This window comes from Salmonella sp. K21076, from assembly GCF_039650795.1.
Taxonomy (GTDB): Bacteria; Pseudomonadota; Gammaproteobacteria; order Enterobacterales; family Enterobacteriaceae; genus Salmonella; species Salmonella enterica.
On sequence record NZ_JBCLYA010000050.1, the window covers coordinates 193,599 to 308,941 of the forward strand.

At 50.8% G+C, this 115,343-nt stretch carries 95 protein-coding genes, 4 tRNA genes and 13 pseudogenes (2 of these 112 cut by a window edge); 58 read left to right on the forward strand and 54 right to left on the reverse strand.

The annotated features are described in order from the left end of the window. Positions 1 to 509, forward strand: the 3' portion of a protein-coding gene (gene lptG, locus AAYN39_RS19845) for an LPS export ABC transporter permease LptG (protein ID WP_001182241.1). It extends 574 nt beyond the left edge of the window; 509 of the gene's 1,083 nt are visible here — the last part of the coding sequence; the start codon falls outside the window, past its left edge; the stop codon is at positions 507 to 509. Between the two features lie 205 nt (positions 510 to 714). On the opposite strand, the gene AAYN39_RS19850 is transcribed toward lptG, so the two are convergent. The 3 genes and pseudogenes from AAYN39_RS19850 to AAYN39_RS19860 form a co-directional block, all read right to left on the reverse strand. Next, the gene (locus AAYN39_RS19850) at positions 715 to 1,713 is read right to left on the reverse strand and encodes a LacI family DNA-binding transcriptional regulator (protein ID WP_001244064.1); all 999 of its coding nucleotides are present in this window, start codon (positions 1,711 to 1,713) and stop codon (positions 715 to 717) included. Between the two features lie 63 nt (positions 1,714 to 1,776). Then, positions 1,777 to 2,901, reverse strand: a pseudogene (locus tag AAYN39_RS19855) (gluconate:H+ symporter); the annotation flags it as partial. After that, a pseudogene (locus AAYN39_RS19860) lies at positions 2,896 to 3,267 on the reverse strand (alcohol dehydrogenase catalytic domain-containing protein); the annotation flags it as partial. The pseudogenes AAYN39_RS19855 and AAYN39_RS19860, both read right to left, overlap by 6 nt. A gap of 222 nt (positions 3,268 to 3,489) precedes the next feature. On the opposite strand from AAYN39_RS19860, the gene AAYN39_RS19865 reads away from it, so the two are divergent. Both AAYN39_RS19865 and AAYN39_RS19870 read left to right on the forward strand, forming a co-directional pair. Continuing rightward, positions 3,490 to 3,574, forward strand: a tRNA-Leu gene (locus AAYN39_RS19865). A gap of 163 nt (positions 3,575 to 3,737) precedes the next feature. Then, positions 3,738 to 5,003, forward strand: coding sequence for an integrase arm-type DNA-binding domain-containing protein (locus tag AAYN39_RS19870; RefSeq protein WP_000772672.1), 1,266 nt, complete (start codon positions 3,738 to 3,740; stop codon positions 5,001 to 5,003). A gap of 62 nt (positions 5,004 to 5,065) precedes the next feature. Here AAYN39_RS19870 and AAYN39_RS19875 read toward each other — a convergent pair whose 3' ends face one another. The 6 genes from AAYN39_RS19875 to AAYN39_RS19900 all read right to left on the reverse strand — a co-directional run bounded on the left by AAYN39_RS19875 (position 5,066) and on the right by AAYN39_RS19900 (position 10,194). Then, on the reverse strand, positions 5,066 to 6,142 hold the full coding sequence (locus tag AAYN39_RS19875) for a serine/threonine-protein kinase (protein WP_000573583.1): 1,077 nt from the start codon (positions 6,140 to 6,142) through the stop codon (positions 5,066 to 5,068). Next, on the reverse strand, positions 6,139 to 7,197 hold the full coding sequence (locus tag AAYN39_RS19880) for a serine/threonine-protein kinase (protein WP_000700163.1): 1,059 nt from the start codon (positions 7,195 to 7,197) through the stop codon (positions 6,139 to 6,141). Before AAYN39_RS19880 ends, AAYN39_RS19875 begins: the two co-directional genes overlap by 4 nt. Then, positions 7,187 to 8,350 carry a hypothetical protein gene (locus tag AAYN39_RS19885; RefSeq protein WP_000493739.1) on the reverse strand — a complete coding sequence of 388 codons (1,164 nt, stop codon included), beginning with the start codon at positions 8,348 to 8,350 and terminating at the stop codon, positions 7,187 to 7,189. The genes AAYN39_RS19880 and AAYN39_RS19885 overlap by 11 nt, the downstream gene beginning before the upstream one ends. A gap of 275 nt (positions 8,351 to 8,625) precedes the next feature. Then, a complete protein-coding gene (locus tag AAYN39_RS19890) occupies positions 8,626 to 9,192 on the reverse strand; it encodes a phage polarity suppression protein (RefSeq protein ID WP_000214423.1) in 567 nt (188 codons plus the stop codon). A 15-nt stretch (positions 9,193 to 9,207) separates the two neighbouring features. Then, the gene (locus tag AAYN39_RS19895) at positions 9,208 to 9,447 is read right to left on the reverse strand and encodes an ogr/Delta-like zinc finger family protein (protein ID WP_000468230.1); all 240 of its coding nucleotides are present in this window, start codon (positions 9,445 to 9,447) and stop codon (positions 9,208 to 9,210) included. A 3-nt stretch (positions 9,448 to 9,450) separates the two neighbouring features. Next, entirely contained in the window at positions 9,451 to 10,194 is a 744-nt protein-coding gene (locus tag AAYN39_RS19900; protein ID WP_001779443.1) for a hypothetical protein, read from the reverse strand. A gap of 539 nt (positions 10,195 to 10,733) precedes the next feature. Here AAYN39_RS19900 and AAYN39_RS19905 point away from each other — a divergent pair. From AAYN39_RS19905 to AAYN39_RS19930, 6 genes and pseudogenes are all read left to right on the forward strand, one after another. Continuing rightward, positions 10,734 to 10,993 (forward strand): annotated as a pseudogene (locus AAYN39_RS19905) (AlpA family transcriptional regulator). Continuing rightward, positions 10,990 to 11,541 carry a host cell division inhibitor Icd-like protein gene (locus AAYN39_RS19910; RefSeq protein ID WP_015701354.1) on the forward strand — a complete coding sequence of 184 codons (552 nt, stop codon included), beginning with the start codon at positions 10,990 to 10,992 and terminating at the stop codon, positions 11,539 to 11,541. Before AAYN39_RS19905 ends, AAYN39_RS19910 begins: the two are co-directional and overlap by 4 nt. After that, positions 11,538 to 11,765: a hypothetical protein gene (locus AAYN39_RS19915; RefSeq protein ID WP_001216603.1), complete on the forward strand. Its 228-nt coding sequence runs from the start codon at positions 11,538 to 11,540 to the stop codon at positions 11,763 to 11,765. Before AAYN39_RS19910 ends, AAYN39_RS19915 begins: the two co-directional genes overlap by 4 nt. Next, the gene (locus tag AAYN39_RS19920; protein ID WP_000795388.1) at positions 11,762 to 12,082 is read left to right on the forward strand and encodes a DUF5375 domain-containing protein; all 321 of its coding nucleotides are present in this window, start codon (positions 11,762 to 11,764) and stop codon (positions 12,080 to 12,082) included. Before AAYN39_RS19915 ends, AAYN39_RS19920 begins: the two co-directional genes overlap by 4 nt. A 14-nt stretch (positions 12,083 to 12,096) precedes the next feature. Continuing rightward, positions 12,097 to 14,429: pseudogene (locus AAYN39_RS19925) on the forward strand (primase-helicase zinc-binding domain-containing protein). Positions 14,430 to 15,165: 736 nt separating this feature from the next. After that, positions 15,166 to 15,306 (forward strand): annotated as a pseudogene (locus AAYN39_RS19930) (Arm DNA-binding domain-containing protein); the annotation flags it as partial. 31 nt (positions 15,307 to 15,337) lie between these two features. Here AAYN39_RS19930 and AAYN39_RS19935 read toward each other — a convergent pair. Beyond that, positions 15,338 to 16,487, reverse strand: a pseudogene (locus tag AAYN39_RS19935) (IS3 family transposase). Between the two features lie 354 nt (positions 16,488 to 16,841). Between AAYN39_RS19935 and AAYN39_RS19940 the strand changes: the two are divergent. The 5 genes and pseudogenes from AAYN39_RS19940 to afaD form a co-directional block, all read left to right on the forward strand. Further along, a pseudogene (locus tag AAYN39_RS19940) lies at positions 16,842 to 17,275 on the forward strand (CD15/CS22/SEF14 family fimbrial major subunit); the annotation flags it as partial. A gap of 184 nt (positions 17,276 to 17,459) precedes the next feature. Next, positions 17,460 to 18,212, forward strand: coding sequence for an SEF14/SEF18 fimbria chaperone SefB (gene sefB, locus AAYN39_RS19945; protein ID WP_001772663.1), 753 nt, complete (start codon positions 17,460 to 17,462; stop codon positions 18,210 to 18,212). 4 nt (positions 18,213 to 18,216) lie between these two features. Continuing rightward, a complete protein-coding gene (gene sefC, locus AAYN39_RS19950) occupies positions 18,217 to 20,685 on the forward strand; it encodes an SEF14/SEF18 fimbria usher protein SefC (protein WP_048668082.1) in 2,469 nt (822 codons plus the stop codon). Continuing rightward, positions 20,682 to 20,897: a hypothetical protein gene (locus tag AAYN39_RS19955; protein WP_001077814.1), complete on the forward strand. Its 216-nt coding sequence runs from the start codon at positions 20,682 to 20,684 to the stop codon at positions 20,895 to 20,897. Before sefC ends, AAYN39_RS19955 begins: the two co-directional genes overlap by 4 nt. A 32-nt stretch (positions 20,898 to 20,929) precedes the next feature. Next, positions 20,930 to 21,127, forward strand: coding sequence for an AfaD family invasin (afaD, locus tag AAYN39_RS19960; RefSeq protein ID WP_230374043.1), 198 nt, complete (start codon positions 20,930 to 20,932; stop codon positions 21,125 to 21,127). A gap of 33 nt (positions 21,128 to 21,160) precedes the next feature. Here the strand turns inward: afaD and AAYN39_RS19965 are convergent, their stop codons facing one another. After that, positions 21,161 to 21,805 carry an AraC family transcriptional regulator gene (locus tag AAYN39_RS19965; protein ID WP_001681529.1) on the reverse strand — a complete coding sequence of 215 codons (645 nt, stop codon included), beginning with the start codon at positions 21,803 to 21,805 and terminating at the stop codon, positions 21,161 to 21,163. A 746-nt stretch (positions 21,806 to 22,551) separates the two neighbouring features. Between AAYN39_RS19965 and pefI the strand changes: the two genes are divergently transcribed. From pefI to AAYN39_RS19995, 6 genes and pseudogenes are all read left to right on the forward strand, one after another. Continuing rightward, the gene (gene pefI / locus AAYN39_RS19970; protein ID WP_000504713.1) at positions 22,552 to 22,761 is read left to right on the forward strand and encodes a transcriptional regulator PefI; all 210 of its coding nucleotides are present in this window, start codon (positions 22,552 to 22,554) and stop codon (positions 22,759 to 22,761) included. Continuing rightward, the gene (locus AAYN39_RS19975; RefSeq protein ID WP_000135400.1) at positions 22,746 to 23,096 is read left to right on the forward strand and encodes a helix-turn-helix transcriptional regulator; all 351 of its coding nucleotides are present in this window, start codon (positions 22,746 to 22,748) and stop codon (positions 23,094 to 23,096) included. Before pefI ends, AAYN39_RS19975 begins: the two co-directional genes overlap by 16 nt. 244 nt (positions 23,097 to 23,340) lie before the next feature. After that, positions 23,341 to 23,995: pseudogene (locus tag AAYN39_RS19980) on the forward strand (DsbA family protein). Continuing rightward, positions 23,985 to 24,131 (forward strand): hypothetical protein, encoded by a 147-nt coding sequence (locus AAYN39_RS19985; RefSeq protein WP_001141719.1) that lies wholly within the window; start codon positions 23,985 to 23,987, stop codon positions 24,129 to 24,131. Before AAYN39_RS19980 ends, AAYN39_RS19985 begins: the two are co-directional and overlap by 11 nt. Positions 24,132 to 24,181: 50 nt before the next feature. Beyond that, positions 24,182 to 25,027: a YjiK family protein gene (locus AAYN39_RS19990; protein ID WP_000490324.1), complete on the forward strand. Its 846-nt coding sequence runs from the start codon at positions 24,182 to 24,184 to the stop codon at positions 25,025 to 25,027. 262 nt (positions 25,028 to 25,289) lie between these two features. Next, a pseudogene (locus AAYN39_RS19995) lies at positions 25,290 to 26,124 on the forward strand (IS3 family transposase). Between the two features lie 110 nt (positions 26,125 to 26,234). Here AAYN39_RS19995 and AAYN39_RS20000 read toward each other — a convergent pair. Then, positions 26,235 to 32,559: pseudogene (locus AAYN39_RS20000) on the reverse strand (DEAD/DEAH box helicase). Between the two features lie 12 nt (positions 32,560 to 32,571). Then, on the reverse strand, positions 32,572 to 35,871 hold the full coding sequence (locus tag AAYN39_RS20005) for an STY4851/ECs_5259 family protein (protein WP_000083327.1): 3,300 nt from the start codon (positions 35,869 to 35,871) through the stop codon (positions 32,572 to 32,574). A gap of 308 nt (positions 35,872 to 36,179) precedes the next feature. On the opposite strand from AAYN39_RS20005, the gene AAYN39_RS20010 reads away from it, so the two are divergent. Together AAYN39_RS20010 and AAYN39_RS20015 are read left to right on the forward strand one after the other, a co-directional pair. Beyond that, complete coding sequence (locus tag AAYN39_RS20010) at positions 36,180 to 36,374, forward strand: hypothetical protein (RefSeq protein ID WP_000422446.1); 195 nt, start codon at positions 36,180 to 36,182, stop codon at positions 36,372 to 36,374. A 77-nt stretch (positions 36,375 to 36,451) separates the two neighbouring features. After that, on the forward strand, positions 36,452 to 37,327 hold the full coding sequence (locus tag AAYN39_RS20015) for a phosphorothioated DNA-binding restriction endonuclease (RefSeq protein WP_000199879.1): 876 nt from the start codon (positions 36,452 to 36,454) through the stop codon (positions 37,325 to 37,327). A gap of 480 nt (positions 37,328 to 37,807) precedes the next feature. Here AAYN39_RS20015 and AAYN39_RS20020 read toward each other — a convergent pair whose 3' ends face one another. The 3 genes from AAYN39_RS20020 to AAYN39_RS20030 form a co-directional block, all read right to left on the reverse strand. Beyond that, the gene (locus AAYN39_RS20020; RefSeq protein WP_000532938.1) at positions 37,808 to 38,524 is read right to left on the reverse strand and encodes a YebC/PmpR family DNA-binding transcriptional regulator; all 717 of its coding nucleotides are present in this window, start codon (positions 38,522 to 38,524) and stop codon (positions 37,808 to 37,810) included. A gap of 412 nt (positions 38,525 to 38,936) precedes the next feature. Next, complete coding sequence (locus AAYN39_RS20025; protein ID WP_001681527.1) at positions 38,937 to 40,568, reverse strand: class I SAM-dependent methyltransferase; 1,632 nt, start codon at positions 40,566 to 40,568, stop codon at positions 38,937 to 38,939. Between the two features lie 4 nt (positions 40,569 to 40,572). After that, entirely contained in the window at positions 40,573 to 40,830 is a 258-nt protein-coding gene (locus AAYN39_RS20030; RefSeq protein ID WP_001054380.1) for a YjhX family toxin, read from the reverse strand. A gap of 487 nt (positions 40,831 to 41,317) precedes the next feature. Between AAYN39_RS20030 and AAYN39_RS20035 the strand changes: the two genes are divergently transcribed. From AAYN39_RS20035 to AAYN39_RS20045, 3 genes are all read left to right on the forward strand, one after another. Continuing rightward, positions 41,318 to 41,926: a DUF1062 domain-containing protein gene (locus tag AAYN39_RS20035; protein ID WP_000864871.1), complete on the forward strand. Its 609-nt coding sequence runs from the start codon at positions 41,318 to 41,320 to the stop codon at positions 41,924 to 41,926. 360 nt (positions 41,927 to 42,286) lie between these two features. Continuing rightward, the gene (locus tag AAYN39_RS20040) at positions 42,287 to 43,198 is read left to right on the forward strand and encodes a hypothetical protein (RefSeq protein ID WP_000556762.1); all 912 of its coding nucleotides are present in this window, start codon (positions 42,287 to 42,289) and stop codon (positions 43,196 to 43,198) included. A gap of 210 nt (positions 43,199 to 43,408) precedes the next feature. Continuing rightward, the gene (locus AAYN39_RS20045) at positions 43,409 to 43,870 is read left to right on the forward strand and encodes a DUF302 domain-containing protein (protein WP_001796324.1); all 462 of its coding nucleotides are present in this window, start codon (positions 43,409 to 43,411) and stop codon (positions 43,868 to 43,870) included. A gap of 16 nt (positions 43,871 to 43,886) precedes the next feature. Here the strand turns inward: AAYN39_RS20045 and AAYN39_RS20050 are convergent, their stop codons facing one another. After that, positions 43,887 to 44,552 (reverse strand): dienelactone hydrolase family protein, encoded by a 666-nt coding sequence (locus AAYN39_RS20050; RefSeq protein ID WP_000588705.1) that lies wholly within the window; start codon positions 44,550 to 44,552, stop codon positions 43,887 to 43,889. A 349-nt stretch (positions 44,553 to 44,901) separates the two neighbouring features. On the opposite strand from AAYN39_RS20050, the gene uxuR reads away from it, so the two are divergent. Beyond that, on the forward strand, positions 44,902 to 45,675 hold the full coding sequence (uxuR, locus tag AAYN39_RS20055; protein WP_000841652.1) for a Uxu operon transcriptional regulator: 774 nt from the start codon (positions 44,902 to 44,904) through the stop codon (positions 45,673 to 45,675). On the opposite strand, the gene trpS is transcribed toward uxuR, so the two are convergent. After that, a complete protein-coding gene (gene trpS, locus AAYN39_RS20060; RefSeq protein ID WP_001094618.1) occupies positions 45,676 to 46,689 on the reverse strand; it encodes a tryptophan--tRNA ligase in 1,014 nt (337 codons plus the stop codon). A 717-nt stretch (positions 46,690 to 47,406) separates the two neighbouring features. Here trpS and AAYN39_RS20065 point away from each other — a divergent pair. Both AAYN39_RS20065 and AAYN39_RS20070 read left to right on the forward strand, forming a co-directional pair. After that, entirely contained in the window at positions 47,407 to 47,937 is a 531-nt protein-coding gene (locus AAYN39_RS20065) for an Hcp family type VI secretion system effector (RefSeq protein WP_000907666.1), read from the forward strand. Between the two features lie 238 nt (positions 47,938 to 48,175). Further along, positions 48,176 to 48,910 (forward strand): aspartate/glutamate racemase family protein, encoded by a 735-nt coding sequence (locus AAYN39_RS20070; RefSeq protein WP_000683258.1) that lies wholly within the window; start codon positions 48,176 to 48,178, stop codon positions 48,908 to 48,910. A 5-nt stretch (positions 48,911 to 48,915) separates the two neighbouring features. On the opposite strand, the gene hypT is transcribed toward AAYN39_RS20070, so the two are convergent. The 7 genes from hypT to mdtM form a co-directional block, all read right to left on the reverse strand. Further along, entirely contained in the window at positions 48,916 to 49,824 is a 909-nt protein-coding gene (gene hypT / locus AAYN39_RS20075) for a hypochlorite stress DNA-binding transcriptional regulator HypT (protein ID WP_000383509.1), read from the reverse strand. Positions 49,825 to 49,942: 118 nt separating this feature from the next. Continuing rightward, positions 49,943 to 51,115 carry a beta-aspartyl-peptidase gene (gene iadA / locus AAYN39_RS20080; protein ID WP_001113054.1) on the reverse strand — a complete coding sequence of 391 codons (1,173 nt, stop codon included), beginning with the start codon at positions 51,113 to 51,115 and terminating at the stop codon, positions 49,943 to 49,945. A gap of 12 nt (positions 51,116 to 51,127) precedes the next feature. After that, entirely contained in the window at positions 51,128 to 51,589 is a 462-nt protein-coding gene (locus tag AAYN39_RS20085; protein ID WP_000211979.1) for a YjiG family protein, read from the reverse strand. Continuing rightward, on the reverse strand, positions 51,586 to 52,257 hold the full coding sequence (locus AAYN39_RS20090) for a nucleoside recognition domain-containing protein (RefSeq protein ID WP_000068750.1): 672 nt from the start codon (positions 52,255 to 52,257) through the stop codon (positions 51,586 to 51,588). Before AAYN39_RS20090 ends, AAYN39_RS20085 begins: the two co-directional genes overlap by 4 nt. A 798-nt stretch (positions 52,258 to 53,055) precedes the next feature. Continuing rightward, a complete protein-coding gene (locus AAYN39_RS20095; RefSeq protein WP_000233270.1) occupies positions 53,056 to 54,240 on the reverse strand; it encodes an MFS transporter in 1,185 nt (394 codons plus the stop codon). A 219-nt stretch (positions 54,241 to 54,459) separates the two neighbouring features. Next, a complete protein-coding gene (locus AAYN39_RS20100) occupies positions 54,460 to 55,731 on the reverse strand; it encodes a DUF445 domain-containing protein (protein WP_001033044.1) in 1,272 nt (423 codons plus the stop codon). Between the two features lie 86 nt (positions 55,732 to 55,817). Continuing rightward, a complete protein-coding gene (gene mdtM / locus AAYN39_RS20105) occupies positions 55,818 to 57,059 on the reverse strand; it encodes a multidrug efflux MFS transporter MdtM (RefSeq protein WP_001188918.1) in 1,242 nt (413 codons plus the stop codon). 478 nt (positions 57,060 to 57,537) lie between these two features. On the opposite strand from mdtM, the gene AAYN39_RS20110 reads away from it, so the two are divergent. Continuing rightward, positions 57,538 to 58,503: an Rpn family recombination-promoting nuclease/putative transposase gene (locus AAYN39_RS20110; protein ID WP_000749985.1), complete on the forward strand. Its 966-nt coding sequence runs from the start codon at positions 57,538 to 57,540 to the stop codon at positions 58,501 to 58,503. A 180-nt stretch (positions 58,504 to 58,683) separates the two neighbouring features. Then, a pseudogene (locus AAYN39_RS20115) lies at positions 58,684 to 60,055 on the forward strand (NAD-dependent succinate-semialdehyde dehydrogenase). Between the two features lie 95 nt (positions 60,056 to 60,150). Here the strand turns inward: AAYN39_RS20115 and AAYN39_RS20120 are convergent. Further along, positions 60,151 to 60,294, reverse strand: a complete 144-nt coding sequence (locus tag AAYN39_RS20120) for a hypothetical protein (protein WP_010989318.1) — start codon at positions 60,292 to 60,294, stop codon at positions 60,151 to 60,153. Here AAYN39_RS20120 and yjiS point away from each other — a divergent pair. Next, positions 60,261 to 60,425: a DUF1127 domain-containing protein YjiS gene (gene yjiS / locus AAYN39_RS20125; protein WP_000397918.1), complete on the forward strand. Its 165-nt coding sequence runs from the start codon at positions 60,261 to 60,263 to the stop codon at positions 60,423 to 60,425. The genes AAYN39_RS20120 and yjiS overlap by 34 nt on opposite strands. A gap of 74 nt (positions 60,426 to 60,499) precedes the next feature. Here yjiS and AAYN39_RS20130 read toward each other — a convergent pair whose 3' ends face one another. The 5 genes and pseudogenes from AAYN39_RS20130 to hsdR all read right to left on the reverse strand — a co-directional run bounded on the left by AAYN39_RS20130 (position 60,500) and on the right by hsdR (position 68,473). Next, a complete protein-coding gene (locus tag AAYN39_RS20130; protein WP_001237613.1) occupies positions 60,500 to 61,201 on the reverse strand; it encodes a hypothetical protein in 702 nt (233 codons plus the stop codon). 73 nt (positions 61,202 to 61,274) lie between these two features. Next, on the reverse strand, positions 61,275 to 61,607 hold the full coding sequence (gene symE / locus AAYN39_RS20135; RefSeq protein WP_001681523.1) for an endoribonuclease SymE: 333 nt from the start codon (positions 61,605 to 61,607) through the stop codon (positions 61,275 to 61,277). Positions 61,608 to 61,834: 227 nt separating this feature from the next. Then, a complete protein-coding gene (gene hsdS / locus AAYN39_RS20140) occupies positions 61,835 to 63,223 on the reverse strand; it encodes a type I restriction-modification system specificity subunit (protein ID WP_000014003.1) in 1,389 nt (462 codons plus the stop codon). After that, positions 63,220 to 64,806 (reverse strand): annotated as a pseudogene (locus tag AAYN39_RS20145) (N-6 DNA methylase). The gene hsdS and the pseudogene AAYN39_RS20145 overlap by 4 nt, the downstream one beginning before the upstream one ends. A gap of 157 nt (positions 64,807 to 64,963) precedes the next feature. Then, a complete protein-coding gene (gene hsdR / locus AAYN39_RS20150) occupies positions 64,964 to 68,473 on the reverse strand; it encodes a type I restriction-modification system endonuclease (protein WP_001043493.1) in 3,510 nt (1,169 codons plus the stop codon). A gap of 197 nt (positions 68,474 to 68,670) precedes the next feature. Here hsdR and AAYN39_RS20155 point away from each other — a divergent pair, with 197 nt between their 5' ends. The 3 genes from AAYN39_RS20155 (at position 68,671) to AAYN39_RS20165 (ending at position 70,414) form a co-directional block, all read left to right on the forward strand. Beyond that, positions 68,671 to 69,585, forward strand: a complete 915-nt coding sequence (locus AAYN39_RS20155; protein WP_000290515.1) for a restriction endonuclease — start codon at positions 68,671 to 68,673, stop codon at positions 69,583 to 69,585. Between the two features lie 252 nt (positions 69,586 to 69,837). Then, positions 69,838 to 70,125: a BrnT family toxin gene (locus tag AAYN39_RS20160; protein ID WP_001131963.1), complete on the forward strand. Its 288-nt coding sequence runs from the start codon at positions 69,838 to 69,840 to the stop codon at positions 70,123 to 70,125. Continuing rightward, positions 70,112 to 70,414 (forward strand): BrnA antitoxin family protein, encoded by a 303-nt coding sequence (locus tag AAYN39_RS20165; protein ID WP_000063142.1) that lies wholly within the window; start codon positions 70,112 to 70,114, stop codon positions 70,412 to 70,414. The genes AAYN39_RS20160 and AAYN39_RS20165 overlap by 14 nt, the downstream gene beginning before the upstream one ends. A gap of 74 nt (positions 70,415 to 70,488) precedes the next feature. Here AAYN39_RS20165 and yjiA read toward each other — a convergent pair whose 3' ends face one another. The 3 genes from yjiA to btsT form a co-directional block, all read right to left on the reverse strand. Next, positions 70,489 to 71,445 carry a GTPase gene (yjiA, locus tag AAYN39_RS20170; RefSeq protein ID WP_000187846.1) on the reverse strand — a complete coding sequence of 319 codons (957 nt, stop codon included), beginning with the start codon at positions 71,443 to 71,445 and terminating at the stop codon, positions 70,489 to 70,491. Between the two features lie 10 nt (positions 71,446 to 71,455). Further along, positions 71,456 to 71,659 (reverse strand): YbdD/YjiX family protein, encoded by a 204-nt coding sequence (locus tag AAYN39_RS20175; protein WP_000460616.1) that lies wholly within the window; start codon positions 71,657 to 71,659, stop codon positions 71,456 to 71,458. A 94-nt stretch (positions 71,660 to 71,753) separates the two neighbouring features. Then, positions 71,754 to 73,904: a pyruvate/proton symporter BtsT gene (btsT, locus tag AAYN39_RS20180; protein WP_000379910.1), complete on the reverse strand. Its 2,151-nt coding sequence runs from the start codon at positions 73,902 to 73,904 to the stop codon at positions 71,754 to 71,756. 366 nt (positions 73,905 to 74,270) lie between these two features. Here btsT and tsr point away from each other — a divergent pair. Beyond that, positions 74,271 to 75,931 (forward strand): annotated as a pseudogene (gene tsr, locus AAYN39_RS20185) (methyl-accepting chemotaxis protein). 168 nt (positions 75,932 to 76,099) lie between these two features. Here the strand turns inward: tsr and opgB are convergent. The 6 genes from opgB to AAYN39_RS20215 form a co-directional block, all read right to left on the reverse strand. Continuing rightward, positions 76,100 to 78,391, reverse strand: a complete 2,292-nt coding sequence (opgB, locus tag AAYN39_RS20190; RefSeq protein ID WP_001292715.1) for a phosphatidylglycerol--membrane-oligosaccharide glycerophosphotransferase — start codon at positions 78,389 to 78,391, stop codon at positions 76,100 to 76,102. A gap of 282 nt (positions 78,392 to 78,673) precedes the next feature. Continuing rightward, positions 78,674 to 79,135, reverse strand: a complete 462-nt coding sequence (locus AAYN39_RS20195) for a DUF2501 domain-containing protein (RefSeq protein WP_001090314.1) — start codon at positions 79,133 to 79,135, stop codon at positions 78,674 to 78,676. Positions 79,136 to 79,192: 57 nt separating this feature from the next. After that, positions 79,193 to 79,930, reverse strand: a complete 738-nt coding sequence (gene dnaC, locus AAYN39_RS20200) for a DNA replication protein DnaC (RefSeq protein WP_000799923.1) — start codon at positions 79,928 to 79,930, stop codon at positions 79,193 to 79,195. 2 nt (positions 79,931 to 79,932) lie between these two features. Continuing rightward, positions 79,933 to 80,472 carry a primosomal protein DnaT gene (gene dnaT, locus AAYN39_RS20205; protein WP_000098578.1) on the reverse strand — a complete coding sequence of 180 codons (540 nt, stop codon included), beginning with the start codon at positions 80,470 to 80,472 and terminating at the stop codon, positions 79,933 to 79,935. 92 nt (positions 80,473 to 80,564) lie between these two features. Next, positions 80,565 to 81,038 (reverse strand): threonine/serine exporter, encoded by a 474-nt coding sequence (locus AAYN39_RS20210; RefSeq protein WP_000511327.1) that lies wholly within the window; start codon positions 81,036 to 81,038, stop codon positions 80,565 to 80,567. Next, positions 81,029 to 81,805, reverse strand: coding sequence for a threonine/serine exporter ThrE family protein (locus tag AAYN39_RS20215; RefSeq protein WP_001779376.1), 777 nt, complete (start codon positions 81,803 to 81,805; stop codon positions 81,029 to 81,031). Before AAYN39_RS20215 ends, AAYN39_RS20210 begins: the two co-directional genes overlap by 10 nt. A gap of 712 nt (positions 81,806 to 82,517) precedes the next feature. Between AAYN39_RS20215 and AAYN39_RS20220 the strand changes: the two genes are divergently transcribed. Together AAYN39_RS20220 and bglJ are read left to right on the forward strand one after the other, a co-directional pair. Then, a complete protein-coding gene (locus tag AAYN39_RS20220; protein WP_000936654.1) occupies positions 82,518 to 83,243 on the forward strand; it encodes a response regulator transcription factor in 726 nt (241 codons plus the stop codon). After that, a complete protein-coding gene (bglJ, locus tag AAYN39_RS20225) occupies positions 83,204 to 83,878 on the forward strand; it encodes a DNA-binding transcriptional activator BglJ (RefSeq protein WP_000431546.1) in 675 nt (224 codons plus the stop codon). Before AAYN39_RS20220 ends, bglJ begins: the two co-directional genes overlap by 40 nt. A 50-nt stretch (positions 83,879 to 83,928) precedes the next feature. On the opposite strand, the gene AAYN39_RS20230 is transcribed toward bglJ, so the two are convergent. The 3 genes from AAYN39_RS20230 to AAYN39_RS20240 form a co-directional block, all read right to left on the reverse strand. Then, the gene (locus AAYN39_RS20230) at positions 83,929 to 84,387 is read right to left on the reverse strand and encodes a YbaK/EbsC family protein (RefSeq protein ID WP_000058267.1); all 459 of its coding nucleotides are present in this window, start codon (positions 84,385 to 84,387) and stop codon (positions 83,929 to 83,931) included. 150 nt (positions 84,388 to 84,537) lie between these two features. Continuing rightward, positions 84,538 to 85,326 carry a siderophore-iron reductase FhuF gene (gene fhuF, locus AAYN39_RS20235; protein WP_000331545.1) on the reverse strand — a complete coding sequence of 263 codons (789 nt, stop codon included), beginning with the start codon at positions 85,324 to 85,326 and terminating at the stop codon, positions 84,538 to 84,540. A 120-nt stretch (positions 85,327 to 85,446) separates the two neighbouring features. Beyond that, positions 85,447 to 86,511: a GGDEF domain-containing protein gene (locus tag AAYN39_RS20240; protein WP_000211217.1), complete on the reverse strand. Its 1,065-nt coding sequence runs from the start codon at positions 86,509 to 86,511 to the stop codon at positions 85,447 to 85,449. Positions 86,512 to 86,761: 250 nt separating this feature from the next. Between AAYN39_RS20240 and AAYN39_RS20245 the strand changes: the two genes are divergently transcribed. Further along, complete coding sequence (locus AAYN39_RS20245; RefSeq protein WP_000941878.1) at positions 86,762 to 86,998, forward strand: DUF1435 domain-containing protein; 237 nt, start codon at positions 86,762 to 86,764, stop codon at positions 86,996 to 86,998. 31 nt (positions 86,999 to 87,029) lie between these two features. Here AAYN39_RS20245 and AAYN39_RS20250 read toward each other — a convergent pair. From AAYN39_RS20250 to rsmC, 4 genes are all read right to left on the reverse strand, one after another. Next, a tRNA-Leu gene (locus AAYN39_RS20250) sits at positions 87,030 to 87,116 on the reverse strand. 31 nt (positions 87,117 to 87,147) lie between these two features. After that, positions 87,148 to 87,234: transfer RNA gene (locus tag AAYN39_RS20255), tRNA-Leu, on the reverse strand. Between the two features lie 27 nt (positions 87,235 to 87,261). Then, a tRNA-Leu gene (locus tag AAYN39_RS20260) sits at positions 87,262 to 87,348 on the reverse strand. 190 nt (positions 87,349 to 87,538) lie between these two features. After that, positions 87,539 to 88,567 carry a 16S rRNA (guanine(1207)-N(2))-methyltransferase RsmC gene (gene rsmC / locus AAYN39_RS20265; RefSeq protein WP_001272292.1) on the reverse strand — a complete coding sequence of 343 codons (1,029 nt, stop codon included), beginning with the start codon at positions 88,565 to 88,567 and terminating at the stop codon, positions 87,539 to 87,541. Positions 88,568 to 88,669: 102 nt separating this feature from the next. On the opposite strand from rsmC, the gene AAYN39_RS20270 reads away from it, so the two are divergent. From AAYN39_RS20270 to AAYN39_RS20305, 8 genes are all read left to right on the forward strand, one after another. Further along, entirely contained in the window at positions 88,670 to 89,107 is a 438-nt protein-coding gene (locus tag AAYN39_RS20270) for a DNA polymerase III subunit psi (protein WP_000203999.1), read from the forward strand. After that, positions 89,052 to 89,498: a ribosomal protein S18-alanine N-acetyltransferase gene (gene rimI, locus AAYN39_RS20275; RefSeq protein WP_001092432.1), complete on the forward strand. Its 447-nt coding sequence runs from the start codon at positions 89,052 to 89,054 to the stop codon at positions 89,496 to 89,498. Before AAYN39_RS20270 ends, rimI begins: the two co-directional genes overlap by 56 nt. 21 nt (positions 89,499 to 89,519) lie before the next feature. After that, a complete protein-coding gene (gene yjjG, locus AAYN39_RS20280; protein WP_001681626.1) occupies positions 89,520 to 90,197 on the forward strand; it encodes a pyrimidine 5'-nucleotidase in 678 nt (225 codons plus the stop codon). Between the two features lie 91 nt (positions 90,198 to 90,288). Then, positions 90,289 to 91,878 carry a peptide chain release factor 3 gene (gene prfC, locus AAYN39_RS20285; protein ID WP_000175968.1) on the forward strand — a complete coding sequence of 530 codons (1,590 nt, stop codon included), beginning with the start codon at positions 90,289 to 90,291 and terminating at the stop codon, positions 91,876 to 91,878. A 401-nt stretch (positions 91,879 to 92,279) separates the two neighbouring features. Beyond that, positions 92,280 to 92,897: a molecular chaperone OsmY gene (gene osmY, locus AAYN39_RS20290; RefSeq protein ID WP_000178963.1), complete on the forward strand. Its 618-nt coding sequence runs from the start codon at positions 92,280 to 92,282 to the stop codon at positions 92,895 to 92,897. Between the two features lie 128 nt (positions 92,898 to 93,025). Further along, complete coding sequence (locus tag AAYN39_RS20295; protein ID WP_000490276.1) at positions 93,026 to 93,187, forward strand: DUF1328 family protein; 162 nt, start codon at positions 93,026 to 93,028, stop codon at positions 93,185 to 93,187. A gap of 123 nt (positions 93,188 to 93,310) precedes the next feature. After that, the gene (locus AAYN39_RS20300) at positions 93,311 to 94,384 is read left to right on the forward strand and encodes a patatin family protein (protein WP_000531551.1); all 1,074 of its coding nucleotides are present in this window, start codon (positions 93,311 to 93,313) and stop codon (positions 94,382 to 94,384) included. Then, positions 94,381 to 95,154, forward strand: a complete 774-nt coding sequence (locus tag AAYN39_RS20305) for a metal-dependent hydrolase (RefSeq protein ID WP_000119011.1) — start codon at positions 94,381 to 94,383, stop codon at positions 95,152 to 95,154. The genes AAYN39_RS20300 and AAYN39_RS20305 overlap by 4 nt, the downstream gene beginning before the upstream one ends. Positions 95,155 to 95,186: 32 nt before the next feature. On the opposite strand, the gene AAYN39_RS20310 is transcribed toward AAYN39_RS20305, so the two are convergent. Beyond that, on the reverse strand, positions 95,187 to 96,050 hold the full coding sequence (locus AAYN39_RS20310; protein WP_001064935.1) for a YjjW family glycine radical enzyme activase: 864 nt from the start codon (positions 96,048 to 96,050) through the stop codon (positions 95,187 to 95,189). Beyond that, positions 96,022 to 97,572 (reverse strand): YjjI family glycine radical enzyme, encoded by a 1,551-nt coding sequence (locus AAYN39_RS20315; RefSeq protein WP_001111683.1) that lies wholly within the window; start codon positions 97,570 to 97,572, stop codon positions 96,022 to 96,024. The genes AAYN39_RS20310 and AAYN39_RS20315 overlap by 29 nt, the downstream gene beginning before the upstream one ends. Before the next feature lie 259 nt (positions 97,573 to 97,831). Between AAYN39_RS20315 and deoC the strand changes: the two genes are divergently transcribed. The 5 genes from deoC to AAYN39_RS20340 all read left to right on the forward strand — a co-directional run bounded on the left by deoC (position 97,832) and on the right by AAYN39_RS20340 (position 102,952). After that, positions 97,832 to 98,611: a deoxyribose-phosphate aldolase gene (deoC, locus tag AAYN39_RS20320; RefSeq protein WP_031624265.1), complete on the forward strand. Its 780-nt coding sequence runs from the start codon at positions 97,832 to 97,834 to the stop codon at positions 98,609 to 98,611. A gap of 122 nt (positions 98,612 to 98,733) precedes the next feature. Further along, entirely contained in the window at positions 98,734 to 100,056 is a 1,323-nt protein-coding gene (gene deoA / locus AAYN39_RS20325) for a thymidine phosphorylase (protein ID WP_000477838.1), read from the forward strand. Between the two features lie 51 nt (positions 100,057 to 100,107). Then, positions 100,108 to 101,331 (forward strand): phosphopentomutase, encoded by a 1,224-nt coding sequence (gene deoB, locus AAYN39_RS20330; protein ID WP_000816454.1) that lies wholly within the window; start codon positions 100,108 to 100,110, stop codon positions 101,329 to 101,331. A gap of 209 nt (positions 101,332 to 101,540) precedes the next feature. Further along, the gene (deoD, locus tag AAYN39_RS20335) at positions 101,541 to 102,260 is read left to right on the forward strand and encodes a purine-nucleoside phosphorylase (protein WP_000224864.1); all 720 of its coding nucleotides are present in this window, start codon (positions 101,541 to 101,543) and stop codon (positions 102,258 to 102,260) included. 206 nt (positions 102,261 to 102,466) lie between these two features. Further along, complete coding sequence (locus AAYN39_RS20340) at positions 102,467 to 102,952, forward strand: transposase (protein WP_000073958.1); 486 nt, start codon at positions 102,467 to 102,469, stop codon at positions 102,950 to 102,952. A gap of 90 nt (positions 102,953 to 103,042) precedes the next feature. Here AAYN39_RS20340 and lplA read toward each other — a convergent pair whose 3' ends face one another. Then, complete coding sequence (gene lplA, locus AAYN39_RS20345; RefSeq protein ID WP_000209755.1) at positions 103,043 to 104,059, reverse strand: lipoate--protein ligase LplA; 1,017 nt, start codon at positions 104,057 to 104,059, stop codon at positions 103,043 to 103,045. A 33-nt stretch (positions 104,060 to 104,092) separates the two neighbouring features. Beyond that, positions 104,093 to 104,737, reverse strand: a complete 645-nt coding sequence (locus tag AAYN39_RS20350; RefSeq protein ID WP_000090067.1) for a YtjB family periplasmic protein — start codon at positions 104,735 to 104,737, stop codon at positions 104,093 to 104,095. Between the two features lie 116 nt (positions 104,738 to 104,853). Here AAYN39_RS20350 and serB point away from each other — a divergent pair, with 116 nt between their 5' ends. From serB to nadR, 3 genes are all read left to right on the forward strand, one after another. Further along, a complete protein-coding gene (serB, locus tag AAYN39_RS20355; protein WP_001132983.1) occupies positions 104,854 to 105,822 on the forward strand; it encodes a phosphoserine phosphatase in 969 nt (322 codons plus the stop codon). An 83-nt stretch (positions 105,823 to 105,905) separates the two neighbouring features. Then, the gene (gene radA, locus AAYN39_RS20360) at positions 105,906 to 107,288 is read left to right on the forward strand and encodes a DNA repair protein RadA (RefSeq protein ID WP_001029720.1); all 1,383 of its coding nucleotides are present in this window, start codon (positions 105,906 to 105,908) and stop codon (positions 107,286 to 107,288) included. 150 nt (positions 107,289 to 107,438) lie between these two features. Continuing rightward, complete coding sequence (nadR, locus tag AAYN39_RS20365) at positions 107,439 to 108,671, forward strand: multifunctional transcriptional regulator/nicotinamide-nucleotide adenylyltransferase/ribosylnicotinamide kinase NadR (protein WP_001532645.1); 1,233 nt, start codon at positions 107,439 to 107,441, stop codon at positions 108,669 to 108,671. A gap of 117 nt (positions 108,672 to 108,788) precedes the next feature. Here nadR and ettA read toward each other — a convergent pair whose 3' ends face one another. Next, positions 108,789 to 110,456 carry an energy-dependent translational throttle protein EttA gene (gene ettA, locus AAYN39_RS20370; RefSeq protein ID WP_000046772.1) on the reverse strand — a complete coding sequence of 556 codons (1,668 nt, stop codon included), beginning with the start codon at positions 110,454 to 110,456 and terminating at the stop codon, positions 108,789 to 108,791. Positions 110,457 to 110,664: 208 nt separating this feature from the next. Between ettA and sltY the strand changes: the two genes are divergently transcribed. Next, positions 110,665 to 112,602 carry a murein transglycosylase gene (sltY, locus tag AAYN39_RS20375; RefSeq protein WP_000373272.1) on the forward strand — a complete coding sequence of 646 codons (1,938 nt, stop codon included), beginning with the start codon at positions 110,665 to 110,667 and terminating at the stop codon, positions 112,600 to 112,602. 57 nt (positions 112,603 to 112,659) lie between these two features. Beyond that, a complete protein-coding gene (gene trpR / locus AAYN39_RS20380; RefSeq protein ID WP_000192005.1) occupies positions 112,660 to 112,986 on the forward strand; it encodes a trp operon repressor in 327 nt (108 codons plus the stop codon). Between the two features lie 101 nt (positions 112,987 to 113,087). Here the strand turns inward: trpR and AAYN39_RS20385 are convergent, their stop codons facing one another. After that, a complete protein-coding gene (locus AAYN39_RS20385) occupies positions 113,088 to 113,423 on the reverse strand; it encodes a DUF84 family protein (protein WP_000554312.1) in 336 nt (111 codons plus the stop codon). A gap of 47 nt (positions 113,424 to 113,470) precedes the next feature. Here AAYN39_RS20385 and gpmB point away from each other — a divergent pair, with 47 nt between their 5' ends. Then, positions 113,471 to 114,118, forward strand: a complete 648-nt coding sequence (gene gpmB, locus AAYN39_RS20390) for a 2,3-diphosphoglycerate-dependent phosphoglycerate mutase GpmB (RefSeq protein WP_000942359.1) — start codon at positions 113,471 to 113,473, stop codon at positions 114,116 to 114,118. Here the strand turns inward: gpmB and robA are convergent. After that, positions 114,115 to 114,984 (reverse strand): MDR efflux pump AcrAB transcriptional activator RobA, encoded by an 870-nt coding sequence (robA, locus tag AAYN39_RS20395; protein WP_000371679.1) that lies wholly within the window; start codon positions 114,982 to 114,984, stop codon positions 114,115 to 114,117. The genes gpmB and robA overlap by 4 nt on opposite strands. 211 nt (positions 114,985 to 115,195) lie before the next feature. Here robA and creA point away from each other — a divergent pair, with 211 nt between their 5' ends. Further along, a protein-coding gene (gene creA, locus AAYN39_RS20400; RefSeq protein WP_000875811.1) for a protein CreA crosses the window boundary here: on the forward strand, positions 115,196 to 115,343 show its start. 326 nt of this gene lie beyond the right edge of the window; the window shows 148 of its 474 coding nt (coding positions 1-148); the start codon lies at positions 115,196 to 115,198; its stop codon lies off the right edge, out of view.

Consider the following 115,343-nt stretch of genomic DNA (forward strand, 5'->3'; position numbering starts at 1 on the left):
CCGCTTCGGCAAAATTCGACCCGGAGCATAAGGTCTGGCGTTTGTCGCAGGTGGATGAGTCCGATCTGCAAAACCCGAAACAGATCACCGGTTCGCAGACGGTGAGCGGCACCTGGAAAACGAATCTGACGCCGGATAAGTTAGGCGTGGTGGCGCTGGACCCGGATGCGCTTTCCATCAGCGGTCTGCATAACTACGTTAAATATCTGAAGTCGAGCGGACAGGACGCTGGACGTTATCAGTTCAATATGTGGAGTAAAATCTTCCAGCCGCTCTCCGTGGCGGTGATGATGCTGATGGCGCTGTCGTTTATTTTCGGGCCGCTACGTAGTGTGCCGATGGGCGTGCGTGTGGTGACGGGGATTAGCTTCGGCTTCGTCTTTTACGTCCTCGACCAGATTTTTGGCCCGCTGACGCTGGTATACGGCATTCCGCCGATTGTCGGCGCTCTGCTGCCGAGCGCGTCTTTCTTCCTGATTAGCCTGTGGCTAATGCTGCGTAAGTCGTAATCACAGTAATCGTAGGCCTGATGGCGCTGTGCTTTTCAGGCCTACTCCGGACCCGTAGGCCGGATAAGGCGTTAGCGCCGCCATCCGGCAGACAGCTTGGTATTCCTCGAATGATGTAGCGCGTAACCTGACGCGTGGCGCTTTTGGCTACGCGTTAAGCACAGGCAAGCTGCGGGAAAGAGCATAAGCGCAGTAGTTCAAAAAGTTATAATGTGTTGCCGTGATAAATCTGATAACCCAAATCAATCGTATTATGGTTGAGATCGTTATTTTTAATTTTGTTGAGCAACATCTGCGCGGCTCTGCGCCCGATCTCAAAACGAGGGGTAATTACGCTGGCGAGGCTCGGTATCATTTGCCTGCCCATCTCCAGACCGTGGAAGCCGGCGATGGAGATCTGCTCCGGTACGGCCAGTTGACGCTCGCGGCACCACAGTAGAGCGCCCATTGCGATATCGTCATTTGTACAAAAGACGCCATCCACGTCCGGGTGCGCAGTAAGCGCATCACGCATTAGCTGTATCCCCAGATGGATAGAGGAGATAGCGCGGGGATTGATGCGCAACGGCGCCAGCCCCCGGCGCGTCATCGCATCGCAGTAGCCGTGATAACGCTGCTCATCACGGATATCGTCTTTTGAACCCAGATAGAGAATTTTCCGCCGCTGGCGTTTATCCAGCATGGTGCTGACCATATCAAAGGCGGCCTGACGGTTATCAAACCCCACCTCCATATCTAAGCGATCGCCCTGGATATCCATGAGTTCTACAATCGGAAGGGTAGCTGAGCGCAGGAATTTGACGGTTCTGAGGGTATGATATTTTTCTGAAAGAATAATGCCGTCGATATTGTAAGACAGTAAATTGATAACGGACTCTTCTTCCGAATCGCGATTGTAATTGTAATTCGCAATGAGAGTTTGGTAGTTATGACCCGACGTTACGGATTCAATCCCGGCGAGAATGTCGGCAAACAACTGATTCTGAAAAGAGGGGATCAGCACGCCCAGAGTGTAACTTTGCGCGTTTAACAGCATAGCAGGCGCGCGATTTGGTATGTAGTTAATTTCCTCCATGATCTGCGCAATACGCTCGCCGGTTTCCCTGGCGACTTTTTTCGGCGAGCGGATGTAACGGCTCACCGTCATTTTTGTCACGCCAGCAAGCGTAGCGATATCCTGCAAAGAAATTCTGTGATTCCTCATGTTTTCTCCAGTACCGGGGGCGGGAACGTCGCCCCCATGGTTAATTGGGCTGCGGATGATGAATTAATGCAGAACCGCATTCAGCGCCAGTACGCCCAGCAACCCCATGACAGAAATCAATGTTTCCATAACGGTCCAGGTGCGTAGGGTTTCCCCGACGCTAAGATTAAAATACCCTTTAAACAGCCAAAAACCGGGATCGTTAACATGTGATGCAATAACGCTTCCCGCGCCTGTCGCCAGTACCATTAACGCCGGATCGGCGTGGGTTACGTTAATAATCGGCAATACGACGCCCGCTGTGGTTATCGCGGCCACGGTCGCGGAACCTAACGCAATACGCAGCACGGCGGCTACCGTCCAGCACATTAATAACGGAGATAGCGAGGTGCCGGTCATTAATTGCGAGATATATTGACCCACGCCGCTATCCACCAGCACTTGCTTAAACGCGCCGCCGCCCGCGATGATAAAAACAATCATCGCAATAGCGCCAATGGACTCGCCGACGATATCCATCACCTGCTCAACCGTACGTCCATTGCGTCGCCCCAGCGTAAAAATGGCGATGATAATGGCAATAAACAACGCCACTGCTGGATTACCGATAAATTCGAAGAAAACCCGCACGGCATTCGTTTTTGGCAGCGTGATTTCACATACCGCTGCGATGGCCATCAGAATGACCGGGATCACGGCGGCAAAAATACTGTTCCAGAATGACGGCATCTCCTCTTCACTGAATAGATGAGGATTAAATAATCCTTCAGGCGGCGCTTTTTCAAATCGCGCCAGCAATTTTGAAAACAGAGGGCCGGCAACAATCACGGTCGGTATGGTAATGATTAACCCATACAGCAGGGTCGTACCGAGATTTGCCTCAAAAATTGTCGCAATAGCGGTAGGGCCGGGATGCGGCGGCAGGAAGCAGTGCGTAACGGATAAGGCGGCGACCATTGGAACCCCGACATACAGCAATGGCAGTCCCGATGAGGCCACAATTGTAAAAACGAGCGGCAACAGCAGTACGAATCCGACTTCAAAAAACATTGCCAGGCCGACGATAAGCCCGGTGATCACCAGCGCCCATTGCACGCGTTTTTTGCCGAACGTATTAATGAGCGTCGTCGCAATGCGCTGCGCGGCGCCGGTATCGGAAATTAATCTTCCCAGCATCGCGCCAAAACCGCCACGATTGAGGATAGTGGGCACTGCCCCTTCCAGGCAGTTAATTTGATTGCCGCTGATACAGGCATCGCAGTGTCCGCAGCTGCGCGCCGTCCAGCCGATTCCAACGCGCTGGCCGACTTTTAGTCCCTTATCCTGTGCCGCGCTACCGAGTGCGGCCACCCGACCGATGACCTCGTGTCCGGCAACCAGAGGGTATTGAGAGAACCCCCATTCATTGTCGATCATCGACAGATCGGAATGGCAGATCCCGCAGTAGTCGACCCGTACCTCGACATCTTCCGGTTGGAGTTCTCCCGCGTCATATTCATAGAGTTCGAGCTCGCCGCCCGCCTCTTTGGCGGCGTAGCTTTTTATTATCGTCATTGTGCTTCCCTTAATGTGGTGTTGAACTGAAAAGTGTAGAGCATGGAGGCAAGGGACGCCCGGCGTTAATCTGCTGGAGAAGGCGGGAAGTAGCCTGATTATTCTATTTAATCCTCAACGCTGCTGAAATTTTCAGCACTTAGCGATACAGGTGTATGCTCGTGCTTGCATGGCGGCGTATGACAGGTATAATCCACAACGTTTTCCGCATACCTCTTCAGTGCCGAAGTGGCGAAATCGGTAGACGCAGTTGATTCAAAATCAACCGTAGAAATACGTGCCGGTTCGAGTCCGGCCTTCGGCACCATTAGTACTTCCAAGACCATCCGAGAAAGTCCAATTATCCCTTAAAAATCAATGATTGAAGCGATTTTTACGTCCTGAGTCGTCCGAGGTTGTCCGTTGAAATCCGGAAGTCATTGGGGGCATAATTGGGGGCATCTTAACTTCGATTAGAAATGTGCCCCCAAATGAAGCTCAACGCCAGACAGGTCGAGACCGCAAAGCCAAAAGACAAAACCTACAAAATGGCCGATGGCGGCGGTTTGTACCTTGAGGTTTCGGCCAAGGGATCCAAATACTGGCGCATGAAATACAGACGCCCCTCTGACAAAAAAGAGGATCGCCTCGCTTTTGGTGTTTGGCCTACTGTGACACTTGCTCAGGCAAGAGCAAAGCGCGATGAAGCCAAAAAGTTGCTAGTGCAGGGCATTGATCCAAAAACCGAACAGAAAGAGGCTCAGGCCGAGAACTCGGGGGCGTATACTTTCGAAACTATCGCTCGTGAATGGCATGCCAGTAACAAGCGCTGGAGCGAAGACCATCGATCGCGCGTTCTTCGCTATCTTGAACTTTATATTTTCCCTCATATCGGTTCGTCCGACATTCGCCAGCTCAAAACCAGTCACCTGTTAGCCCCGATCAAAAAAGTTGATGCCAGTGGTAAACACGACGTCGCTCAGCGCCTGCAACAGCGCGTCACGGCTATTATGCGTTATGCCGTACAGAACGATTACATCGACTCTAATCCAGCCAGTGACATGGCCGGTGCGTTATCGACTACCAAAGCACGACACTATCCAGCCTTACCTTCTAGCCGTTTCCCTGAGTTTCTTGCTCGCCTTGCTGCATATCGTGGCCGTGTAATGACACGGATTGCTGTCGAGCTTTCCTTACTAACTTTTGTACGTTCCAGCGAGTTACGTTTCGCGCGTTGGGACGAGTTCGACTTCGATAAATCCCTTTGGCGCGTACCGGCAAAACGAGAAGAAATTAAGGGTGTGCGTTATTCGTACCGTGGCATGAAGATGAAAGAGGAGCATATCGTTCCTCTCAGTCGGCAGGCGATGGTTTTGTTAGAGCAGCTCAAGCAGATTAGTGGTGATAAAGAGCTGTTGTTTCCGGGGGATCACGACGCAACTAAGGTTATGAGCGAAAACACGGTAAATAGCGCATTGCGTGCGATGGGTTATGACACAAAAACCGAGGTCTGCGGGCATGGGTTTCGGACGATGGCGCGTGGTGCTTTGGGTGAGTCAGGATTATGGAGCGATGACGCGATAGAGCGTCAGTTAAGCCATTCTGAGCGTAACAATGTGCGTGCTGCCTATATTCACACTTCAGAGCATTTGGATGAGCGTCGTTTGATGGTGCAGTGGTGGGCTGATTATCTCGATATTATTCAGTATGAGCATATTACACCTTATGAATATGCAAGAGTCTGCAACATAAAATGAATGATATTTATAGATGATAATTTAATGGATTAAAATAGGCACAATTACTTGTGCCTATTAATTCAATCTTTCCAAAGAATTACAGGGTGTGCTCTAGGCCATGGGTGTCCATCAAAAGTGGAATAACAAACAGTATTTCTTGTTGAGGTGTTTGGGTACCTCGAACCGTATACACTTTCCATACTAAAAAAGGAGTTAGAAGGTGTCCCATCAATAAATCCACTTATCCCTCCTTGAATAAGATTATTGACGCGACCGACATGACGTTCTTCGGATAAATAACAAAGGGTTTCACATGCCTTAACAAGCGTTTCAGCTGTAGGCCTCTTGTCCGAGTCATAACTTAAGCACTTATCTACAATTTTTTGTAGATCTTGTGATAAACTTTGATATTGTGGATTGGCAGTCATAAAGGTTGGCCATTCCATTCTATTTTTTGTTTTAACATTAACAGCAGCATCTAAATAAACGCCAAATGGATAGTCTCCTGTTAATAATTTAAACATCATTGCACCTAATGGCCAAATATCAGTTGATGCTTCTATAGGTTTACCCTTTTTACCAAACATTAATTCAGGAGACATGAAGGGTAAAGCACCTTTTATCGTACCAGAGGTCGATCTTGTTAGGTCACCACTGGCAGCAGCTTCATCAAAAAGTTCTTGTGTTAGCGTAGCTATTCCAAAATCTGTAATTTTTAGATTCGAAATTTGTACTCCGCCAGACACCATTACATTACTCGGTTTTAAATCTCTATGAATAACATCTGCTTTATGAGATGCCATTATTCCTTTAGCAAGGTTATGTAGTATACAAGCGCCATAATGTGGGTCTAAAAAATCAAAGTGGCGCAATTTTTCCTCAAGGTTTTCACCTTCAACAAATTCTTCCGCTAAAAATATATTGCCATTATCTTCAACATAATCAAAGGTTTTTGCTATATTGTGATGGTTTATTTTTGCAGCGATTTTGGCACTTTTAAGAAATCTTTTGCTTTCCAAACCAGGAAGTGGAGTCTTTAAAGCTAAATCTAAATCCAGCTTTAGATCTAAAACTTTATATACGTCTTGCATCCCACCTTTACCAACATAAGATAAAATCTTATAGCGTTCTGCAATGATTCTTCCGACTTCAATCATGATATTACCTCCGGTCTAGATATATCAAAGGTGACAAAGCTTCTAGATTTTTCATTTATAAGAGTAATTACACTGCAGCTAGGAAATACTTTATTTGTTATCACTTGTTGGTTATTAATTGTCGCACTTCCTGAAAAATTACCTACTTTAAAGTCGAAACCATCATATACTATTTCCATACTTCCACTAGTACCCCAAGTGATCGTAACACTTTTATTTTTAGCATTTATTTCATATTTCTTTCCATTCAGGACGAAGAGGGCACGGTGTCTATCTTTTAATAGGTATTTAGCTATTTGATCTCTAACCGAAGACATTGCCGGTCGAGCATATTTGTCATGGCTTAAGCAACTAATGAAAGTTCTGGCTAAGTCCTTTGGAAGTATCTTTCCTAATTCAGGTATATTGGTTATCGCGGCCGGGGGATGTTCGTATAATTCATCTGGTTTTTCTATGCCGAATAAATCTAAAACGAGGACACCATATGCATAAACATCAATTTTTTGATCGAAACTAATGTTTTTTCTCTTCCATAGTTCAGGAGCCATATATCCTAAGGTTCCAATAACAGAATGAGTGAATGCTTCTGTGCCTGAGGTCCTTGCTAAACCAAAATCTAATATTTTAACAATTTTATTCTCGTCTACTCTAATATTATTGGGCTTTATATCTCTGTGAATTACTTTAGCAGAGTGGATGTCACTTAACCCGCATGCTATCTGCCATAATTTCTTTAGTTTTTCGGGGTGACTTTCTGACGGGTTATAATTTAAATCCACTCCGTTAATATACTCCAGAACTAATCCTTTTTTAGTTTTTTCGGAGACTGTTATGTCAATTAAATCATAAAGTTGTACTACATGTTTAGAACGAAGTTTGAGTAGCGCTTTCTGTTCATCTAGTAAACGTCTCTCTTCTTCTCCATCCTTTAACAACTTTACAATTACATCTCTATCTAAATGATTATCCTTACATATTAAAATGTCCCCCATGCCACCACCGAGTTCAGTGCTCTTTAATGAATATCTTTCTGGTAGGACGTGATTAATCTTCATTTTTGTTTTCCTCATCCTTGATATTTATCATTACAGATTGGTCTTTTTTGATCTTTTCAATAGCTTTCTTTTTATCTTTGTTTTTTCTTTGTTTGATTGCTTTGCTTGTAATGGATGGATCTTGAGATTTTTCTGGGGATTCGTTTGAGAATAGCTCTCTTTGTGGTGTTTCAGAATCTAATTCTAGATTTTTTGTTGAAGGATTGTTTAGTGTTTTTTTATTTTCAAAACCATCATCGTCTATAATAGGTGAAGGTTCTTTATCTTGATCATCCACTATATTTTGAGAGAAGTAATTCTGCGCTGCAGGATAATTTTTCATCCACATGATATGTAGATTCCCATGAGGGTCCCATAACTCTACACCAATATCTTTATGGGAGTTGAGGCTGTTTTCTATATCATTGCAATTAATAATTCCAAATGAAGCGTTATCTTTCGCACCGCACCATTGAACATATTGAGCTATTCTCTGCGCTGATGTAGAAAAATCAGATGAATGACTTAATAACTCTTCGAATGCTGAATGAGAAATGAAATGAGTTCCATCGGATGTCAATATTATATTTTTATGATTTTTATCTAAGATATTGATATGAGGCTTTATAGATTCCCCCATTCCTATAAACTGGAGTAATCCGCGCCCTCTGCCACCCAATGCTTCTAGAGAGTCATCACTGCTAATTGCTGTAAGTCCACAGTCCAGAGAAAAGCTATATATTCGACTGTCGCCAACGTTGACAATTACAGGAGCAGACCCATTTTCAATAATTACAGCGGATAATGTTGAACCGCCATGTCCTTTTGCATAGTCATATACAACGGAGTTTGCTTCTAAAGTCGCTTTTAATAACCGAGACTCGGGAGGATCACTTCTAAACTTAATCAAAGAATAGAATAAAGTTGATAAAGCAATTGTTGCGCATTGCTTTCCATCTTGCATTCCACCCATGCCATCTAATAACGCCATTGCAAAAAAAGGATTGCCAACGTTTGACGGAGTGTTAACTCTAATCGCGGCTATTAGATCCTGATTCTCAGCTCTAACCAGTCCTATATCCGTGCTAAGGACAGCGTTGAGGTCTTCTGGCCGGTTAATGCCGCTTTTGGCCGAAGAACGAGCTAACCAGCGAGCAAGTCGTTCTGTAAACATAGTAATTCCGTTTTATTGTGGGGGAGTTTACTTTCGCAATGAGCTAACCAATTGTCAATTAATACGAAAGAGCTCGCGCGCAATGCTCTCCCCGCCACGCCTGCCCGCTTAAGAGGTCGCTTTTAATGCAGGTGCATGAACGTCCTCAGGCCGCACCAGCACTGGTGTTGCGTGGGATAAAAAATACGGGGATTTGCATGCAAAACCATGCACCTTATGGATGCATGGCTTTTTTCAGGAAAAATAGCGGAATTTTCGGGGGATTTTTTCGCGTACTACCGTGTGGCCAGTTCTGCACGTCGGCGGGTGTAAATCAGGTTCTGTGCCGGAGTGAATTTCTCGCGATTATCATCCCGCGAAGCCGCATCAGGCCTGAATCCGATGGTCGTTAACATATCGTTGTCCTGCACGGAATAATTAATTTTTTCACCTGCGGCCAGCCACACCGACAGGGCTTCACGCAGATAATCAACCGAGTGCTGCATGGCGCTCTGTTTTACTGCGGGAATTTGTTCGTGATATCCCATCAGCTCAGGCGCCAGCGTGGCGGCCAGCTCCGCGCCGTGCTGCTGCATAAAGTCATGGAGCCGGTTGCGGATGCTGATGTGCTGTACCTCCTCATGTGAGCGGATATAGCGACCGGCGGCCTGATTAATCTCCCACTTTTTCACGTCGATATTGTCGCGCAAATCCTGCATTCTGCGCGGGATTTGTTCGTCACCGGCAAGGAGCTGTTCACGGTATTCCCGTTCAAGGTCTGCCAGTTCGGCTTTACGTTTCAGCCAGGTATTTTTGTTCGTCTGACAGGCCTCAAAGGCCTGCTGTATGGTCACAGTGGTCACGAGTCTCTCTCCTGATTAATGCCGAAACGGCGAGCTGTAGCAGCCCTGTACTTTACGCGGCGGCGGTGGCGTCACCGGCGCGGGGTCGGGTTTCTCCGGTGCAGCACGTATCACACCGTCAACCGACTCAATGGTGCGGAAAGTGGCCGAACATTCGATATTGGTACACTGGTGATAACGCTGTTTGACGTTTTCCGACAGATACCGGCTGGTACGGACGTGCGCGGTCTTTTTGCAGAACGGACAGTGAAACATAATTCAGCCCTCTGCCTGTTCGTGGTCTTTTGCGGCCAGTTCAGCGGCAAGCTTCATCCGTCTGGCCGGGCTTCTTAACAGCGCCATATCAACCCCGGTTATGACCGGGCGATTCATGCCCGTTACGGACAGAACCGGCTCCTGCTCCATATCAAAATGATACAGGGCTGACTGCATATTCAGGGCATCACCCAGCTCACGGGTCACGGTCGCACGCAGCGAGGTTTCTCCGCTCATTTCCAGCGACCGAATACGCAACAGAAAGGCACGTAACAGTGCGGGGCTGATACCGGCTAACGCCTTCTTCCACTCGCTGTTGGCGTAGGTAGTGAACGCTTTTTCATGGGCGCTGATATAAGCCGTACCGGAGGAGCATGCACCAAGCATGGCGAGGCTTTTGTCTTTCTCCAGCTCGGTAATCAGACCGGTGAACTCATCAGCCAGTTCGCGGCTGGCGATACGTTTACTGTGTTCAGCTTTCAGTTCAGGAGTGAGGTTGCCGCGCAGAGTTCGAAAGCGGCTGCGCCAGTCCTGTTCGGCCTGTGCACTTTCACTGAGGGCGGTCTGTCGTTCCTGCTCACAACGCTGAATGGAAGCCTCAATGTCGCTGAGTTTACCCATGCTGGCCGTGTGTGCGTCTTTTGCTTCGTTAAGTGCGACCAGCGCACCGGCAATGCGTTGTTCCGCGCCTTCATCCTGTTTACTGATAACGGTCTGCATGGATTTGATAATGAGTTCGGGTTTCATGTTCAGGCTCTCCGTGTGTTCAACCTGAAATGATTCTGACGCCTCCTGCACAACAACACGATTCATTGCCGTTGTCAGAGTGCTGGCACAAACAGACCTTAAAAACCGGCTGGCCACAGAAAGGTCTCAGGAAAACCTGACTCACCGTTTGTTTTTTTACTAATAACTATTCACCACTGTTCACCTTAAATAAAAAGATAAGTAATACAGTGAGTTAAAGGGTGAATAGTTGAAGGTCTGAGTGTTCACCGTCTGTTCACCACTGTTCACCCTTCACTTTGTTCAGCCAGCCAGCTTCTTAGATTTTTTAGCGATTAAAAAAAGAAATATATAAACAAAAGTAATCAGCAATGGGCCACCGGTTTGCCAACGTTTGCCAAAAAACGGCCAACGTTTGCCACTGTATAAAAATCGCTCTGTTGTGTGGTGGAGTACTACAAAATGACTTGTTGCCCTGCGTAAAAATATTCACAAAATAGAGAGCTACCCGAAGCCGGACGGACACGACCGGCACTGTATGGACTTTGTGAGGTAGCCCGATGCACACCGCTTTTTCTTCCCCGTCTTCTGCCCCTGCCGCGCCGCTGATGCCGGTTTCTGATACCGTTCATGAGCGTTTTATTCGTCTGCCCGAAGTGATGCATCTGTGCGGTCTGTCCCGCTCGACCATTTACGACCTCATCAGCCGGGAAGCCTTCCCGAAACAAATCTCCCTCGGCGGAAAAAACGTGGCGTGGGCGCAGTCTGAAATCACGGCATGGATGACTGACCGCATCGCAACCGGGGTTATGACGCATGATGATGACCATTCAGCAAACAGCCCCTTTTTCTGGCTTGCTTCTTTTTATCGTTTCCAGGTATAGTTTTCCCGCTGTCGCAAAATCGGCAGCCGGGCGTGGAAACCCGAGTAATCTAACGGCGACACCTGACGCGCCATGCGTCTTTTTTTGTGTCTATGCCCTCGTGCACCTGTTACTTGCGCAATGGTTTCATGACCTTTGCAGCTATCGAGTAATGGTGGCTCAGGCGGGGCCGACTTCGGTCGGGCCGGTATCCGTTAGAGCCGGTATTTCCACCCCCGTCTGGGCTACCACCACTGAGCGTGGAAACTCCGGTGGTAGCATAACCTGCTATCTAACGGAGGTTGCCCTTATGGCTACGATCCTCACCCCGTCATACCCGCAGTTTGTCTTTGTGTTTGCCGCTGTTCGTCGCGCAGACCGTAAACCCCGTATCTGTATGCTTCGCACCGTTGCCGGTGATGAACAGGCCGCACGTCTTTCCCTCGTTCGCGATTACGTCCTCTCGTTCGCTGGTCGTCTGCCGGTTGCGGAGGTGCGCGCATGAGACACACCACCATTACCGCCCGTGACCTCGAATGTCTGGAGCATATGCGCAACGTCGGCCAGCTCGTCAATGAGCTGATGCAGGTGCAGGACTGCGCCACCGTTCGTCGCGACCCGGTGCAGCAGTCACAGCTCACCTCGGTGATTTACCTCATGACCGCCCAGCTTGACGGCGTGGTAGAGCGCTGCAATCAGCGCTGGCTGACCGGGGAGGGCAACGTATGAAAAATCCATTACCGCCCGTATTACGCGCCGCGCTGTATCGTCGCGCCGTGGCCTGTGCCTGGCTGACCCTGTGCGAACGCCAGCACCGCTATCCGCACCTCACCCTCGACGCGCTGGAAAGCGCCATTGCCGCCGAGCTGGAGGGCTTCTACCTGCGCCAGCACGGAGAGGAAAAAGGCCGCCAGATTGCCTGTGCACTGCTGGAAGATTTAATAGAAGCCGGGCCACTTAAGGCCGCACCGTCGCTGTCCTTTCTCGGGCTGACCGTGATGGATGAGCTTTGCGCCCGTCATATCACCGCACCGGTACTGCACTGAGGGAGAAAATAAACATGAAAATGAACGTAACGGAAACGGTAAAACAAGCCTGCGGCCACTGGTCGCGTATTCTCCCGGCGCTGGGTGTGAAGGTGATTAAAAACCGCCATCAGGCCTGTCCGGTGTGCGGCGGCTCTGACCGTTTCCGCTTTGACGATAAAGAGGGACGCGGGACGTGGTTCTGCAACCAGTGCGGCGCGGGTGACGGGCTTAAGCTGGTTGAGAAGGTATTTGGCGTGTCGGCCTCCGAGGCCGCCGGAAAGGTGGATGCCGTGACCGGCAACCTGCCGCCGGTTGCCCTGGAAGTGATTGCGGCCGCAGAAGCAGAAACGGAGGCTGACCGCAAAGCGGCGGCCGCGCTGGCCGTAAAGCTCATGGAGAAAACCCGACCGGCCAGCGGCAACGCCTACCTCACCCGCAAGGGATTCCCCAGTCATGAGTGTGTCATGCTGACGGCCACACACAAAACCGGCGGCGTGACGTTCCGCGCCGGTGATATGGTTGTCCCGCTGTATGACAATGCCGGGGCGCTGGTTAACGTTCAGCTTATTAATTCTGACGGTCTCAAACGCACCCTGAAAGGCGGGGCGGTAAAAGGAGCGTGTCACACCATCGAAGGGAAAAACAGGCGGGAAAACGCCTGTGGGTTGCGGAGGGCTATGCGACCGCGCTCACCGTACATCACCTGACCGGGGAAACCGTCATGGTGGCGCTGTCCTCCGTGAACCTACTTTCTCTGGCGAGCCTTGCCCGTCAGAAACACCCGGCCTGTCAGATTGTCCTCGCCGCCGACCGTGACCTTAACGGCAACGGCCAGAGTAAAGCCGCTGCGGCCGCAGACGCCTGCGAGGGCATTGTCGCCCTGCCGCCGGTGTTCGGTGACTGGAATGATGCGTTTATGCAGAAAGGTGAAGAGGCCACGCGGAAAGCCATTTATGACGCCATCCGGCCTCCGGCTGACAGCCCTTTCACTACCATGAGCGAAGCGGAATTTACCGCCATGAGCACCAGTGAAAAGGCAATGCGGGTGCATGAACATTACGGCGAAGCGCTGGCCGTGGATGCGAACGGCCAGCTCCTGTCCCGATATGAGGCAGGAATATGGAAAATCATTCCCCCGTCGGATTTTGCCCGCGACGTGGCCGGGTTGTTTCAGCGTCTGCGCGCCCCGTTCTCGTCGGGGAAAATTGCCTCAGTGGTGGAGACCCTGAAACTGATTATTCCGCAGCAGGACGCACCGGCGCGCCGTCTGATTGGTTTTCGTAACGGGGTACTCGATACCGCCACCGGCACTTTCAGCCCGCACCACAAATCGCACTGGCTGCGCACGCTATGTGATGTTGATTTCACCTCACCGGTGGAGGGCGAAACGCTGGAAACCCACGCCCCTCATTTCTGGCGCTGGCTTGACCGCGCTGCCGGTGGCAAACCGGAAAAACGCGATGTGATTCTGGCCGCGCTGTTTATGGTTCTGGCGAACCGTTACGACTGGCAGCTCTTTCTCGAAGTCACCGGCCCCGGCGGGAGCGGAAAAAGTATTCTGGCCGAAATTGCGACCATGCTTGCCGGGGAAGATAACGCCACGTCGGCCACCATCGAAACGCTGGAATCACCCCGCGAACGCGCTGCGCTGATTGGCTTCTCTCTGATACGACTGCCTGACCAGGAAAAATGGAGCGGTGACGGGGCAGGACTCAAGGCCATCACCGGCGGGGATGCGGTCTCCGTTGACCCGAAATACAAGGATGCGTACTCCACCCATATTCCAGCGGTGATTCTGGCCGTGAACAATAACCCGATGCGCTTTACCGACCGCAGCGGTGGTGTATCGCGCCGCCGGGTGATTATTCACTTCCCGGAGCAGATTGCCCCGGAGGAACGCGACCCGCAGCTCAGGGATAAAATTGCGCGCGAGCTGGCCATCATTGTGCGTCAGCTTATGCAGAAGTTCAGCGACCCGATGACAGCGCGCACACTGCTCCAGTCACAGCAGAACTCCGACGAGGCACTCAGTATCAAGCGCGATGCTGACCCGACGTTTGATTTTTGCGGCTATCTGGAAATGCTCCCGCAGACCAACGGGATGTTTATGGGTAATGCCAGTATTATCCCGCGTAATTACCGTAAATATCTTTATCACGCGTATCTGGCCTATATGGAGGCTAACGGGTACAGGAACGTGCTCAGCCTGAAAATGTTCGGGCTGGGGCTGCCCATGATGCTGAAAGAATACGGCCTGAATTATGAGAAGCGGCACACAAAGCAGGGGATACAAACCAATCTGTCGCTGAAAGAGGAAAGCTACGGCGACTGGCTGCCGAAATGCGAGGAACCCGCAGCAACATAACCAACTCCAGACCGGCAACAGCCGGTCTTTTTCTTTCTGGACATTGCCACAGGGTGAACACTCCACTGTTCACCCTTCACCGTATATTCACCCTGTATCACCATGAAATTATTGATAAAAAACCAGAGGTGAACAGTGTGAACAATAAAACCTGAAAAAACTTTTTATCACCCTGCGCATCGCCTGACCAGGCGCATCCAGGACGAGCAAAAATCACAAATGTGAAGAGTCGATTGTTCACTCTTCACCAACTCATCACCACTTATCACCATGATATTAAAAAGAAAAGTGAAGAGGTGAACAGTGTGAACAGTTATATGGAAAAAAAGAATTTTACTGATGTTCAATATTACCCCGGTTAGGATCCGTATATCGGAACCTAACCGATGGGGAAAATAACAATTTCCTTTTTAATACCAATCAGTTGTGAACTTAAGGGGCTTAAAAAGCCATGGGGGCACAAAAGGGGGCACATGAACATGTGTTCTTCTTTATTTCCTTTATTTTCAATTTATTATGTTGTGTTTTGAGTCCGGCCTTCGCACCATACAAAGCTTTTTTCAAGTCTACTAACGTCTACTTTAATCCACAAAAACAGTAAGTTAAGCGAATTTCTGACTTGGCTTAGTCTGTTCACGTCTACTCAATTCCTTGAACATATACCAACCGATGATGGTATAACTGATGGTATTCCCGGTTCGATTGATTTTGGTACCAACACTGGAGGTATCAACTGATGGCTCTCACCGATATCAAAGTTAGGACTACCAAGCCCTCCGACAAACCCTTCAAACTCACAGATGGGCAGGGTATGCACCTGCTGATCAACCCCAATGGTTCAAAATACTGGCAACTCCAATACCGTTTCGGGGGTAAACTGATCCTACCCGCGTAATAGGGATACAACCTTAAGCGCGGTTCTGGTTTTCAAATTGTTCCGGACTGAGACCGCCACAGGCACTGTGGCGACGCCAGCGATTGTAATCGCACTCAATATAATTAAACACTGCTGCCCGCATTATTTCCCGGCTGGCAAAGTCCTCTCCATGCATACATTCCACCTTCAGCGTGTGGAAGAAGCTTTCCGCACAGGCATTATCGTAACAACAGCCTCTGGCGCTCATCCTGCCCCGCAGATTATGCCGTTTCAGTAAGCTCTGGTAATCCGCTGAACAGTACTTACTGCCTCTGTCTGTATATATGGTGACTTTTCCGGTCGTTTACGCCGCCACAGCGCTATGTGTAATGCATCGCAGGCAAACTGTGCCGTCATCCGCGAGGACATAGACCAGCCAGTGGCTGACTGCGGCCACAGGTCAATAACCACGGCCAGATAAAGCCAGCCTTCACCGGTGCGAAGATACATGATGTCACCCACCCATTTCTGATTCGGGCCACTGACGTAAAAGTCCTGCTTCAGCAGATTCTCTGGACTGGCAGACCATGTTCGCGGTAACTGACTGGACTGATCTTCCGTGAAGCTTTCGCCCGCAGCGCCTGCCGGCGCAGGCTGGCCGCTACGGTATACACCCGTCCCTGAGCACGAAGCTCATCCGTCAGGCGTGGCGCACCATAGCGCTGTTTGCGTCACTGAATGCCTCCCGGGCGACGTTATCACAGACAAGGCGGAACTGCTGACGCTGGTTTATCTGATGACGACGCTGATGCCAGACGTACCAGCCACTACGGGCAACCTGAAGTACACGGCACATGGCTTTGATACTGAACTCAGCCTGATGTTTTTCGATGAAGACATACTTCATTTCAGGCGTTTCGCGAAGTATGTCGCGACCTTCTGGAGAATAGTCAGTTCCTCATCCCGTTCTGCCAGTTGATGCTTCAGACGGACGATCTCTGCGGACATCTCCTATTCGCGTTCAGAAGAAGAGAGCTGATTTTGCTGTTTTCTTCGCCAGTTGTAGAGCTGCGATTCATACAGGTTAAGCTCGCTGGTAGCCGCAGCCATCCCAATGCGTTAGCCAGTTTCAAGGCTTCGTCGCGAAATTCAGGCGTATGTTGCTTGCATGGCTTTTTGGTGGTTGATGCTGCTTTTGTCATGTGAGACACCTCTTTCTTGAGAGTTTACTCACTTAGTCGCATGTCCACTCTTGCTGGGTAAGATCAGACAACCCATTCTCTCAATAAATAACATAAACATTTTTATTTGGATGTATTTTTTTGTTTATGCTTTTTAAATAAAGGGTTGATATGAAATTTTTTAAACATGTGGATATTAGATATTCCACAAAAAGTATTAATGGATCATTCGCTTATTAATGGGGGGGGCGTGTAAAGATAAAAAAATAGTGATCCTTGTTTTTTGCTTAAATTTTTAAAATGGCGTGAGTATATTAGCATCCGCACAGATAAATTGTGCGAATGCTAATAGTTGATTTTTGGAGATTTTGTAATATGCGTAAATCAGCATCTGCAGTAGCAGTTCTTGCTTTAATTGCATGTGGCAGTGCCCACGCAGCTGGCTTTGTTGGTAACAAAGCAGAGGTTCAGGCAGCGGTTACTATTGCAGCTCAGAATACAACATCAGCCAACTGGAGTCAGGATCCTGGCTTTACAGGGCCTGATGTTGCTGCTGGTCAGAAAGTTGGTACTCTCAGCATTACTGCTACTGGTCCACATAACTCAGTATCTATTGCAGGTAAGGGGCTTCGGTATCTGGTGGTGTAGCCACTGTCCCGTTCGTTGATGGACAAGGACAGCCTGTTTTCCGTGGGTATATTCAGGGAGCCAATATTAATGACCAAGCAAATACTGGAATTGACGGGCTTGCAGGTTGGCGAGTTGCCAGCTCTCAAGAAACGCTAAATGTCCCTGTCACAACCTTTGGTAAATCGACCCTGCCAGCAGGTACTTTCACTGCGACCTTCTACGTTCAGCAGTATCAAAACTAATTTAATTTAAACTTTATAAATGCCCTCAATATGAGGGCATTTGGATAATTTTATTATTTTAAAAATATCTATTTTGAATAGATAGGTTTTATGCTTCCATGCAAAAACTTAAAGAGGGATTATGTATATTTTGAATAAATGTATACGTATAACTGTTATCTTTTTCTTTTTTTGCTACCTTCCAATTGCTTCTTCGGAAAGTAAAAAAATTGAGCAACCATTATTAACACAAAAATATTATGGCCTAAGATTGGGCACTACACGTGTTATTTATAAAGAAGATGCTCCATCAACAAGTTTTTGGATTATGAATGAAAAAGAATATCCAATCCTTGTTCAAACTCAAGTATATAATGATGATAAATCATCAAAAGCTCCATTTATTGTAACACCACCTATTTTGAAAGTTGAAAGTAATGCGCGAACAAGATTGAAGGTAATACCAACAAGTAATCTATTCAATAAAAATGAGGAGTCTTTGTATTGGTTGTGTGTAAAAGGAGTCCCACCACTAAATGATAATGAAAGCAATAATAAAAACAACATAACTACGAATCTTAATGTGAATGTGGTTACGAATAGTTGTATTAAATTAATTTATAGGCCTAAAACTATAGACTTAACGACAATGGAGATTGCAGATAAATTAAAGTTAGAGAGAAAAGGAAATAGTATAGTTATAAAGAATCCAACATCATCATATGTGAATATTGCAAATATTAAATCTGGTAATTTAAGTTTTAATATTCCAAATGGATATATTGAGCCATTTGGATATGCTCAATTACCTGGTGGAGTACATAGTAAAATAACTTTGACTATTTTGGATGATAACGGCGCTGAAATTATAAGAGATTATTATTTTAAGGTGTAAACAAATGAAGAAAACCACAATTACTCTATTTGTTTTAACCAGTGTATTTCACTCTGGAAATGTTTTCTCCAGACAATATAATTTCGACTATGGAAGTTTGAGTCTTCCTCCCGGTGAGAATGCATCTTTTCTAAGTGTTGAAACGCTTCCTGGTAATTATGTTGTTGATGTATATTTGAATAATCAGTTAAAAGAAACTACTGAGTTGTATTTCAAATCAATGACTCAGACTCTAGAACCATGCTTAACAAAAGAAAAACTTATAAAGTATGGGATCGCCATCCAGGAGCTTCATGGGTTGCAGTTTGATAATGAACAATGCGTTCTCTTAGAGCATTCTCCTCTTAAATATACTTATAACGCGGCTAACCAAAGTTTGCTTTTAAATGCACCATCTAAAATTCTATCTCCAATAGACAGTGAAATTGCTGATGAAAATATCTGGGATGATGGCATTAACGCTTTTCTTTTAAATTACAGAGCTAATTATTTGCATTCTAAGGTTGGAGGAGAAGATTCATACTTTGGTCAAATTCAACTTGGTTTTAATTTTGGTCCCTGGCGGCTAAGGAATCTATCATCTTGGCAAAACTTGTCAAGCGAAAAAAAATTTGAATCAGCATATATTTATGCTGAGCGAGGTTTAAAAAAAATAAAGAGCAAACTAACAGTTGGGGACAAATATACCAGTGCAGATTTATTCGATAGCGTACCATTTAGAGGCTTTTCTTTAAATAAAGATGAAAGTATGATACCTTTCTCACAGAGAACATATTATCCAACAATACGTGGTATTGCGAAAACCAATGCGACTGTAGAAGTAAGACAAAATGGATACTTGATATATTCTACTTCAGTCCCCCCCGGGCAATTCGAGATAGGTAGAGAACAAATTGCTGATCTTGGTGTTGGTGTTGGTGTTGGTGTTGGTGTTGGTGTTGGGGTTCTTGATGTTAGCATTTATGAAAAAAATGGGCAGGTCCAAAACTATACAGTGCCATATTCAACTCCTGTATTATCTTTGCCTGATGGATATTCTAAATATAGTGTAACTATTGGTAGATACAGGGAGGTTAACAATGATTATATCGATCCTGTTTTTTTTGAAGGGACTTATATATATGGTCTGCCTTATGGGTTTACTTTATTTGGTGGAGTGCAATGGGCAAATATTTATAATTCATACGCCATAGGCGCAAGTAAAGATATTGGTGAGTATGGTGCTCTGTCTTTTGACTGGAAAACATCTGTTTCGAAGACTGATACATCCAATGAAAATGGTCATGCATATGGGATTAGATACAATAAAAATATCGCTCAGACAAACACCGAAGTATCTTTGGCTAGTCATTACTATTATTCGAAAAATTATAGAACTTTTTCTGAAGCAATTCATAGTAGCGAGCATGATGAATTTTACGATAAAAATAAGAAATCAACAACCTCTATGTTATTAAGTCAGGCATTAGGATCTCTGGGTTCTGTTAACTTAAGCTACAATTATGATAAATATTGGAAACATGAAGGTAAAAAATCAATAATTGCTAGTTATGGGAAGAATTTAAATGGTGTTTCGTTATCGCTTTCATATACGAAAAGTACATCAAAGATTAGTGAAGAAAATGAAGATTTATTCAGTTTTCTACTCAGTGTACCTTTGCAAAAACTTACAAATCATGAAATGTATGCTACATATCAAAACTCATCCTCTTCAAAGCATGATATGAATCATGATTTAGGTATTACTGGTGTGGCATTTGATAGCCAATTGACATGGCAAGCAAGAGGGCAAATAGAAGATAAATCGAAAAATCAAAAGGCTACATTTTTAAATGCTTCTTGGCGAGGTACTTATGGGGAGATCGGAGCAAACTATAGTCATAATGAAATAAATCGTGATATTGGGATGAATGTTTCTGGTGGGGTGATTGCTCATTCATCAGGAATTACGTTTGGTCAGAGTATATCGGATACTGCTGCACTGGTCGAGGCTAAAGGTGTAAGTGGGGCAAAAGTTCTGGGCCTACCAGGTGTTAGAACCGATTTTAGAGGCTATACAATATCCAGTTATCTTACTCCATATATGAATAACTTCATATCTATAGATCCAACAACGTTACCAATAAATACGGATATTAGGCAAACTGATATTCAAGTAGTTCCTACCGAAGGTGCTATTGTAAAAGCTGTATATAAAACAAGCGTGGGTACTAATGCATTAATTAGAATTACAAGAACAAATGGAAAGCCACTAGCTCTTAGCACAGTTCTTTCACTTAAGAATAATGATGGAGTAATCCAATCAACATCTATTGTTGGCGAAGATGGTCAGGCATATGTATCTGGATTGTCAGGAGTGCAAAAATTAATCGCTTCGTGGGGGAATAAGCCCTCCGATACTTGTACAGTTTTTTACTCTCTTCCCGATAAAAACAAAGGTCAGATTAGCTTTTTAAATGGAGTGTGCAAATGAATCAGTATAATTCGTCAATACCTAAGTTCATTGTCTCTGTTTTTCTGATTGTTACTGGTTTTTTCAGCTCAACTATTAAAGCACAAGAACTTAAATTAATGATTAAAATAAATGAGGCTGTTTTTTATGACCGTATTACAAGTAATAAAATAATAGGTACGGGGCATCTATTTAACAGAGAGGGAAAAAAATCCTCATTAGTTCAAGTTTAGAAAAAATTAAAAATACCCCAGGGGCATATATTATTAGAGGTCAGAATAACTCAGCCCATAAGCTTAGGATAAGAATAGGTGGAGAAGACTGGCAACCAGATAATTCAGGTATTGGTATGGTATCTCATTCTGATTTTACTAATGAATTTAATATTTATTATTTTGGGAATGGAAACATTCCCGTTGATACCTATTTAATAAGCATATATGCGACAGAAATTGAATTATAATAAAGGGTGCGCAAATTGGCGCACCTATAACTCTTAATTATAAAGCATAAATACAGCTTTTTCTCCTGTATTTCTATGCTTATATTTTAGATGGAATTGTTTTGGGGTTAAACCATAATAGTCAGAAAATAACTTAATGAAATATGATACGCTTGACATTCCTACGGCATATGATACTTTATTAATATGTGTGTCGCTATCAAGTACCAAACGCGCTGCTTTTTGCATCCTGGCATCTAGAAGGATTCTGTAAAAATTAGTATTTTCATTCTCAAGTTTTTTTCTGATAGTCACTTCTGATAAATTTAGTTTTTCGGATAATGTTTTTAATCTCCATTTTGTTGAAATGTCATTATCTATTGTTTTTCTAACAATATCAGAAAAACTACGTGAGACTGAAATGCACAGAGATGTGTATAGCTGCTCGATATTATTCACTTTTGAAAATAAACAGGCAATTTCATAAATATCGTTGTTGTTATTTTTTCTCTTTTTTAAATATTCAAATAAAATTCCATTAATTCCACTGTCGGTTATAATAAAAACCTTATCGCTAAATGTTCTGTAGCGTATTGGTGATAAACTTTCTGAGCAATTAGAAGCCTCAAATAAGCATAAAACTCTACTTAATAATTCATCTGGTAAAGTAATAATATCAAATGATTCAATATCATCCATATATTCAATTTCCACAACAGCTTCTATATTTTTTCTATTAAGGCTATGTTGCCTCTAGTTATTTTTATTTCCTCTGGCTTTGACTTGTTCTTAATGGTAATAATACAGTTTTTCGAATGTAAAATAGCATAACGATATAGTTTTATTTTTATGGCGTTTTTTTTCAGCATGGAATTGCACCTAATTTTTACGCTTCACTGCAGAAGCCGATTTTATATTATTGTAGGTATTGTTTTATGATATAAAAATAACTTTATTAGATATGATTAGCCGAAGATGATGTTTTAAAATATCTAAATACAGTGTAAGCCATGTGTGGTTGTTATAAGTGCTTTATAGGAGTTGTTGTTTCGTTATGCTCAATTAATTGTGTTCATCTATATCCAACGGAGAGCCATGTGATATTTCTTTTAATGCCGGTACTGTACAGTCCGGGCAGGCTTGATTGGACCTATAAAAATAGATATGACTATCTCCTAAGATTTTAAATACTCCGTATAAATGTTGAATGGGGATACTGAAATGCCTTTGATGTGACGTCTTAAAGGTAGGGCTTTATACATAACCAATACTCGAGTGACTCTGATGAAAGTGAATACGCATAAATGAACCATCAAAATATTCATATATTTTTACTTTTCGTCTTGGTTTGACCATATCGTAATGAGGTTGCTATAGAATGGATTAGTATTATTTTGTGGTAGTGGTAAATACATTTATTTTAACCTTGAAGAGTGGGGCCGTTTATGGGTGAATCCATCATTACAAACATCATCTCCATCATCCGGGAGCGTCAGAGTACGGACAACGCGCCTGTTAAAATCCGCGATATTGCTGATGCTGCCGGACTCAGTATCTACCAGGTCCGCTCATATCTTGAGCAACTCCGTGCTGTCGGGGTGCTTGAGAAAGTAAATGCCGGAAAGGGAGCGCCCGGATTATGGCGTCTGCTTTGACCGCTTTCCCGGAAGACGGGGACATCAGCCGGATATGGTACGATCGGCTTTGTATCGAATTTAACAGCGACGGCGGACTGAGTCCGGCTGAACTGCGGGTTATCCGACTGCTGCTGCAGGGCTATAACTGCGGGCAGATTGCTGCCCTCTGTTTTCGCAGCGTCAAAACCATTTCAGCCCAGAAAGGCCTGGCTTTCAGGCGCCTCGGCGTCAGGAATGATGCCACCCTGTTGCCAACCCTGATGCTTCTGGGGATGGTGACACTGTATACAGACCTGAACCGGTGTCATTCACTGGAGGAGAGCGGCCCGGAATGTGGGTCGGAAGCTGGATAAGTATCACTGAAAGTTATTTTATCATGTTCATGAAATTCGTTTATTACGCCTGTCTGGCCGTCGTCATATTAATGGCAATGGTCTTTTGTGTGTCAGTGCTTTTTATTCTGGAAAACTCATGACCGGAATATTCCGGCTGCCGGCTTAATGACCGTGCCGGATGAATTAAGATTTACTGCTGCTGTCAGGCGGTACCGTTAAGCGGCCTTTCATTCTGTATATCTGTTATCCATGGAGTGTTTCCGTGACGATGAATTATGCCCGGGAGCTGTTTTTCCTGAGGGGAATATTATTTTCTTTTTTTTTTACCTGGCCGCGCCCGTCCTGTGATTGCGCAGGAGTGGGAGTTCATAACTCCCTTGGTGGCTGATGCCCCCGCCGAGGTGGAACTATTTTTCTTTTACTGTCCGCCCTGCTATGCGTTCTCACAGACGATGGGCGTGGCCCGGGCCATCCGGCACGTACTGCCGCACGGTGACCGGATGATCAAGTACCATGTCAGCCTGCTGGGCCCCCTCGGCCATGAGCTGACACAGGCCTGGGCGCTGGCCATGATGATGAAGGAAACTGACGTGGTCGAGAAGGCCTTCTTCACGGCCGACATGGTGGAGAAACGCCTGCATTCCCCGGACGATGTCCGTCGGGTGTTTATGTCTGCTACCGGTATCAGTCGCGGGGAGTATGACAGAAGTATAAAAAGTCCCGCCGTGAATGACATGGTGGCATTACAGGAACGGTTGTTTAAGGAATATGGCGTGAGGGGGACGCCTTCCGTGTATGTCCGTGGCCGTTACCATATCAACAATGCCGCCTTCGGTGCATTCTCCGTCGAAGATTTCAGGAGCCGTTATGCCGCGGTGGTCCGGAAACTGCTGGCCGGTAACCCTGATGCCGACTGATGATAAAGGCACCATACAGGCCGGAGATATCCCCCCGCTCCGCGCGCTGATTCTCCTGCTGCTGACCAGCGTCTTTATCTCCGGCTTTCTGACCGGCGTCTTGGCCATGCTCTGGCTTATCTGCCGTGGGGCATGATGTGAAGTCCGGTCTCCCCTGTAACAGAAAACATAACTTTCACCACCACGATGTTCAGATATTTATGTAACCAGAAAGCTGCACTGCTGACCGCCATTCTCCTGATGGCGGCCGGCGTGCTCACCCTGTGTTTCCCGGAGTCCTGGTACCCGCAGGAAACAGAATGGCAGCTCACGGCAGAAAAAGAAATTACCGGGATACACGGCGGCCTCTCCGGCCTGACATGGAACCCGGACAGCAGAACGCTGTTTGCCGTGACCGACCACCCCTCCTCGGTGGTGGAGCTGGACACGGAAGGGAACGTGCTGCGGGTGATACCGTCAGACGGCGACCACGATTTTGAGGCCATCGAATACCTCGGCGGGAACCGCTATGCCCTGTCCCGGGAGCGGGAGCGGACGCTCACCACCCACTGCATTGACAGCAGCACGACCGTCCTCCCGCCGGCAACATACAGCCTGACGCTGGATGTGAACAGGCACAGCGACAATGCCGGTTTTGAAGGCCTTGCCTGGGGACGGGGAGAGCATGCCCTGATGGTGGCGCAGGAGAAAAAACCGCTGCGGCTTTACGTGACGGACCGGAGCCCTGATGCGCTGTCGGTGAGTGACTCGCTGACACACCGGGCGTCCCTGCCATGGTTCCTGAAGGATATCTCCGGTCTGCATTATGACCGGAACAACGGGCTCCTGTATGTACTTTCCCATGAATCTGCCGTGGTCGTGGTGTCGGATCTGGACGGCGGGAGGAAGGTGATGTCGCTGCGCCGGGGACACTGTGGCCTGCGAAGGGATATCCCGCAGGCGGAGGGGATAGCCTCAGATGACCGGGACACGCTGTGGATAGTCAGTGAACCGAATCTGTTTTACCGCTTCACCCGCACGGCTTCGTCCTGAGGATGAGGCGGCGCGGAAGGTGAAGTAAAATTCGCCGCGTGAAGCCGACCGGTGTTGGTGCCGGTGTCAGCGGTGGATTCTGACAGTGGAAAGATGATGAAAAACATAACATTCAGCGCATCTTTTTTCAGGGAATTATTCTGGTTTGTGGTGATGGTGGGAAGCTGGTTGATGACCTTCCCCTGACCTTCCCCCTGTAAACAGTGCCAGTCTAAACTGAAGTTTCCGGTCTTTCTTCCATCTCACAGAGAGGCGCATTGCCATGAAAAAGACCCGTTATACCGAAGAACAGACTGCATTTGCCCTGAAACAGGCTGAAACCGGCACCCGCGTCGGGGAAGTCTGCAGAAAGATGGGAATTTCTGAGGCCACATTTTACAACTGGAAGAAAAAATTTGCCGGGCCGGGCGTGACGGAACAGCGGCGTCTGCGGCAACTGGAGGATGAGAATCAGCGGCTGAAGAAGCTGGTCGCTGAGCTGAGTCTCGACAAGGAGATGCTGCAGGAGGTACTGAAGCAAAAGTTCTGAGGCCGGCTCAGAAGCGCCAGGCGGTTACATTTTTGCGGGAGGCTTACTGTATCAGCGCCCGGTTCTGACGCATGTCGATCAGTGCCGGAGTATGGATTTTGTGTCAGATAATCTGTTTAACGGGCGGCGTTTTCGGGCGCTGGCTGTAGTGGATAATTTTAGTCGGGAATGCCTGGCGATCCATGCCGGAAAATCGTTAAAAGGCGAGGATGTGGTCAGAATAATGGAGGCACTGCGGGTGCCGGATAAGCGGCTGCCGGTACGAATCCAGACGGATAACGGCAGCGAGTTTATCTCAAAAAGTCTGGATAAATGGGCGTATGAACACGGCGTCACAATGGACTTCTCGCGCCCCGGAAAGCCGACAGATAACCCGTTTATTGAACCATTTAACGGCAGTCTGCGGGATGAATGCCTGAACATTCACTGGTTCCTGTCACTGGAAGATGCGCAGGAAAAACCCGACAACTGGCGCAGGGAATACAATCATGAGAGAACGCATTCATCATTAAATGACATGACTCCGGCTGAATTTATCCGAAGTCTCCGGAAAGACGAAGCTCTCTGATTTAGCACTGTACTGAATTTGTGCCAGGGTCATTATCGACATGATTACCGGCAAGCGCACCACCGCCTGATGTTAGCCGCTCCCGATGTTTAATCGGGAGCGGTTTCGCATTAAGGGACTATCACCTGCACCAGCACATCGGTTGCCCAACTTTCCTCGCTGTTGACCACCTGACCTTCAACGCAGGCTTTTGCCATATTCCCGAGCTGGAAAGCCACATCATCGTTAAAATCAAAATCGCGATACGCTCGCGCAAAGACGATGCGCCAGTATCCCATCCCTTGGTCAAAACGGATCTTCAGCGCCTGACCATTACTGAAGGTCACCATCAGTTTACGATGGTGTGGAATATCACGCGGCGAGCCAACGGTGTTAACCACGACGGCTCTGCCCATAGATGCCGCAAACCACTGGTCGGCAAAATCCTGAAAATCCGCTTCACTCATCCAGTCATGGAACGGCTTGTTGCCTGGCCGCTCTTTACTCTTAAACAGCGTATCAATCGTCACTTGCGCATCCTGCGCCAGGATCGATTTCAGCGGTTTTAACAGCCCGCCTAATAACGCCAGCGCCACCGGGTTTTGCAGATAACGATCGCTATAGTGAATGCGCGTCACCTGGTTTTCCTTCAGCAGCGTCTGAATATCTTCCTGCGCCCCGGTTAACACGCCCCAGAAACGCTGACCAAATTGAGAAACCGGGCCATTAAGCTGCTTATGGATCTCAATATCGTTGACCAGGCCTCTGCTACCTGCGGCATCGGATAATAGCTCTGCTTTACTAAGCGTTATCGGCTCAAACGCATGGCTGCGAATAACCATCTGGCTATTCAGATGCCAGTTCGGGCCGGGGATGGTGGCCTCTGGGCTGCGAGAAATCAACATCATCAGGCGATCGTTGAATGCTACCTGTGCGACAACCGGCGTATCCGTATTCAGCTCAGACTGGCAAAGCTGCATACCAATGGCGGCAAACTGCGCAATCTCCTGTAAAAGCTCCGGATCTTCAATATGACCGGGCACAACCAGCGTAACCTCAACCTCATCTTTCAGCCGATAGTTCTGGATCGCCGTTCGGAACTGGCGGGCATACAAATCCCACTCGTTAAGCGGCCCATTCATCCACAACGTGAGTTTGCGCGCCCCGTCGTTAATGGCACGACGGATAGCATCCTCAATGCTGCCTGGGCAATACTGCGCGTCGGCCAGGGAGAATTTTTCCGCCTCCGGCAAACCGATATAGTGACTGAAATCCTCCCCCAGCCAGGCCTGCGCGGCTTTACGATCCAGCTGATCGTGATCGTGGCGGGTCTGCGAATCGAGCAGACATTCGCTACAGGCGGTATCACAGTGGCGGCATCCCAGCTGTTTCACCATCCCTTTGAGGACCGCTTCAATATGCAATGGCGCACTGGAAGCAAACCCCGCACCGCCGCTGATAATGTCGTAAAGCTGCACCGCCAGGACCGATTGCTCATTATCCAGTCTGACCGGACGCACCGCATAGCCCAGTTCTGTCGCCGATACCCCCAGCACGCTGGCCAGCGCTCGACGTAGTGCAACCGCCAGCGTCATGGCCACAATACGGCCTTCATCAGAATTATCGGGGATATACTCCCCGTTTTGCGGACGGCGCAAAATGAGTTCAAACACATCGGTGCGCGCCAGCGCACCCAGCGTGACATTCTTATTCAGCGCCGTGGAGCCAGGGCAGATAATCCGCTGATTCTGGCTGTCGCGATCAGATTTACCGGGGCGCGGAGGATAATGCGCTTCCATCGATTTCGGCGTATCGGTGGCATTGAGCATTGACTCCGCCCGGCCGCAGCTCAGGCACAGCGCATAACCGTGTCCACCTTCGCCCATGCTCTGCTGGAAAACATGACCATCCGCGCCTGACGCCATAAAACCCATCAGCGGGTTTGGCAGTGGCACGCGTTCTGCTTTCACAAACACCCAGGCAGGCACCACCGGGATGAATTTCATTGTTTCAATGTTGTTCGTAACGGGAGTATGGGCATCGGTGACAAAACCGGCGGGCTGTAATACCTGACGTCGGTTATCCAGCGTGATCCGCTCCCCGCACGCGCTATTGGTACAGAATAAATCCCCCGAGCCACCAATACCTTCCTCATAGCCTAAAGTACCGCATTTATGGCAACGCCAGGCGCTGTCCAGACGCTGGGCTTCGTTAGTATCGGCGTTAAGGTTATGCCAGTGCAGCGAAACACCGGCCGAGCGGAATACCCGACCATCAAGGATAATCTCCGCGCCCGGCGCATACTCACGGATCGCAACGGAAAGGTTGCGCGAAGGCAGCCCTTTATAACGCGAAACGTTATCCTCCCGGTCATTCTTATCACGGCTTTTGTGCGTTTTCTCGCGGATATAATCTTCCATGGTGAAGTTATCAAAAGTGACAACATCCGTTGGGAAGCCATATCCGGGTAGGAAAGTTCGGGCCGCCAGATCGCGTAACAGGTATTCACCACAATGCCGTTTTTTCTCCAGTTCCAGTCGCCTGCGGTACGGCGTATTGGGCTGCGATTCACTTTCCTGTTTCACGAGATCGCGGAAGATCCCCAGCCAGCGTGTCTGTAAGACGGCAATAGCCTCCTGCGTTTTATCCCGCAGTTTTTCTGCCGTAACGCCGTGCAATGCCGTCCCTTTAACCAGACGCTCCAGCGCGTTATCAATGCTCAGCGTCGGACGTTCGAGCCAGGCTTTAAAACGATTGCATACCGACTGGTCGAGCTCTTCGCCAAAGAACCACTGGCTATTAAGGCTGGTACGCTCTTTTTCGGTTTCACCGACCACATGGCATAAGTATTCTGACAGTAACAGGGAATTGACGTGACGCTGCACCAGACGCTCTGAGTTCATTGCCACCATTGGAGCCGGGATCACCGTCTCAAACGGCCAGAGGGGATTAGCAAAAACCTGCTGATCGTGCGGGTTCCCTTTGCACAAGGTGTACGAAATAGCGCGTGACTCTTTACTACGCCCGGCACGCCCGGCTCGCTGTAAATAGTTGGCCGGATGCGGAGGAACGTTGTTCATCACCACTGCAGAAATACCGCCAATATCCACACCCATTTCCATCGTGGTTGAGCAGTTAAGGACGTTAAGCTGCCCGTTTTTAAACATTCTTTCGTAGCTTTGCAGGCGCTCCGACGATTGCTGTGCCGAGTGTTCTGCGGTGCGGTAGTAAAATCCACCTTCTACCACGCGATCGTTAATGTCCGTCCAGAGGTTTTGCGAGCGTAATGGTAGCACTTGCGGATCCTGGCTTACCCAGTCACGCACTTTTGTTAACCCGTCGACATAATCATCCTGAGAGCGATCGTGTTCCCAGATCGCTGGCAGCGTGACTTCCTGAGCCAAAAACGCGTCGTACTGTGCACTCGTCAGTCGCTCGAACTGGATATGCATGGGCAAATAGGGGGTCAGACCTTTGAAGGTTGTCGCCAGTAATTTATTGGTCACTGGACAAATGCGTGCTTTTTGCACCAGAGAGAATGTCAGATGCTCTTTCGGTAAATAAAAACGGTTTCCATCAGGCTTCAATACCGCCAGAGATCCTGTTAGCTGGAGCCAGGCTTCTTTCAGCCAGGCGTTAACAATATCAATAGTTACCGTATTTACGGTGTTAAATTTGGCCCCTAAAATCAACAGCTTGACCAGGCGCTGAGTCACATTACCGTGGCGAATTTGCGGCCAGCGTTTAACCTGGTTGTCATCTGGCTCTTTCGAATCTGGGTTGCGGACAAATTTGGAAGAGAAACGGCTACCGATCCAGTTTCTTAGATCGTCATCCAGTTGGATGTAGTTGCTTTCTCTGACATAGAAATCCAGCGTCACCTTCAGAAAATCGCGCCAGTCATCAAGGGTTAAGCCTTTAGCCTGCCAGTGAGTAGGAACACTGTGAGCCTGCCTTCTCCAGCCCCTGATAGCCAACCTGAACCAGCCCCTGGGTTTCCAGGCTGTTGGTTCGTTTCGGGCGTCGCATAAACTCACGGAAAAGCAGCATTTCGGCGAGTTTCAAAGGGCCGCCATTTTCGGTGAAAATTTCAGGCTTCAGATAATGGTTATATTGTAAAATTGGTCCCTGTATATCGGCTTTCTCTTTCAGATCATTGACCATTTCCGTCCAGGTTCGGCAAACTAAAATGGTTGCAGCCTTTCCCCCCGTCGCCGTCTGGATTGCCTGTTCAAGGCGTTCGGCCTGAGCTTCAGAAAGTTTTGCTTCCTCGGGCATTCCCCACTCGCGATACTCCCGGGCTTCTTCACGGTATTGTGTCACCCTTGCAACCAGTTTCATCACGTCAGCCTGGTCATTCGGAGCACTCGTTGGCTGTTTTCGTTGGTGCCAGCCAAGAATTTCTACTACGCTACCACGTAATCGGCTGCGCTCTGCTTCCTGCTGCATACGTACTGCCATTCGCGCCGTCCCCTGACGACTGTCGGTAAAGGTAATCAGGCGACGACCTCGACCAGGCAAAGAGAGCGGGCCGACACCATCTTTACCTTCATCACTAGTGAAGTCCTGACAATACTCCAGCACCGTAGGCACAATATTGGTGACATAAAAAGGCCCGCCCAGTAACGCCCTTCGGAAGGGCTGTTTACCCTTTCCGCCTTTATAGCCACAATTGCTGGCACTACAGATTTGTTCGATATCATTAATTGCCAGCGGAATACTGTCCGGGTTCACCACGCCGATACTGCGGGTCTGACGATCGAGCCGCTGCATAATATAGCCAGCTTCCGTATTACATTCCGCAGCAATAATTTGTGGCGACTGGAATACAAAATCCTTCTGAATCTTTTCTCCGGATGTTTCAAAATCGTCAGAAATTTCATCCTGTAGGGAGAATTCATCTCCACCTTTATTATCCCACTGTACGAGTTTGCCTTTTTTATCCCGTGCAAGAAGATGCGGTTCATTACACTCATTGCAGAATGCCAGTTCAAAAACGGGACTGCCGCACTCGCAGTTTTGCCGCTGATTTACATACACATTGCCAAAAGACCAGTTTTTTTCCAGCGCGGTATTTTTTTTAGCTGCACAGTTCTTATCCACACATGTCCAGATGCCCTGGGTGTTTCGCTGGAAAATATGTGCTCTGACTTTCAGAAATGCAGGATCCTTTGCATTAGGGAGTGTGCCAGAGCAAAGATCGATCCAGCGTAAAACATCCTGCTGCGTGTACTGATGTTTGGTCAGCTCGTTCAAACGCTGGGTCAGCGTATCAAGTTTCATTGGTCGGGGTTGGCTAACCAGCATTTCGCGTAAACAGCGCGCTTCCGGAGAGTGGGTCAACGCACTATAACGCTCCGGACTGATCCCTTCACTCTCCGAATCAGGGATATGCTCAATCTCATCCAGTGACAGAGAATATTGTTTGCAGGGTTCGAGCTCAGGAATAACGCGGCTTCCGCCCAGAACATCAATACGTTCCTGTGGCACTCCTGACAGCTCAGACAAGAATTTTTTCAGCTGCTTTTCAGCATCACTTCCGGCAATGGTGGCCGACGTCGCCACAAAGCGAACATCATCAGGCGTGACGCCAAATGCCGTCATGACGCGACGGAGCTGTAGAGCCAACTCAGCGGCCTGAGAACCAACGTAGGTATGGGCTTCATCCAGAACTATCCAGCGTAATGATTTTTCAGCTTTTGATTTCTGAATAATCGGTGCATCAACCTGACGAACCATCATGTATTCCAGCATGGTACCGTTGGTCACTAAAATGGGGGCGGGTTCTTCACGCATCTTCTCTCGTGACAAAACCTCATTAGGCCTGTTTGCCTGCTCACTTTTGACCAAAGCGTGCAATTCTTCTGTGTTACCGTTATACAGACAGTACCGAATTCCGGAACCAAAACTACGGGTCCACGCATCTAAACGCTCGCGCTGGGAATTAATCAGGGCATTCAGTGGGTAAAGAAAAAGTGCTCTCACACCTATCAACGGTTTTTTGTTCTTGACCTGAAGCTCACGATAGAGGTCTTCCAGTACCGGGACCATAAAGCATTCCGTTTTGCCAGAGCCTGTCCCGCTGGTCACCACGACTGAGTGTTTTTTCTCAAGTAATGATTGCCAGCTGGCTAACTGATGCGTGAAAGGTTTCCAGTCAGAGCCAAAACGATAACGACCATTTTCCTCACTATCCAGCGAGTCCACCACCTCCTTGCTTAGCAACGTTTGTTTTGTTGCAAGGTCTTTCATTGTGCTGTTGGACTCTTTCCAGCCAAATGTCTGTTCAAATACGGGGGAGGCAAGAAACGATCCTTCTTTCCCGCAATCGGCCGCCATTTGTTGCGTGAGATGCTCGCGAAGATTCGGGTTGGTCACCCCCATAATACTCAGCGTCGCCTCCGTAGAACGCGACAGTGATTGTTCAATCAGCGAAGAAAAATAGCGTGTAGTCATTCTTATTCCTTTTTATTTTTCAGTAACATTACGCAATAGACAGTATTGGAAAATGGCGTTAAACCATCGTGAGTCAAAATCTCTAACCTGTCTCAAGAAAAATACGGCGCCGGGCTTATTCTCAAAAACACTTTCAAATGTTGTTTTACCGCTGGCAACAGCAGCAGCAAATACGGGGAGCAAGGTGACGGAATAGCGGTAGCTGGCATCAGGGGAAATATCGATAACAGGATTTTGTTGCGACATATACCAACGTAAAAGGCCTGGGCCACCAAATTCTGGCCAGCGAGATTCACCATGTTCGCGTAGAAGTTCCTGATACCACTCAAGGATAATACCTTTCATCGTCAACTCAGGAAAAACCGGTGGTAATTTCCCTTGACTCAACCATAATTGCACCTCACTGGCATAAGTCGGGAATGTTGTGCCCAGCTGTTGATACATTCTGTACAGCAACCTTATCTGCATTTCCTCCGGTGCACCTTTATGAGTCAAAAAAGCACGAAAACGTGTGGCGGAACGTTTAACTTCTGTAATGGATAAAAACTCCCAGAAAACGGGAAACTCACTTTCAATACGGCTGAGATAATCAATGGACATTTCAAATTTGAACAGCGACATCGCCAACGCTTGTGGATGCTGAACAAGTGCCCGCCATACTTCAAAGGTAGCCAAAGGTAAATACCCGAACTGATCGTATAAATTGCGTAAGAACTGCCAGCCCGAGTGTGCCGGGTCGCTCGCCATTTGTTCCAGAACTAACATAATGGTGTTGACATCTGAACGAGGATTAAAAAGCTGCGTTGCTTTTTGTAAAGACTGTATTGCTGTCGCGTCGCTTTGAATTACCGGCTCACCTGCAATAAAGCAAGGTCGAAATGAGGCTTCTTCACCTGGTTTCGGCAGCACCAGCCATGGGCCATTCTTTTGTATTATCGAACTTAGTTCAAATTCACCAACTGGTACACCTTCGCTCATTCTTGACGTCAGCAGTACAACTTTTCTCTCCGGTTCGCTGAGTAACATAATGACGGGCGAAGGGATCTGGCCTGTACGATTACTTATTGAGTTTGCGAGAAGAATCTGCCTGCCACGATCATAGTCCAGACTATATTTATAACGTCGGATCTGCCAGGTAAAAGAACTACCACCTCCTTTTATGCGCATATCAACTGTTTGATCAATTCCTTCCTCCAGGGAGAGTAAATTATCAATATGTTCCCTTAAGCTATATAAAGTAAGCTCTACCGGACATTCTCCCGCACTGTAGTGCCACTCATACCAGGCCTGCATTCCACTACGCGAACGTAAACGTAGTTCAAGCTGGTATCGCGTAGGCTCACCATTTTTTCCGAAAAGATATGCTCTGGCACCCAGAAGATCGTTAATCGTTAAATTTTTCGGGAGAGGTTTCTCATCTTTATCGAACGCAAGACAGCCTCGTGCAGGAAATGGTAACCAAATAACAATCGGGTTTGCAGTGAGGTTTGGCGTTATTTGTAATGAAATTGATGCAGGAGGAATGCCCTCCGCCTTCATCATTATTTCTGTACTATCGGGCAACCGCTTCCGTCCAACTTCAAGTGTTTTTTCCTTCAAGCTATACAAACAAGGGTGCTGAGTAGTAATAATGACAGAACCTTCGTTCGCCTGTTGTCCATTTTTTATTTCCAGACTAAAATCATTGGGGAGAATGCCAATTTTCTTACGCAGTAACGTTTCATCATTTTCGTTACGCACCGAAATAAACTGTGCTCCCATTTTTTCTTGTACATCACAATTTTCTATAAATGTTCCGTTGAAAAAACGCTTGTAATGGCGCGTTGATAGATTCTCAGAATGTTGAGTAATTCCAGGAACACCGAGGAAGAGTTCATCCGGATAACTTGTCCAATTTAATCGCTTCCCCTGGAAAGAGAATCCAGTATGGATAATCTGATCTCTTCCTATCTTTATCCGGTACGTTTCATCGCCTTTAATGATGATATCCTGGCGACCTTTGATGGTCAGAGCATGGCATCCCAAAGCCGAAAAGCCAGAGTCACAATCCTCATGTTCTGAAGCCAGACAGCCATCCTTTGGCAGCACAATAAGTACATGGCTGCCACGTACGCTGCAAGAGGCTTGTCCCTGTAACAGCCATTCATTTTTATCAGAAACAAAAACCAATGGAACATCGCCAACCGCAACTTCACTGCCTTCTAAAAGATTGGAGCCGAAAAACATACCCCCAGCTCTCGCCACAATAAACAAACTGACCGTGGGATTTCTTCGGTAAAATTTAATCTCGCGCTTACGAACTTTTATTTTTGCCTGGGAGTTACTTAGCGTTGCATATGCAGGTCCCAGACTTGCGATTTCGTTACCATCTTCATAGATAGCAAGCTCGAAGCGCGTTGTTGAAGGCTCAATATCAATTGAAAAACTCAGTTCTTCAGGCAGAGAAATGAGTGCCTGGAGGGCTTCAGGATGATTTTCTGACCATAAAAACTGACAGAGAGTGGTTTTATTCTTTTGAAGGCGGGGTTTTGATTCAGTAGAAGCTGTTCGTAAAAGTCCATTAAGGAAACTGGTACCCGTATCATCATCGAGAGGGACAGGGAAACTGTCACGCCACTTAGGATGAACACGTTCAAGTTCTTTTACGGGTTCGGTATGATTACTTAAATCATAAATTTGAACAAGAGATACTAACTGTTCAGCCATCCGACTAATAAGCTCAACTGAAGTATCCTCTTTGAAAACGACTGGCAGGGATGATTTTTCTACCGCTGCATGGACTAACGCGAACGTGGAAATGTTAGAAGATTTAGCCTGATCGTATTGATTTAGAATGAGAGAAAACATCGACTGAAAACGGCTATTAGATTCCTTTAGCAACCTGAAAGGTAGACCGCCTTCACTGAATAAGGAGCCTAAGAAATTCCGCCTTTCTGTGTCATAAAACCGCACTGGACGCCCCCAGTAACCATCCAGGCCTTTAGGGATAATTTTCCCCATTTTCGAGGAAGATGCTGAGATACCTATCGTCTTGTAAATTGGCTCCCATGCCCATCCATACTCTCTTTCATAATCTCTTCGATACCACTCTGAGCAGAACAATGTGAAACAGGCTGCGTACCCTTTATCACTTTTATAACCATCGGGTACCCCTATAGCTCGCAGCAGCCGTTTCAATTCATCATATTCTTCACTCGTTGCGTGGTATTCATATAACGGACGATGGTCTGGTTGCTTCAATCCTCTGCGGGTGAGGAATTTAGCTAGCCATGGGGTACACTTTAGAATGGATGCGTATTCGGACTGACTCAAAGCAAGCTCCTTGCATTAGAACAGTGAATGGCTGAAAGTTATTATAACTTTTTGTTATTTTGAAAAAACAGATAACAATAATTGAATTATGAATTTAATTAAATTTGAAATTGATATTAGTTTGATTTTAATCAATAAGTTAAGTTTATTATACGGAGGGGCTACTCGCCATTTGTTTTAATCTGTAAGGAGATGATTTGTAGCTACAAATCTTTTCAACCCCATATCATCCCATTGAACCTCCGGCCGGAACCGTCTTTACGATGGTTCCGGCCTTCTTTTTACCTGCCTGCCTACAAAGGAGTGATATGGAGCTGAATAACGAATACCAAAACTACGAAGACGAGGACGACGAAAGCGCTGACGACCTCCCTCCATCCCACCACCCGCGCTCTTTCCAGTCCATCATCGGTTGGCTCTACGACAAAGCAGTCAGTGGTATCGCAGGCATCGAATCCGCTGAAATGCTTGCCGCCCGTTATCTTGAGGACGCGAAAGGGTGATGCACAGCTCGCCGCCCGCACCATGATCCACTGGGAGAGCATCATCGCAACTATGTGCTCATGAATTCTTCAATGTAATGACCTCTGACAAAACCCTAAAGCAAGCGATATCAAATATTACTATTTGGCGCAAAGGCGAACAGCGAGCGCCGCATAAGCCGTTATTGCTGTTATATGTTCTCTCGCACTATCGGCAGGGTCACGATCGTCTGTTTGATTATGGTTCTGAAATTCATGAGCAATTGCTGGATTTGCTGGAGCGCTATGGGCCACAGCGCCGTGAACAGCGCCCGGATATGCCGTTCTGGCGTCTGAAGGGCGATGGTTTCTGGGAATTGCAAAACGCGGAATTCTGCTCAACCAGCGGTAGCCGCCAGCCACCTAAACGTGAACTCATTGAATATAATGTTGCTGGTGGGTTTGATGCCGTCAATTTCGCGCTGGTAACAAAAAAACGTAAGCTAATCGACACGCTGGCGCAGCAGATCCTTGAGGCGCATTTTCCGACCAGTATTCAGGAAGACATCGCTGACGAGATGGGTTTTGATATTCGCACCTCTTTCCGTCAACGCGATCCGAAGTTTCGCCAGGCGGTGCTACGAGCTTACAATTATCAATGTGCGGTCTGCGGCTTCAATATGCGCCACGACAACGCCCCTATAGCCCTTGAAGCAGCCCATATCAGATGGAAGCAGCATCATGGTCCTTGTGAAGTACCTAATGGCCTGGCGTTGTGCGCAATCCATCATAAAGCGTTCGATCGTGGTTCGATTGGCCTGGATGAAAATATGCGCGTAGTGGTTTCCGACGCGGTGAATGGTGGCGGAGTGGTACAGCGGTTGTTCTGGGATTTTGCGGGGAAAGAGATCGCGTTGCCCCCGGTTAAAGAAAATTATCCGGGTGAGCGGTTTGTGGAATGGCATAGGAAAGAGGTGTTCAGAGGAGAGCATTGATCTGGGGGAGTATTTTGAGTGTGGTATACGTTATCTGTTAAAAATAGCTCCACATCAAAAGCATCGAAGTAATCGGCCACGGTTCTCGCACTATGGTCTGTAGCGCGCTGGTGGAGTCACACCTGTAGTCAGGCGACGCGTAGAGCGCCAGATGAGCCATCATGAGCGCAAGCGGAATTTATGAGGCGCGGCATCTTAAAGAGCACAGGGAGATTGTAAGTAGCCCGATATTGCTGGCTTTTGCTTATCTTGCTGACGGGATTCGTCGTATGAAGCATGAGAATTACCTCATGTTTTATATAAGGATTCAACACCATATCAAAACCGGTAGCTCTCAACCTTTCAAGGCTATGTGTCAGATCAAGTGGCAACTAATAAACATAAATTTAAAAACTTATATATCTGGCCAGATAGACTTTTTTATAACAGCTTTATAAATTAAACAAATCTGCCATAGAGACAGATTTGTTTAATTTATAATTAGAGGTTTGCAACGTTATGATATACTTTTTGCACATCATCATCATCTTCAAGGGCATCAACAAGTCCTTCAAAGATTTCTAAATCTTCTGGTGAAAGTTCAACGTCTGATTGAGCAATCATTTCTAATTCTGTTGTTGAAAATTCAGTAATTCCAGCGGCTTTTAGCGCTGCAATTCCTTTGTGCAGGTCTGTAGCTTCAGTATAAATAACGATGTTTCCTTCTTCTTCGGTTACATCACGAACATCAACTTCAGCATCAAGCAAAATTTCAAAAATATGGTCAGGGTCTGTTCCTTTAAATACAATCACTCCAGTATTGTCAAACATATAGCTGACAGCACCTGCAGCTCCGATATTCCCGCCTTTTTTATTAAAAATTGTGCGGATATTAGCAATCGTACGGTTAACATTAGACGTCAACGTTTCAGCGATAACCATTGAACCATTGGGTCCAAAGCCTTCATAACGCCCTTGCACGAACGTTTCATCTCCGCCACCTTTGGCTTTATCAATGGCTTTATCAATAACATGTTTTGGAACCTGTGCTTGTTTCGCACGTTCAATAACGAATTTTAAAGCTGAGTTTGATTCCGGGTCTGGTTCACCTTGTTTAGCCGCAGCATAGATTTCTACACCAAATTTTGCATATACTTTAGACGTTGCACCGTCTTTAGCCGTTTTTTTAGCAACAATATTTGCCCATTTACGTCCCACTGGAAACATCTCCTCAAAGAATTATTTACATTAATGGCAGGTTAATAACCTGCATATTTTTCTACCGTATTATATCATAATATATAAATTCTCGTCTATGAGAAATAAATACATCCAGCTTTTACGAGGGGGGTACTTTGATTTTAACAATGGCTAATATGGTGGGTAAGTCATTTTTTAATTTTCTTCTGGTTCTTTTTTTATTCTTAATAATTGAATCGCAGCAATAACGTCTTATTGATGGTGGTTTCGCTCATCAGGTGAGGTGGAACGCTTGCACGTCTTGCGACATATTGTGGCAGAAACTTAATGGCGAAATTAAGACGATATATTCCCGCCTTGAGCCGTGTTAATTTGTTGAATACTTTTAAATGGAGGTATACCTCTTGTAGGGTATACCTCCTGCTTCACGTTATCGCGCGATTAACGCAAATACGCCCCAGCCAAAGTATTCTCGCGTCCAGGTGACGTGACGTTTGGGGGCTGCCGTCAGTTCTGTTCGAACCTCTTGCGCAAACTCATCGTCAGGGTTTTCCTCCAGCCAGCGGCGCATGGTCATCCACTTAGCGGCTTCATATCTGTCCCAGCCTTGCGGGTCCGCCAGCACCATTTCCACTACGTCATAGCCGAGTTGGTCGAAAAAGGCGACCAGCTCGGGCAGGGGGCGAAAATCGGCGACGGATGAGACGCCACAGGCGTGGGCGATCTCTTCCGTTGCGGGGATCTGACGCCAGTACGGTTTACCGATGAGAATGATCCCGCCAGGTTTGAGGCTTTTGGCCAGCAGATCTATTGTCCCCGCGACACCGCCCGCAATCCAGGTAGCGCCTACGCAGGCCGCCACGTCATATTTTTCCTCGTCGATATAACCGGCCGCGTCGTTATGAATAAAATGTACGTATTCACTGACGCCGAGCTCTTCTGCACGTTGTTTTGCCTGTGTGGTGAAGAGCGGGCTTATGTCAATGCCAGTACCTGTAACACCGTAATCGCGAGCCCAGGTGCAGAGCATCTCACCCGAACCGCTACCGAGATCGAGAATCCGCATGCCTGGTTTCATGCGTAACGCATGGCCCAGCGTGGCGTACTTTTCCGCTGTAAACGGATTATGGATACGGTGTTCGCTTTCGCTAATGGTAAAAATACGTGGGATATCCATTGGGTTATTCCTTTTACTGAGGGCAATACCCTCAGAAGTGGATGCTTTTTCAGCCAGCAGCGCAAACAGCTTGCCTGCAAAAGTCTCGCCGACCGGCCAGGTGTGACTGTCCGGGCGCTGCAACACAGTGAAGCCAGCATCACCAAGCAGGCTGATATATTCATCATCGCGCCAGGCCTTCATTTGACTGCCGAAACGGGTGGTACAGCCGTTTTCCGCTATCGCCCAGAACTGCGTTGAGCTGGTTTGGGCCTCTTCATCCCAGGCATTTTCCGTTAACAGCAGATGAGGCACGGCAAGAAACAGGCCGTGCGGACAACGCTGCCAGCCTGGCTGCGCCATGCCCTGGCGTTTAACTTCATCGAAGGTATGCACTTCAACAAGCAGTTTGCCGTCCGGTTTCAACCACTGCGCGCAATGACTGATGAGGCTTTGCGCATCAGCAGCGCTAAAGACATTCAGTTCCCCAAACGTCATCATAATGAAATCAAAGGGTTCCGTGGGGTGGTATGTACGAATATCCTGCTGAATGTAGTCAATATTCAGGTTTGCGGCTTGCGCCTGCTGGCGAGCCCATGTGATGGATGCCGGAGAGAAATCTACGCCTGTGCAGTGAAACCCACGCTCTGCTAACAGGCGGGTATAAAAACCGGGGCCACAGCCGAGATCCAGAATGCGGGCGCCTGCGGGTAACTGACGGGTAATCCATGTTACCTGTTGCTCAATCACGGTTAGCCGGCGGCTGGCCCAGTCGTGATCCTGTGACAGATGATTTTCCAGCATGCGTTGGCTGAAGGCTGGCTCGTCCCAGGGGATTTTGCCTTCATCGGGTAATAGCCGAATGCGATGCGTTGCAAAAATAACGGCGCTGATATCCATCATCATCTCCTTAGCGATTGTCAGGCTGGGCGCGAACGTTGTTCAGCCCGGTTGTATTAATGCGGTAGGGCTGACCGTTAACGGATTTGATCAGCTTTTTGGTTTTGAGTTTTTTGAATACAGCGAGCGTGCAATCGGCGAGCAACAACCCTTCGCGGCTATAGCACTCAACGGCGGTGACGCGGCCTGACGCATCGCGGATGTGCGTAATGCGTCCGCCTTTGGCGAGAACGTGTAAGGTACGTTGTTCCTGACGGGATAAATTCATACTGAAGAACCTGTTTAATCATCATAGGCAAAACGTGCAAACACACTGCGGTGTCCGCATTCGATTTCGGCGCATTGATAATCAGTCCGGCCTGAAAAGGTCGGGTAACTGATTATCAGATGATGACATTCTCCAGCATCAAAGCCTCGGGTTGAGTTGAAAGGTATTTACGTAGTGAATGATAACACCTGATTTCTGTAAGTGAATAACCGGGAGTGAAAAGTGTGATCTCAAAGGGAGGCTCATGACGTTTAGCGTATCAGATGAATAGCTCCCGCAATTACCATAATGAATATTGATTAAACTCATATACCCGATAATGGCCGCTTTGATAGTCTCGACGTATCTTTTGGCCGTTGACAGGGTTGTAGCGTTGGAAATCTTTTTTTAACCCGCTGAAAAATATCACTTAAATATTTTTCATACACAAACATTTATGGTCCGCTGAGTTCGGATCCGGTTTTGTATGGGTTAAAAAAGGTACGTTATGAAAGTCATATGGACTGTCACTCCTGTGGGGTATCAGCGCATAGCGAAACGTTGCCCTTCATGCAGCGTAAAACGGGACTTCACGCCTTCTGGGGCATTTCGGGTTAATTCGCAAAAGAAGGTACTCGATGTCTGGAGTATCTATAAATGCACACACTGCGATTACACCTGGAATATCTCCCTGTTCTCGCGCCTGCCAGTCAGCAAAATTAACCGCAATCTTTATTGCCGGCTGATGGCGAATGATGCTGCCACGGTGCAATATTTTGCTTATGACAACGCGATCCTGAAGCGAAACAATGCTGAATTATCGGGGCAGCCTGATTTTCACATTCAGGAACGGTGGCTGGTCAGTATCGCCTCCCACAAGCAGGTCAGTGTTAGCGTCAGGATTTCCCGTTCTTTTCAGGTCAGCCTGCTGTCGATTTTGAAGAAGCAACTCCTGCTAAGCGCAGCCGAAATCAAGAGACGGATTGAAACAGGGCAAATAAGTGGCGTCACGATGAAAATGCTTAAATCGCGAAAACTGAAGAATGCGAAATATGATTTGCAGCTCTCTGTTGAAACACTGTATGACCGGCGAAGGATTGTTCTGACCCGTCGATAAAAACAATAAGCTCACCTTACGTTTAAGTGTGCTGGTATGGCAACGACGCAACGGAATGAAAGAAGGACTAAGGGACAGGTGAGCTTTAGTTGAATAACGCTTGTCTGTGGCATTCAGTGAAGACTGAATCGCCACGGATAATCCAGACGTTTTCGCACCAGTGATGATCAGCAGAATGACAAAGGGCGATGGGTTACAATTATCTTTATCTGTAGAGTAAATAAATATTCACGCAACACCATTAAAAAATAAGAAGAAATGGCTCACTGTTGAGCTGATATTAATACCTGAACCACTGAATTAGAGTAATGTGGCGCTATTCATAGCGTAATTTTTTCTGTTGCGGTTACAGGGGGAGGAATGCACACCTTTAGACCATACTTACTAAGGCATAGCGATCTGTTATATGAAGATATTCCGTTAGAAATACGCGAGCAAATAATCTTATTGATTATTAATACATTAGGGAATTGCTCCTCTTTTTATGATATGACATTATACTGCTATCATAATAGTCATTCTGACGAAGTTTATCGAAGAATATGTAAAACGTTGCGCAAAGAGTATGGCTTATTCACCTTATATGCGCATTCAACGTCATATCTGGATGAAATGAGTAATCTGTTATTAAAAACAGATGATAAAAGAAAGCATATTGATACCATTGAGCTTGCTTTTAACTATATAGATACCTACCTTCGGACCTACGAAGTTACGCTTGGGTTAGAACCAGATAAGGCGATTAGTGAATTAAATAATATATTTCATGAGCATAGTTTAAAATATCGATATGAAAATGGTAGAATTGTAAGGTTGCGCAGAATAAAACGGCTTAAAAACATATGTTATTATTTGTACTCTCCTGGAGAGTATGGCTTTGTCGAATATGATCTTATGGAAGCGTATAATCGCCTGATGCTTAATGATTTTGCCTGTGTCGTAAGGGAATGTCATGCAGTCTTCAGAAGCGTTCTCCTCAGAATTCATGAGAGAAAAAGTATCGTATATCATGAACAAGATAGTTTAAATACACTAATGGCTAATCTGATGGCGAGAGGCGTTATATCTGCTGAATATGTACATAAATTTCATTTTTTAATTGACGTGCTGGAGTCAGAAATATTTCTGCCGATGGCGCCAGAAAAGTCGCATCATCACCACGCAATGATGCTCCGTATCTCTGAAGAGTTGGCCTGTAGTATTTATTATCTTACTGAGCGGAGTATATTTTTTCTTACCCAGCGGGCTGAAGAGGATGGTGTCGCGCCATAATCATAATAATGATCGCGCTGTCGCTCAGTCAGATTGGATCATCGTTATTTAAATTTGTTCAGACGTCGGAATTTTTTGTTCTGCCGTCTGTTTTTTTAGTGATGAGCTGTTCAGTGCAATAATAAGGGGTACAGTACGATGACTGATTTTTAAACCGCATATCATCTGTGTCGCATTTACTCATGGGTATTGGGTCAGGGAGAGAGAAGAATGAGTACTATTTTAAAGCCTTTTTTATCGGCGGTAACCCTGATGTTAATCTTAATAAGGCCTGGCTTTGCAACGGAGGATGGAGCGATAACCATGGTTAAAACCTACAGCGCTTATGACTATTTGCAGACCCGAGCGCGGTTGATGCACGCTGTCGCCGATCACGGTCTGGTGTTATTTGGGGAATTTGACCATGCCAGAGCGGCACAGAATGTTAACCTGAAAATGCCGCCGACAACGGTTCTGGTCTTTGGCAATCCTAAAGGCGGAACGCCTCTCATGCTGGCGCATCCCGAACTGGCGCTGGATTTACCGTTTCGGGTGCTCATTAGCCAGCAAGCCGATGGGCGAACGTTAGTCAGTTATCACCCCGCTGAAACGCTGCAACGTTATGGTCTTGATGCCGCAGACATACAGGCTTTGAAAAAACTGGAACAGCTCGTTGAAAAAAGTCTCCACTAAAGCTGAAAATCAGGCTTCAATCGGGCGATGTGTTTGCACAAGTGATGTCGCGAATAAATGCGCTCACATCGTCCATTACCTGATGAGATAAGGCGGCATCGAAGGTGGCGCTATCAGCATCACAGAACCCGTGCCGCGCATCGTACATTTTACACTGCACCCGGGGGCGCTTTTCCAGCGTCTGTCGCATGGCGCGGGGATCAAACGCCGGCTCATAACGCGCGATAATAACCAGTGCCGGACAGAGAGGCGCAAGATGAAGGTACTGGCGTATACGGGAACCGTAATAGCAAATGACGCCATCGCATAACCCACTGGCTGCACTTAGCCATGCGAGCGTTGCGCCGACGCTATATCCTACGACGATTAACGTCTCGTACTGCGCTCTGAGATCGTGGAGTAACGTGGTAACGACGGCGGGATCAAAGCCGACATTTGCTGAAAAGTGACGGTAAGCCTCCTCCTGCTGTTCATAGCGAAAGGGGGTATGGTGAGGAAACAGCGCGGGAATATAGATGTCGAATCCGCGCGTCATCCATTCATGGCCTGCGCGTTGGATATGAGCGTTAATACCATAAATTTCATGCAGAATAATCGCTGCCCGGCGATGGCGGCTCGACAAACTGGAGGCGTTGCTTCCCCCGGATACGCTTGGGGCGAAAAACACTGTGTCTTTTATCATAACGCGTTCTTGATACAAAGAGAGCGGCTGGATTTTCGCCGATCACGCTATGTCAGAGGCGTTGTTCCTGTCAATGTACAGACACATTTTATGGCGTAATTTTTGGTTGATAAATTTTATATTGGTAAACCAATATGTTGTTCATATTCAGGCATCAGGGCTAAAGGTGGAACATCAGTCGTGTATTGTCTACTGCCTTTCCTTTCATCTGGCTTCACTAACGAAACGGGGCGCATTATTGTTTTGTTGGTTGACCAGTTTCGCGTTTTTGGTGTGCTACGCGTGCTATCCCTCTTTACAAATGCTATAGTCTGATACCGGGAAATCGCATCGGACGGGCACGACCAATATGAAATCAAACACTTCTCAGCAAAGACCTTACCAGGAAGTGGGCGCAATGATACGGGATCTGATTGTGCAGACGCCGTACCGCCCCGGGGAGCGCTTGCCGCCGGAAAGAGAGATCGCTGAGAGGCTCAATGTGACGCGTACCGTCGTGCGTGAAGCGCTGATCATGCTGGAAATTAAAGGTCTGGTTGAAGTCCGCCGCGGCGCCGGGATCTACGTGCTCGACAGCGCGGATAATAACGAGATGGAAGGCGCTGACGTCAATCACTGTAATGACGCCGGGCCGTTTGAACTGTTACAGGCGCGTCAGTTGCTGGAAAGTAATATCGCTGAATTTGCCGCTCTGCAGGCCACCCGCGAGGACATCATTAAAATGCGCCAGGCGTTACAACTGGAAGAGCGAGAACTCGCCTCCAGCGCGCCGGGCGGCTCAGAAAGCGGCGATATGCAGTTTCATCTGGCCATTGCCGAAGCGACCCATAACAGTATGTTGGTCGAGCTCTTCCGTCAGTCCTGGCAATGGCGTGAAAATAATCCGATGTGGCTCCAGCTTCATAGCCATCTGGGCGATACGCTTTACCGTAAGGAGTGGCTGGGCGATCATAAGCAGATCCTCGCGGCGTTAATTAAGAAAGACGCCCGCGCAGCGAAGCTGGCGATGTGGCAGCACCTGGAAAACGTGAAGCAGCGTCTGCTGGAGTTTTCCAATGTTGATGACATCTACTTTGATGGCTATCTGTTTGAGTCATGGCCGCTGGACAACGTTGATGCCTGATTATACCTGGAATAGCGTGGGCAGACCCAGTCCACGTTTTACTTCCTGTAGCGTCTTTTGAGTGACCTCATGCGCCCGCTCGCTACCTTTTTTCAGTAATTCCATTAGCATTCCCTTATCTGCAATAAAGGTTGCCCGTCGTTCGCGTATTGGCGCGATCAGTTCTTGCAGGCAGGTCTCCAGCTCATTTTTACAGACACGATCGCCTAATCCGCCTTGTTGATAATGTGCTTTCATCGCCGCGACTTTGGCTTTATCCGGATGGAACGCATCCAGCCACGTAAAGACGACGTTACCTTCTATTTTTCCCGGATCGCTAATTTTTAAATGATTGGGATCGGTGTACATCGCGCTGACCGCACGGTGGATGGTTTCTTCGCTGGCGGAAAGAAGCAGGGTATTGACGAGCGATTTCGACATCTTGGCGCTGCCGTCAATGCCTGGCAGACGGCCCGTATCGCTCAGGAGCGCCTGACAGGGTCGCAATACCGGCGAGGAGAAAAGACTATTCATCTTATGAACGATCTCATTCGTTTGCTCAATCATGGGCAATTGGTCGTCGCCAACCGGTACCATTTCGGCCTTAAAGGCGGTGATATCTGCCGCCTGGCTAATGGGATACGCCATGAACCCGACCGGCAGGGAACGGGTAAAGCCTTTTTGGGCAATCTCATTTTTTACCGTAGGATTACGCTCCACTCGGGCGACGGTAACAATATTCATATACAGCACCGTTAATTCAGCGAGGGCGGGTAATGCGGATTGCAGGCAGATCGTCGTTAGCGCGGGATCGATGCCGACGGCCAGATAGTCAGCTAACACTTGCGGAATATTATCGCGGATTTTTTGCGGATTACTGCCGTTATCGGTGAGTCCCTGCAGGTCAGCAATCAGGACATACTGTTGGTGATCCTGCTGTAGCGCGACGCGCTGGCGCAGTGAACCGACATAATGGCCGAGGTGCAGCGAGCCGGTGGGGCGATCGCCAGTCAGAATGATAGGAAGGGTGTTCATTAAGGACTCCTTTATGCTTACTGTAAAGCCGAAAGACGTCCCGAAACGCAGTAGCCGCCTTTCGGCGGCTACTTAAAAAGGGATAGTGATCCGTGCCGCCTTCAGGAAGGCAGCCACCAGCGGAGATGACGTTGCGTAGCGTTGGATCGTTTCGTGTTCATGTGGTCTAACGTATCACGACTAAACGTAAGGGTAAAGCGGCTGGCGTGTCGTCCGGGCATAAAGTCATATCGCCTGCACAGAGAACATGTCACTGACTTTGAAACGCGATTTTATAATTTGCTGCCCAAAAATACGTGGCGCTGAAAGGCGCATTTTTGATGCAAGTCATTTATTACTGTGATAACACTGCGCGCGATAAAAACATTAAATATATTTACATAGTAAATATGTTCTATTGGAATGGTTGTTTTCGATATGACAAAAGTCTAAAAAACCCATTGATGTGAAAAGGAATAAGAATTGTCTACATTCCGATTCTGTGGAATTAAGTAATTTCTCGGATAAAAATAAGAAATGATATTGATATTTCTTTTTTGATATGGTTCTTATAGCGGCTATGGTTATTCAGGAAACGATGCTTGAATGCCAGGCGTAATAGATTTCAGGTCAGTAGCGCTATTGTAAAATGGATTGTTGATGGCAGAAGGTATTTAGCAAGAATCCAGTTATAGCAGATTGTCGGTATTTAATCTGGTATACAGAGACACCAACGAAATGGCTGGAAAATGGAACGTTCTTTCATTGTTGGCGTTCCGTCCTTGTCAGCCTGCTTTGCCGCATGATAATCACGGAGGGGGGATGGACGCCATCTATTTAAAACTGGACGGTATTGAAGGCGAAAGCCAGATCAAAGGTTTTGAAAACCAAATAAAACTTATTGCTTACAACCACAACCCGACGAAACGGGAGTCCGGCGAAGCGAGAGGGACATATATTGGAGGGTTGACGCTGACAAAGCCAGTCGATCTTGCTACGCTTGGCCTCTATGAGCACTATTGTAACGGGAAAACGGTGAAAGAAGGCGTGCTGACATTATGCCGTAGTGATAAGGGCGCAATGCTGCCATTTATTATTTATACGCTCACCAATGTGCGAATTTCACGCATGAGCAATCATGGCGACGCCGAAGGCAGCGCCACGGAGACCGTGGATTTGGTTTATAGCCATATTCGCTGGGATATTCCCGCATTGGCGTCGAAAAGCAAAACACGGCGGCCCCTTCACCGACAGGCGCTGTGGCGATGAGGACAAAACAAGCTTGCGGACTCGCAGTGGGCGATGCTGTATAGCGAAATGGCATTTAGCGGCTTGCGAAGGCTGATGAGCGCTCATGTAACCAATCGATTGCCTGAAAAGGCGATAACGCATGGCCCTTACACCCGTTATGATTTTTACGCATAGCCGCTAATAAAACGGCATTTTTTATATACACATCAAGTTGATAGTGTGTTTCTGACCTTGACGTAAATAAGCGGGAAAAGCGATGAAACACACCATTGGGATACTGGGGGGGATGGGACCTGCGGCAACGGCGGATATGTTGGAAAAATTTGTTGAATTGCGACATGTCAGTTGTGATCAACAACACATCCCGCTCATTGTCAGCTCTATCCCTGATATTCCCGATCGTACAGCATGTCTGTTATCCGGCGGGCCTTCGCCATACCGTTATCTGGAGCGTTATCTGCATATGCTGGAAGACGCCGGGGCGGAGTGTATCGTTATCCCATGCAACACTGCGCATTATTGGTTTGATGATTTACAGAACGTCGCGAAAGCGCGAATGATCAGCATCCTGGACGCCACCCTGGGGGATATTCCGCCATCGGCGCGGCACGTTGGTCTGCTGGCGACCAATGCGACGCTGGCAACCGGGTTATATCAAAAGAAAGCGCTGGCGCGGGGGCTGACGTTAATTCAGCCAGAAGACGCGGGGCAGGCGTTGGTAATGCAGGCTATTTATACGCTTAAACGTGGCGATAAAACTGCGGCGCAAGCGCTGCTGCTGCCGCAAATCGATAGCCTTATTGCCCGTGGCGCTCAGGCAATTATTATGGGGTGTACCGAAATTCCGCTTATTGTGGCCGGACATGAACGCGCGATAGCGTGCCCGATGATTGATTCCACAGCGTCGCTGGTGCGCGCGGCGATTCGTTGGTATGAGTCCTGGCCAGACACCCGCGCCTCTTTGACCGGGGAACAACGCCTTACCGCCTGATGTGTTTACAGCGCGGCCTGAAGCCCACGCAGGTCGCGCCAAAATGTTTCGGCTACCTGACTCATGCGGGTATTCATGCGATAAGCATAAGCCTGGATCGGGATAACCAGTTCGTCGGCATCAAGCACTATCAGGCGCCCGTCGGTAATCTCCTGACGGATAGCATACTCGGGTAACCAGGCGATTCCGCAGCCGTCCATCGCAACCTGTTTTAACAATTCACTCATCGAAGAGACGAAAAATGTACTGAAACTCAGTTCAGCATGGCGAGTCAGGGTACGATTTATCAGCCGGCCCATATAGGAGTTTTGACTGTAATTAAGCAGGGGAAAGTGCGGCTGCTCAAGCGTATAGCGCGGCTCGCCCCGGCCATTGTTGGCGCAAACCGGAAACAGTCTCGACTCAAACAGGCGGATATTATCAAACGGCGCTTGTTGCAGGTTTTCATCGTGATAGGAAAAGATAAAATCGCTTTGCCCCTCACGTAACATATCCACCGCCTGGTCGACATCTATCGCCTCAACGGCGTAGGTAAACTGCGTCGGCATCTGCTTAACGATGGTCGGTAACAGGCCGAGGGAGAGCGAGTGGGCGGCGGCAATCTTGATTTTACGCAGCGTATAATCGCTGCCGCCGCGCAGTTCGGTCAGATTACTTTCCAGCTGCTGTAACAGGTGGCGAACCTGGGAGTGAAAGATTTTACCCTGTTCGGAAAGCTGTAGCGGCGAGACCTGTCGGTTAAACAGTTCAACGCCCACGGCATGTTCCAGGGCGCGAATCCGCCGGCTAAAAGCGGGTTGCGATACGTTGCGGATAATGGCGGCCTGAGAGAAATTGCGGCACTTTTCCAGCGTCAGAAAATCATATAGCCATTTTGTCTCAATATTGTGCAAACCTGCTCCAGTTACATCCATTTACCGTTATCCTGTCAGCCGTCCGAAGGGGCATTCTACGTCCATTCGGGCGGCTGACAACCACTTATCCCGTCCTCTTTCAGAATGCCGTGATGGGGCAGTCTGAAACTAGCGGGAATTACGCCGGTTCAAAGGTACCTTTTACGCAGGCTTTCCCCTCATTGACCATGCGTTTGCCGCGCGCATACACCTGCTCAATGCGTAAATCTGCGCTAAAGACGAGCAGATCCGCATCGTTACCGGGACGGATTTCGCCTTTGCCGTCCAGACTGAGGAAGGCGGCTACGCTGGTTGTCAGCGGACGCAGAGCATCGGTCAGGCTGAATCCGTAGTGGTTAACCAGCGTCTGCAACGTCTCCAGCAAACTTTCGAAGCCCGCGACGCCGATACCCGTCAGATTTCCGGCAGCGTCAAATAGCGGCTGGCTGCCGTTGCCGTCTGAACTGAGCGTCACCCGGGAAAGCGGGACGCCGGCTTTTACCGCTCTGGCAATGCCCTCCGCCGGCGCGACGGGATCCGGGATACTGGTGGTAATGTCGATCACGCCGCCTTTAAGCGCAAACGCCAGCGCCTGCTCGAAAAGCGATTCGCTACGGTTGACGTGGGTAGGCAGCAGTTTACCGATCGGCACGTCGCTGTTTTCCAGGATGTCATACAGCGGCTGTAACCCTTTTTTGCTGCTGCCCATATGAAAAACGCTGACACCGGGTTTGCCGCCCAGCAGGCCGCCAACGCGTGATTCGGCTGCCATGCTGGTGAGTTGATTCCCGCCGGGCGCGGCGGAACGGTGGTCGGAGACTGCGCATTTCACGCCAATGACGCGATCGATCAGCGCGACGTCTTTTTCTACCGAGCCAGTAATGGTCGGCGACGGAACGTGATAAGCGCCCGTGAGCATCCAGGCGGTGATCCCCTCCTCATTTAGCGCTCGCGTTTTGGCTAACAGCGACGCGGGATGACGGCTGACGGAGTCGGTGCCAAGCAGGCCGACGACCGTTGTTATCCCGGCTTCCGTCAGGCGGCTCAGAGAGACTTCCGGCGTCCGCGTCGTCGGCCCCGCTTCGCCGCCGCCGCCGATCAGATGAACGTGTTGGTCGATAAAGCCCGGGCACAGCATACGACCGCTAAGATTAATCACCGCACAGTCCGGTACGATATCGCCGGGGATGTCAGCGCCGACGGCAATAATTTTGCCATTCGCGAGCAGAACATCGCAGATGCCCCGGTCTTCTGGCGCAAACAGGTGCGCACCCTGTAACAAGGTAAACTCCGCGGCGGATAAATCAGGCATGATAACTCCTTATTAAACAATAAGCTGCATGACCCAGATCGACAGCAGCGCATTGATGGCGCAGACTGCGATAATATGCGGGTAATATTTGGCGTTGACTTCGGCAGTACCGAGACAGCGGCCGACATTCTGTACCGGGTTTCCCATCAGGTAAATGGCTGGCAGTAGTACGGTAACATCGTGGCCGCTTAGCGCGCCGGCGGTAGCCAGACTGGCCGCCACGCCAACGGCGCCGCCCATACTCATCAGCGAAGCCAGAAGCACCGTAGCCGCTTCGCCGGGAAGCCCCCACAACGCCATCACGGGCTGGCAGATATGGCCTACCCAGTCGAGCAGACCGGTAATTTTCAGCGCCTGAATAATGACAAATGCCATGACCACATTGGGTAACAGGTTGGTCGTGGCGATGGTAAAACCGCGGCGTGCGCCATCGATAAACATATCCATGACATTCTTACGTACCTGAGTCGTCATGATTGGGCTCCTTGCGCAGGGTGACGGCGTTCTTCGATGTTAATCCAGATGCGCAAAAGGTTTGCGCCGATAAATTTGAATAGCAGAATGACCACCAGCGGAATGATGACTGACGTTCCCAGAAAGGCGAATACCGCAACGCCGGAGGAGAAATAGTTGGTGATAATAGCGCTGCCGCTGGTCTGCCAGGCGGCAAAAATCACTTTATCGCGTTCGGTGATTTCGCCTTCCTGCGCCAGCTCTTTGGTCATACCCGCCGCGGCGTCGGTATTTTGCAGGTTGGCGATCAGCGCCAGTGAGCAAATGCCGGGAATGCCAAGCAATGGTTTCAGGATGGGCGTCATCAATTGCTGTGCCGCCCGCAGACCGCCAAGCCCATCCGTAATCGCGATGATACCCAGAGAAAGGATAACCGACGGCGCCAGCTCCAGCGCAAAAAGGAAGCCATCTTTCGCGCCCGTTCCGCCCGCGCCGCGAAAGGTCTGCGTACCGGTCACATGACCGAATGACCCGTTGAGTACGGTAAAATCAAAAACGCGCCACCAGCCTTCGCTTCCGGAAAATACGCCGGAAAAGAAAATAATGGTGAGAAAAAACGCCAGGTATCCCTTTATCCCGACCTTTTCTGTATCAAGCGGCATGGCCGCCCCGTCCACTTGTTGCGCCATAGCGATCCCCGAATTTTTTTGATGATGTGTTGGTTGTAGCCACAGGCCAAAAAGCCCGAAACAGAAAGACCTTATCAGCCATAAGGGTAAGGACAAAATGCAAGTATGTATCGTGCTATGCGTTTCTTGCATAGCAGCGCGAAAAATCACCATCCTCGCTACTGCCGGAGGCGCGGGGAACCGTGGACGGTATAACGCGCGGTAAAAAAGCAAAGAAACAGGTGTTGACGCAGGCCAGAGCCGGGAGCAGGAAAAAGGGGAAATAAATTTGACGTTAGTCAATTTCACGCCTTAAGAGGAATTGTCACGGTCAGGTCAGTAGCCGCTGATGGGTCAGCTTGCGCCCTAAGAATCCTACGGGCAGGTAATAAAAAACGAATAATCGAATTAATTTCATGATGTGATTTATTTATAATTGTGATGATTTGAGAGGGAGCGATAATCATCATAATGGAATATATAGCCAAAATAATTCGAGTTGCGTAAAGGCGGCAAGGGAGTGAGTCCCCAGGAGCATAATAACGATGTGACTGGGGTGAGCAACGGCCCGTCAGGGCGAGGCCCATGGATGGGCCGGGTAATCCGTAGCCAACACATAAGCCACTTGAAGTAGGAAGGGTATATAAAATAATAGACAGATTGATAACACTAAAAACCATAGAATAAGTATAGTTTTTAGTGGCATCTTTACCTTGAAATAACGTGTTGAGGATGTGCTATTAAAAACAGATCCGCATTGCGCCGCGAATAGCATTAAAGATACAACCCGGTGCGGATAGCGCGGGTTTACTCTACCGCTTATTCACGTATCACAAACCGTTTTTGTTTTATCTGCTGCGCGGTGCTGATCAGCGCGGCAAAAAAGAGCGCCGCGGCGCCGCAAAGCGTGGCGTTGATAATTGCCGACGCGCCATTGCCTGACAGACTGGCGGCGAGCGGACCGAGAATTTGCCCAATACCATACGTTAGCGTCACCAGGCCTAACAAATTAATATTGCCCGGCGCGCTGAGCTGGCGGGCAAGCGGCATCACCAGTGAGGTTGTGCCCATAAACGTGGCGCCAAAACCAATACTGCTCAGTATTAACAGCAACAACGAGTCGCTGGCGAGAGACAGCAGCACGCAGGCGCTCTGGATCAACAGGTTCGCGGTCAGACATGGCAGGACGCCCCAATGTTTTGCCGCCCACAGCCAGCCGAAGCAGCCGGGAATGATCGCCAGGCCGACCAACGACCAAAGGTGTGCCGTGAGTAGCGGAGAGCCCGCGCTTTTCGCCATCAGCGGCAAATAGGTAGCGACAATGATGTAGCCGAATCCGGCGAAACCGTATAACAGCGCCAGTTGCCACCAGGACATAGGCTGATTTTCGATTCTTGCTAAGGGCGCAGGCGGCAGCGCATGAGCGCGGGGGGGAATCAACATTGCCACGATTAATAGCAATATACCGGCGAGCGCTCCGGCCCCCAGCCATAGCGAATGGGCCGAAAGCGCATAATGTAAACCGCCAATGACATATTCGTTGCCCAGTGCAATCCCGGCCCCGACGCCGGAAAAGAGCGCGGCGATCACAAACGGATGGCGGGTATGATGCAACACAATCATTGATCCAAAAATCATCATTCCCGCACTCGCGACGCCTGCCAGGAAGCGCACCAACATGACGACCGCGGGCTGAGTAAATATCGCCATAGACAGAATAAGAATACCGGTGGCGACCGCCGAAGCCAGCAGCATGGGGCGTAGACGAGAGGGGAGATGAAAAAGGCCAAAGGAAAACAGTAAGCTTCCCGCCAGGTACCCTGCATAATTGGCGCTGGCAATCCAGGAGAGTTGGTTAAACGTTAGCTGCTTTTCCGCCAGCATTACCGGCAGCATGGGCGTATACAGAAAGCGGCCAACTCCCATCCCCAGCGTCAATACCATCATACCGAAAAGCGCCGTAAAAATGGGATGGCGAGGTGAAGCGCTCTGAGCATGAACCATGGTTTTTCTCTTTGCTAAAGTAAGGCAGGAATGCCGGATTGTCGTTGTAAATGATAATAAAAAGTAAAATTAATGTTTCAAATTTGCAAGAAAAGAAAGTGAAGCGCAGGCGAATAACGGATTGAGAAGAGGGGCATCGGTGGGAAATGGCATTAAATTAATGCCTCCCACGTGCGGGGTTTGGCAGTTAATCTGAATGAGAATTGCGCCTTCCCCTTCTTAGATACTGAGCAGTGCCGGTATTTGCGACAGTAAATATAACACCAGACCAATAGCGCCGCCGACCAGCGTGCCGTTCACGCGGATAAACTGCAAATCTTTACCGATATTAAGCTCAATCTGCTGCGACATATCGCGCGCATCCCAGCCTTTTACGGTATCGCTGATGTGGCGCGTCAGGAAGGCGGCGAATTCCGGCGCGACGCGGTGCGCGGCCTGTTCCAGATGACCGTTAAGCGAGGCGCGTAATGCGTCGTCGGCGATCAGCGTCTCGCCAAACCATTGTCCGGCATGAGCGATGCGCTGCTTCACCTTTGAGTCTTCGGCGTTGATATCTGTTTTTAACCACTGGCGCAGATCCGCCCAGATCTCGCCGAGATAGCGGTTAAACGCCTCATCTTCCTTCAGATAACTTTTAATATTTTCTGCCCGGGCAGCCATTTCCGGATCATGTTTAAGCTTATCGATCAGCTTATACGTCGCACGATCGAAGGCATGACGAATCTGATGTGCGCGGTCGTGACTGATATCATCCAGCAGAGAATTCACCGCGTCGGAGACCAGTTCAGCGCTGTGTTCTCCCAGCCATTCGGTCGGCAGAATCTTCGCTTTTAACGGATGCTCGGTTTCCAGCCAGCGTATGATCTGTCTGGCGATAAATGTTCGGGAGCTGTCACGTTGTAACAGGGCGATAAGCTGGGCGATCAGCGTATCGAGTAACACCTGGTGACGATCGTTTTTGGTCATGCTTTCCAGCATCAGGGCGCTGGTGCCGGAAAGATCCACTTTATCAATCGCCTTATGTACCGCTCGCTTGAGCAGCCGCTGAATACGGGCGTCATCGGTTAGTTCCAGAAAGCCGCTCATAATTTGCAGCAGATGCTGCCCGACCCGGCTGGCGTTGTCCGGCTGGCTGAACCAGTTTCCAATAAGCAGCGCGGGTTCATGGCGGCGGATTAGCGCGATCAGCGACTGCGTATCAAGGAACTTCTCCTGTACAAATTGCCCAAGATTTTCGCCGATTCGGTCTTTGTTACGGGGAATAATCGCCGTATGTCGTGAAATAAACGGAATGGGAATGCGGCGAAACAGCGCCACCACGGCAAACCAGTCCGCCAGCGCGCCAACCATCGCCGCTTCGGCAATAGCTTTTACGCTCAGCACCCAAAAACTGGGCGGCAGGAAAAGCGTGGTCACAAACGTCGCGGCGGCTATCAGCAACAGTGAGAGCGCCAGGCGTTTGGCGCGTTTGAGTTCGGCGATTTTATTCATAGGGTTAAGGATAGAGCCAGACGGCAGGAACGTGCAAAAAATATCAGATGATCCTGTGCCGGATAAGCCTCTATCCGGCAGAGTGTTTACTTCTCAGCGGCCAGTTCTGCCGCCTCATGCTGGCGCACGCGCTGTAATAATGTCGCCAGGGTGAAGACCACAATCACCCCGGCCACCGCTGCCAGCAGGTGAAACGGCAGTCTCCCGCCGTGAAACCACAGCCAGCGGCCAACTTCGACCGACACCGCCATCACCGTCAGAATCACCATGTTCAGCGAGGCCGAAACCGTCCCTTTTGGCAAGTTGTTGGAGAAAAGCGTGAAGCGAAACAGCGTCGGGAAAATCATTCCAATGCCGAACGCGTACAGGCTGGTGCCCAGCACAGACCAAAGCCAGACGTGCGGCAGAAGAAGATTACCGAGAAGCAATGTCGCCAGCCCGCTTAACTGGATTGGTACGGCGCGCCAGATAAAACGCGGTCGGGTTGGATCTTTCACCAGGCGCACAACGATCATATTGGCCACGATCACCGCGCCGAATACTGGCACCTGCGCCCAGGCGAATTGCGAAGTACTCATCCCGCCGGCATCGATCAGGATCACCGGCGACACCGCCACCCAGCTCATCATCGGGATGTAGCTCAACGACAGCGTCGCCGCCCCGGTGAGAAAAATCGGGTTGCGAAACACATTACGAAAATCGCGCAGTACGCTCACCGCGCTGAACGGCACCGCGCCGCGTTGCACCGTTTCTGGCATCGCCAGCAGCAGGCCGCACAACGCCAACAGTCCCATCACCGCAATAATACCGAACAGTACCTTCCAGTGAACGAAGTGCATCAGCGCGGCGCCGGAGAGCGGGCCGATAACCGGAGCGACCAGCACAATGGAGGTAATAATCGCCATCAGCTTAATGGCTTTGGTTTGACCGAAAGCCTCCTGTACCGTGACGTAGCCGACCGTTGCGATAAAGCAAATGCTGGTGCCCTGCACAAAACGGGCAACCAGAAACTGCGTCATTGAGGTCGTCAACAGCGTAGCCGCGCAGGCGAGAGTAAAAATTAATGCGCCTGCAATCAGCACTGGCCGGCGGCCAATCCTGTCGGATAGCGGCCCCAGAAGCCATTGCAACGCCATTCCTCCCGCCAGATAGAGACTGACCGAGGCCGGCGCAAGACTGACGTCAGCATTAAAATCGCGCACGACGTTAATGATGCCAGGCTGAATCAGATCCGTCGTCAGATAGGCGGCAAAATCGTACAAAATCAGCGCCATCGGGAAAAATAACGTTGTGGCGCGTTGGGAGAAAAACTGAATAATCCGTTGCATAAAAAATGCGCTCCATGTCGGAGAACCCCATGATGGGACAGCGAAACTCAATACCGTCATCGTGACGTCAGGCAGGCGATGGAAACAGCGGCTGCGGATGTACTGAATTTCATGTAATCAAAAACGCTGCCGGTGAAAACACAGACAGGAAGAGACGCGTTCTGAATCTCGTCAGAACGTGTGGCGATTACAGATAACAATCAGCACATCACACCTCGGGAAATTTACGTTGCACGGAAAATATACACATTAAGTGTAATTAAATTTTGATGTTAATCAAAAGAGTTTGTCTGGTTAATAAAGATAAAGGCAGGGCGCGCAGGCTGGTATTTTGCGTGTTCAGTTCCGAAAATGCATGTGCATTACAGATAACAGGATTTATCTTTCGTCGCGCCTCGCAATGCTGAAAAGGTACGGATGAGAAAGGAATTTTCAGGAGGTAGAGTCGCAGCATCCTGGTTTTGGGTGACGGAGCGCCATGAAAAAATCGACGACCTCAACACCGCATGATGCGGTGTTTAAAACCTTTTTGCGCCACCCGGAAACCGCCCGCGATTTTATGGAGATTCATCTGCCGGTGTCGTTACGCCAGCTTTGCGATCTGCGGACGCTAAAGCTGGAGCCCGGCAGCTTTATTGAAAAAAATCTGCGAGCCTATTATTCCGATGTGCTTTGGTCGCTGAAAACGCGCGAGGGCGACGGTTATATCTATGTCGTGATTGAACATCAGAGCACGCCGGATGCGCATATGGCGTTTCGGCTGATGCGGTATGCGATGGCGGCAATACAACAGCATCTGGATGCGGGGCATAAGCATCTTCCGCTGGTGGTGCCGATGCTGTTTTATCACGGTGTTGATAGCCCGTATCCTTTTTCGCTGTGCTGGCTGGATGAGTTTGCGAACCCGGAAGTGGCAAGAAGACTCTATGCCGCTGCCTTTCCGCTGGTCGACATTACGGTGGTATCGGATGATGACATTATGCAGCACCGCCGCATTGCGCTGCTGGAGCTCATCCAAAAACATATCCGCCAGCGCGACCTGCTGGGACTGGTTGAACGGATTGCTTCGCTGTTAGTTACTGGTTGCGCTAATGACAGGCAGCTTAAAGCGCTGTTTAATTATCTTATGATTCAGCACGGACATACGCCTCGTTTCACCACGTTTATTCGTGATGTGGTAGGGCATGTCCCGCACACTAAGGAGAGACTGATGACGCTGATAGAGAGGATCCGCGCAGCGGATCGCAGAAAAGGGGAACGGCAAGGAAGACAGCTCGGTCTGGAGGAAGGATTAGCAGAAGGATTAGAAAAAGGGCTGGAAAAAGGTCAGCATGTTGCCGCATTGCGTATCGCCAGACAGATGCTGGCGGACGGACTTGACCGCGAGACTGTCCAGCGGTTCACCGGCCTTACGGCTGAAGAGCTTCAGGATGTTAGTCACTAACGCGGCTCCAGTCTGAATGTTGCAGGCCCGGTGCCCACCGGGCAACGCGCTCTATAATTATCGTTGATAACCGTACGAATATACCGAACTTTACCGATAGCGCCAGCCATCTCTACTACCCTTATTGTTCTGAGCGGCATTTCCGGCTGCCTTAATGACGATAACAAGGAGACATGTGATATGGCTTACCAGACAGTGAATCCTGCCAATAATCAGCTCATTAAAGAGTATCCCCCGCACACGGACGCGGATATTGAAGCCGCGCTGCAAAAAGCTGACGCGCTCTATCACTCCGACTGGTCCAGGGGAGAGATTGACCAACGTTTGCCGGTACTGCATAAGCTGGCTGACTTGATCGACAGCCGTGTTGAAGAACTGGCAAAAATCGCCAGCCAGGAGATGGGCAAGCTCATCGAGCAAAGCCGTGGCGAAGTCAAACTCTGTGCGCAGATCGCTCGCTATTATGCGGATAACGCGAAGCAGTTTCTTGTCCCGGTGCCTTATAAAACCGAGTTTGGCGACGCGTGGGTAGAACATCATCCGATTGGCGTCATCATGGCTGTTGAGCCGTGGAACTTCCCGTACTATCAGTTGATGCGTGTGCTGGCGCCGAACCTGGCCGCTGGTAACCCGGTGCTGGCGAAACATGCCAGCATCGTACCGCACTGCGCCGAGACATTTGCCCATCTGGTGCGTGAAGCCGGCGCGCCGGATGGCGCATGGACCAACCTGTTTATTTCCTCCGATCAGGTGGCGAATATCATCGCCGACCCGCGCGTGCAGGGCGCGGCGCTGACCGGATCTGAAAAAGCGGGGAGCGCCGTGGCGGCACAGGCGGCGAAGCACATTAAAAAATCGACGCTGGAACTGGGCGGGAACGATGTGTTCGTCGTGCTGGACAATGCCGATCTTGAGAAAGCGGTGAAAATTGGCGTGCAGGCACGGCTCACTAATGCGGGGCAGGTATGTACGGCGGCGAAGCGCTTTATCCTGCATGAGAAAATCGCCGATCAATTCCTCAGCCAGTTCACCGAGGCGTTCAGGAAGGTGAAGGTGGGGGATCAGATGGACGCTTCTACCGAACTGGGGCCGCTGTCGTCGAAAGATGCGCTGGAAACATTGACCAGACAGGTCGAGGAAGCGGTGAAAAATGGCGCGACGCTGCACGTTGGCGGCAAGCCGCTGGAAAGCAAAGGCAACTTCTTTGAGCCGACCATTCTGACCCACATTACGCGTGACAACCCGGCGTACTTTGAAGAGTTCTTCGGCCCGGTGGCGCAGATGTATGTGGTGAAAGACGATGATGAGGCGGTAAAACTCGCCAACGATTCCCACTACGGCCTTGGCGGCGCGGTGTTTAGTCAGGATATTGAGCGCGCTAAACGCATGTGCCTCCCGGATTGAAACCGGGATGGTTTATATCAACTGGCTGACCGACACCGCAGCGGAGCTGCCGTTCGGCGGCGTTAAGCGTTCGGGCTTCGGACGCGAGCTATCGGATCTGGGGATTAAGGAGTTTGTGAACCAGAAGCTGGTAGTGGTACGCCGCTAATCCCTGTTGCCCCTCTGAAAACGGGAGGGGCCTGGCTTTTTTGCAGCGAAGGACGCAGATCTTAAATCAGAACGAAATAAACGAACAAAACACCCTCAATCGCCCTCCTTATTTATCCACGTTGCACTAACCGTGCTTTTTATCCCGGTATTGTTTGTACAGACATTCATGATGCCCGCATTTTCTGTTCTATGCGGAGGCTGGTATGGAATTTTACGAGAACCGCCCCAGACAACCATTCATTGGCTATGTGCAGCTCAGACGGGCGCTAAAAAGGTGGTGGCTGCGTAAGCGGGCCTGTCAGGCGCTGCGACGAATGAGTGACGAGCAGTTAAGGGATATTGGGTTGGAAAGGAAGGATGTGGAATAGTGAATCTATTCAAGGGCAATAGTAAGTAAAGGATTTTATGATATATTACTATGCCCTTATGTTATGCGTGCTCACTATTTTATATCATTTATATTAATATCATTAATCTTTTTCTCAATGTATTTTTCTGGTTTTATTTTGGTTTTTTGCTCAATTGCATGATATTTTTCCTTATCAATGGTTATAGTCATTTTTTCTTTTTTGTTAAATATGCCAGGGATAATAATCGCGGCTGCAATTATCAATAATATTATTATTGCTGCATGAATTTTGCCTTTGGGAAATGCTTTTAATATAGTACACAGGATTGTTATACCCTTATGTATAAGATAAGGAAAAGATAGAAATAAAACAAATGGGTAAGCAAAATTTATGACATGTTTCCCATAGTAATTATTATTTGTTGTTAGCGAACCAATACAGAATGCCATCACACAAAATAGAAATATTCCGAAGCATAAGAAGGATATAATGAAAGAACCTTGCATAATTCTTTTGTGCAACTCTTGCAAAATACTATTTGTGAGCCTTTCCAGTTTAGTGTTATGACAAATAACTACCAACATCGCAAAAAAAATCTCAGATAAAGCAAGCGAAAATAACGTATTGAAGGCCATGTAGCTCATCAGCGTTTCGAAAAATATACTTTGCTGAAGATAGTATGGCAATAGAGCGTTGACCTCCATAAAAAAAGTACATAGAAATCCAAGGGCGACATAAGCAATTAAGCCTTCATTTCTCCAAAGCGTAATGTTTTCTTTTACTTTTAGCCGCATGGTTTTCCTTCACTCATTGATATGAATTATAATTAAAGCTGGCAAGGGTTCTTTGCCAGCTTATTTTATGCGTTTACTTAGAACCTGCCATCACGCTGATAAACGCCTGCACCTGCTTTTGCTTACGCGCCGACAGCTTGCACGCCTGGCGCAGCGACTGCATCAACTCGCTTTCTTCTGGTTGCGGCTGCTGTGCCGTGAGCACAATACAGCCGTTCATCACCCTCACATCCACCTCGGTACCGGTGGCGAAACCGGCGGCTTCCAGCCACTGGCCCTTCATGGTGAGGGCGGGAATGCGGGTATAATCCGGATAACGACTCGCATAACTCACGGTAAGGTGACGGTTATTTGTTGGGGATACTTCTGGATCGCACGGATCTGCAATAGAATGGACGGTAGTCATGATGGCTATTCTCCTGGAATAGTGATTGTGATGAGCGATATGGCCGTGTTCCCGCACGGCCATATCGCGCTAAATACCTGTATATAACATCAGTAAATAAAAGAAAAGTCCAGCTGAAAATAGACTGTAATGGGAATGTTCAGGAAGAAACTGGATATATTTTTGATGGTTATGAATGCGGGGGAATAATAAAAAGCGCACCGGGAAGGTGCGCAGGAAAATAAGCGTCAGGCTTTTTTACGCGAGGTTTTTTTACCACCGCTGGCGGCGCGTTCGGCCTTGATTTTTTCCAGCAGGGCGGCGGCGCTGTTTTCACCGCTGATAAGACTTGGGTTTTCCGCACGCCACTGGGCGGTAAGCTCGCCGCGGAAGGCCTTTGCCAGGATTGACTGGGTGAGGCTGTTGACGCGGTTCAGGGCGTTGTTAACCTGCTTTTCAATGGTGTCGGCCCAGGCGAAGAGTTGTTCGACGCGGCGGACGATTTCGTGTTGTTCTTCTAATGGAGGAACTCTGATGGGATAATTTGCTAGTGCTTTTCCTGTAAGGTGTTTAATTGTAGTTCCTGTAAAGAGCTGAGATAAGCTAATGTTATTTGAATCATTTTTCAAATTATAAACTAACCATTCGGGGATGATTTTGTCTTTTACCCGTGCTCGATGTAATGCTTTTTGGAAAATAACAGGTATGTCCTGAGGTTCACTCCATATAGCACATCGACCAGGTTCACCACCTTCACATATTAAAACATCGCCAAGCTTGAGTGATAATTCTCTGCGCTCTATATCTGAAATTAGTATATCTTGAAGGTTTTCTAAATCAAAACTAAACCAGCGAACATTTATATTTCCAAGATATTTTGTTGCAGAGCCAAAATTTTTAGCTTTATCAAGCATTTTACCTAGTCTGCTATCAACAAGTTCAGAGTATTTATGAACACTCCAAGTTGATGGTAGGTCTGGCCATTGCCATTCACTACATAATGGATGGTGGTTTCTTTTATTTGAACCAATTAACAACCCGCTTACCGCAGCAGCTAGCACCGCCTGACGAAAACGTTTCAGGATTTGTGGGATTTGCTCAAGACGTGCTTTGGTGCTGTCTACCTGTGCCAGCAGCGTATCGAGTTTTTCGGCGATGATTTTTTGTTCGGCTATAGGTGGTATTGGTACTGTAAGTGTTGATAACTTTTGAGCATTAACATTTTGTACAGCATTCCCTGCTGACATTAAAGACAGCTGATTCCAATAGTCACTCGACTCTAAAAAACGTTTTAAGTAATATTCTGAAAAATAATTAACTGGTTTAAATCGAATAAGGTATGAAGCAAAAACAACTTGGCTTGGAGGGTTTTGTACCAAAAAACTAAACCCAACCGAACCGGCTCGAGATATCACAATATCTCTGTCCTGTAATTGGTATTTTGAAACATCTTCCGGGGCATCCATGCAATAAGGTACACTGGACCAGTCAACCGCTCCTTTTGTAATATCGGTTGTTCTTAAAAATTTTACATCCCCCATAGAGCTTGACTTAGTTGTGTAGCCATATTGAGGCTTACTGCATATTTCTGAAAGATGGGTTGTCACCCACCCCTCCGGCAATTTCCCCCCACTCATTCCTTCTCCCCCCCAAACGCTTCTTCCAGCAACTGGCGCTGCGCATCCGCCTCATCGCCCGCGCCCAGCTCTCGCATCAGTGCATCCAGCTCGCCCAGCGCCTGCACCAGCTCGCCCATCGCTTCTGCGGCTAACACGTCCGGTTCCGGCAGGCTGTCGGCGTCGATGCTGTCCTTATCCTTCAGCTAGGAGATATCCAGCGAATCGGATTTTGCCGTGCGGATCCACTCGCGGCTGAACTTGCGCCAGCGGCTGGTGGCCTGGTGCTGATCGGTGTTTTTGTTCTCTTCGCTGTCAGCAACTTCCGTCTCTTCAGCGTTAAAACTCCACTCACCTTCGGCTCGTGGGCTTAAGCCGTGCGGATCCTCACCATAGACGGTTTCAAACGGCTGCAGGTATTGCTCAGTAAACGGTGTACGCTTACCAAATCTCGGCATATTGGTGCGCAGGTCGTACACCCACACGTCATCGGTACAGTCCTTATCCTGAGTCGGATTGGCTACCGTACCTTTGGTAAAGAACAGCACGTTGGTTTTGACGCCCTGGGCGTAAAAGATGCCGGTCGGCAGACGCAGGATGGTGTGCAGATGGCATTTGTCCATTAAATCTCGACGAATTTCCAATCCAACTCGATCAAATAGTACGTTATCCGGCACCACCACTGCCGCACGGCCGCCGGGGCGCAGGGTTTCGATAATATGCTGCATAAAGCAAAGCTGTTTGTTGCTGGTCGGGTGCACGAAGGTGCGGGTAATGTTGGTGCCCGCGGCGCTGCCAAACGGCGGGTTGGTGGCGACAATATCGGCCTGCGGTAAATTCTCGCCGTCGCTGCCCAGCGTGTTGCCCAGACGGATGGCGCCGCCGTGGTCGAGGTTGCCTTCAATATCGTGCAGCAGACAGTTCATCAGCGCCAGACGACGGGTGCCGGGCACCAGCTCGAGGCCGATAAACGCGCGGTGGATCTGGAAATCCTGGGTGTCGCCATCAAGGTCATCCAGATCGTTGGTCTGCGACTTCACGTAACGGTCGGCTTCAATCAAAAAACCTGCGGTCCCGGCAGCCGGGTCCTGCACCACCTCACGCGGCTGCGGCTTCAGCAGATGAATAATGGTTTTGATCAGCGGACGCGGGGTGAAGTACTGGCCCGCGCCGGATTTGGTTTCGTTAGCGTTCTTCTGCAGCAGCCCTTCGTACATATCGCCGAAGTCGTCGCGGGACTTGCCGCGTGTACCGCTGTACCAGTCCAGCGAATCCATGTTGCTGACTAATTCTGTTATCTGTTTGGGTTCAGTGATGGTTGTACACACATTATGAAATACCGCCTGCACCAGTTTTTTCTTATCTTCCCCCAGATGCACCAGCATTTTACGGTAAAACTGCAACTGCTCCTGGTCAATGCGCGATTTCAGGTCATCCCAGCGGTAGCCTTCCGGCAGGTAGTCCGCTTCCTGACCGGTCTCTTTGCACATTTTCAAAAACAGCAGCGAGGCGAGTTCATTGGCGTAGTTTTGATAGGAGACGCCGCCGTCGCGCAGGTTGTCGCACAGTTTCCACAGCTTGGCGACCAGATCGTTATTGTTCATTGAAGATCCCATTTGACATGGCGACCACCATTGTGGGTCGCAAAAGTGATTGAGCATTTCAGATGCCTGATGGCGCTTCGCTTATCAGGCCTACAGGGTTACGTGTAGGCCGGATAAGGCATCGCCGCCATCCGGCGAAAACGGGGATGATACCCTCTTAAGCCAGCTCGTCCCAGATATAATCGCTGAACTTATCCAGCACGCTGTCGAGGTTGTCGTCAAAGGTGCGCTGTAACATGGACTTACCGCCGCGACGGTGGAAATTGCCGGTTTTGAAGACGTCGTCGTCGAGCACCACTTTCTCTTTCAGCGCCTGCGCTAAACGGTCGAGCCAGCTTAGCTGCTCAGGGCTCCAGTCGTTCTCGCCTTTGATACGCGCCAGCGCGTGATCGACACGCTCGTCGAACGGTTTGAGCGCATCGCCCACCGCCGCACGGCGGATATGGCCGATCAGGCGGGCGGCAATATCTTCATTGCGTGTTTCTTTCCACGCGCTGCGCAGAGAGGACTCTTCAAAATGCTGGCGGTCAAACCACTCCTGCAATTCCACCAGCCCTTTACGGGTGAGGTCACGCGGACGATTGATCACCGCCTGCAGCGCCGGCTGGGCGTTAGGGGCGTGTTGCACCAGCGCATCGAACGCTTCGAGAAAGTCCTGCGGCGTATCGTAGTCGCCGTACAGCGATTTGACGCTCACCACCTCATCGTCAATATCGAGGAAGATCGGCGCATCGCGCAGGGCGTTGATATCGGTTTTCAGCCTTTCGAGGCGGGCGATAAAACCAGGAAGCTTATTGAAAATCTCGGCGCTCCAGTGCGGCCCTTTTTCCCGCAGGCGCGAAGCCAGACCACCAAAGTTAACGCCCGCGGCATCCAGGCACAGTTCGTCCAGACGACGTACTTGCTTATCCACCGTTTCGCTGTGGTCACGGTTATAGGTGGCAAGACCGATAATCCGCTGCAGCTTAGCGACCAGCTGTTCATGGCTGTGTTCGGCAAAACTGCGGCCATCCGCTTCAATGGTTTTGTAGGTTTCTGAGTCGGTAATTTCGTTGACCAGCGTTTGCAGCTCCACCTGCGGACGCACAACCACCGGGCGCATGGTGTCGACGCTTTCCAGCGAACTGTAGATATCCACGCAGTCGTAAATCTTAAAGCTGGTTTTCCCTACCGACGGGCACAAACGCGTGGCACGGCCCTTCATCTGCTCGTAGAGAATGCGGCTTTTGACTTTGCGCAGGAACACAATATTACAGATAGACGGAATATCCACACCGGTGGTCAGCAGATCGACGGTGACCACGATATTGGGCAACCGCTCTTTGTTGAAACGGACGATCATGCTTTGCACTTTCTTCGCGTCTTTATCGGCATCACCGGTGATCTTGATGATCGCGTCGTGCTCAAGCTGCGGATACTTTTTCTTAAACGCGGTACGCAGTTCGTCAACCACCATGTCGGCATGGGCGTTGGTGACGCAGAACACCAGCGTTTTTTGTTGCCCGATGGGATCCAGGTATTTGGTGAGCTCGCCGCATACCGCGCGGTTAAACGCCGGGATCACCAGGCCACGGTTAAAGTCGGCGACCTCAAAATCCTGATCGTCGGCCAGCGTGTCGTTGATCAGCTCGCCCTGTGGGTTCAGGCGCTCCACCTGTTCACCCTCGGAAAGATAGACCCCATCCTGCGCGTTGCGGGTGACGATCTGAATAGGGGGATCCTGATCGATCAGGTAACCGTCGATCACCGCCGTACGGTAGGTGTAGCGGTAAACCGGTTCGCCGAAAATCTCCACTGTATGCAGCGCTGGCGTGGCGGTCAGGGCGATTTTTACCGCATCGAAATGGTCGAGAATGCGACGGTAGGCGGAAACGTAATCCAGCTGGCTGCGGAACTGCAGCTCGCCCTCGGTTTGCTCTTTATCGAGAATGTAGCCGCGGTGTGCTTCATCGACGACGATACAGTCGTAGCGGCCAACCGGCATTGGCTCATCGGATTGCAGCGTACGCTTGACCAGTGACTGCACCGTGGCGACGTGAATTTTGGTGCTGTCTTCCGGGAATTTGTCGGTCAACCCTTTGATATCAAAAATGCTGTTAAAGGTGTCGCCGTTAATGCGCGTGTCTTCAAACGACCCCAGCGCCTGTTCGCCAAGCGAGCGACGGTCGACCAGGAAAAGAACGCGTTTGAAACGCTGCGACTGGATCAGGCGGAACATCAGGGCGATGGCGGTACGGGTTTTACCGGTACCGGTCGCCATCGCCAGCAGGATCTCTTGCTGGCCGTTAACGATAGCCTTTTCCACCGCGCGGACGGCATCCTCCTGGTAATAGCGCAGGCCGAGTTCGCTCATTCCGGGGTTTTCAGCAAACCACTGGTTTTGTTTCTGCGGGTCGCTGCCCAGCATATCCAGCAGCTCTTCCGGGCGATGCCATTCCGGCAGCGCTTTTGACATATTGGTGGTGTGTCGGACATCGCGATACCAGATACCGCTTTTGGTCTTCATCGCTGCGCGGTATTCGCGCCCGTTGGTGGAGTAGCAGAAGGGGATTTTAAAGCGCTGTTTGCCGCTGGTGTCCTGCCAGCTGATTTCATACTCTGGCACGGCGTCATGCACTTCGTCGGGAGCGTAGTGCTCCAGCAGCGTGTCGCGTAAAAATCCGTTATCGAAGTATTTACTGTAGCGGTAAGACTCGTTGAGCTTGCTGAAGACATCGGTATTTTTGCGTTTCGCTTCAACGACGGCGATGGGCTTCAGGCCAACGAACAATACGTAATCGGCAAAGCCTGTTTTTCCCGTTTCATCTGTACCCGTTGGCCATTCGGCAATCGCTTTATTGACGCCGGGTTCCGGGCGAGCGCCTTTGGCAAAGCGCAGCGTTTTACTGTCGGCCTGCCAGCCCGCTTTGCGCAACTGGGCGTCGATCAGGAAGCGGCTCTCTTCTTCGCTGAGATTCAGCGTGCGCTTGATAGCCTGATCGGTGATCTCTTTGTGATAGGCCTTACGTTCCTGTTCGGTTTGCTTCGCCAGTTCGGCATCTTTTGCCGCAAGCTGTGCCTCCAGCGCGGCCAGACGTGCTTTGGTCTGGGCTTCGGTTTCCTGCTGTTTGCCCTCAAGGATGGCAATGTAGCCGTTGAGCGCAACCAGTCTTTGCTGCTGAGCTTCCAGTTCGGCCTGACTTTGTACTTTCTCTTGCGCCTGACGTTCCAACTGTTGTTTCAGCGTCAGCACTTCCTGGTGATAAAGATTCTCGCCGTGTTCTGGCAGAACAAACATCGGCACCGGGAAATCGTAATCTTTGGTTACCAGTCGGTAGTACCAGACGCTGAGGCGGAACCCGAGCCGCAGGCACATCTGGGCATCGTCCAGATCGTTATGAAATTCGTGGACGGCCAGGTTACCGATACGGCGCAGCTTATGGAAAACAGAAAGGATGCTGTCATCAATAAACGCAATCTTGCCCAGTTCGCGTAGCAGGTCATGTTGGTTTTCGCAGACGGGTATATCCAGCAACTGGCCGAGATGTTTCGCGGTGGCTTCGCCAAACATGCGCATTTTTATCAGAGTGGTATTAGGATCGTCCGGATAGTTGTTTTCCGCCGCGCAGGCGATGGCGTAAATGAAGTCGTTGACGCCTTTGAGAAAGTCGAAGTTAGATTTGTTCATTTTTATCTATCCGGTTCCTGAGCGGGAAGACGTTATTACCTTGTGCCGTAAAGGGAAAATAACAGACCCATGGTAGACTTCATATTGTGTGTGATCAACGAACAATCAGAGAGTAACTGCTTCTTTCCTAATGTTTTCCTGAAGAGTATCGTTCTCCGGCGGGGTATCTAATCTATATCAATAGCAGGGATGGATTTATGGCTGTTCCAACATATGACAAATTTATTGAACCAGTGTTGCGTTTTCTGGCCACTCGACCCGAGGGCGCTTTGGTCAGAGAAGTGCGTGAAGCTGCAGCCGAAATGCTTGGGTTAAATGAGCAGCAGCGTGCAGAGGTGATTACCAGTGGACAACTGACGTACCAGAACCGCACCGGTTGGGCGCACGATCGTCTCAAACGCGCCGGGTTATCGCAGAGCCTATCCCGGGGAAAATGGTGTTTAACACCAGCGGGAATGAGCTGGGTTGCCTCGCATCCGCAGCCGATGACCGAGCAGGAAGTGAGTCATTTTGCTTGTGATTTTAACGGCGTAAAGCTCAGTAAGCCGGCAGATGCGGTGGCGTTAGATCCACAGCCAGAATCGATTGAGGATGATGAGCTTGCCAGAAGCAGCCCGGACGATCGCCTGGAGCAAGCGCTCAATGAGATTCGTGAATCTGTTGCCGAAGAATTGCTGGAGAACCTGCTTCAGGTTTCGCCGGCGCGTTTTGAAGTGATTGTGTTAGATGTGTTGCACCGCCTGGGATATGGCGGTCATCGCGGTGATTTGCAGCGCGTCGGGGGAACCGGCGATGGCGGCATTGACGGTATTATCTCTCTCGATAAGCTCGGGCTGGAAAAAGTCTACGTTCAGGCCAAACGCTGGAAAGGCACCGTCGGGAGCGCTGAAGTCAGGGGCTTTTATGGTGCATTGCCTGAGCAAAAAGTGAAACGTGGCGTCTTTATTACCACCTCAGGCTTTACGGCGCATGCCAGAGACTATGCTAACAAAGTTGAAGGTCTGGTGCTGGTGGATGGCGACAGGCTGGTGCATCTGATGATTGATAATGATATTGGCGTATCCTCACGTTTACTCAAGTTGCCAAAGCTCGATATGGATTACTTTGAGTAGTGGTAACGCTGGAACCTGATTACGGGTAATTGAGATGGACCACGTTGTGGGCACCTGTGTTTCCTCTCGCCCAGAAATCACGTGACTTTCTATGGCTGCGTATCAGCCTAAACCCATGCCTTCTGCGGCCTACTCTTCTGGTCAATTTTCTTTTATCTCGAATACGCAAATTGTGAAGCTATTTCCAACAATCCAGGTATAATCGTAAGATAATTGTATATACATTTTTGTATATACAATTAGGGAAAACACATGCCGATGGAGTTTGAATGGGATGCGAACAAGGCTAAAAGCAACCTGAGGAAGCACGGTGTCCGCTTTGAGGATGCGGTACTGGTGTTTGACGATCCCCGACACCTGTCACGTCAGGAGCGTTATGAGAATGGAGAATATCGTTGGCAGACCCTCGGCCTTGTTCATGGCATTGTGGTCATTCTGGTTGCTCATAGCGTTCGGTTCGAAAGTGGTTTTGAAGTTATCCGTATCATCAGCGCTCGTAAGGCAGACAGAAAAGAGAGGAATCGTTATGAGCATGGTTAAACATAAACGCGGCAACGCATCCGCGCTGAGTGCTCAGCATGAGGCTGAACTGAAGGCGCTGGCGAAAAAATCAGATGATGAGATTGATTACAGCGACATTCCCGCTTCGGAGGATGGACAGTGGTCTGAAGCAGTGCGTGGTAAGTTTTTTCGCCCGTTAAAAACTCAGGCCTCGGTGCGTATTGACGCCGACGTTATGGAATGGCTGAAACGGCCAGGAAAAGGCTACCAGACGCGGCTGAATGCCATTCTGCGCGAAGCGATGCTGCGCGAGCAAAATAAGAAATAGCCAGAAGATGCCGGATGGCGGCTGCGCCTTATCCGGCCTACAAATTCCCGCCAGGCCAGATAAGCGCTTAATGGTTACTTCCTTAACCCCGCAAACGCCGCTCTGATCTCGTCTTCCGGCAACTGGATCCCGATAAACACTAGCGTGCTATGCGGCGTTTCGTCGCCCCACGGTCTGTCCCAGTCGGCGCTGTAGAGACGCTGCACGCCCTGGAACAGCAGGCGGTTGGGTTCGCCGTCGATCCACAGCATCCCTTTGTAACGCAGCAGTTTATCCGCTGATTCCAGCAGCAGGTTTTCCATCACCCGCGAAACCTCGCTGATATCCACCGGGTAATCCAGTTCCACCACAATTGACGACACATCGTTCTGTTTATCGGCAATAAAGTGGAAACGCGGTTGGCTTGCCAGCACGTTCTCTTCCAGCATAAAGCCGCTGGTATTAAACAACTGACTCAGGTCAATATCGCCGTGTACCACGGTGTAAACCGGGGCGCGGGCGTTGATACGCGCCAGCCGCTCGCGCAGTTTCTCGCTGTCGCCTGCCACGTCGGTTTTGGTCAGCAGGATACGGTCGGCGTAGCCTATCTGCGACTGGGCGATGGTGAACTGGTTCATCTGCTCGTTAGCGTGCACCGCGTCGACCAGCGCAATCACGCCGTCTAACAGGTAGCGTTCGCATAATACGTCATGGTAGAAAAAGGTCTGAATAATCGGGCCGGGGTCGGCCATGCCGGTGCATTCAATCACCAGGCGGTCGAAAGCAATATCGCCGCGGTCGCGGCTGTCGAGCAGGTCTAATAGCGCATCTTCCAGCTCGTTGGAGCGGGTACAGCAGATGCAGCCGTTAGTCAGGGTTTTGATCTGTGTGGCGCGATCGCCAATCAGTTGATCGTCAACGGAGACTTCGCCAAATTCGTTTTCGATAACGGCGATTTTAAAACCATGTTGTTCGTTGAGGATATGGCGTAGTAGGGTGGTTTTGCCGGCACCAAGAAAACCGGTAAGTAGGGTAACTGCAATCGGGGTCATAGTCTCTCCATTAACAACAGCGCATACCGCCTTTGCCATCGCCGCCGTAACGTGCTTGCTGACGTTCGCGGAAGAACTCTTCATAGGTCATGTACGGCTTGTCGGGATGGTTGGTTTTCATGTGCTCGACATAGTTGTCGTAGTCCGGAATACCAATCAACATTTTTGCCGCCTGGCCGAGATATTTTTTTGCCTGACCTAAAGTATCAAACATTCTGCCGTCCTGTTAATGAATAAAGCCGGATGGCGGCTTGCGCCTTATCCGGCCTACACTAGCCGGGATCGCTGTGCGCTACCCGGCATCAGTTTTAGTGGTGTGAAGAGATCTTCACGCCGCCTTCCGGCACGGGCACATACGGGGTTTCTTTATCGGTACGTTTATCGCTGTTGCGTACCTTCATCCAGGTGGTGAAACCGTAGAAGATAATACTGTACACCACCACCAGGAACAGAATACTCAAACCAGCGTTAGTGTAGTTGTTCACCACGATATGGTTCATATTGGCAATCTGCTGCGCGGTCAGGTTGGTGCCGTTGGCAATCTTCTCTTTATACAGGTTTGCCATGTAGAAGAAACCTTCCATCTGTGGGTTGGCGCTGAACAGTTTCAGGCCCAGTGCCCAGGTGGTGCAGATCAGCAGCCATACCGCCGGGATTACCGTCACCCAGATGTACTTGGTGCGCTGCATTTTGATCAGTACCACGGTGCTCAACACCAGCGCCACGGCGGCCAGCATCTGGTTAGAGATACCGAAGAGCGGCCACAGGCTCTTCACGCCGCCCAGCGGGTCGACCACACCCTGATACAGCAGATAGCCCCACAAACCGACGCAGCCTGCGGTACCGATGATACCCGCGACCAGAGAATCGGTTTTTTTCAGGAACGGGACGAAGTTACCCAGCAAATCCTGCAACATAAAGCGGCCGGAACGGGTACCCGCATCCAGTGCGGTCAGGATAAACAGTGCTTCGAACAGAATACCGAAGTGATACCAGAAGCCCATATCCGCCATCGGCAGGACTTTGTGGAACACGTGCGCGATACCTACTGCCAGCGTTGGCGCGCCGCCTGCGCGGTTCAATACTGACGGTTCACCGATATCTTTCGCAGTTTGCAGGATTTGTTCCGGGGAAATCACAAAGCCCCAGGAGCTGACGGTCGCCGCTGCATGTGCAGTAACGTCTTTCAACTGCGCCATAATCAGCGGCGCGTTCTCGCCGCCCATCTCGTGCAGGTTTGGCATGGTAATGCCCAGACCTGCCGGCGGGGTGTTCATCGCGAAGTAGAGACCCGGTTCAATGATCGAGGCCGCCACCAGCGCCATCACCGCAACAAAGGACTCCATCAGCATCGCGCCGTAGCCGATAAAACGCGCATCGGTCTCACAGGCCAGCAGTTTCGGTGTGGTGCCGGAAGAGATGAGCGCGTGGAAGCCAGAGACGGCGCCACAGGCGATGGTGATGAACAGGAACGGGAACAGAGCGCCTTTCCACAGCGGGCCGGTACCGTCGACATACTGCGTCAATGCTGGCATTTTCAGTTCCGGGTTGAGGATCACAATCCCCAGCGCCAGACCGACGATCACGCCGATTTTCAGGAAGGTAGCGAGATAGTCGCGCGGGGCGAGGATCAGCCATACCGGCAGCAGCGCGGAAACAAAGGCGTAGCCGATCAGCGCGAAGGTAATGGTGGTGTCTTTAAAGGTCAGCGCCGGGCCCCAGTACGGGTCGTGGGCAATTACGCCGCCGAAGTAAATAGACGCCACCAGCAGCACGATACCAATAACGGAGACTTCGCCTACGCGTCCCGGACGCAGGAAGCGCATGTAGATGCCCATAAACAGCGCAATCGGCACCGTTGAGCAGACAGTGAAGACGCCCCACGGGCTTTCGGCCAGCGCTTTAACCACAATTAATGCCAGCACCGCGAGGATGATGATCATGATTAAGAAGCAGCCGAATAGCGCGATGGTGCCTGGAACGGTCCCCATCTCTTCTTTGATCATCTCGCCAAGAGAGGCGCCGTTACGGCGGGAAGAGATGAACAGCACCATAAAGTCCTGCACTGCGCCCGCGAGCACTACGCCCGCCAGCAGCCACAGTGTCCCCGGCAGATAGCCCATCTGCGCGGCCAATACCGGCCCGACCAGCGGACCTGCGCCGGCGATGGCGGCGAAGTGGTGACCAAACAGCACGTAGCGGTTAGTCGGCACGTAGTTCAGGCCGTCGTTATTGATAACCGCCGGCGTCGCGCGCGTCGGGTCGAGTTTCATGACCTTCTGGGCGATGTACAGGCTGTAGTAGCGGTAAGCCACCAGATAGACGGAAACGGAAGCGACCACGATCCACAGGGCGCTCACGTGTTCACCCCGACGTAGGGCAACGACCGAGAGGCAGAAAGCACCGATGATTCCGAGAATCACCTGGGGTATGTGCTTGAATATCTTTTTCGTATCCATAGTAAAACCTGGTTGTAAGTTTAATTATCAGCCGAAGCTGGGTGGACATTGAGTTCGTGTTTGAGGAGGTAGATTGACTGCTATGCTGAGAGGATCTTGCCAGATCATCGCGCGCGTAAAGTTAGGTAAATCAGTGAGTGGTTGTATGGCGGTTTAAGCGGTCGGACGTACCGGTAAGCGGTTTCGCGGAGGAGGGCGTGGGCTATTTTATGTGATTGAGATCACGATATAAAATGGGACGATCCTTGTTGCGCGGGGCGTCATAACGACTTCACTGAGCTAATCGTGATATTAATGGCGCGCATCCCATAAAGTTTTCCCTTTCCAGGCCGAAAATTCTGTATCTGTCTAGCGGAAAGAGAAAACATGTTAAAGCGAATTAAAATTGTTACCAGCTTACTGCTGGTATTGGCGCTATTTGGCCTTTTACAACTGACATCCGGCGGGCTGTTCTTCAACTCGCTGAAGAATGACAAAGAAAACTTCACCGTATTGCAAACCATTCGTCAGCAGCAGTCTGCCCTGAATGCAATCTGGGTGGAACTGTTGCAAACGCGTAATACCCTGAATCGCGCGGGTATCCGCTGGATGATGGACCAGAGCAATATTGGCAGCGGCGCAACTGTCGCTGAACTGATGCAGGGGGCGACCAATACGCTGAAGCTGACCGAAAAAAACTGGGCGCAGTATGAGGCGTTACCGCGCGATCCACGTCAGAGTGAGGCGGCTTTCCTTGAGATCAAACGAACCTATGATATCTACCACGACGCGTTGGCGGAGCTTATTCAGCTTCTTGGCGCGGGTAAGATTAACGAGTTTTTGATCAACCGACTCAAAGCTATCAGGACGCTTTTGAGAAGCAGTACATGGCCTATATGCAGCAAAACGATCGTCTGTACGATATTGCTGTTGAGGATAACAACAGTTCCTACAACCAGGCGATGTGGGTACTGGTCAGTGTGCTGATTGCCGTTCTGGTGGTCATTATCGCCGTCTGGTTCGGCATCAAACTGTCGCTTATCGCCCCGATGAATCGTCTGATTGAAAGCATTCGTCATATCGCCAGCGGCGATCTGGTGAAGCGTATCGACGTGGAAGGCTCCAACGAAATGGGGCAGTTGGCTGAAAACCTGCGTCATATGCAAAGTGAACTGATGCGTACCGTTGGCGATGTACGTAACGGCGCGAATGCAATCTATAGCGGCGCCAGCGAGATTGCGATGGGCAACAACGATCTCTCTTCCCGTACTGAGCAGCAGGCAGCGTCTCTGGAAGAGACCGCCGCCAGTATGGAACAACTGACCGCCACCGTGAAACAGAACGCCGAAAACGCCCGTCAGGCCAGCCATCTGGCGCTGAGTGCGTCAGAGACAGCGCAAAAAGGCGGCAAAGTAGTGGATAACGTCGTACAAACAATGCGCGATATCGCCTCCAGTTCGCAGAAAATCGCCGATATTATCAGCGTAATCGACGGTATTGCTTTCCAGACCAATATTCTGGCGCTGAATGCGGCGGTAGAAGCGGCGCGCGCAGGCGAGCAGGGACGCGGGTTCGCGGTGGTGGCCGGTGAAGTCCGTAATCTGGCCCAGCGTAGCGCGCAGGCGGCACGGGAGATCAAGAGTCTGATTGAGGATTCCGTGAGCCGTGTTGATGTAGGTTCGACGCTGGTCGAAAGCGCCGGTGAAACCATGGATGAGATCGTCAATGCAGTTACCCGCGTGACCGACATTATGGGCGAGATTGCCTCGGCGTCTGACGAGCAAAGCCGTGGTATCGACCAGGTGGGCCTGGCGGTAGCGGAGATGGATCGCGTAACGCAGCAGAACGCCTCGCTGGTGGAAGAGTCCGCCGCCGCGGCTGCGGCGCTGGAAGAGCAAGCCAGCCGTCTGACCCAGGCCGTCGCGGTGTTCCGTATTCACCAGCAACAGCAGCGTGCGCGTGAAGTGGCAGCGGTAAAAACCCCGGCAGCCGTGTCGTCACCAAAGGCCGCTGTGGCCGACGGCAGCGATAATTGGGAAACGTTTTAAGGGCGTAGTGGTGAACAGTCGGCCTACAGACGACCGTAGGCCGGATGAGATGTTCACACTTTTGCCTGATGGCGTAGCGCTTACCAGGCCTATGCGCCAGTTTATTGATAAAGATGATGTGTAGGCCGGGTAAGGCGTAGCCGCACCCGGCATATATGACATTCTCTTTTAACTCTCAACATTCACCACTTTGATCTCCACCATGCCAATCCCCAATTTGCGCGGCGAATGGCCCAAAATATTACCTTCGTTGGTGGAGACGGGAGCGGGCGGCGCAATGACTAAGGTATTCGCGTCCGTCGGGTTGTTGAAATGCAGCGTGATAGTGGACACATCGTGACCCAGCACCAGCGTCTGTTCTTCGTTGCCTACGCGTACCGGAATCGGCCGATTCGCGTTGTCGCCGAAGGCTTTGGCGGTGATCACCAGATCAAACTTTTTCGGCAGCGGCGCTTTATATTCGATTTTAACCTCATCGCCCAACTGCGCATTTGACCAGCGCCCCCAGGACTCCGGCCGGGAAATGCCGCTAAACTGCTTCACCTCCTCCGGCGCGCCCGCCACATTAAAAATAAAGCTATCGGCTTTATAACGAATATCGTTATCGACAATCTTTAAGGTATCGACGTTGCCTTTGTAGCGCTCCATATCGATCATCGTGTCTTTAAACGCCGTCTTACCCTGCCACTGCGCTTTATCAACATGCTGTACGGTTTGCTGCCCGCCAAGCTGTCCCTGCGAGACGCACCAGTCGGTAGAGAGCGCCAGCGCCGGCGCCCATAGCTGCGCCATTTTGTAGCAGCGATCGATCCAAACGAAATTATCGCGCGGGGCGAAGTCGGCCAACTGGAACCGTAGCGGAGCGGAGTATTCACTTTCCGGTAACGGCTCGACGCGCTTATCCGATACGCGCAGTAGTAACGGCAGGCGGAAGTGGCTCCCGGAAAACGCGATCATGTTTTTGTCCCGATCGACGGTAAAATCTTTTATCTCTTTCGGGAAATTCCACAGGCGAATGATATCCGGCTTCATCGCCAGCACTTTCTCTTTTACATTCAGGAACACTTCCGACAGCGACTGCCCGGAAAGGCTGCTACGTCCCAGACCGATAAAATTATCGCCGCCGAGAATATCCAGCACCGTTGCGCCGTTGTCCATCGTGTTGCGTTTGACCGCCAGCGTCTCCTGCTGCGGTTTATCGCCGCGCAGAATGAAAAACAGATTGTTGCGATCTTGCTTATTCAGGTATTTCCAGGCCGTATTGTTCATCGCCAGATGGTCGGAAGAGACGACGATAACGGTATCTTTAAACCACGGTGACGCTTTGATTTTGTTGATAAACTCGGCGATGTTTTCCTGGCTGCAACTTACGGTGCTAAAGGACTGGTTGGGCTTGCCGTCGTAATCGTAGCGTTTACGGTTGCAGGTGCGTGAGATAAACCCGTCCGGGTGGTGAGTATCTACGGTCAGCGTAAACAGCGAAAAACGCTGGCCTGAGCGGGAAAGCGCTTCAAATTTCTTCCATGCCTCATCAAGCACCGTATCGTCGTAGAAGCCCCAGTCGTTACGATAAGACGGGTCCGCCACCACCGTTTTTAGCTCTTCAGCGCCGTACAGATGATCAAATCCGTGTGATTTCAGGAACACGTCTTTCCCGGCAAAACGCAGGTTAGCGCCCTGCACGAAATAGTTCTGGTAGCCGGAGTTTTTCAGAATATCGCCGAGGCAGATATTCTGCGGGAAGAAGCTGGAAACCGACGCGGACGCATTGCCCTCAAACGGCGCAAACAGCGGAATACCACACTGGGAAGCCACCATCCCGGCGATGGTGTAATCCGTTCCCGGCAGTTGCATGGTATGGCTGAAATCCAGCCCCTCATTTTTCAGCGCGCCCAACTCTGGCGTGAGATTGGGGAACGCGTCATTATCAAAATAGGTCCGTTCCAGGCTCTCGCCGTAGATATAGACCAGATTGAGCTTCGGATGAGGAATGGTTTTTGCTGGTTCTTTATAATAAACGGCAAAATCCGGATCGCCATCGCGCATTTGTGATTTTACCAGTTCGGTAATCTGGCGAAACGCCGGGCTGGCGTCGACCGAACCCAACGCCAGCAGTAACGCCAGCAGGCTGTAACCGACATGATGAGGATGGTGACGGCGGCGGCGTAGTACCCATCCCAGCGCGCCGAATACCGCCACTAACGCCAGGGCAATGCCGATTCCCGGCAGAATATATTTGCCGACTCCCGCTCCCGTCAGACTATTCGTGAGCGTATAAAGCACTGCGTCGTTGATCCCGTCGCCGGTAAAATAGTCGCTGGCATACAGGGTAATATTCAGAATGACAAAAAGTCCCAGCACCGTGAGAGTGGCGGCAAACCACCAAGTGTTACGGCCCGCCTTCCAGGCATATATCAGCACAGAGGCGAGAAACAGAGCGACAGAGAGCAACTCGGACAACTGACGATCCTCAATAAACCAGGCTTATCGCTGGCAGGAAAAAATTTCTAACAATGTAATAGCGATGTCACATTGCTGCAATTCTAATAACTTTACACGGCGCTGTTATTTAGAATGAGTTTAGAAAGTTGGTTTTTTGATCGGCATCACTTCCTGCCATAGCGGTTAATAACAGGAAAAGACGAAGAGAAAAGTCGGGTTAATGCCGTGTTGGCGGGTAAAGGGCCAAAACACGGCTTTTAACAGGGCGTCCCGGCGTGGCGCACGGTCAGAAAAGCGCAGTCAGGAGAGGAAATTCAGCCCTTGCTGCAACACCAGATCGCAAGCTTTGGTTTTCACCTTTTCCGCCAGCGGCGTACTGCCGATATTATTGAGGTTCAATTGCTGGCCGTCCTTCGTCTTGAGCAACCCTTGCAGGCCGTTCAGGTAGTTAGTGTCCTGCTCCTGCTGTGTGGTATCCAACCCTAACTTGTTCAGAATCTGATTTTTAACGTTTTCCACGTTGGTAGCGGACGCCAGTTTCTGTTTGGCGCAGTACTGCAAAATACCGGCGGCATTATTCATATTATCAGCACTGAGCGACTGGGCACCTCTGCTGAGCAGACCGGTTAGCGCAGAAAGCGACATCCCGCCCTGCTGTGCGTTCGCGCCCTGAGCGCTTAACTGACTGGCGGCAATACCGCTGGTGGAAATCAGTACGCTGGCGATCGCCGCGCAGCACAGAACATGTTTCGCTGTATTCATGGTAATCACCTGTGTTATGCCAGCTAGGCGTCGTATCGCCCTGGCGCACGTTGCAATTTAATACTCTTTACCCGTCACTCGGCTGCGGTAACTGTCCCAGCTAAAATTAACCCATAAACTGTTGCCGAGACGCATACGGTCCATGACGCGTTCGCCAAGCATTTTCGTCATCTCTTCCATATTGCTGTTCGTCAACATGCCGGTGGGACGTTTTGACGAGGAACGACGATCGACAATTTGATTGATGATCACTTTTTCATAGCGGGATTCGGTCTGCACGCCGATCTCGTCGATCACCAGCAGATCAACGTTACTCAGATCGTTAAGCAACTGCTCTTCGCTGGTTTCCCGATTGCTGAACGTGTCTTTCATCGCTGACATAATATCCGCTACGGTGATAATCAGTACCGACTTTCCGCGCAGCAGCAGCTCGTTACAAATAGCCGCGGCGAGATGGTTTTTACCGGTTCCCGGCTTGCCGGAAAAGACAAAGCTGGCGATATTGCCGTCAAATTCATCCACGTACTGTCGGGCTTTGCTTAACGCGTTCATTTGTCCGTCGCACTCAACCCGATAGTTATCAAACGAGCAGTTTTGATGCAGCGGTCGAATGCCGGAACGGTTAAAGGTGCGCTGCATTTTCATCGCCCGATTTTCCCGCGCCAGCGCTGCCGCCCGGATCTCGCCCTGCTCTTTCTGCCAGGCCAGCAGTTCTTCGCCCGTTTTAAACGCCGGCGTAATATGCGCAGGCATCATTTTTTGTAGACGCTGCATCAGGTCGCCAACATTTTTCATCGTTACCCCCTAAAACCTGGTGGAATATGATTGTCAGGTTCGCTGACGCTATTGATGTCGCGCTGCGGCATTCCGCCATTGCTGGAACGGCTGATTTGCACGCTGCGCGCCAGCTTTTGCTGCCACTGGATATGGTGAAAAACCTTACCTTCCGCCTGCCAGTAGGCGATAAACGCCGCTAGCTCTTCTGCGGTGACAGGCTCCCGAAGCGCCACGCCCCAAAGGGCAGCCTGACGCTGAAAATCCGCATCCGGTTGCCAGGCGGGATACATGGCGAATTTTCCGCAGGGAATCGCAACGGGGGCGGCTTCGGGTTCTTCGTAAAATTGCGCGTCTAACGCCACATCGCTTCCCGGACGTGATAACTTTTCTTCAAGCGCCAGCAGTTCAGCCATGCGTGCAGGCGTCACGGCATAAAAGGCAGGCGCATTATTAGCGAATACCGCCACTGCGCCGCCCGTTGACTTCGCCAGCACAGCATGATGATCGTGTAAAAGGACGTCAATACCGATGACGTCCGACGTTAAAATTCTGGAAGACATAATGTTTCTCAATATGGAACAACAACCGAGAAGGGCGACTGTTTTTATAGTACCACACAGACCTGTAAGAACAGCAGGAGGCGTTCCACCGATCACACGCGGGGGCGTTTGCGGTACAGCCATAATCCCGGTACAGAGAGGCCAATTGAGAGCGCGCCAACAATGGAAGAGGCTTTCAGAAAATTGGTCAGCAGCGTAATCATCATCGGTTCGCTATAGCCCAGATGGCTAATTTTTACTGCGGAAATCATCGCGGTATAGGCGGAAATCCCCGGAAACATCGGGATCACGGCCGCGACGGTAAACACTTTAGGGTGAGCGAGATACCAGCGTGACCACTGAATACCAATACTGCCGACCAGCAGCGAAGCCATAAACGTCGACCATTCGATATTAAAGCCTGCGCTCATCATCAGCATACGCAAGCCATGACCCAGCGCCCCCAGTAGCGCGCACCACGGAAGCGCCCGGTGGGGAACATTAAAGACCATCGCAAACCCGACGGCGGGGATCGCAGACAAGATCATGTCCTGCATTAGCGCCAGTAAAAAGTCGATTATACCCATCCTCGTAGCCCCCATATTGTCATTGACATCACTACGCCCACACAGGTGGCCAGTGTCAACAGGCTGGCGATAGCCCAGCGCGCCAGCCCGGTATTAATATGTCCTTTAAACATATCTGCGACGGAATTAATCAGCGGAAAGCCCGGCACCAGTAGCAGTACGCTCGCCGCCATGGCGATAGTGGGCGTCTGGCTAAAGGCGGGAAGGGTGAGCATCAGCCCGGAAATCGTGGTAGCGACAAAGGCGGTAATGCAAAAATTGATCTGCGGATGTAAATGCCGCTGCGCCAGCATCTGGCGGATATACATGGCTATCATACTGGCGAAAAAGGTGATAACCGCGCCATCCCAGCCGCCATTATTCAGCTTACAAAAGCAGGAGCAGGAAAGACCGACCATAAACGCCACCAGCCAGCGCGGATAACGCAGCGGGCGGAGCTGGCTAAAGCGTTTTTCCACGCCTTTGTAATCCAGCAGACGATGTTCCGCGAGGATAACGATATGCTGAACCTCCGTGACGACGTGCATATTAATGCCGCGATCCTGGTTTTTACGTGTCGATGTCAGACATTGTCCGTCTTTAATGGTCGTCAGGACAATGGCGTTAGAGGAGATCGCGCTTTCGACGCTATCTATACCGAGCGCCAAACCGAGGCGGGTGGAAAGCTCATCAACCAGTGCGCTTTCCGCCCCGTGCTGCAATAAAAGCAGCCCGCATTGAATACATAACCGTGTTACTGCTCGTTGAATTGATTGCTCTTCTTGCATGACTCGTCCTGTCCGAAAAGACATTCTATGCGCCGCCACTATGACAGAGGCTTTCTTTTTAACACGAAGCGCAGGCATGATGGCGTTGGTTAAGATCAATTTCTTGTTGATAAAAACGTCAACCACCAGACGCAACGCATAAGCTTCCTGAGACGTGCGCTTCGTCACAGGCAGGATATCCTTATGGGCGACGGTTCTCGTATGTCCGTTTCCAGAATAGAGGCATTATGCCAGTCTGGCCGCTCATTTTTGAATCAATGATGTGGTGAATTTTATCAACTATATGCATTAATGGTTTAACCACAATGGCGTGAGCAGCGGGTGTAAAAATAGGCATGACTTAGTGTAATTCGTAGATATTACATGGGTTTTATGGATGGTGGACAGTATTGTTGGGCTTTTGTTTTAGGACTCAGCAATATGAATGAAGGGCGAACTCATATTTTAAATTTATTAATATGATGCGTTTTCGTTAGAATTGCTAATGTGCAAATTTAGTTAATTTAATTGTCTTGCTTCTGGTTTTATGAGTAACTATGCGATAGTGATTTCATGTTTTTGTGCTATGTGGATTGTAGCGCAATCAATGTTAGATATTTAAAAATAAAACAAGGATAATTAATCCACTCGGCCTATATTTCTTTGCGATCATTGTTAATAGTGTTTTTATTAATGGGGCAATGAAAAGTGGCGGCGTGGGTGCGGAGGAATTATGCTGCCAGGATGCTGCAAAAATGGACTTATTATCAGTAAAACCCCTCTTATACAGGAAGGCCTTAAAGGGGCTATAACAGGTAATTTCCCCGATTATAAACTGGCGTATTGTCGTACGATAGAAGAGCTAACGCTGCTACAGCTACGCCGAAGTAATTTAGTTATTGCTGATTTAGCAGTTAACAATGCCTCTCCCCGCGCTATCTGCGAATATTTTTATAGCTTAATCTCGCAATATCGCGACATACATTGGGTATTTCTGGTTCCTAAATCCTGCTATCCACATGCGGTTGATCTCCTGATGGGCCCCGTCAGCACCTTGCTTTCAGACGAAGAGCCAATCGAGAATCTTATTAGCGTTATCCATGCGGGAAACGCTCGCTCAGAAAGAATAAGTAAAACGTTATTATCGCCTCAGGTACCGTCTGAAATTCAGCAGTCCCACGACAGGCCGATTGTCCTTACGCTGTCTGAACGAAAAGTATTACGCCTTTTAGGAAAAGGGTGGGGCATTAACCAAATTGCGGCGTTACTTAAAAAAAGTAATAAAACAATTAGCGCCCAAAAAAATAGCGCCATGCGACGCTTATCAATACACAGTAATGCAGAGATGTATGCATGGATAAACAGTTCTCAGGGAGCCAGAGAATTGAACCTACCTTCGGTATATGGAGAAACCATGGAATGGAAAACAGAATCAGCAAGAGAAATGTTGCGCTCGTAGAAAAATGCGTGATGAGCACCATTGGTATTAAAGGGCTATTTGATGCAATGCCGGATTGCCGACATACGCTTCATATTTTTTCAAAACCATCCGCGTTTTATAAGGCTGCGCTAAAGACGCCGTTTTCTGCCGTTATTTTTTCTCTTTCTGCGTTAAGAACTGAACGCCGGACAGGATTATCCAGCCTGACGGAACTGGCGATAAATTATCCCCATATGCGGCGTCTGGTGATTGCCGATGATGATGCTGAAGCCCGCTTAATCAGCGCATTATCCCCGCTGCCGCTGGATGGGGTCATCAGCAAAGCGTCGCCGTTGGATGTTTTACAGGATGCCTTATTTACATCGCTTAATAGCGCCCGGCGGACAACGGAGCGTACAGACAATCTTTGGGAACTTCACCAGAATTGTATGCTTAGTCCAACCGAGCGGGAGATTCTGCGTTTCATGTCGAACGGCTACTCAATGCCGCAAATTGCCGTCCAGTTAGAACGTAACATTAAGACTATCCGGGCGCATAAGTTTAATGTGATGTCCAAGCTGGGCGTGAGTTCTGATGCCGGGTTACTCGATGCGGCGGATATTCTGTTATATCTGCGCGCCGGAGATGCTACCGCGCTCCAGCATCGGGTATAGCCCGCGCCGGATGCGCCGTGCTTGTTCGGGGAATCCGGGTGTCAGGCACGTTATTGGCACACGTCTACCCAGGTCGCCGATGTCAGTTCAGCCATTCTTTCCGGCGTGATGCGTACCGCGCTGTGCGTGGCGCCTGCGGCAGGCAATACTTCGTTATACCCCTTCAGAGAGATGTCGCAATAAACGGGCAGCGGGTGCTCCAGCCCGAAAGGACATACGCCGCCGACAGGATGTCCGGTTGCATTGACCACTTCATCGCTGCTCAACATACGGGCTTTTGCGCCGAAAGTGGTTTTAAGCTTCTTATTATCCAGGCGGGCATCGCCTTTCGCGACCACCAGGATAATGGTGTCTTTTACTTTAAGCGAGAGCGTCTTAGCTATCTGCCCTGGCTCTACGTTGTGCGCTTTGGCTGCCAGTTCGACAGTCGCTGTACTTTGATTTAATTCGATAATTTCAATATCGGGAGCATGAGCGGCCAGAAATTGCCGTACAGATTGCAGACTCATTCTTCTCTCCTGAGACCTTACCAATAGCCACGGTAGACCCAAAAATGGCAAAACGTAATTTGGCATACGGAGAGCGCCGCTGTAAATATAATAATGTGACAGGCCAGCAGCAGTAAGCCGTGACGATAACTGAAGGCAACGTAAAGCGGTTTACTTTAGCGTGCAGTCGCCGCACTGCTGTACGTCAGGTAAGCGGTAACGTTGGCAGCAGGTTCTGCGTACCAGAAGACCGTCGCGCATTACGACGGTCCGCCACAGCGGGTTATCCTGACCGTCGGATAGCTGCTTTTCAAAAAAACAGCGCTGGCGTAGCGTTGCCAGCAGGGCTTCGCCAAGCAGCGGTTTCATCTCAGTCAGATACCAGTTGATTAAATAACCGGTATTGCTCCAGATAAGTTTCGCGTTGATGTCGCCAGTCGCCTCCAGCGCCTGAATGACCGGCTGTAGTGCGGAGACTATTAGCGTTTCCATTCGTTCTTCCGGGGAACGTTCCGTTGCCAGGTTATCCTGATGCACATCAAGCCAGAAACACGCGGCGCGCCCGGTTTCATGAAATTCAACGTGAATATGTTCTGCCGAGACATTGATAGCGCGCGCTTGCGTCAGTAATGCCAGCATCAGCGGCGGCGTCATCAGCCCGATATACCATTGCGCCCACAGGGAGAGTAACGGCTTATTTTCACGTGGCAGGCCTGGCGTGTGCCGATAGATGTGATCGGAATAGGCGGCCAGCAATGAACGAAACGTCGCGGGGCGCGTCCACTGGGCAAGAGTCATCGCCGTTGGCGGCGGCGTTTCATCCAGCCGGATGAAGTCCAACAGGTGCTGACGGGTAGAGGCGATCGTCTCGCGTACTGCGTCCGCCAGCGAGGCGTCTTCCGGCTGGGGAGCAGCTCGCCAGATAATATCGTCAGCAATCGGTGCGGAACGGTAGGCCATAGCGCAGTTTAATGATGTTAATCTAAATGATAATGATTGCTAATCCTATCGATAGCGATAAACGATGGCAAGCGGTTTATGGTTAACGCTGTTGGCGTAGCACGATTACGCCAACAGGATTCATAGGGCGCGCATGTCGTCGCTGACCAGAATGTGGTTACGTCCAAGATGCTTGGCTTCGTAGAGCGCTTTATCCGCTTTTTCGATAGCGTCTCCGATATTGCGATCCGTCAAGGGCGCAATGCCGATACTGACAGTGACATTGGTGGCGACGCTTTCGTTAAACATATGCGGGATTTTAAGATCGTATACTTCCTGTCGGATACGTTCTGCGGTAGCGCGGGCTTGCTGTGGTTCGGCGGTGGTCAGCAACACCAGAAATTCTTCCCCGCCAAAACGACAGACGACATCGCGCGATCGCACGGCGTCCCGAATTGCCGCTGAGACGCGGATTAACGCCTGATCGCCCATCATATGACCGTAGTGATCGTTATACGCTTTGAAATGATCGATATCCAATAGCAGGACGTAGTGTTCATGGCTGCCCGGCGCCTGTAACGTATCCAGCCGATTTTGCAGGCCACGGCGGTTATATAAGCCGGTTAATGGATCAAGCATACTCAGGCCATTGAGGGTTTCCCGCTCGGCCAGCAGCTTAAACATGAGCTGTTGGGCAAAATTATCGTAGCGTTTCTGGATAACATGTTGAATAGCGATTCCCACCATTGGCAGGGCCAGCAAATAGAGAATTCGCAAACCTTGTTCATTACCGTTCAACCACAGGCAGACCGCGACTGGCGGTAGCGAATAGAGCGTAAACGCGACGATATTCGCGGCAAAGGCTATCGAGCCGATAAACAGAACGCTAAGCAGGGAGATCAGTAAAAAAGAGAAATCATAATGGCCTAACGCCGGATACTTTAGCGCAATACGCGCCGCCCATATTCCCCCAAAGAGTAGGGAGATAAAGGGGAGGTTAATTCTTTTTTGCCCATATTTCCCATGCCATATCAACAGTAATACGCTCAGGCCCACTATCCCGATCATTGGCGTGCAAAATACATTGATCTGATAAAGGGGGAAAACGAGAGTAAATAGCGCCGACACGGCGCTGAGAAACAAGAAAAGACGTAAAGAAAACTGATACTTCTTAATACGAAGCGATCGCCAGGATGGTGTTGTCATGGGTAATTGTCGTTATTTATCAGTGATATACACGGAATCGGGCGCCAACATGAAAATAACGTATGAGAAAAGGTCGCCTAAAGCGAGGTGTTGTTGTTTTTACGTTAACAGTCGGACAATTTATCACCTTACTGAATACGTGTCATCAACCGTTAAGTAAAACTCATCTCTTTAGCTTTCTCCCTGGCTGACAAATGAGAAAATATATCATATGATATTGGTTATCATTATCAATTCCAGAGGTGAAACCATGTTGCAGCGGACGTTAGGCAGCGGATGGGGCGTGTTATTGCCTGGAGTGATTATCGTTGGACTGGCGTTTATCGGCCTGTCAGCTTATGCGCTGAAGCTGTTGATTGTATCAGGATTGCTACTGTCTGCGCTGATGTTGTATCACAAACAATTACGGCATTTTGTACTGCTGCCATCGTGTATAGCGCTTATTGGCGGCATGATGTTGGCAATGATGAACTGGAATCAGGGATGAAAATGAAGGGACAAAGGAAGGATAAGATAATTGGTGCGAGGGGGGGGACTTGAACCCCCACGTCCGTAAGGACACTAACACCTGAAGCTAGCGCGTCTACCAATTCCGCCACCTTCGCACAGTTATCTTACTTTTTGATATCGCCTCGTTGGTGCGAGGGGGGGGACTTGAACCCCCACGTCCGTAAGAACACTAACACCTGAAGCTAGCGCGTCTACCAATTCCGCCACCTTCGCCCAGTGCGAGCAATATCAACATGGTTTTGGTGCGAGGGGGGGGACTTGAACCCCCACGTCCGTAAGGACACTAACACCTGAAGCTAGCGCGTCTACCAATTCCGCCACCTTCGCATACCATCGATTCTTGAAAAGAATCACTACCACGGAGGCGCATTCTAGTGGTTTTCAGCTATTCGTCAATAGTTAATTGCATGGGATAGATTGATTGCTGCAAAAATGGGCGCGAGACGTAGGTTGGATAAGACGCCTGGCGTCGCCATCCGGCACATGCAACCAGATGGCGCTGCGCTTATCAGGCCAACTATTTCTTCGCCTGACGGGTCATCACGATACGATAAACCTTAAAGCGCCCGGTTTGCGCGATGACTTCATGGAAGCCAAAGGTCTCATCCAGAATCTTAGGATAGGGCAGAAAGGCGTTCGCCACGATGCGTAACTCTCCGCCGCTGTTCAGATGGCGCACTGCGCCGCGAATGAGCGTTTGCGCCGCATCAAGGCTGGTTTGCATTCCGTCGTGGAACGGCGGGTTGGAGATGATCATGTCAAAACGTCCTTTGACTTCCGAAAAGACGTTGCTGGCGAATACCTCGCCTTCAAGACCATTAGCGGCAAGCGTGGCGCGGCTGGCTTCCACCGCCGGCGCGCTGACGTCACACAGCGTCAGGCGCACTTTCGGCGAATGGCTGGCCAGCGCGGCGGAAAGCACGCCAGCGCCGCAGCCGACATCCAGCACTTTACCTTTGGTGTGCGGCGTCAGCGTAGACAGCAGCAGTTGGCTACCAACATCCAGTCCGTCGCGGCTGAATACGCCCGGCAACGTTTTGATGGTCAGCCCGTCGATATTGTACTCGGCCCACCAGGATTCAAGACTAAACTGCGGCTGCTTTTCCAGACGACCATGGTAAAGGCCGCAACGTCGCGCGCTATCTACTTTGTTCAGCGGCGCATAGTCCGCCAGCATCGGTTCGGCGCTACGCACGCCGCTGCGGTTTTCTCCCACGACGAAAACATCGCTGCCCACCGGCATCAGCGACAAAATATTCATCAACTGGAACTGCGCTTCGGGTTTATTTTTCGGCCAGTAGTAGATCAGCGTATCGCAGTCAGCGACATCGCTGGCTTGCGCGACCAGGCTAAAACGGACGTTATCGCCCATCTGGCGGCTTAACGCCTGCCAGTGGTGAAACTGTTGCGTATACGCGCGGCTGGCGGCGCATTCAAAGCGCGCGGGCAGGTCATCCTGCAAATCTCCGGCAAAAAGAATACGGCTTTGTTCGAAATCATCACTGTGGCGCAGCAAGACTTCACTTGCCGGGGTAAAAGCAGACATGGAATGCTCCTTAATTCAGACTGGCGGCGATTATAGTAGTTTGATGGCGGAGATTCGACAGATTTGCTATATTTGCGCCCCTGATTACAGGAGCGTTTCGCTATGACATCCCGACGAGACTGGCAGTTACAGCAACTGGGTATTACGCAGTGGGCGCTGCGACGTCCTGGCGCGCTACAGGGCGAGATTGCGATTTCCCTTCCCGCGCACGTTCGTCTGATCGTGGTTGCAGAGGAATTACCCGCGCTGAACGAGCCGCTAATGCGCGATATTTTACGCGCGTTGACCGTGAGTCCCGATCAGGTTTTACCGCTGACGCCTGAGCGCGTCGCCATGCTGCCGCAGGGCAGCCGTTGTAATAGCTGGCGGTTAGGAACTGACGCGCCGCTCCAACTCGAAGGCGCTCAGGTCACGACGCCGGCGTTTAATGAACTCCGGGTAAACCCGGCGGCACGCGCCGCACTATGGCAACAAATCTGCGAACATGAACACGATTTCTATCCTCAGCACGACCGATCTCCCCGCAGCCTGGCAGATTGAGCAACGCGCTCATGCGTTTCCGTGGAGCGAAAAAACGTTTTTCGGCAACCAGGGCGAACGGTATCTCAACTTTAAGCTGACTGCTGATGACAGAATGGCCGCGTTTGCCATTACACAGGTGGTGCTGGACGAAGCGACGCTGTTCAATATCGCCGTCGATCCGGATTTTCAGCGTCGGGGGCTGGGGCGTATGCTGCTTGAGCATCTGATTGATGAACTGGAAAAACGCGGTGTTGTAACGTTATGGCTGGAGGTACGCGCCTCTAACGCTGCCGCCATCGCGCTGTATGAAAGTCTGGGGTTTAACGAGGCGACGATTCGCCGCAATTACTATCCCACGGCACAAGGGCATGAGGACGCCATCATCATGGCGTTACCGATAAGCATGTAATAAAAGAGGCAAGGTGTAATGATGAAGTGGGACTGGATTTTCTTTGATGCCGATGAAACGCTGTTTACGTTTGATTCTTTCACCGGCTTACAGCGGATGTTCCTTGACTATAGCGTCACCTTTACCGCTGAGGATTTCCAGGATTACCAGGCCGTGAATAAGCCGCTATGGGTGGATTATCAGAACGGCGCGATTACTTCATTACAATTGCAGCACGCGCGCTTTCAAAGTTGGGCTGAACGGCTAAACGTTGCGCCGGGGCGGCTGAATGACGCTTTTATTAGTGCGATGGCGGAGATCTGTTCTCCTTTGCCGGGCGCCGTTTCGCTACTTAATGCGATTCGCGGGCAGGCTAAAATCGGTATTATTACTAACGGTTTTACCGCGCTACAACAAACTCGTCTGGAGCGCACCGGGCTGCGCGAGTATTTCGATCTGCTGGTGATTTCCGAGCAGGTTGGCGTCGCGAAGCCCGATCCGAAAATCTTTAACTACGCCCTGGAGCAGGCGGGGAATCCTGACCGCTCGCGCGTATTAATGGTTAGCGATACCGCGGAGTCCGATATTCTTGGCGGCATTAACGCCGGACTGTCGACCTGCTGGCTTAACGCGCATCATCGCGAGCAGCCCGCGGGTATCCATCCAACCTGGACTGTGGCGTCATTAAGCGAACTGGAGCAGCTCCTGTGTAAACACTGATTGCCTCCCCCAGGTTGATGGGTAAAATAGCCGCATTTTTCGTATTCAACATGCGTGGTCAAACGCCGCGCTTACTCAAGAAGATTTGACTATGACGTTGTCTCCTTATTTGCAAGAGGTGGCCAAACGCCGCACTTTTGCCATCATTTCTCACCCGGACGCCGGTAAAACCACCATTACCGAAAAAGTGTTGCTGTTCGGACAGGCGATTCAGACCGCCGGTACGGTAAAAGGCCGTGGCTCCAGCCAACATGCAAAATCTGACTGGATGGAGATGGAAAAACAGCGTGGTATCTCTATCACCACCTCGGTGATGCAGTTCCCGTATCACGATTGTCTGGTGAACCTGCTGGACACCCCGGGGCACGAAGACTTCTCCGAAGATACCTACCGTACCCTGACGGCGGTGGACTGCTGTCTGATGGTGATCGACGCCGCAAAAGGTGTTGAAGACAGGACTCGTAAGCTGATGGAAGTTACCCGTCTGCGTGATACGCCGATCCTGACCTTTATGAACAAACTCGACCGTGACATCCGCGACCCGATGGAGCTGCTGGATGAAGTGGAAAATGAGCTGAAAATCGGCTGTGCGCCGATCACCTGGCCGATTGGCTGCGGCAAGCTGTTTAAGGGCGTTTATCACCTTTATAAAGATGAAACTTATCTGTATCAGACCGGTAAGGGCCACACCATTCAGGAAGTGCGCATCGTTAAAGGGCTGAATAACCCGGATCTGGACGCCGCCGTCGGTGAAGACCTGGCGCAGCAACTGCGCGACGAGCTGGAACTGGTGCAGGGCGCATCTAACGAGTTTGATGAAGAGCTGTTCCTGGCAGGGGAAATTACCCCGGTATTTTTCGGTACCGCGCTGGGTAACTTTGGCGTTGACCATATGCTGGATGGTTTAGTGGCGTGGGCGCCCGCGCCGATGCCGCGTCAAACCGATACCCGCACAGTGGAAGCCTCAGAAGAGAGGTTCACCGGTTTTGTCTTTAAAATTCAGGCCAATATGGACCCGAAACACCGCGACCGCGTGGCGTTTATGCGCGTGGTTTCCGGTAAGTATGAGAAGGGCATGAAGCTACGCCAGGTCCGTACCGGCAAAGATGTGGTGATTTCCGACGCGTTAACTTTTATGGCGGGCGACCGTTCGCACGTTGAAGAAGCGTACCCGGGCGATATTTTGGGTCTGCATAACCACGGCACCATTCAGATCGGCGATACCTTCACCCAGGGCGAGATGATGAAGTTTACCGGTATCCCGAACTTTGCGCCGGAACTGTTCCGTCGTATTCGCCTGAAAGATCCGCTCAAGCAGAAGCAGCTACTGAAAGGGCTGGTGCAGCTTTCTGAAGAGGGGGCGGTGCAGGTATTCCGTCCCATCTCCAACAACGATCTGATTGTCGGCGCCGTGGGCGTTTTGCAGTTTGACGTTGTTGTCGCGCGCCTGAAAAGCGAATACAACGTTGAGGCGATTTATGAATCCGTCAACGTGGCGACGGCGCGCTGGGTGGAAAGCGCCGATGCGAAGAAATTCGAAGAGTTTAAGCGTAAGAATGAAACGCAGCTGGCGCTGGATGGCGGCGACAACCTTACCTATATCGCCCCCACGATGGTTAACCTGAACCTGACCCAGGAACGTTACCCTGACGTTCAGTTCCGTAAAACGCGCGAACACTGATCCCTTTCCGGGCGCGGCATCCGCCGCGCCTTCGTACTTTCCCTGCCTTTTTAACCGCTTACGGAATGTTCTTAAATCCCGCGTTTTTTCTCCGATCTGCCTGTTTTTTATACGCACCGACAAGCGATTTTAAAATTGTGATCTATATTTAACAAAGTGATGACATAAATGTCGGCTTTAATGCCTGTTCAATGCGTGAATATGAGAGCTTAAAGCTGAGATTTGTTTCAGTCACGATATTAATAACTGAAACGGAAGGGTGGCAGGCGACGCGTCGTTACAAATTCACGAATGTGATGCCAGTCATTGACTTCAGAAACCGGTGAGTTTCACCGCATTCAGCAATGCAACCTCGTGTTGCCTGAGCTCAAATTACGAGCAAACTATACAGGACAAAATCGATGACTATGACAAGACTGAAGATTTCTAAAACTCTGCTGGCCGTAATGTTGACCTCTGCTGTTGCGACAGGTTCTGCCTTTGCAGAAAACGCAACAACGGACAAGGCGCAAAGCGGAACCGAAACCGCAGGGCAAAAAGTCGATAGCTCTATGAATAAAGTCGGTAACTTCATGGATGACAGCGCTATCACTGCGAAAGTCAAAGCTGCGCTGGTAGACCATGACAATATTAAAAGCACCGATATTTCTGTCGAAACCAATCAGAAAGTCGTCACCCTGAGCGGCTTTGTAGAAAGCCAGGCGCAGGCTGAAGCCGCCGTGAAAGTGGCGAAAGGCGTAGAAGGCGTGACCTCCGTTAGCGACAAACTTCACGTTCGCGACAATAAAGAAGGTTCCGTGAAAGGTTATGCCGGCGATACGGCCACGACCAGTGAAGTCAAAGCCAAGTTGCTGGCGGACGATCTCGTCCCTTCCCGTAAAGTAAAAGTGGAAACGACCGATGGCGTCGTACAGCTCTCCGGTACTGTTGAAACTCAGGAACAAAGCGACCGCGCTGAAAGCATCGCGAAAGCCGTTGATGGCGTAAAAAGTGTTAAAAACGATCTGAAAGTTCAGTAATTCGTCGTAATTCGTCCTCCCGACGTTTGTCGGGAGGCGTAATGTGCACCACACTAAAAATATCGCGAATGAGTAGCCTGAGCGCTCATATTTAGCGGTCGACATTAACTATGGTAAAGGAGAGGCTTATGTTTCGTTGGGGCATTATATTTCTGGTTATCGCGTTAATTGCCGCCGCATTGGGTTTTGGTGGACTGGCTGGTACGGCTGCCGGCGCGGCGAAAATCGTCTTCGTCGTCGGGATCGTGCTCTTCCTGGTCAGCCTGTTCATGGGCCGTAAACGACCCTAGCAGGCAGCTGTAAAGATATATTGCTATCAAGCCAGTCCAGCGGACTGGCTTTTACGGTTTTAGCCGTTAACGTTTTGCATTACCTTGTCAGCCTGGAAAAAAATGAAAAACAGGAAGGCAGAGGTGGGCCAGCGAATACCGGTTACGCTCGGCAATATTGCGCCGTTATCATTAACACCGTTCCGGTCAGGCCGTATGGCGCTGGTCTGTGAGGGCGGGGGGCAGCGGGGCATCTTTACCGCAGGCGTGCTGGATGAGTTTATGCGTGCGCAGTTTAATCCTTTCCATCTCTACTTCGGCACATCAGCCGGTGCGCAAAATCTCTCGGCGTATCTCTGCAACCAGCCCGGCTACGGGCGTAAAGTCATTATGCGCTATACCACCAGGCGCGAATTTTTTGATCCGCTGCGATTTGTACGCGGAGGAAACCTTATCGACCTCGACTGGCTGGTGGAGTCCACCGCCGCCCGGATGCCGCTGCAGATGGATACCTCAGCGCGCCTGTTCGACAGCGGAAAATCCTTTTATATGTGCGCCTGCCGGGGGGATGATTACACGCCGGGCTATTTCTCGCCGACAAAACAAAACTGGCTTGATATCATTCGCGCCTCCAGCGCCATACCGGGTTTCTACCGTACCGGCGTTACGTTAGAGGGCATCAACTATCTGGACGGTGGCATTAGCGACGCCATTCCGGTTCAGGAGGCGGCAAAGCGGGGGGCGAAAACCATTGTGGTGATCCGCACCGTACCCTCGCAAATGTATTACACGCCGCAGTGGTTTAAGCGTATGGAGCGCTGGCTGGGAGAGAGCAGTCTACAGCCGTTGGTCAACCTGGTGCAGCATCATGAAACGTCCTACAGCGCGATCCAACAATTTATTGAAAAGCCGCCGGGTAAGCTGCGGATCATTGAAATTTATCCGCCGAAACCGCTGCACAGCATGGCGCTGGGCAGCCGTATCCCGGCGCTGCGTGAGGATTACAAAACCGGGCAATTATGCGGGCGTTATTTCCTTGCCACCGTTGGTAAATTGCTCGCCGCAACGCCGCCTCTCTTGCGCCATTCGTCGCGGATTGCCGTGCCGGAAACGGTGGTCGTGCCTCCGGCACCGGTGGCCAATGATACGCATGTGGCGGAGGTCATTAGCGCGCCGCAGGCAAACGACACCACATTTACCGACGAGGATCTGGCGTGAGCTGGCGCTTTATCGATACGCATTGCCATTTTGATTTCCCGCCCTTTACGGGCGATGAGCGCGCCAGTATTCAGCGTGCCTGTGAGGCGGGCGTTGAAAAAATCATCGTGCCGGCGACCGAGGCGGCTCACTTTCCCCGCGTGCTGGCGCTGGCGGCGCGTTTCCCGTCGCTTTATGCTGCGCTGGGATTGCACCCCATTGTGATTGAGCGTCATGCCGATGACGATCCTGATAAGCTGCAACAAGCGCTGGCGCAACAACAGAACGTCGTGGCGGTAGGCGAGATCGGTCTCGATCTTTATCGCGACGATCCGCAGTTCGCCAGGCAAGAGCGATTTTTAGACGCGCAACTGCAACTGGCAAAACGCTACGATCTGCCGGTGATCCTGCACTCGCGGCGCACGCATGACAAACTGGCGATGCGCTTAAAGCGCCAGAGTTTGCCGCAAACCGGTGTGGTGCATGGTTTTTCCGGCAGTCTGCAACAGGCCGAACGTTTTGTGCAACTGGGCTATAAAATCGGCGTCGGCGGCACCATCACCTACCCGCGCGCCAGTAAAACCCGTGATGTTATGGCGCGGTTGCCGCTGGACGCGCTGTTGCTGGAGACCGATGCGCCGGATATGCCGCTAAAGGGGTTTCAGGGGCAGCCGAACCGCCCGGAGCAGGCGGCGCGCGTATTTGATGCGCTCTGCGAATTACGTCAGGAGCCCGCAGAGGTGATAGCCGATACGCTGTATCGCAATACCGTTACCTTGTTTCGGCTCTGATGGCATCGCAGCCGCCGTCCGGCAGGCGACGCTTACAAATATAGCGCCGGCAAAATCAGCTTCGCCACCCCACGCGCGCGCAATCCGTCAGCCAGCCGTTCCACCTCTTGCGGCGTCGCGCCTGGCCAGGCTTTCGCTTCGCCATAGACGCCATGCGCATGAAAGGCATTCAGGCGCACCGGAACCTCGCCCAGCGAAGTAATAAACGCCGCCAGTGAATCGATATGCGCCGCATAGTCCACCTGACCCGGGATAACCAGCAACCGCAGCTCCGCCAGTTTTCCCCGCGCAGCAAGAAAGCGGATACTGTGCTTAATATGCGTGTTATCACGTCCGGTCAGACGGTGATGACACTCGCTCTTCCAGGCTTTCAGATCGAGCATTACGCCGTCGCAAACCGGCAGTAGTTTTTGCCAGCCGGTCTCGCTTAACTGACCATTACTGTCCACCAGACAGGTCAGCCGTTGTAACTGCGGATCGGCTTTGAGCGCCGTAAATAGCGCCACAATAAACGGTAATTGCGTGGTCGCCTCTCCGCCGCTGACGGTAATACCTTCAATAAACAGCGATGCTTTACGAATATGACGCAGCACATCGTCAATGCTCATAGTCTGCGCCATTGGCGTTGCCTGCTGTGGGCACATTTTCAGGCAGGTATCGCACTGCTCGCAGACGTCCGACCGCCATACCACTTTCCCGCCATCAATGCTGAGGGCGTGGTGCGGACACTGCGATACGCATTCCCCGCAGTCGTTACAGCGTCCCATCGTCCACGGGTTATGGCAATTCTTGCAGCGCAAATTGCAGCCCTGTAAGAATAATGCCAGGCGGCTGCCTGGCCCATCGACGCAGGAAAACGCAATGATCTTACTGACTAAAGCGCATCTGTTGTTCATGGCTGACTACGCGTGGCTGTCGTTCCAGGATGCGGGTATTACGTGCGGCTTCTTCTCCCAGCCAGGTGGTATTCGTGCGCGAGCCTTCGGCGCGAAATTTCGCCAGATCCGACAGGCGCACCATATAACCGGTGACGCGCACCAGATCGTTGCCGCTGACATTGGCGGTAAATTCCCGCATCCCGGCTTTGAACGCGCCAAGACAAAGCTGAACCAGCGCCTGCGGATTGCGCTTGATGGTTTCGTCCAGCGTCAGAATGTCGCTGATCCCGGCATGATAAAAGGCATGGTGCGGCGCGACGGTTTGCAAATGGGTGATAGGGTCCGGTTCATCGCCATACGGCAGACGCGCGCCCGGCGTAGTGCCGATATCGGAACTGATGCCAGACTGGGCATGGAGCAGCGCCCGTTGCTTCCTGCCATACTTCACTGGCGTATTTTCGACGAAATCCGCCAGTTGGGCGCTAATACGGTAGCCCAGCTCGTTCGCCGTTTCATTCTTGCCGTAACGGGCGGTCAGGCCGGCGTTTTCGCACAGCAGGTTCACGGCTTCCGCCAGCCCGTACATACCGAACATCGGCGCAAAACGTTCGGGATCGATCAAACCTTCCTGTACAAGGAAGCTATTCTCAAAGAAATGTGACTTTTCATAGAGGAATTCACATCGTGAATTAATGATGGCGATCTGCTGTCGGCAGTAGTGCGGTAGCGTGCGTGAAAAGAAGTCATCGACAGACGTACTGCGTTCTGCCACGGCTTTCAGGTTGAGACGTACCAGCGTACTGCCACCGCCGGCAAGCGGTAGCGAGTTATAACAACTGACGATGCCATAATGGCCTTTTGTGAAAATTTTATCATTTACAGGGCCGTTGGAAATGTGTGGCTTACTGCATTCGCAAATGTTTTTGGCGACCTCCAGCAGCAGATCGTCCGGCGTAATTTCCGCATCGTAGATAAACGTCAGGTTAGGCGCCACCTGCTTTAACTCGGCATCGGCGCGCAAAATCGCTCGTGTGACAGGCGTATCGGCAGGGCCAATATTGGCATGCATAAAGGCGTCTGGCAGCGTTCTGTCGAGATAACGCCAGAAACGTTTTATTCGAATATCGATCGCATCTTGTGTTAGAATTCTAACATACGGTTGCAGCAACGCATCAAGCTGGCCGAGATAAACCGGCATGGACGTCACGGAAGGAACGTGATGATACAGAATGGTGAGTAGGGATAACGCATCATCCAGATCTTTCGCGCCTTCCAGTTCCAGCCACTGTGAACCGTTAGCCAGAAATCGGGCGTAATCGGGCAACACGTAGCGCGGTTTGAAGGGGGCGTGCCCCTCAAACATATCGCAAATGACGCCTTCATCCAGCGCCTGGCGGGCATCTTCCGGCAGGGTGGGATAAGGCAGGGCGTTTTCAGCTTCCAGCGCCAGAAAATGGCGTTTTTGTTCAGGCGTGAGCACCGGGCTGGTCACAATTTGCTGGCAACGCTGCTGGAGCGCAGTTTCGCATGAGGCAGGCATCTTCGTTTCCTCTTTATGCCGGGACGATGCGCTATTGTAGAAAATGGCGGCAAACCGACTTTGATCCTGATGCGCTTAACGCTCGAAGAACAGGCGGTGACGGCGGGATAATTTGATTCAGATCTCATTACAGTAATGCAAATTTGTACGTAGTTTTCATTAACTGTGATGTATATCGAAGTGTAATCGCGAGTGAATGTTAGAATATTAACAGACTCGCAAGGTGAAATTTTATACGGCAATGCCGTTGGAGAATGTCATGACTGATTTAAAAGCAAGCAGCCTGCGTGCGCTCAAACTGATGGATCTGACCACTCTGAACGATGACGACACCAATGAAAAAGTGATCGCGTTGTGTCATCAGGCAAAAACCCCGGTCGGGAATACGGCGGCGATTTGTATTTACCCGCGTTTTATCCCGATTGCGCGTAAAACTCTGAAAGAACAAGGTACCCCGGACATCCGCATTGCAACGGTGACTAACTTCCCGCATGGCAATGATGACATCGATATTGCGCTGGCGGAAACCCGTGCGGCGATCGCCTACGGCGCTGACGAAGTGGACGTGGTATTCCCGTACCGCGCGTTGATCGCCGGTAACGAGCAGGTGGGTTTTGACCTGGTAAAAGCCTGTAAAGACGCTTGTGCCGCAGCGAACGTATTGCTGAAAGTGATTATCGAAACCGGCGAGCTGAAAGAAGAGGCGCTGATTCGTAAAGCCTCTGAAATCTCCATTAAAGCCGGTGCGGATTTCATCAAAACCTCTACCGGTAAAGTGCCGGTAAACGCTACGCCGGAAAGCGCGCGCATCATGATGGAAGTGATCCGCGACATGGGCGTTTCCAAAACCGTTGGCTTCAAACCGGCGGGCGGCGTACGTACGGCGGAAGACGCGCAGAAATTCCTCGCGATCGCAGACGAACTGTTTGGCGCTAACTGGGCAGATTCTCGTCACTACCGCTTTGGCGCATCCAGCCTGCTGGCAAGCCTGCTGAAAGCGCTGGGTCACGGCGACGGTAAGAGCGCCAGCAGCTACTAAGCTCTGATTTGCCGGATGGCGCTGCGCTTTCCGGCCTACAAATCCAGGCCTGTAGGCCGGATAAGGCGTTAGCCGCCATCCGGCGATGTAAGCCTTCTACTCTTTTCCCTCAGGAGGGTACCGTGTTTCTCGCACAAGAAATTATTCGTAAAAAGCGTGATGGTCATGCGTTGAGTGACGAAGAAATTCGTTTCTTTATCAATGGTATTCGTGACAATACTATCTCTGAAGGGCAGATTGCCGCCCTGGCGATGACCATCTTCTTCCACGATATGACCATGCCGGAGCGTGTTTCGCTGACCATGGCGATGCGGGATTCCGGTACTGTCCTTGACTGGAAAAGCCTGAATCTCAATGGCCCGATTGTCGATAAGCATTCGACCGGCGGCGTAGGGGACGTGACGTCTCTGATGCTGGGGCCAATGGTAGCGGCCTGCGGCGGTTATGTGCCGATGATCTCCGGTCGCGGTCTCGGACATACCGGCGGTACGCTCGACAAACTGGAAGCGATCCCGGGCTTCGACATCTTCCCGGACGACAACCGTTTCCGCGAAATTATTCAAGACGTGGGTGTGGCGATTATTGGGCAAACCAGCTCGCTTGCACCGGCGGACAAACGTTTTTACGCCACCCGCGATATTACCGCGACGGTGGACTCTATTCCGCTGATCACTGGTTCCATCCTCGCCAAGAAACTGGCCGAAGGGCTGGATGCGCTGGTAATGGACGTCAAAGTCGGCAGTGGCGCGTTTATGCCAACCTATGAACTTTCTGAAGCCCTTGCTGAAGCGATTGTTGGCGTGGCAAACGGCGCGGGAGTTCGCACTACGGCTTTGTTAACCGATATGAACCAGGTGCTGGCTTCGAGCGCCGGTAACGCGGTGGAAGTGCGTGAAGCCGTGCAGTTCCTGACCGGAGAATACCGCAATCCGCGCTTGTTTGACGTTACCATGGCGCTATGCGTGGAGATGCTGATCTCCGGCCAGCTGGCGAAAGACGACGCCGAAGCGCGTGCGAAATTACAGGCGGTTCTGGATAACGGTAAAGCGGCAGAAGTCTTTGGTCGTATGGTGGCCGCGCAGAAAGGGCCGAGCGATTTCGTTGAGAACTACGATAAATACCTGCCGACCGCCATGTTGAGCAAAGCGGTATATGCTGATACCGAAGGGTTTATCAGCGCAATGGATACGCGTGCGCTGGGGATGGCGGTCGTCTCGATGGGCGGCGGCCGTCGTCAGGCGTCTGATACCATTGATTACAGCGTTGGCTTTACCGACATGGCCCGTCTGGGCGACAGCATCGACGGGCAGCGCCCGCTGGCGGTGATTCATGCCAAAGACGAAGCCAGTTGGCAGGAAGCGGCGAAGGCCGTCAAAGCGGCAATTATCCTTGACGATAAAGCGCCAGCAAGCACACCTTCGGTCTATCGTCGAATTACTGAATAGTTGTATACTGATCTGATCAATTATTTTTGAAGCACTAAGTACGGAGAAGATATGAAACGTGCATTTATTATGGTGCTGGACTCATTCGGCATCGGCGCTACTGAAGACGCGGATCGTTTTGGCGACGTAGGTTCCGACACTCTGGGCCACATCGCAGAAGCTTGCGCCAAAGGCGAAGCTGACAATGGCCGTAAGGGCCCGTTGAATCTGCCTAACCTGACTCGTCTGGGGCTGGTGAAAGCGCATGAAGGCTCTACCGGTAAAATTGCCGCCGGCATGGACGGCAACGCGGACGTTATTGGCGCATACGCATGGGCGCACGAACTGTCCTCCGGCAAAGATACGCCGTCCGGCCACTGGGAAATCGCCGGCGTGCCGGTGCTGTTCGACTGGGGCTATTTCAGCGACCACGAAAACAGCTTCCCGCAGGAACTGCTGGATAAGCTGGTAAAACGCGCCAACCTGCCGGGCTATCTCGGTAACTGCCACTCTTCCGGTACGGTCATTCTGGACCAGCTCGGCGAAGAGCACATGAAAACCGGCAAGCCGATTTTTTACACCTCCGCTGACTCCGTGTTCCAGATTGCCTGCCACGAAGAGACCTTTGGCCTGGATAAACTCTACGAGCTGTGCGAAATCGCCCGTGAAGAGCTGACCGAAGGCGGCTACAACATTGGCCGCGTGATCGCGCGTCCGTTTATCGGCGACAAGGCCGGTAACTTCCAGCGTACCGGCAACCGTCACGACCTGGCCGTAGAACCGCCAGCGCCGACCGTGCTGCAGAAACTGGTCGATGAAAAACAGGGCCACGTGGTGTCCGTCGGTAAGATTGCCGACATCTACGCCAACTGCGGCATCACTAAGAAAGTGAAAGCGACCGGTCTGGACGCGCTGTTCGACGCGACCCTCAAAGAGATGAAAGAAGCGGGCGATAAAACCATCGTTTTCACTAACTTCGTTGACTTCGACTCTTCCTGGGGCCACCGTCGCGACATCGCGGGCTACGCCGCAGGTCTGGAGCTGTTTGACCGCCGTCTGCCGGAGCTGATGGAGCTGGTGGGTGAAGATGACATTCTGATCCTGACCGCTGACCACGGCTGTGACCCGAGCTGGACCGGTACTGACCATACCCGTGAGCACATTCCGGTGCTGATCTACGGTCCGAAAGTCAAACCGGGCTCTTTAGGTCACCGTGAAACCTTTGCGGATATCGGCCAGACGCTGGCGACCTACTTTGGTACATCGCCGATGGACTACGGTAAAAACATGCTGTGATACCCGTTGTCTTTCGCGCTGTAGATGCGTTGACTTCATTCGCTCACCCCGGTCACATAGTTAATCTATGCTCCCGGGGATTCACGAATTCGTCGCCTTCCTACAACGCGAAATCCTTAGGGTATTTCACTGTTTTTACACACGTTTTGTAGGCCTGATAAGGCGTAGCCGCCATCAGGCAATAACAACAAATTTAAAGGGAACTGAAGATGGCAACTCCACATATTAATGCAGAAATGGGTGATTTCGCTGACGTCGTATTGATGCCGGGCGACCCGCTGCGTGCGAAGCACATTGCTGAGACTTTCCTCGAAGATGTCCGCGAAGTGAACAACGTTCGCGGCATGTTAGGTTTCACCGGGACTTACAAAGGCCGTAAGATCTCCGTGATGGGCCACGGTATGGGTATCCCGTCCTGCTCCATCTACACCAAAGAGCTGATCACCGATTTCGGCGTGAAGAAAATCATTCGCGTCGGCTCCTGCGGCGCTGTGCGCATGGACGTCAAACTGCGTGACGTGGTGATCGGTATGGGGGCCTGCACCGACTCCAAAGTGAACCGTATCCGTTTCAAAGATCATGACTTTGCGGCTATCGCTGACTTCGACATGGTACGTAACGCGGTTGACGCGGCAAAAGCGCTGGGCGTAGACGCGCGCGTGGGCAACCTGTTCTCCGCGGATCTGTTCTATTCTCCGGACGGCGAAATGTTCGACGTGATGGAAAAATACGGCGTACTGGGCGTAGAGATGGAAGCGGCGGGTATCTACGGCGTTGCGGCTGAATTTGGCGCGAAAGCGCTGACCATCTGCACCGTGTCTGACCATATCCGTACCCACGAGCAGACCACTGCCGCTGAACGTCAGACGACCTTCAACGACATGATCAAAATCGCGCTGGAATCCGTACTGCTGGGCGATAAAGAGTAAGATTGTGCTGTGCCCGGTGGCGCTTCGCTTACCGGGCCTACAACGGCCTGCGATTGTTACAGGATCGATTTGTAGGCTGGATAAGGCGTAGCCGCCATCCGGCAATCTGCTGTTTATACTGCGAGCCTCATTCCCGAATTACCCTCTCCGCATTGCCTTTTGCTATTAACCCGTTACGTTTGGATTTTGTTTAAGGAATGAACAAAATGTCGAACTATCGTCGTTATTACATTAACGGTGGAACCTGGTTTTTCACGGTTAATCTGAAAAACCGGAAAAGTGATTTACTTGTCCGCCAGATTGCGGAATTACGCTCTGCGATTCGCCGAGTGAAAAATACGAAGCCTTTTCAAATTGATGCTTTTGTCGTGTTGCCTGAGCATCTGCATTGCATCTGGACGCTTCCTGAGAACGATTGTGACTTTTCATCTCGCTGGCGGGAGCTTAAAAAGTTATTTACCAAATCGATAATGCGCCATGACGTGTGGCAGCCACGATTCTGGGAGCACACGATTCGCGACGAAAAGGATTTTCGCCGACATGTCGATTACCTCTACTTCAACCCCGTGAAGCACGGTTGGGTAAGGCGGGTGCAGGATTGGCCGTTTTCGACCTTTCATCGTGATGTTCGCAATGGCGTTTACCCGGTTGATTGGGCGGGGGAGGTGAGGGATCTTGACGCTGGTGAATAGCGGTAATGCCGGATGGCGCGTTGCTTATCCGGCCTACAGAAAGCACTCATTTGTAGGCCGGATAAGGCGTAGCCGCCATCCGGCAATTCTTTAACGCACGGCCCCTGCGACCCAATTCGCCAGTTCCCGCAACTCACTCTCCTGTTCCGGAAACGTCGCTATCAGCGCTTCGCACGTTTCCTGTAGTTTATCCGCCCGATACTGGCAGCCTTGCAGCCGCCCCGCCAGCGCTTCCAGCGGTGCCGGGTTCAGGCTATCGGTAAACGCCTGTGCGCGAGTAATCACACCTTTCTCTACGTCAAAATGCAGCTCGACGCCGCCCCAGGTGAAACGCTCGTCCAGCAGATGGCTGAACGCCGGTGCCTGGCCGAAATTCCACTCCCAACTGCTCTGGCGCGCAAAGGTTTCGGTAAAATTCGGCAGATCCGGCGTTTTATCCGGTGAAATCACTTCCGCGTCGATGCGTTCGCCGTAATGGGCGAAAAAGGCTTCCGTGACCGCCTGGCAGACCTGTTCATGGGTGATACCCGGTAATAACTCGGTAAGATTGGCTACGCGGGAGCGAACGGAGGTGATTCCTTTCGCCGCAAGTTTCTTTTTATCCGGATTCAGATAGTTTGCCAGACGGCTGAGGTCGGCGTTCAGCAGCAGCGTACCGTGATGGAAGCCGCGATCTTTGGTTTCGCGATAGGCTGAACCGGAGACTTTGCGATCGCCGTCCGGCGTTTTTACGACCAGATCGTTGCGTCCTGAAGCATCGGCCATGACGCCCAGCGAATTCAGCGCCGCGAGCACAATATGGGTGGAGATGGTTTTATCGTATTCCGGTTTACCGGCCATAAAGGTAAAGCAGGTATTACCGAGGTCATGGAATACCGCGCCGCCGCCACTGCTACGGCGGGCCAGACGGACGTTATCTTCTTCCATACGCCGCGTATTACACTCTTTCCACGGGTTTTGCGCGCGTCCAATGACCACCGTGTCCGCGTTGCGCCACAGGAACAGCACGCGCTGGGTGGCGGGCATCTGGCGGAAAATGCACTCCTCGACCGCCAGGTTAAACCAGGGATCGTAAGAGTCAGAAATAAGCAGGCGTAATGTTGTCATGGTGGTTTTCCTTACCTTTATTAAGCCGTCATTTTACTCTTTTTCCTCACGCTCTTCCTCTTCCGGAACAGGCTTGCTGGCCGTTAACAGGAAGGGTGACTGCTGCCAGCGGGTGCGTTTACCTTGTAGCAAGGTGCGCGTCAGCACCACGCCTATCGCCAGCGAGAGTAGCAGCATCAGGCGTAGAATGTTGGTGGTGTTATCGACCTGTTTTGCTTCGGTGGCCAGAGTGTGGGTATCCAGCGTCAGACGCAGGTAGCCCAATGGGCCGTTTTTCCCCTGGATAGGCTCGACAATTTGTTGGTTAAAATAGCTGCCCGCTTTTTTGCCATCCAGCGCCAGCCTGTCGCGCACGTTGACGCTTTCGCCAGCGCGAGTAATAAGATCGCCCTGTTCATCATAGACGCCGGCATCCAGAATACGGCTCTCTTGCGTGAGCTGACGCAGCACGGCGTTGATGCGATTTTCATCCGGTGTTTCGCTGCGCATCAGCGGGGCGATGTTGAGCGTCACCTGGCGCGCCAGCGTGCGGGCCAGCTCTTCCAGCTGTGGATTGCGCTGTCGCTGGTGGTTTTGACTAAACCAGGACGCGCCCTGCATGAGCGCGACGAGCAGTGTGAGACAGAACAATACAATGACTGCACGATGCAGCCGAAATTTCAGTTTTGCGCGAGCCATATTCCACCTGCTGAAAATTTGAGGCTTAATGTTGCCAGAAGCGATGGTTACAAGGTAGCCTCATGCGTTATTTTCCGCGGGGCGGTTACCGGCCTGAACGATTTACAGGAGCTTTAATGCCTAACATTACCTGGTGCGATCTGCCTGAAGATGTCTCTTTATGGCCTGGTTTGCCTCTTTCTTTAAGCGGCGACGAGGTGATGCCTCTGGATTACCATGCAGGCCGCAGCGGTTGGCTGCTGTATGGGCGCGGGCTGGATAAGCAGCGTTTAACTCAATATCAGACCAAACTGGGCGCGGCAATGGTGATTGTCGCCGCCTGGTGCGTGGAGGATTATCAGGTCATTCGTCTGGCGGGGTCGCTGACGCCGCGTGCGACGCGGCTGGCGCATGAGGCGCAGCTGGATGTCGCGCCGCTGGGTAAAATTCCGCATTTGCGCACGCCGGGGCTGCTGGTCATGGATATGGATTCCACGGCGATCCAGATTGAGTGTATCGATGAAATCGCTAAGCTGGCCGGTACCGGTGAGAAGGTGGCTGAAGTGACGGAGCGCGCGATGCGCGGCGAGCTTGATTTTACCGCCAGCCTGCGCAGCCGCGTGGCGACGCTGAAAGGCGCGGATGCCGATATTTTGCGCCAGGTGCGCGGGAATCTGCCGCTAATGCCAGGATTAACGCAGTTGGTGCTAAAACTGGAAGCGCTCGGCTGGAAAATCGCTATCGCCTCCGGCGGCTTCACTTTCTTCGCCGACTATCTGCGTGACCAGCTACGCCTGACGGCGGCGGTCGCCAATGAGCTGGAGATCATGGACGGTAAATTTACCGGTCACGTTATCGGCGATATTGTGGATGCTGAGTATAAAGCCAATACCTTGCTTCGTCTGGCGCAAGAGCATGACATCCCGCTGGCGCAGACGGTGGCGATTGGCGACGGCGCTAACGATCTGCCAATGATCAAAGCGGCAGGGTTAGGTATTGCCTTCCATGCCAAGCCAAAAGTAAACGAAAAGACGGAGATTACGATCCGCCACGCTGACCTGATGGGCGTGTTTTGCATTCTCTCCGGCAGCATGAACCAGAAATGATTAATCTGCCCAATGGCAAGGCGACCGTAGGCCGGATAAGCGCCAGCGCCATCCGGCAACAGCGTTAACGAAAGAGGTAAAACGTGGCAAAAGCTCCCAAACGCGCCTTTGTTTGTAATGAATGTGGTGCCGATTACCCACGCTGGCAGGGGCAGTGCAGCGCCTGCCAGGCCTGGAACACCATTACTGAGGTGCGCCTTGCCGCGTCGCCGACGGTGGCGCGTAACGAACGTCTGAGCGGATACGCCGGCAGTGCGGGCGTATCAAAAGTGCAGAAACTGTCTGACATCAGTCTTGAGGAACTGCCGCGCTTTTCTACCGGTTTTAAAGAGTTTGACCGCGTGCTGGGCGGCGGGGTGGTACCCGGCAGCGCCATTTTGATTGGCGGTAACCCCGGCGCGGGCAAATCAACGTTGCTGCTGCAAACGCTGTGCAAACTTGCCGAGCAGATGAAAACGCTGTACGTCACCGGCGAAGAGTCGCTACAGCAGGTGGCGATGCGCGCGCACCGTCTCGGCCTGCCGACCGCTAATCTGAATATGCTCTCCGAAACCAGCATCGAGCAGATCTGCCTGATAGCGGAAGAAGAACAGCCGAAGCTAATGGTGATCGACTCCATACAGGTGATGCATATGGCGGACATCCAGTCGTCGCCGGGCAGCGTCGCCCAGGTCCGCGAAACGGCAGCCTACCTGACGCGCTTCGCTAAAACGCGCGGCGTGGCGATCGTGATGGTCGGCCACGTCACCAAAGACGGGTCGCTGGCGGGGCCGAAAGTGCTGGAACACTGTATTGATTGCTCAGTATTGCTCGACGGCGACGCCGATTCTCGTTTCCGCACGCTGCGCAGCCACAAAAACCGCTTTGGCGCAGTCAATGAGCTGGGCGTCTTCGCTATGACCGAACAGGGGTTGCGCGAAGTGAGCAATCCGTCCGCCATCTTTTTAAGCCGCGGCGATGAGGTCACTTCCGGCAGCTCAGTGATGGTCGTCTGGGAAGGTACGCGACCGTTGCTGGTGGAGATTCAGGCACTGGTCGATCACTCGATGATGGCGAACCCCAGACGCGTGGCGGTCGGTCTGGAACAAAACCGTCTGGCTATCCTGCTGGCGGTGCTGCACCGACACGGCGGTCTGCAAATGTCGGATCAGGACGTCTTCGTCAACGTGGTCGGCGGCGTGAAAGTCACCGAAACCAGCGCGGATCTGGCTTTACTGCTGGCGATGGTCTCCAGCCTGCGTGACAGGCCGTTGCCGCAGGATCTGGTGGTGTTTGGCGAAGTGGGGCTGGCAGGCGAGATTCGTCCGGTGCCGAGCGGGCAGGAGCGTATTTCCGAGGCGGCGAAACACGGTTTTCGTCGGGCGATTGTGCCTGCCGCCAACGTACCGAAAAAGCCGCCGGAAGGAATGCAGGTGTTCGGTGTTAAAAAGCTCGCAGATGCGTTAAGCGTGTTTGACGACTTATAATTCTCTGTATGTAGTGATGTTGTATAATTTGCCGGATGGCGACGCAATGCGTCTTATCCGGCCTACGGATTGATACGGATTGATGTTGTAGGCCTGATAAGCGAAGCGCCGTCAGGCAGTGTTATGCGATTTTTCCAGCAGGAGGCTCTTGTGTCATCGTTCGACTATCTCAAAACCGCGATTAAGCAGCAAGGTTGCACTCTGCAACAGGTGGCTGACGCCAGCGGTATGACCAAGGGGTATCTGAGTCAGTTACTTAACGCCAAAATCAAAAGCCCCAGCGCGCAAAAACTGGAGGCGCTACACCGTTTTCTCGGGCTGGAGTTTCCCCGCCGACAGAAAAACATTGGCGTGGTGTTCGGTAAATTTTATCCATTGCATACCGGGCACATCTACTTGATCCAGCGTGCCTGTAGCCAGGTGGATGAGTTGCACATCATTATGGGATATGACGATACGCGCGACCGCGGGCTGTTTGAAGATAGCGCCATGTCGCAGCAGCCCACCGTGTCGGATCGCCTGCGCTGGTTGCTGCAAACCTTCAAATACCAAAAAAATATTCGCATCCACGCCTTTAATGAAGAGGGGATGGAACCTTATCCGCATGGCTGGGACGTCTGGAGCAACGGCATTAAAGCGTTTATGGCAGAGAAGGGAATACAGCCGAGCTGGATCTACACTTCCGAAGAGGCTGATGCGCCGCAGTACCTGGAGCATTTAGGGATTGAGACGGTGCTGGTCGATCCTGAACGCACGTTTATGAATATCAGCGGGGCGCAAATCCGCGAAAATCCGTTTCGTTACTGGGAATATATTCCTACCGAAGTGAAGCCGTTTTTCGTGCGTACCGTCGCGATTCTGGGCGGGGAATCAAGCGGCAAGTCTACGCTGGTCAATAAGCTCGCCAATATTTTTAATACCACCAGCGCCTGGGAATATGGCCGCGACTATGTCTTTTCGCATCTGGGCGGCGATGAGATGGCGTTACAGTATTCCGACTACGATAAAATTGCGCTGGGTCATGCGCAATATATTGATTTTGCAGTGAAATATGCGAATAAAGTAGCGTTTATCGATACCGATTTCGTCACCACCCAGGCATTTTGCAAAAAATACGAAGGGCGCGAGCATCCGTTTGTCCAGGCGCTGATCGACGAGTATCGCTTCGACCTGGTGATTTTGCTGGAGAATAATACGCCGTGGATAGCTGACGGACTGCGAAGCCTGGGCAGTTCAGTGGATCGCAAAGCGTTCCAGAACCTGCTGGTCGAGATGCTGAAAGAAAACAACATTGAGTTCGTTCACGTTAAAGAGGCTGATTACGATGGCCGCTTTTTGCGCTGTGTGGAACTGGTGAAAGAGATGATGGGCGAGCAGGGATAAGAACCAATGCCTGATGCGACGCTTACCGCGTCTTATCAGGCCTACAGTTTCACAACGTATTGGAATCGCTGGGTTTGTAGGCCGGGTAAGCGCAAGCGCCACCCGGCATTCAGACGTTTATTTGGCAATACGCTTGTACTTGATACGCTTCGGCTCCAGCGCCTCGGCGCCCAGAGTGCGTTTCTTGTACTCTTCGTATTCGGTAAAGTTACCTTCGAAGAATTCCACCTTACCTTCATCCTGATAATCCAGAATGTGGGTGGCGATACGGTCAAGGAACCAACGGTCGTGCGAGATAACCATCGCGCAGCCAGGGAACTCCAGCAGGGCGTTTTCCAGCGCGCGCAGGGTTTCGATATCCAGGTCGTTCGTCGGTTCGTCGAGCAGCAGGACGTTGCCGCCCACCTGCAGCAGCTTCGCCAGATGCAAACGACCACGCTCACCGCCGGACAATTCGCCAACGCGTTTGCCCTGATCGACGCCTTTGAAGTTAAAGCGGCCTACATAGGCGCGGCTTGGCATTTCGGTGTTGCCGATCTTCATGATATCCAGCCCGCCGGACACCTCTTCCCAGACGGTTTTGCTGTTGTCCATCGCGTCGCGGAACTGATCGACCGAGGCCAGCTTGACGGTTTCACCCAGCGTAATGGTGCCGCTATCAGGCTGCTCCTGACCGGACATCATGCGGAACAGGGTCGATTTACCCACGCCGTTTGGCCCGATGATCCCGACGATAGCGCCTTTCGGTACCGAGAAGCTCAGGTCGTCGATCAGTACGCGGTCGCCGTAGGATTTACGCAGGTTGCTGACTTCAATGACTTTGTCGCCCAGACGCGGTCCTGGTGGAATAAACAGTTCGTTGGTTTCGTTACGTTTCTGATACTCAACGCTGTTCAGTTCTTCAAAGCGAGCCAGACGCGCCTTACCTTTCGACTGACGGCCTTTCGCGCCCTGACGCACCCACTCCAGCTCTTTCTCAATGGATTTACGGCGCGCCGCTTCGGCAGACGCTTCCTGCGCCAGACGCTGATCTTTCTGCTCCAGCCAGGAGGAGTAGTTGCCTTCCCACGGAATACCTTCGCCGCGGTCAAGCTCCAGAATCCAGCCGGCGACGTTATCGAGGAAGTAACGGTCGTGGGTAATCGCCACGACGGTGCCTTCGAAGTCGTGCAGGAAACGTTCCAGCCACGCAACAGATTCGGCATCCAGGTGGTTGGTGGGTTCGTCGAGCAGCAGCATGTCCGGCTTTTCCAGCAACAGACGGCACAGCGCCACGCGGCGGCGCTCGCCGCCGGACAGTTTTTCGACTTTGGCATCCCAGTCCGGCAGACGCAGGGCGTCAGCAGCACGCTCAAGCTGCACGTTCAGGTTATGACCGTCGTGCGCCTGGATAATCTCTTCAAGCCGGCCCTGCTCTGCGGCCAGCTTGTCGAAGTCGGCATCCGGATCGGCGTACAGCGCGTACACTTCATCCAGACGTTTGAGGGCGTTAACCACTTCCGAAACGGCCTCTTCAATCGACTCGCGTACCGTGTGTTCCGGGTTTAGCTGAGGTTCCTGCGGCAGGTAGCCAATCTTAATGCCGGGCTGCGGGCGCGCTTCGCCCTCGATATCTTTATCGAGACCCGCCATGATGCGCAGCAGGGTAGACTTACCGGCGCCGTTAAGGCCCAGCACGCCGATTTTGGCGCCAGGGAAGAAGCTCAGCGAGATGTTTTTCAGAATATGACGTTTCGGCGGAACCACTTTGCCGACACGATGCATGGTATAAACGAATTGAGCCACGTTGGACTTCGCCTCTATGTTTATCGTGATGGTGAATAGATTTCAAAGGCGAAGTGTAGCCTTTTTCCCTGCCTAAGCCCAGCCAGCAGATCGCACTCGCAATAAAAGTAAAAAAGTGTCCGTAACGTGGCGCAAATGGCTATGACTGGTTAGCATAAATTCATTACGCGGCATGATGCTGCATTGGATAACAATTGAGGAAGTGCTTGTGGATAGAGCCAAACCATTTGTCTGGCGTCTCGTCGCCGCCAGCGTATGCCTGTTGACCTTTTGTCACCTCGCGCGGGCCGACTCACTGGAAGAGCAGCGTAACCGCTATGCGCAGATTAAGCAGGCCTGGGACAACCGCCAGATGGATGTGGTAGAGCAGATGATGCCGGGTCTGAAAGATTATCCGCTCTACCCGTATCTGGAATACCGTAAGATCACCGACGATTTGATGAACCAACCGGCGATTGCCGTCACGCAGTTTGTGCGCGCCAATCCTACGCTTCCGCCTGCGCGTACGCTGCAATCGCGCTTCGTCAATGAGCTGGCGCGTCGTGAAGACTGGCGCGGCTTGCTGGCGTTTAGCCCGGAGAAACCCGGCACCACGGAAGCGCAATGTAACTATTACTACGCGAAATGGAGTACCGGGCAAACGGAAGCGGCCTGGCAGGGCGCGAAAGACCTTTGGCTGACCGGCAAAAGTCAGCCGAATGCCTGCGATAAACTGTTCAGCGTCTGGCGGGCCTCCGGCAAGCAAGACCCGCTGGCGTATCTGGAACGTATTCGGCTGGCGATGAAAGCCGGAAATACGGGGCTGGTTACGGTGCTGGCCGGACAGATGCCGGCGGAATATCAAACGATCGCCTCAGCGATCATTACCCTCGCTAATGACCCTAATAACGTGTTGACCTTTGCACGCACCACCGGCGCCACCGATTTTACCCGCCAGATGGCGGAAGTCGCGTTTGCCAGCGTCGCCCGCCAGGACGCGGAAAATGCGCGTCTGATGATCCCCTCGCTGGTACAGGCGCAGAAACTTAATGAGGAACAAACGCAGGCGCTGCGCGATATCGTTGCCTGGCGACTGATGGGCAACGATGTGACCGATGCGCAGGCGAAATGGCGCGATGACGCGATTATGCGCTCGCAATCGACGTCGCTTATCGAGCGGCGCGTGCGTATGGCGCTGGGGATGGGCGATCGTCGCGGTCTCAATACCTGGCTTGCCCGCCTGCCGATGGAGGCGAAAGAGAAAGACGAGTGGCGTTACTGGCAGGCGGATTTATTGCTGGAGCGCGGTCGTGACGCCGAAGCGAAAGAGATCCTTCATGCTTTAATGCAGAAGCGCGGTTTTTATCCGATGGTCGCGGCGCAGCGTTTAGGCGAAGAGTACACGCTTAAAATCGATAAAGCGCCCGCCAACGTAAACAGCGCGTTGACGCAGGGGCCGGAGATGGCGCGTGTACGGGAGCTGATGTACTGGAACCTGGATAACACGGCGCGCAGCGAATGGGCGAATCTGGTAAAAAGCCGTAGTAAATCTGAACAGGCGCAGCTGGCGCGCTATGCGTTTAACCAGCACTGGTGGGATCTGAGCGTACAGGCGACGATCGCCGGAAAACTGTGGGATCATCTGGAGGAGCGTTTCCCGCTGGCGTATAACGATCTTTTTACCCGCTATACCCGCGGAAAAGATATCTCACAAAGCTATGCCATGGCGATTGCCCGCCAGGAGAGCGCCTGGAACCCGAAAGTAAAATCACCGGTAGGGGCCAGCGGTTTAATGCAGATTATGCCGGGAACGGCCACCCATACGGTGAAAATGTTTTCGATTCCGGACTACCGCGGCCCCGGCCAACTGCTGGAGCCGGAGACCAACATCAACATTGGCACCAGCTATTTGCAGTATGTCTATCAGCAGTTTGGTAATAACCGCATTTTTGCATCGGCGGCGTATAACGCCGGGCCGGGACGCGTGCGCACCTGGCTTGGCAATAGCGCCGGGCGTATCGATGCCGTAGCGTTTGTCGAAAGCATTCCCTTTTCGGAAACGCGCGGCTACGTGAAAAACGTTCTGGCCTATGACGCTTACTATCGCCACTTTATGGGACAGAAAGAGGCCTTAATGAGCGACTCTGAGTGGCAGCGACGGTATTAATGCAGACGGGTTATGTTATCATTTGTACTCGTGTAACAGTACAAACGGCGGTATAACATGACCCAGCATTCCCCTTATTCATCGGCTATCGCCGAACAACGTAATCAGGAGTGGCTTCGTTTTGTGGAGTTACTCCGTCAGGCATATGCAGAGGATCTGCATCTGCCTTTATTACAACTGATGCTTACGCCGGACGAGCGTGAAGCGCTGGGAACGCGCGTGCGCATTATTGAGGAGTTGCTGCGTGGCGAAATGAGCCAGCGCGAGTTGAAAACCGAGCTGGGGGCGGGCATCGCTACCATCACACGCGGGTCAAACAGCCTGAAATCCGCGCCGGTTGAACTGCGTCATTGGCTTGAGCAGATACTGCTGAAAAGCGCCTGATTTGCTCGTAGGCCGGATAAGACGAAGCGGCCATCCGGCAACATCGCCGCGAAATGCCTGATGGCGCTGTGCTTATCAGGCCTACAACATAGCGCAAATAATTATCGATACACCGCGTTATGAAACGGGCTGAGCGCCAGGATCACCGCCTGGTAGTAAACGCTGGAGCGCGTTAATTTTCCGGCGGTAAATACGCCAATGGCGCCCTCTTTGCGACCAATCCAGAAATCAGCTTGTGGATGCAGGCGTCGCGCATTACCCACGCGATTTCGTGCGCCAGCACGCGTTTCCTCGCTTCCGAAGGGCTGCTCCGGTACGCCGCTCTCGACGGCGACGGGTGTAATATGGCACGATCCTTCGCCGAAAATCTCTTCAAATGCCTGTAGAATTGCCTGAATTTTGGCAGGATTGGTGGTCGCAGAGATAACCTGGTGCATAATTAAGCTCAGTTTTAAAAATTTATCGCAGTATAACGGAAAAAAACATGTTACAGGTATACCTTGTTCGCCACGGTGAAACGCAGTGGAACGCCGAGCGACGTATTCAGGGCCAATCGGACAGTCCCCTGACGGCAAAAGGAGAGCAGCAGGCCATGCAGGTAGGAGAACGCGCCCGCAGCCTCGGCATCACCCATATCATCAGCAGCGATTTAGGCCGCACAAAACGCACGGCGGAGATTATCGCCCAGGCGTGCGGGTGTGATATTACCTTTGACTTCCGCCTGCGCGAGCTGGATATGGGCGTGCTGGAAAAGCGCCAGATCGATTCGCTGACGGAAGAAGAAGAGGGCTGGCGTCGTCAGCTGGTCAACGGCACGCAGGATGGCCGCATTCCTGGTGGGGAATCGATGCAGGAGTTGAGCGATCGCGTTCATGCCGCGCTGGCGTCCTGTCTGGAGCTACCGCAGGGCAGCCGACCTTTATTGGTCAGTCACGGTATCGCGTTGGGCTGTCTGGTCAGTACTATCCTGGGACTACCCGCCTGGGCGGAACGCCGGTTACGTTTGCGCAACTGCTCTATTTCCCGTATCGATTACCAGGAAAGTCAGTGGCTGGCGTCTGGCTGGGTGGTAGAAACCGCAGGGGACGTTTCGCATCTGGACACCCCTGCATTGGATGAGCTACAGCGTTAACGGCGAATCGGGATCAGAAATTCGCAGCGCAGGTTGATAGGGCGATCGCCGGTTTTGGTATCTTCTGACGGGTAGTATCGCTCTATATCCTGCCCTTTACGACGGGTCAGATTCAGCATTGGCATACAGGTGCCGTAAACGGTCAGGATAAAATCCTGCACGCCGGTTCCTAACCCTTCATAGGTGAACATGACGTATTCACCTCCCTGCAACAGCACGGGATGCGCCGACTGAACATAGCCATCGGCCTGCTCTTGCGGCAGTGCGGTGGTATAGAATACTTCCTGCTCATCGTCTTTCTCCATGCTGGGGCGCGTTTCATTAAGCCCATAAAGCACTGGTGGAATAGTTGGCGAATGACCGAGGAAATCATGCCAGAATTGCACGCGCATTTCGTGGCGGAAGTCGGAAATCTGTTCCAGCGAGCAGGAATAGCTCTGCGTGACGCCAAGCAGCGGCGTATCTTCCAGCGTAACGAACTGATGTTCCGGCACGGTAAACTCGCCCAGCCGTAATGGCGGGCGAATGCCAAAGGCGCTCCATTCCGGGGAGCGACGATACAACGCTGGCGTCTGGGAAAACTGTTTCTTAAAGGCGCGCGTAAAGGTTTGCTGAGAATCGAAGCGGTACTGAAGAGCAATATCCAGAATTGGACGCGCGGTTAAACGCAGCGCCACTGCTGATTTCGATAAACGACGGGCGCGGATATAAGCGCCAATAGCGTGGCCCGTCACGTCCTTAAACATTCTCTGTAGGTGCCACTTGGAATAGCCTGCTTTTGCCGCCACATTGTCAAGTGACAGCGGCTGATCCAGATGACCTTCCAGCCAGATTAACAGGTCGCGAATTATGCCAGCCTGATCCATAAAATATCCCCATCCTTTCAACAACGAGCACCCGATATCAGGTAAGAGGATAATAGCATTTTTTGTTCTTTTAGCATTCAGTGTTTTTTTTGAGCTTAAATGCTTTTTTTAGGCAACGTGACAGGTAATTATTCTAATCCTGTGATCTATAACCATTTTATTTTAGAATGTCTAATAATTACGCAACGTAGCTTTTATGAATGGTAACAATATGAAATACAAGAGCTTAGTACTTTTCTCAATTTTGTTGCTGCTGGGGCAGAGCGCCCGCGCGGAACAAATTGGTTCAGTCGATACGGTATTTAAAATGTTCGGCCCTGACCATAAAATCGTGGTGGAAGCTTTTGACGATCCTGATG

Bases quoted from the DNA above. Each gene is read 5' to 3' on its own strand.
- AAYN39_RS19885 (WP_000493739.1), bottom strand. From the start codon at position 8,350: ATGTTTACAGAACGACTTGCTCGCTGGTTAGCTCGTTCTTCGGCCAAA.
- AAYN39_RS19895 (WP_000468230.1), bottom strand. From the start codon at position 9,447: ATGTTTCACTGTCCGTTCTGCAAAAAGACCGCGCACGTCCGTACCAGC.
- AAYN39_RS20340 (WP_000073958.1), top strand. From the start codon at position 102,467: ATGTCGAACTATCGTCGTTATTACATTAACGGTGGAACCTGGTTTTTC.
- AAYN39_RS20210 (WP_000511327.1), bottom strand. From the start codon at position 81,038: ATGGGTATAATCGACTTTTTACTGGCGCTAATGCAGGACATGATCTTG.
- AAYN39_RS19915 (WP_001216603.1), top strand. From the start codon at position 11,538: ATGAGACACACCACCATTACCGCCCGTGACCTCGAATGTCTGGAGCAT.
- mdtM (WP_001188918.1), bottom strand. From the start codon at position 57,059: ATGCAACGGATTATTCAGTTTTTCTCCCAACGCGCCACAACGTTATTT.
- AAYN39_RS20310 (WP_001064935.1), bottom strand. From the start codon at position 96,050: ATGAACAACAGATGCGCTTTAGTCAGTAAGATCATTGCGTTTTCCTGC.
- AAYN39_RS20315 (WP_001111683.1), bottom strand. From the start codon at position 97,572: ATGCCTGCCTCATGCGAAACTGCGCTCCAGCAGCGTTGCCAGCAAATT.
- hsdR (WP_001043493.1), bottom strand. From the start codon at position 68,473: ATGAACAAATCTAACTTCGACTTTCTCAAAGGCGTCAACGACTTCATT.
- AAYN39_RS20015 (WP_000199879.1), top strand. From the start codon at position 36,452: ATGACCTCTGACAAAACCCTAAAGCAAGCGATATCAAATATTACTATT.
- AAYN39_RS19990 (WP_000490324.1), top strand. From the start codon at position 24,182: ATGTTCAGATATTTATGTAACCAGAAAGCTGCACTGCTGACCGCCATT.
- sefB (WP_001772663.1), top strand. From the start codon at position 17,460: ATGTATATTTTGAATAAATGTATACGTATAACTGTTATCTTTTTCTTT.
- rimI (WP_001092432.1), top strand. From the start codon at position 89,052: ATGAACACGATTTCTATCCTCAGCACGACCGATCTCCCCGCAGCCTGG.
- AAYN39_RS20240 (WP_000211217.1), bottom strand. From the start codon at position 86,511: ATGACAACACCATCCTGGCGATCGCTTCGTATTAAGAAGTATCAGTTT.
- AAYN39_RS20270 (WP_000203999.1), top strand. From the start codon at position 88,670: ATGACATCCCGACGAGACTGGCAGTTACAGCAACTGGGTATTACGCAG.
- AAYN39_RS19875 (WP_000573583.1), bottom strand. From the start codon at position 6,142: ATGATTGAAGTCGGAAGAATCATTGCAGAACGCTATAAGATTTTATCT.
- AAYN39_RS20030 (WP_001054380.1), bottom strand. From the start codon at position 40,830: ATGAATTTATCCCGTCAGGAACAACGTACCTTACACGTTCTCGCCAAA.
- AAYN39_RS20100 (WP_001033044.1), bottom strand. From the start codon at position 55,731: ATGAATAAAATCGCCGAACTCAAACGCGCCAAACGCCTGGCGCTCTCA.
- AAYN39_RS20230 (WP_000058267.1), bottom strand. From the start codon at position 84,387: ATGAGTCTGCAATCTGTACGGCAATTTCTGGCCGCTCATGCTCCCGAT.
- AAYN39_RS19870 (WP_000772672.1), top strand. From the start codon at position 3,738: ATGAAGCTCAACGCCAGACAGGTCGAGACCGCAAAGCCAAAAGACAAA.
- AAYN39_RS20035 (WP_000864871.1), top strand. From the start codon at position 41,318: ATGAAAGTCATATGGACTGTCACTCCTGTGGGGTATCAGCGCATAGCG.
- iadA (WP_001113054.1), bottom strand. From the start codon at position 51,115: ATGCCTGATTTATCCGCCGCGGAGTTTACCTTGTTACAGGGTGCGCAC.
- AAYN39_RS19975 (WP_000135400.1), top strand. From the start codon at position 22,746: ATGGCGTCTGCTTTGACCGCTTTCCCGGAAGACGGGGACATCAGCCGG.
- lplA (WP_000209755.1), bottom strand. From the start codon at position 104,059: ATGACAACATTACGCCTGCTTATTTCTGACTCTTACGATCCCTGGTTT.
- deoD (WP_000224864.1), top strand. From the start codon at position 101,541: ATGGCAACTCCACATATTAATGCAGAAATGGGTGATTTCGCTGACGTC.
- AAYN39_RS20245 (WP_000941878.1), top strand. From the start codon at position 86,762: ATGTTGCAGCGGACGTTAGGCAGCGGATGGGGCGTGTTATTGCCTGGA.
- AAYN39_RS19920 (WP_000795388.1), top strand. From the start codon at position 11,762: ATGAAAAATCCATTACCGCCCGTATTACGCGCCGCGCTGTATCGTCGC.
- robA (WP_000371679.1), bottom strand. From the start codon at position 114,984: ATGGATCAGGCTGGCATAATTCGCGACCTGTTAATCTGGCTGGAAGGT.
- gpmB (WP_000942359.1), top strand. From the start codon at position 113,471: ATGTTACAGGTATACCTTGTTCGCCACGGTGAAACGCAGTGGAACGCC.
- trpR (WP_000192005.1), top strand. From the start codon at position 112,660: ATGACCCAGCATTCCCCTTATTCATCGGCTATCGCCGAACAACGTAAT.
- hsdS (WP_000014003.1), bottom strand. From the start codon at position 63,223: ATGAGTGGGGGGAAATTGCCGGAGGGGTGGGTGACAACCCATCTTTCA.
- AAYN39_RS20070 (WP_000683258.1), top strand. From the start codon at position 48,176: ATGAAACACACCATTGGGATACTGGGGGGGATGGGACCTGCGGCAACG.
- AAYN39_RS20040 (WP_000556762.1), top strand. From the start codon at position 42,287: ATGCACACCTTTAGACCATACTTACTAAGGCATAGCGATCTGTTATAT.
- AAYN39_RS20065 (WP_000907666.1), top strand. From the start codon at position 47,407: ATGGCTGGAAAATGGAACGTTCTTTCATTGTTGGCGTTCCGTCCTTGT.
- dnaC (WP_000799923.1), bottom strand. From the start codon at position 79,930: ATGAAAAATGTTGGCGACCTGATGCAGCGTCTACAAAAAATGATGCCT.
- symE (WP_001681523.1), bottom strand. From the start codon at position 61,607: ATGACTACCGTCCATTCTATTGCAGATCCGTGCGATCCAGAAGTATCC.
- osmY (WP_000178963.1), top strand. From the start codon at position 92,280: ATGACTATGACAAGACTGAAGATTTCTAAAACTCTGCTGGCCGTAATG.
- bglJ (WP_000431546.1), top strand. From the start codon at position 83,204: ATGGAAAACAGAATCAGCAAGAGAAATGTTGCGCTCGTAGAAAAATGC.
- AAYN39_RS20220 (WP_000936654.1), top strand. From the start codon at position 82,518: ATGCTGCCAGGATGCTGCAAAAATGGACTTATTATCAGTAAAACCCCT.
- yjjG (WP_001681626.1), top strand. From the start codon at position 89,520: ATGAAGTGGGACTGGATTTTCTTTGATGCCGATGAAACGCTGTTTACG.
- dnaT (WP_000098578.1), bottom strand. From the start codon at position 80,472: ATGTCTTCCAGAATTTTAACGTCGGACGTCATCGGTATTGACGTCCTT.
- sefC (WP_048668082.1), top strand. From the start codon at position 18,217: ATGAAGAAAACCACAATTACTCTATTTGTTTTAACCAGTGTATTTCAC.
- AAYN39_RS20085 (WP_000211979.1), bottom strand. From the start codon at position 51,589: ATGACGACTCAGGTACGTAAGAATGTCATGGATATGTTTATCGATGGC.
- AAYN39_RS20385 (WP_000554312.1), bottom strand. From the start codon at position 113,423: ATGCACCAGGTTATCTCTGCGACCACCAATCCTGCCAAAATTCAGGCA.
- fhuF (WP_000331545.1), bottom strand. From the start codon at position 85,326: ATGGCCTACCGTTCCGCACCGATTGCTGACGATATTATCTGGCGAGCT.
- AAYN39_RS19880 (WP_000700163.1), bottom strand. From the start codon at position 7,197: ATGAAGATTAATCACGTCCTACCAGAAAGATATTCATTAAAGAGCACT.
- AAYN39_RS20010 (WP_000422446.1), top strand. From the start codon at position 36,180: ATGGAGCTGAATAACGAATACCAAAACTACGAAGACGAGGACGACGAA.
- AAYN39_RS19910 (WP_015701354.1), top strand. From the start codon at position 10,990: ATGATGATGACCATTCAGCAAACAGCCCCTTTTTCTGGCTTGCTTCTT.
- AAYN39_RS20025 (WP_001681527.1), bottom strand. From the start codon at position 40,568: ATGATGATGGATATCAGCGCCGTTATTTTTGCAACGCATCGCATTCGG.
- AAYN39_RS19900 (WP_001779443.1), bottom strand. From the start codon at position 10,194: ATGAAACCCGAACTCATTATCAAATCCATGCAGACCGTTATCAGTAAA.
- deoB (WP_000816454.1), top strand. From the start codon at position 100,108: ATGAAACGTGCATTTATTATGGTGCTGGACTCATTCGGCATCGGCGCT.
- hypT (WP_000383509.1), bottom strand. From the start codon at position 49,824: ATGGATGTAACTGGAGCAGGTTTGCACAATATTGAGACAAAATGGCTA.
- btsT (WP_000379910.1), bottom strand. From the start codon at position 73,904: ATGGATACGAAAAAGATATTCAAGCACATACCCCAGGTGATTCTCGGA.
- pefI (WP_000504713.1), top strand. From the start codon at position 22,552: ATGGGTGAATCCATCATTACAAACATCATCTCCATCATCCGGGAGCGT.
- AAYN39_RS20095 (WP_000233270.1), bottom strand. From the start codon at position 54,240: ATGGTTCATGCTCAGAGCGCTTCACCTCGCCATCCCATTTTTACGGCG.
- AAYN39_RS20195 (WP_001090314.1), bottom strand. From the start codon at position 79,135: ATGAATACAGCGAAACATGTTCTGTGCTGCGCGGCGATCGCCAGCGTA.
- yjiA (WP_000187846.1), bottom strand. From the start codon at position 71,445: ATGACCCCGATTGCAGTTACCCTACTTACCGGTTTTCTTGGTGCCGGC.
- AAYN39_RS20120 (WP_010989318.1), bottom strand. From the start codon at position 60,294: ATGGTTGTCTGGGGCGGTTCTCGTAAAATTCCATACCAGCCTCCGCAT.
- AAYN39_RS20050 (WP_000588705.1), bottom strand. From the start codon at position 44,552: ATGATAAAAGACACAGTGTTTTTCGCCCCAAGCGTATCCGGGGGAAGC.
- AAYN39_RS20045 (WP_001796324.1), top strand. From the start codon at position 43,409: ATGAGTACTATTTTAAAGCCTTTTTTATCGGCGGTAACCCTGATGTTA.
- serB (WP_001132983.1), top strand. From the start codon at position 104,854: ATGCCTAACATTACCTGGTGCGATCTGCCTGAAGATGTCTCTTTATGG.
- uxuR (WP_000841652.1), top strand. From the start codon at position 44,902: ATGAAATCAAACACTTCTCAGCAAAGACCTTACCAGGAAGTGGGCGCA.
- AAYN39_RS20110 (WP_000749985.1), top strand. From the start codon at position 57,538: ATGAAAAAATCGACGACCTCAACACCGCATGATGCGGTGTTTAAAACC.
- prfC (WP_000175968.1), top strand. From the start codon at position 90,289: ATGACGTTGTCTCCTTATTTGCAAGAGGTGGCCAAACGCCGCACTTTT.
- AAYN39_RS20160 (WP_001131963.1), top strand. From the start codon at position 69,838: ATGCCGATGGAGTTTGAATGGGATGCGAACAAGGCTAAAAGCAACCTG.
- AAYN39_RS20165 (WP_000063142.1), top strand. From the start codon at position 70,112: ATGAGCATGGTTAAACATAAACGCGGCAACGCATCCGCGCTGAGTGCT.
- AAYN39_RS20175 (WP_000460616.1), bottom strand. From the start codon at position 71,659: ATGTTTGATACTTTAGGTCAGGCAAAAAAATATCTCGGCCAGGCGGCA.
- trpS (WP_001094618.1), bottom strand. From the start codon at position 46,689: ATGAACACCCTTCCTATCATTCTGACTGGCGATCGCCCCACCGGCTCG.
- AAYN39_RS20155 (WP_000290515.1), top strand. From the start codon at position 68,671: ATGGCTGTTCCAACATATGACAAATTTATTGAACCAGTGTTGCGTTTT.
- AAYN39_RS20215 (WP_001779376.1), bottom strand. From the start codon at position 81,805: ATGCAAGAAGAGCAATCAATTCAACGAGCAGTAACACGGTTATGTATT.
- AAYN39_RS20130 (WP_001237613.1), bottom strand. From the start codon at position 61,201: ATGCGGCTAAAAGTAAAAGAAAACATTACGCTTTGGAGAAATGAAGGC.
- AAYN39_RS19850 (WP_001244064.1), bottom strand. From the start codon at position 1,713: ATGAGGAATCACAGAATTTCTTTGCAGGATATCGCTACGCTTGCTGGC.
- rsmC (WP_001272292.1), bottom strand. From the start codon at position 88,567: ATGTCTGCTTTTACCCCGGCAAGTGAAGTCTTGCTGCGCCACAGTGAT.
- AAYN39_RS19955 (WP_001077814.1), top strand. From the start codon at position 20,682: ATGAATCAGTATAATTCGTCAATACCTAAGTTCATTGTCTCTGTTTTT.
- AAYN39_RS20295 (WP_000490276.1), top strand. From the start codon at position 93,026: ATGTTTCGTTGGGGCATTATATTTCTGGTTATCGCGTTAATTGCCGCC.
- AAYN39_RS19965 (WP_001681529.1), bottom strand. From the start codon at position 21,805: ATGGATGATATTGAATCATTTGATATTATTACTTTACCAGATGAATTA.
- yjiS (WP_000397918.1), top strand. From the start codon at position 60,261: ATGGAATTTTACGAGAACCGCCCCAGACAACCATTCATTGGCTATGTG.
- AAYN39_RS20350 (WP_000090067.1), bottom strand. From the start codon at position 104,737: ATGGCTCGCGCAAAACTGAAATTTCGGCTGCATCGTGCAGTCATTGTA.
- AAYN39_RS19985 (WP_001141719.1), top strand. From the start codon at position 23,985: ATGCCGACTGATGATAAAGGCACCATACAGGCCGGAGATATCCCCCCG.
- deoC (WP_031624265.1), top strand. From the start codon at position 97,832: ATGACTGATTTAAAAGCAAGCAGCCTGCGTGCGCTCAAACTGATGGAT.
- AAYN39_RS20090 (WP_000068750.1), bottom strand. From the start codon at position 52,257: ATGGCGCAACAAGTGGACGGGGCGGCCATGCCGCTTGATACAGAAAAG.